Source organism: Comamonas sp. CMM03 (genome assembly GCF_019218715.1).
Taxonomy (GTDB): Bacteria; Pseudomonadota; Gammaproteobacteria; order Burkholderiales; family Burkholderiaceae_C; genus Comamonas; species Comamonas terrigena.
Window position 1 is genome coordinate 1 of record NZ_JAHUXB010000005.1, and the last position, 113041, is coordinate 113041.

The window sequence follows — 113041 nt, forward strand, 5'->3', positions numbered from 1 at the left end:
ACAGGACAGTGAAACGAATTTGCGCCGATGATAGTGCGGGTTCCCGTGTGAAAGTAGGTCATCGTCAGGCTCTTACAGCGCAACACCCCCAGCTCTCGCAAGAGGCTGGGGGTTTTGTTTTTGGCGGCTTAGATTGCTCTCCAAAAGCGTAGCGCTTGCGAATTGATGGGCTTGGGTTTCAAATAGAAGTTTATTTGAAAACAATGCCGTGTGTGTTGAGCGTGCTCCGGTTTTTGAATGTTCTGAAATAGATTGCACAGGGCAATCCTGTGAGGTGGTGTTATGCAGTTGCAAGATATTCTGTATTCCCAGGGCTTTGGCATTCGCCGCGTGTGTTCTGGGTTGGTGCAGCAAGGCTGGGTTGAGGTGTGTGTCGATGGCGAGATGCAGCGCGTGACCGACTCCACGCTGGACCTGGATCCGGAGGGTTTGAAATTCCGCGTGCAGGGCGTGGACTGGGAATACCATGAAAAAGGCTATGTGCTGCTGTACAAGCCGGCCGGCACGGAATGCTCGCAAAAGCCTTCGGCCCACCCCAGTATCTATACCTTGCTGCCGATGCCGCTGCGCCAGCGACCGAACAAGAATGCGATCCAGGGCCTGCAGGCGGTGGGGCGCCTGGACCAGGATACAACGGGTTTGCTGCTGCTCAGCGATGATGGCCATTTCATTCACCGCATGAGTTCGCCCAAAAAGCATGTGCCCAAGGTCTACCGGGTGCAGGCCAAACATGCGGTGACGGCGCAGATGGTGGAGCGTCTGCTGGCCGGTGTGGTGCTGGACGATGACCCCAAGCCTGTGCGGGCGGCTGCCTGTGTGCAGGTGGATGAATGCACGCTGGATTTGACGCTGACCGAAGGGAAATACCACCAGGTCAAGCGCATGCTGGCGGCGGTGGGCAACCGTGTGGAAGGCTTGCATCGCTGGAAGATCGGCGGTCTGGAGCTGCCGGCGACGATGGAGCCGGGGCAGTGGCGCTGGTTGACGGCCGCCGACCTGGAGCTGCTGCGCCCTTGAAGATGGCGTACATGGCATGCGAGGCCTGCCATTGGTGACAAAGCCCATTCCTGCTTGGCAGGCAATGGGCTTTTTTCATATGGTTTGCTGGGTGCAGTGCCATTGCGTCACTGCGTGCGCCTGGTGGTGGCAGCGCCGTGACCCTGTCCCTGCGGTGCAGGCCAGGGGGGCTTTTGCTGTTGTGGCTCGCTTGGCTTCCCGTATGGGCCGCTGTGCCGCAGGGGTGGCTGCGGACAGCAAGTGTCAGTGTGCGGGCAACAAAAAAGGCGATTGCTGAAGCAGCAATCGCCTGATGTGTCTGGTGCCCAGGAGAGGACTCGAACCTCCACGGAGTTACCCGCTAGTACCTGAAACTAGTGCGTCTACCAATTCCGCCACCTGGGCAAAAACAGATTGTGTTGAATGGGTGTGGTAGCACCCGCAATCCATTTTTGGTGATGTTTGCAAAAGCAAGCATCGCAAATTTTGGTGCCCAGGAGAGGACTCGAACCTCCACGGAGTTACCCGCTAGTACCTGAAACTAGTGCGTCTACCAATTCCGCCACCTGGGCAAAAACAGATTGTGTTGAATGGGTGTGGTAGCACCCGCAATCTATTCTTGGGTGATGTCTGCCAAAAGCAAGCATCGCAAATTTTTGGTGCCCAGGAGAGGACTCGAACCTCCACGGAGTTACCCGCTAGTACCTGAAACTAGTGCGTCTACCAATTCCGCCACCTGGGCAAAAGACAAATTGTGTTGAATAAAGTGTGGTAGCACCTCACAATTTGCTTTTGGTGATGTCTGCTGAACAAGCAAGCATCGCAAATTTTGGTGCCCAGGAGAGGACTCGAACCTCCACGGAGTTACCCGCTAGTACCTGAAACTAGTGCGTCTACCAATTCCGCCACCTGGGCTTGCATCTGTCAAAGACAGATCCATTTTTTCCTAAAGCGTCTCCGCCTTTATGCAAAACATGCTCACTGTGGTAGCAATGAACCTTGTTTTTACGAAAACCACATCTGGTTGTCGTTAAACTTGGTGCCCAGGAGAGGACTCGAACCTCCACGGAGTTACCCGCTAGTACCTGAAACTAGTGCGTCTACCAATTCCGCCACCTGGGCGCCTCAGGAAAGATTTAGATTGTATAGTAAAAAAATGAACCTCCGCACAAAGACAGCCAACTTGTCCAAAGAAATTGAAGGTACCGTGCAGGGGCACCGCGATGGCCATGGCTTTGTCCTGCGCGACGACGGCGAAGGTGACATCTTTCTTCCTCCCAATGAGATGCGTGCGGTGCTGCACAAGGACCAGGTGCGGGTGCGCATCGTGGGCCAGGATCGCCGTGGCCGGCCCGAAGGCCATGTGCTGGAGATCGTCGAGCGTCCTACCAAGACCCTGATCGGCCGGCTGCTGCAGGAAAGCGGCGTGTGGTTGGTGGCGCCGGAAGACAAGCGCTATGGCCAGGATGTTCTGGTGCCGGGCACCGGCATCGGCACGGCCAAGGCTGGCCAGGTGGTGGTGGTGGAACTGACCGAGGCCCCTGCCTTGTTTGGCCAGCCGGTGGGTCGGGTGATTGAAGTGCTGGGCGAAGTGGATGACCCAGGCATGGAAATCGAGATCGCCGTGCGCAAGTATGGCGTGCCCCATATCTTCAGTGATGCCTGTCTGGCCGAAGCCAAGGCGCTCCCCGACAAGGTGCGTGCGGTGGACCGCAAGAACCGCGTGGATCTGCGCGATGTGCCCCTGGTCACCATCGACGGCGAAGACGCGCGGGACTTTGACGATGCCGTGTACTGCGAGCCCGCCAAGGTGGGGCGCAGCAAGGGCTGGCGCCTGCTGGTGGCGATTGCCGATGTGAGCCACTATGTGCAGAACGGCAATGCCATCGATATCGATGCCTACGAGCGCGCAACCAGTGTGTACTTTCCGCGCCGCGTGATCCCCATGCTGCCGGAAAAGCTGAGCAACGGTCTGTGTTCGCTCAACCCCGCCGTGGACCGCCTGTGCATGGTCTGCGACATGCTGGTCAACAACAAGGGCGAGGTGCAGGCCTACCAGTTCTACCCGGCGGTGATGCACAGCCATGCACGCTTCACCTATACCGAGGTGGCGGCCATTCTGTCCAATACCCGTGGGCCGGAAGCCGCGCAGCGCAAGGAGCGCGTGCAAGACCTGCTGAACCTGCACGATGTGTACCGTGCCCTGCTGCAGGCGCGCCAGGCGCGCGGCGCAGTGGACTTTGATACGGTGGAGACGCAGATCGTCTGCGACGACAACGGCCGGATTGAGAAAATCATCCCCCGCACCCGCAACGATGCCCACCGTCTGATCGAAGAAGCCATGCTGGCCGCCAACGTGTGCTCGGCCGATTTCATCGAAGAGAACGGCCAGAACGGCCTGTTCCGTGTGCACGACCGTCCTTCGGCCGAAAAGATCGACATCCTGCGTGGCTATCTGAAGGCGCTGGGTGTGGGCATGTCGGTCAGCGACACACCGCACCCGCGTGAATTCCAGGCCATTGCCGATGCCACCAAGGACCGTCCGGATTCGCAGCAGATTCACACCATGCTGCTGCGCTCCATGATGCAGGCCTTCTACACGCCCGAGAACAATGGCCACTTCGGTCTGGCGTTCGAGGCATACACCCATTTCACCAGCCCCATCCGCCGCTACCCCGACTTGCTGGTGCACCGTGTCATCAAGTCCATCCTGGCCGGTTCGCACTACCGCCTGCCCACCTTGCCAACGCCGGGAGAGGCCCAGGCCAAGCTGGCCAAGCGTCTGGCGTCGCGCGTGACCGAGCCGCAGCAAAAGCCCCGCAGCCGTGCGGCCCAGGCCGAGCTGCAAGGCTGGGAGGCCGCCGGCCTGCACTGCAGCGCCAACGAGCGGCGCGCCGACGAGGCCAGCCGGGACGTGGAAGCCTGGCTCAAGTGCAAATACATGCGCGACCATCTGGGCGAGGAGTTTGCCGGTACGGTGTCCTCGGTCACCACCTTCGGCATCTTTGTCACGCTGGATGCCATGTATGTGGAAGGTCTGGTGCACATCACCGAGCTGGGCGGTGATTACTTCCGCTTTGATGAGCACCGCCAGGAGCTGCGCGGCGAACGCACCGGCATCCGCTACACCATCGGCACCCGCATGCGGGTGCAGGTGAGCCGTGTGGACCTGGATGGCCGCAAGATCGACTTCCGCATCGTGCACGATGAGGAAGAAATGGCTTTGCGCAATGCCACCCGCAGCCGTGCCGGCAAACGTGCCCGCCGTGAAGCGGCCAGCGATGACGGCAGTGAGGAGGCTGCAGCGCCTGCCCGCGCTCCGGTGGAAGCCGTGGACAGCTGGAACCAGGGCAAGCCCGGCCGCTCCGGTTCCGGCAAGCCTGCGCGACGCGATAACCGCAATGCCCACCAGGCGCCGCGTGAAGCGGCGGCGCCCGATATGCAGGATCTGCGTGCATCGGTGCAGCAGGCTGCCGTGGCCAAGCAGGGCAAGGCCGCTGCCAAGACCGCCAAAAACTCCAGGGCCGGCAAGCGCAAGCCCCGAACGGGCCGCTGAGACGGTTGAGCGAGGGCCGCTTCGGCGGCCTGCACCAGGGATTCACCAGCGGAATGCGGTGGATCCCTTTTTTTATGCGCCGCCGCTCGCCCAGGTTGGATGGAGTGTGCGGAGTCTGGCTGCCAAGCTGGCCTGTTGCCTGCTACTCACCCGTTCTGGTGCGCGCGCAGTGCGGGTCTTCCCAGTTGCCCGATGGGAAGGTTGGAGCGTTTGGCACCTGGTCAGCCTGTGACCCCAACTGTTTCAGCCCTGGGAGACGTGGGCGCATGCACCGATGTGGCGCTTTTTTCTGCCCTAGGAACGATGATCGGTTCTGGCGCCAAGGCAAAAAATCTTTCGGGCGGCAGCGTCAGCGCTGTGGGATGGCGCAGCGCCAGTGCTGGGCGGCCGTAGCATCCACGGCAGGTATGGAAGCACCAGGGCGCACCATAGAGTCTCTGGCGGCGGCTGCGGCCGCATCTGCTGCCAGCTTGTTCGCCGGCAGCGTGCATGCGAGGTGGCGCAGTGGCCTGCAGTTTCAGCTGCAGCGCGCCAGTGCGCCGGCCGTCAGCGCCTGACCGGCAGGCCACTGCTCGGCCAGATGACCATGGCGCCACACGGCCCATTGCGCGGCAGTGTGGGGTGGCAGGCCCTGGGCCCAGGCAGCGCCCACCATGCCGGCCAGCACGTCGCCGGTGCCGGCCGTGGCCAGCAGTGCATTGCCGCTGCCATTGATGCACGGCAGCTGGTGGGGGCTGGCAATGATGCTGCCCGAGCCTTTGAGCACCACGGTGCTGGATGTCTGCTGCGACAGCTGGTGTGCGGCCTGCAGGCGGTCGGCCTGCACGGCGGCGGTGTCGCTGCCCAGCAGGCGTGCGGCTTCCAGCGGGTGGGGGGTGAGGATGGTGTGCAGGCCGATGTGGGCGCGGCTGGCCAGCAAGTGCTGCAAGGCGCTGTCGCTGGCGATGGCGTTGAGGGCATCGGCATCCAGCACCAGGCGATGGGCTTGCTCCAGTGCCTGGGGCAGCACGGCGGCAACGGCCTGGCCGCCGCCGCAGCCGCACACCACCACGCCCTGGTCCCAGTGCAGGGCTCTGACCTGGCGCAGCATCAGCTCGGGCTGCTGGGGCAGCAACTGGCAGGCGCCTTCGTCCAGCAAAGCCAGCATCACGCGGCCGGCACCATGGTGCAGCGCCGCGGTGGCCGCCAGTACGGCGGCGCCCCCCATGCCCATGCCGCGCAGGTAGAGGCCTTCGCCGCCGATCACGGCCACATCGCCATAGCTGCCCTTGTGGCTGGCGTGGGCACGGCTGCGCAGTGCCACGGCGCCGCCCAGCTGGGCACAGGGGCGGTGGTCGGGGTGCTGGTTCAGGTCGACGCCAAGGTCATCCCACCAGACCTCGCCCGCCGCATCCCGGCCGGCGCCGGTGAAGAGGCCGGGTTTCAGCGTCAGAAAGCTCAGTGTGTGGCGCGGGCTGCGCGGGGCGCGCTCGAAGGCCATGCCCGGCAGATACTGGCCGGTGTCGGCCTGCAGGCCCGAAGGCAGGTCGGCGCACAGTACCGGTGCCGGGCACAGGTGCAGCCATTGCAGCAGTTGCACCAGCGGGTCGTTCGGGGGAAGGTGGCGTGTGCTGGCGCCAATGCCCAGCAGTGCGTCCACCGCCAGGTCCTGGGCGTCCAGGGCTGGTGGCGCACTGTCCAGAAAGCGCACGCCGGCCTGCTGGGCGGCCAGCCATGCGGCGTGGGTGTCGCTGCTGCAGCGCTGCGGATCCCCCAGCCAGTGCACGCTGGTGGCGTAACCTGCAGCTTGGAAGGCGGCGGCCGCCTGCAGCCCGTCTCCGCCGTTGTTGCCTGCGCCGCAGGCCAGCCAGACCTGGCGGGCGTGGGGGGCAATGGCGCGCCCCAGCTGGGCCAGCGCCGCACCTGCGCGCTGCATCAGGCTGGGGCTGGGCGCAGTATCCAGTGCGTGGGCTTCAATCAGGCGGGTGGTGGCCGTGTCATACAGCGGTTGACCGCCGGCAGCGCGTTGCAGGCGGCGTGCTGCCGGGGGGAGGGCGGTGAGGGAGCGCATACCCCGCAGTGTGCACCCGATGGGCGCCGGGGCTGGTGTGGGCTGTGGCAGATCGCCAACGGCCGCGCAAGCACGCCGCGTGGCGGCACTGACCGCAGAGGCGCGGAGCGTCGGCTGAAAAGGGAGGCTTGTAGGGGCGGTCCATCCCTTCTGAGGTGGACCGCGTCACCGCGTCAGCTGGAAAACCGCATCGGTGACAAGGCCTGGACTTCCTGTGGCACGGCGCGTCCGGCAATCTGGTCGGCCAGGATGCGGGCGCAGCCATTGGCCAGCGATGCGCCGTGGGCGCCATGGGCCAGGTTGAGCCAGATCTGCGGTTGCGAGCCCCGGCCCAGCAGCGGCGCACCGTCGGGCATGACGCCGCGGGTGCCGCGCCAGATCTGCACCTGGGGCGAGGACAGTTGGGCTGCGCCGGGGTACCAGTCGTTCAGCGCTTCATACATCCGTGTCAACGTGGCCTGGTTATGGGCTTCGGGCGCGGTGCCCAGCTCGGCACCTCCGCTGATGCGGATGCGCTGGCCGATGCGGCTGATCACCAGTTGCTGGCCCCAGTCCAGCGCCGCCGCGCGGGGCGCATGTGTGGGCTCGCGCAGCGGTGCGCTGATGGAGTAGCCGTGCAGCGGCATCATGGGCAAGCGCAGGCCGCTGGCGGCCAGCAGATCGGGGCTGGCGCCCGTGCACAGCACCACGGCATCGTGCAGGTGGGCCGCGTTGTCGCCTTCCTGTAGCAGGTGCACCTGTTTGCCCACACTTTGCACGCTGCGGATGGTGGTGTGCGGCTGCAGGCGCACACCGCTGTGCATGGCCAGCTGGCGCAGCTGCTGCGTCCACTGGCGGCAGTTGATGGTCTCTCCTTCGCTCAGTTGCAGGGCGCCGGCCAATGTGGCCTCGGGGGACAGGCCGGGTTCTGCGGCACGGGCGGCGGCTGGGTCCAGCAACTGGGCGGACACATCCATTTCGCCCAGTGCGGCCAGCAGCGGTTGCATGGCCTGCACTTCCTTGGCGCTGCGCAGCAGCACCAGGTGGCCCTGGTGGGATTCGGTGCTCAGTTCATGGGCGGCCGAGATTTCGTGGCGCAGCTGCTGGCTGAAGGCGCTGAGCTGTTCCAGCGCACTGGCGGTGGTGGTGAGCAGGCCGGTCTTGTGGGCACTGCGCTCGGCCGTCTTCCAGCGGCGCAGCCAGCGCCAGTTCTGTCCCAGCCAGGGGCCGGCAGCCTGTACCAGTGCCTGGCCGGTGCCGCCCGGGGTCCAGCCGGGGGTGGACCAGGGTTGCAGCAGGGTGGGGGACAGCCAGCCCGCATTGGCAAAGCTGGCACCTTCGGCAGCAGCATTGTGTTGTTCATAGACCGTCACCGTATGGCCGTCCTGGGCCAGTTCGTAAGCGGTCGCAATGCCGGCAATGCCGGCACCGACTATGGCGATGTCCATGGAAAGGGGGTGGTGCCGGGCGGCCCAGGCCGCCGGCAACATGTATCAATACGAAAGAAGCACGGATTCTGCCTGCAAAGCCAGGTCCAGGATTGCATCATCGTGCATGGCACTGTGCCAAAGCATGACGCCCATAGGCAATTCCCCTGGCATGTGGCAGGGCAGGCTGATGGCGCAGCCATCCAGCTGATTGACCACGCTGGTGTTGCGCAGCAGCAGCATATTGGTGCGGGTGAACGCGGCGTCGCGCTGGGCATCGCGTGCGGCATCCTGTCCATCGGCCGGAGCCACATCTGCAATCAGCGGAGCGGTGATGGGCACGGTGGGCGAGACCAGGGCATCAAAGCCCTGGAGCGTGGCGTCCATGCGCTGCTGCCAGTCGCGGCGTAAATGCAACAGGTCGATGTAGTCGGCCGCGCTGAGCAGCGCGCCCTTTTCAATACGGCTGCGCACACGGGGGTCGTACAGATCGGCCTGGCCGGCCAGCAGGTGGCGGTGCCAGGCATGGCTTTCCGCTGCGGTCAGGCCACCGGCTGCGTTGATGGCCGCCAGCTCGGCGGTCTCGGGCAGGCTGATTTCCACCAGCTCGGCGCCGGCGTCACGCAGGCGCTGCAGGCTGCGGGCAAAGGCGGTGGCGACAGCGGGCTCCAACTCATTCAGGAACACCGTGGCGGGTACGGCCAGGCGGCTGCCGCGCAGGCTGCGCCGGCCGGTGTGCACGGGCTGTGCGGTCAGGATCTGGTGGGCGAGCACGGCGTCGCGCACGCTGCGGGTCAGGGCGCAGGCCGTGTCCAGCGAGGGGGCCAGCGGCACCGTGCCATCGAGCAGGGAGAGGCGGGCTGTGGGTTTGAACCCCACCAGCCCGTTGAGGGCGGCGGGGATGCGGATGGAGCCGCCGGTGTCTGACCCCAGAGCCAGCCAGGCGGCGCCGGTGGCGACCGAGACCCCCGCGCCGGAGGATGAGCCGCCCGGAATGCGTGCTGCATACCCGGGTGTGGCATCGCCATACAGCGCATCCACTGCCGCCGGGGTGCCGAAATGCGGGTTGACGCCCACGCCTGCGTAGGCAAACTCCACCATGTGGGTGCGACCGATGATGCTGGCGCCGGCGCGGCGCAGGCGGGCCACGGCACCGCTGTCCTGGTGGGCGGCGGGCGCGTGGGCCAGCACGCGGGAGCTGGCGGTGCTGGTGCAGCCCTGCATATCAAACAGGTCCTTGACCGAGACCGCCAAGCCTGCCAGCGGCAGTGCGGGGTCGGCTGCGGCCGCGGTGGCGCGCGCGCTGTCGAACAGCGTCTGCGCAAACACATGCTGGCAGGCAGTGGATTGGGCGGCGGCGATGGATTTTTCCAGCTCCCGGGAGGCGGTGGAGCGGCCTTCGCGCAGCAAAGCACGTGTGGCAAGGAGGTCAGGCTTCATGGGCTGTGCTAAAATCTTTCGGCTTTGCGCAATGCAACCCGGCTTGCTTTCAGATTTTGAAGGAGGGCTGTGGGGTGCAGGGATGCAAAGCAAATCGCAAACCAGTCTCTTCAAGGTGTTGCGGTCACGCAGTGGCTGCAATGGTTGGGCTGGATTTTAGACACAACCTTTGAGGTAATTTTCATGGCAGTAACAATGCGCGAGATGCTGGAAGCTGGCGTCCACTTCGGTCACCAAACCCGCTTCTGGAACCCCAAGATGGCTCCGTTCATCTTCGGTCACCGCAACAAGATCCACATCATCAACCTGGAAAAGTCGCTGCCGATGTTCCAGGATGCCCAGAAGTTCGCCAAGCAACTGGCTTCGAACGGTGGCACCGTGCTGATGGTGGGTACCAAGCGCCAAGCCCGTGAGCTGGTGGCTGCAGAAGCCCAGCGCGCTGGCGTGCCTTTCGTGGACCAACGCTGGTTGGGCGGCATGCTGACCAACTTCAAGACGGTCAAGACCTCCATCAAGCGTCTGAAGGACATGAAGGCTCAGCAAGAAGCTGGTCTGGAATCCATGTCCAAGAAGGAACAGCTGATGTTCGTGCGCGAACTGGAAAAGCTGGAAAAGGACATCGGCGGTATCCAGGACATGAACACCCTGCCCGATGCCATCTTCGTGATCGACGTGGGCTACCACAAGATTGCCATTTCCGAAGCCAAGAAGCTGGGCATTCCTCTGATCGGCGTGGTGGACTCCAACCACAACCCCGAAGGTATCGACTACGTGATCCCCGGTAACGACGACTCGGCCAAGGCCGTGGAACTGTACGCCCGTGGCATCGCCGACGCGATCCTGGAAGGCCGTGAAGCCCGTCTGAACGACGTGGCCAAGGCTGCTGCTGGCGAAGGCTCCGACGAATTCGTGGAAGTGGAAAACACCGCTGCCTAATTCCCGGCTGCGCGATACGTCGCGATAAAAAAGCGGGGCTCTGGTAGCCCCCTTTTTTTAGCTGAAATCCTGTAACGAACTGAATACTGAAGACGGAGAAACAAGATGGCTGCAATTACCGCAAGCATGGTCGCCGAACTGCGCGCCAAGACCGATGCCCCGATGATGGAATGCAAGAAGGCACTGACGGAAGCTGAAGGCGACATGGCCAAGGCGGAAGAGCTGCTGCGCGTCAAGCTGGGCACCAAGGCTGGCAAGGCCGCTTCGCGCGTGACCGCCGAAGGCGTGATCACTGCCTTCATCGAAGGTGGCAAGGGTGGCATGATCGAAGTCAACAGCGAAACCGACTTCGTCTCCAAGAACGACAGCTTCATCGCCATGGCCAACGCCGCTGCCAAGCTGGTGGCTGAGCACAACCCCGCTGACGTCGAAGCCCTGGGCGCTCTGGCCTACGAACAAGACGGCTACGGCCCCACCCTGGAAGATGTGCGCAAGGGCCTGATCGGCAAGATCGGCGAAAACATGTCTTTCCGCCGCTTCAAGCGCTTCGAAGGCACGCTGGCTTCCTACCTGCACGGCACCCGCATCGGTGTGGTCGTCGAGTTCGACGGTGACGCTGTCGCTGCCAAGGACGTGGCCATGCACATCGCCGCCATGAAGCCCGTGGCCGTGACGTCCGCCGACGTGCCTGCCGACCTGATCGCCAAGGAGCGCTCGGTGGCCGAAGCCAAGGCAGCCGAATCCGGCAAGCCTGCCGACATCGTCGCCAAGATGGTGGAAGGTTCCGTGCAGAAGTACCTGAAGGAAGTGTCCCTGGCTGACCAGGTCTTCGTGAAGGCTGCCGACGGCAAGCAGACCGTGGCCCAGATGCTCAAGGCTGCCAACACCAATGTGAAGGGCTTCACCATGTTCGTGGTGGGCGAAGGCATTGAGAAGAAGGTGGACGACTTCGCCGCCGAAGTGGCTGCCCAAGTGGCCGCTGCCAAGGGCGCCTAAAGCGCTGAAGCCGCCCTGCTGATTACCACCACAACCACCCCTCTCACCTATTTGAATCGAACGGAGTTCCCCATGTCCCAAGCCAAACCAGCCCACAAGCGTATCTTGCTCAAGCTGTCAGGCGAAGCGCTGATGGGGGATGACCAGTTCGGTATCAACCGCGCGACGATCGAGCGCATGGTCTCCGAGATCGTCGAGGTGACCAAGGTGGGGGTGGAAGTGGCGGTGGTGATCGGCGGCGGCAACATCTTCCGTGGTGTGGCGGGCGGCTCTGCCGGCATGGACCGCGCCACGGCAGATTACATGGGCATGCTGGCCACCGTGATGAACGCGCTGGCCCTGGCCGATGCCATGAACAAGCAAGGCCTGACGGCCCGCGTGATGTCGGCCATCGGCATCGAGCAGGTGGTCGAGCCCTATGTGCGCCCCAAGGCGCTGCAATATCTGGAAGAAGGCAAGGTGGTGGTTTTCGCGGCCGGCACTGGCAACCCCTTCTTCACGACCGACACCGCCGCTGCACTGCGTGGCGCGGAAATCGGTGCCGAGGTGGTGCTCAAGGCCACCAAGGTGGACGGTGTGTACACTGCAGACCCCGTCAAGGATCCTTCCGCGACACGCTATTCCTCGCTGTCGTTTGATGAAGCGATCTCGCGCAACCTGGGCATCATGGATGCCACGGCTTTCGCTTTGTGCCGTGACCAGAAGCTGCCTATCCGCGTGTTTTCCATCGTCAAGCCCGGCGCACTGCTGCGCGTGGTGATGGGGAATGATGAAGGCACCCTGGTGTCCGCTTAATTGCGAAGACTGCGTGCCCGCCCGGTGAGTGCGGGCGGACATTGGCTTCCCGAGGTAAACACATGACGATCGCTGACATCAAGAAGAGCACCGAAACCAAGATGGGCCAGTCCATCGAGGCGCTCAAGAACAATCTCTCGCGCATCCGCACCGGCCGTGCCAATCCGGCCCTGCTGGATGCCATCCATGTCGAGTACTACGGCTCCATGGTGCCGCTGTCCCAGGTGGCGAATGTGTCGCTGCTGGACTCGCGCACCATCAGCGTGCAGCCCTGGGAAAAGAACATGGCCGCCAAGGTGGAAAAGGCCATCCGCGAAAGCGATCTGGGTCTGAACCCTGCCTCGCTGGGCGACCTCATCCGCGTGCCCCTGCCTCCGATGAGCGAAGAGCGCCGCAAGGAAATGACCAAGCTGGCGCGTACCGAGGGTGAAAACTCCAAGATCGCCATCCGCAACCTGCGCCGCGACGCCAACGAAGGCGTGAAGAAGCTGGTCAAGGACAAGGAAGCTTCGGAAGACGATCAAAAGCGTTCGGAAGCCGAAGTACAGAAGCTGACGGACAAGTTCATTGCCGAAGTGGACACCCTGGTGGCCGCCAAGGAACAGGACATCCTGGCTGTCTGAGCCTGGCTTGCTAGCGATTTCGACTGCATGACCGTGTCATCCGTGGTGCCGCACCACGTAGCCATCGTGATGGATGGCAATGGCCGCTGGGCCACCAAACGCTTTCTGCCGCGGCTGGCAGGGCACAAGCAGGGCGTGGATGCACTGCGCCGCTGCGTGCGGGCCTGCATCCAGCGTGGCGTGCGCGTCCTGACCGTGTTCGCGTTCTCGTCAGAGAACTGGAACCGTCCTGCGGACGAGGTGTCGGGCCTGATGTCGCTGCTGGCGACGGCACTGGGCCACGAAGTGCCCAGCCTGTCCAAGGAAGGTGTGCAGCTGCACTTTGTGGGTGAGCGCCAGGGCCTGAGCGCCAAGGTGGCGGCAGGCCTGGTGCAGGCCGAGCAGGCCACCGCGCACAATGAGCGTCTGATCCTGAACGTCTGCTTCAACTATGGCGGCCGCTGGGATGTGGCCCAGGCGGCAGCGCAGCTGGCTGCGCGTGGCGAAGCCATCACCGAAGCCAGCCTGAACGCTGCCATGGCCCTGGCCCATGTGCCCGATCCGGACTTGTTCATCCGTACCGGGGGTGAGCACCGCATCAGCAATTTTCTGCTGTGGCAGTGTGCCTACTCCGAGCTGTTCTTCAGCCCCAGCCTGTGGCCCGACTTTGACGATGCGGCCCTGGATGCGGCGCTTCATGATTACGCCAGCCGGGAGCGACGCTTCGGCAAGACTTCCGCGCAGGTTCAGACAACCGGCGCATCCGCGATGCGCGCCTGAAAGGGGAGTGCAACATGCTCAAGCAGCGTGTGATTACCGCCGTGGTCCTGCTGGCCATCTTGCTGCCCGCGCTGTTCGCCAGCACACCCTTGCCCTTTACCTTGCTGGTGCTGGCCATGGTGGCGGCCGCAGCCTGGGAGTGGGGGCGTCTGAATGGTCTGGGGCAAGCGGGCAGCGTGCTGACGGCGGTCCTTTGCCTCGCGCTCTGTGGCCTGGCATGGCAGCAAGGCTGGCTGGCGCGCAATCTGCAGGTGCTGTGGATCGTGGCGGGCGCTGCCTGGGTGCTGGGCAGTGTGGCACTGATACGGGCAGGGGTACCGGGCTGGTCTACCATCCCCCGCAGCATCCGGCTCGTGGGTGGCGTGCTCGCACTGTGGGCGACCTGGCTGGCAGTGGCCCAGGCCCGAGCGATGGGCGTGAACTTTCTGCTCTCCATCATGGTCCTGGTCTGGGTGGCCGACATCTTTGCCTACTTCGCTGGTCGCACGTTCGGTCTGAAGTTCACCAAAAACAAGTTGGCGCCAGCCATCAGTCCGGGCAAGAGCTGGGAAGGGGTGTGGGGTGGCGCGATCGGTGTGCTGGTGCTGGCGGTGGGCTGGGCCTTGCTGGACCGCCACTACGGCGTGACCGTGCCCAGTTTTTACAGCCATCTGGTGCAGGCTGGCTGGCCGCTGCTGGTGGTGGCGGCCTTGTTCATGGCGGCCATGAGCGTGGTCGGGGATCTGATTGAATCTCTGATCAAGCGCAGTGCGGGTGTCAAGGACAGCAGCAACCTGCTGCCTGGCCATGGCGGCGTGCTGGACCGCATCGACGCGCTGCTGCCCACGCTGCCGCTGGCCATGATGCTGACAACTTTGGTGCATTGATGAAACAACGTTTGACGGTGCTGGGCTCTACGGGCTCGATTGGCACCAATACCCTGGACGTGGTGCGCAGGCACCGCGCTGACTACGAGATTTATGCGCTGAGCGCCGCCACCCAGGTGGACCTGATGCTGGCGCAATGTGCGGAATTCGCGCCCCGGTTTGCCGTGATGGCCAGTGCGCCCCATGCACGCCAACTGGAAGAAAAGCTGAAGGCCAACGGGCTGGCGACGCAGGTGTTGCATGCGGTGGATGCCCTGGAGCGCATCGCATCCGATGCGCCGGTTGATGCGGTGATGGGGGCCATTGTGGGCGCAGCGGGGCTGGCGCCTTGCCTGGCGGCTGCCAAAGCAGGCAAGCGCTTGCTGCTGGCCAACAAGGAGGCCCTGGTGGTGGGCGGTGCGCTGTTCATGGACACGGTGCAGCAGCACGGCTGCACCTTGCTGCCGATCGACAGTGAGCACTCCGCCATCTTCCAGTGCCTGCCGGAAGATCGCAGCACCTGGGCGAGCCGGGTGGACAGCCTGCTGCTGACCGCATCGGGCGGGCCTTTCCGCCAGCGCGATCCGGCCACCCTGGCGCAGATCACGCCGGACCAGGCGTGCGCCCACCCGAATTTCGCCATGGGGCGCAAGATCTCGGTGGACTCCGCCACGATGATGAACAAGGCGCTGGAAGTGATCGAGGCGCGCTGGCTGTTCGGCATGGAGCCGGACCGCATCAAGGTGGTGGTGCACCCGCAGCAGATCGTGCACTCCATGGTGCAGTTCAAGGATGCGTCCATCCTGGCCCAGCTGGGAACGCCCGACATGCGCGTGCCCATCGCCTGCGGTCTGGCCTGGCCCGAGCGCATCGACAGCGGTGTGCAACCGCTGGACTTTGCGAAGTTGAGTGCGCTCACCTTTGAAGAAGCCGATGCGCAGCGCTTCCCGGGGCTGCACCTGTCCTGGCATGCGCTGAAGGCGCCGGAAGGCACGACCACGGTGCTGAATGCGGCCAACGAGGTGGCGGTGGCCGCCTTCCTGGGCGGCCAGCTGCGCTTTGACCGCATCCATGCGGTGAACCTGGAGGCGCTGGAGGCCGTGGTGCCACCGCGTTGCCCGGGATCGCTGGGTGATCTAATGGCGCTGGACCAGGAAGCCCGCGCACGGGCCGTCCATACCGTTCAGCGCTGGGCCGCTTGATTGCTGCTGCGGCCTGCACGCTCAGTGAGCACTTCCTGAAAACCACCGCGAAAGAGGCGTCCTTATGCTGACCGTGCTTGCTTTTGTTGTGGCTCTGGGCATCCTGATTGCCGTGCACGAGTACGGCCACTACCGCATGGCCGTGGCCTGCGGGGTCAAGGTGCTGCGTTTTTCCGTGGGCTTTGGCAAACCCCTGCTGCGCTGGCAAAGCAAGAAGTCCTCAACGGAATTCGTGCTGGGTGCGCTGCCCTTGGGGGGTTATGTGCGCATGCTGGATGAGCGCGAAGCGCCGGTGGATTCCGACGAGCGGCATCTGGCCTTCAACCGCCAACCCTTGCGTTCGCGTGTGGCCATCGTGGCCGCCGGTCCTGCCGCCAATCTGCTGCTGGCCGTGCTGCTGTATGCGTTGGTGAACTGGGTCGGGCTGGAGGAGCCGCGTGCCGTACTGGCTGCGCCGGCGACCGGTTCGGTGGTGGCGCAGGCGGGGTTGCACGGTGGTGAGCGAGTGACCGCTGTGCAGGTGGGGCAGGAGGCGCCGCAGGAGGTGCGTTCCTTCGAGCACCTGCGCTGGGCGCTGACGCAGGCGGCGCTGGAAAAGCAGGATGCGCGCATCACCTGGCAGCGGGCCTCCGGCGACGGGGTGCAAACGACGGAATTGCCCTTGTCCACACTGCCCGGCACCGCGCTTGATGCCAGTCTGGGCGCTGCGATCGGTGTGCAGGTGCCCTGGACCCCGGCGCAGGTGGAGCGCGTGATGGACGCCGGAGCCGCCGCCGCTGCAGGCTTGCAGGCCGGAGATGTGGTGACGCAGGCTTTTGGTGTGCCGGTAGTGGATGGCTTTCAGCTGCGCCAGTTGATACGCCAGCATCCCGAACAGGCCGGTGACTGGACGGTGGTGCGCGGCGGGCAGGAAATGCAGCTGTCGGTCAAGCCCGAAGCCACGCAGGAACAGGATGTGCGCATCGGGCGTGTGGGTGCTTACATCGGCGGTGCGCCGGAGATGGTCATCGTGCGCCTGGGGGCTGCCGAGGGGCTGTGGGCCGGTGTGACCAAGACCTGGGACGTGTCGGTGCTTAGCCTGAAGATGATGGGACGCATGCTGATCGGTGAGGCGTCACTCAAGAATCTGAGCGGGCCTTTGACCATTGCGGATTACGCCGGAAAGTCGGCCAGCATGGGGTGGGTACAGTATCTGGCTTTCCTGGCGCTGATCAGCGTGAGTCTGGGTGTGCTCAACCTGTTGCCACTGCCTGTTCTGGATGGTGGGCACCTGATGTATTATCTTTGGGAAGGTGTCACAGGACGCGCCATCTCCGAATTGTGGATGGAACGGCTGCAAAGGGCCGGCGTCAGTGTGCTTCTCGTCATGATGTGCATCGCTTTTTTTAACGACATCAGCCGCATATTGGGCTAAATTTACGGCCTTCCAGAATTCTGGCGGCGTTCGCTTTCATTCATGAATCAACACTTCAAACGCTTCGGCGCACGCACGGCCACGGCTGCTGCTGCATTGCTTTGCCTGGCACAGGCTGCTTGGGCGCTTGCGCCTTTCAAGGTTCAGGATATTCGTGTGGAGGGCCTGCAGCGTGTGGAGGCAGGCACCATCTTTGCCTCCATGCCGCTGCGCGTGGGCGAACAGTACGATGACGAAAAAGGTGCAGCCGCGATCCGCTCGCTGTTTGCCCTGGGTCTGTTCAAGGACGTGCGCCTGGAAGCCGATGGCGACGTGCTGGTGGTGGTCGTGGAAGAACGCCCATCGATTGCCGATGTGAACTTTGTCGGCACCAAGGAGTTCGACAAGGACACTTTGGTGAAGGCCATGCGCGATGTGGGCCTGGCCGAAGGGCGTCCTTTCGACAAGGCGCTGGCCGATCGCGCGGAGCAGGAACTCAAGCGCCAGTACATCAACCGCAGCCTGTATGGCGCGGACGTGGTGACCACGGTCACGCCGATCGAGCGCAACCGCGTGAATCTGACGTTCTCGGTCACCGAGGGCGAGCCGGCCAAGATCAGCGAAATCCACGTGGTGGGCAACAAGGCTTTCAGCGAATCCACGCTGAAGAAGCAGCTGGACCTGGATACCGGTGGCTGGATGAGCTGGTACACCAAGTCGGACCGCTATGCGCGCAGCAAGCTGAATGCCGACCTGGAAACCCTGCGTTCGTACTATCTGCAGCGCGGCTACCTGGATTTCCGCATCGACTCGACCCAGGTGGCGATCTCTCCGGACAAGGAAAAGATCACCCTGACCATCAATGTGCACGAAGGCGAGCGCTTCGTGGTCTCCGGCGTGTCGCTGGAAGGTAACTACCTGAACCGTGACGATGAGTTCAAGTCGCTGGTGAAGGTGCGCCCCGGTGAGCCGTACAACGCGGACCTGGTGACGGAAACCACCAAGGCCTTCTCGGACCACTTCGGCAACTTTGGCTATGCTTTTGCGCGGGTGGAGGCGGTGCCGGAAGTGGACCGTGAAAACAACCGCGTGCACTTTGTGCTGCGTGCCGATCCTTCGCGCCGTGCCTATGTGCGCCGCATCAATGTCAGCGGCAACGAACGCACGCGCGACGAGGTGCTGCGCCGTGAATTCCGCCAGTACGAATCGTCCTGGTATGACGGTGACAAGATCAAGCTGTCGCGTGACCGCGTGGACCGCTTGGGCTACTTCACCGAAGTCGATGTGGAAACCCAGGAAGTCCCTGGCTCGCCCGACCAGGTGGACCTGGTGGTCAATGTGAAGGAAAAGCCCACCGGCTCCATCCAGCTGGGTGCAGGTTTCTCCAGCGCGGAAAAGGTGACCCTGAGCTTCGGTATCAAGCAGGAGAACGTGTTTGGCTCCGGCAACTACCTGGGCCTGGATGTCAACACCAGCAAGTACAACCGCAACCTGGTGGTGAGCACGACCGATCCCTACTTCACGCAGGACGGCATCTCGCGTACCGTGGATCTGTACTACCGTACCAGCCGCCCCTACTCGTACTACTACGATGGCGTGAGCGTGGATACGAACGATCTGTACAAGATCGTCAGCAAGGGCGCGTCCATCAAGTTTGGCGTGCCGTTCAGCGAGATCGACACCGTGTTCTTCGGTGTCGGCTTTGAACAGACCACCATCAAGGATGGTCTGTACATGCCGGTGGAGTACCAGAGCTACATCAACCAGTTCGGTGCTACCAGCAATGCCATTCCTTTGACGGTGGGCTGGTCGCGCGACAGCCGTGACAGCGCGCTGGCGCCCAATTCAGGTCGTTACCAACGTTTCAATGCTGACTGGTCTGCGGCCGGAGATGCGCGCTACATTCGGGGTAACTACCAGATTCAGCAGTATGTGCCGCTGTCCAAGAGCTTCACCTTCGCCTTCAATGGCGAGTTGGGCTGGGGCAAGGGCTTGAATGGCCGTCCTTTCCCGCTGTTCAAGAATTTCTACTCTGGTGGTCTGGGGTCGGTGCGTGGTTTCGACCAGGGCAGCCTGGGTCCGCGTGGCCAGTCCGTCAATGGCTATGATGGTACGTATCTGGGCGGCGCCAAGAAGCTGACCTTGAATGCCGAATTCATCGCGCCCTTCCCGGGTGCGGGCAACGACAAGACGCTGCGCTGGTTCACTTTCGTGGACGTGGGTAATGTCTTCGGCGAGAATGAGAAATTCACGGCGAGTGATTTGCGCGCATCGGCGGGTATTGGTCTGAGCTGGATTTCTCCGCTGGGGCCGCTGCGTTTGGCATGGGCCAATCCGATCCGTAAAAAGCCGGAAGATCGTCTGCAAAAAATTCAATTCCAAATCGGAACATCGTTTTAAACATGAAAATCTATCAACCCATCGCAGTGGCCTTGCTGTGCGGCGCAGCCGCTGTGTCGGCACAGGCTCAGGATTTCAAGGCCGGTTTTGTCAATACCGACCGCATTTTCCGCGAGGCCAATTCGGCCAAGGCTGCGCAAGCGAAGCTGGAGCAGGAGTTCTCCAAGCGCGAGCGTGAATTGGTGGATATTGGCAACCGTCTGAAGGCAGATTCGGAGAAGTTCGAGCGCGAAGCGCCCACCATGGCCGAAAGCCAGCGTTCGGCCAAGCAGCGTCAGCTGATCGAGCAGGACCGCGAATTCCAGCGCAAGCGCCGTGAATTCCAGGAAGACCTGAATGCCCGCAAGAACGAAGAGCTGTCGCAGGTCCTGGATCGCGCCAACAAGGTGGTGATGCAAGTGGCGGAAGCAGAGAAGTACGACGTGATTCTGCAAGAAGCCGTGTATGTGAACCCCAAGCTCGACATCACGGACAAGGTCATCAAGGCCTTGAACGGCGGCAAGTGATGTAAGTCAGGCTGTTCGACGTGAGTTTGACCTTAGGACAAATAGTCGAAAGCTTGGGGGGGACACTGGTGGAGGGGCAGCCGGATCGCGTGATCCGGCGTATCGCTCCACTGGAGTCTGCGGATGCCGATTCCATCAGCTTTCTCAGCAATCCCAAGTATTTGCCACAACTGGCCGCCTCTCAGGCGGCCTGTGTCGTTGTGGCGCCTGCCCAGCAGGCGGCTGCACAGGTACGTGGCGCCTGCATCGTTGCAGACAATCCGTATCTGTACTTTGCACGGCTGACGCAGCTGTGGAAGCGTGCGCACGCGGATGCGGCTGCTGCAGGCGTGCATGCCAGTGCAGTCATTCACCCGGAGGCGGTGGTGCATCCCTCGGCCACGATCGGTCCGCTGTGTGTGGTCGAGCGCGGTGCTGTCGTGGGTGCGGGCACGGTGCTGAAGTCGCGTGTCACCATCAGCGAATACTGCCAGGTGGGTGAGCGCTGCCTGTTGCACCCGGGTGTGGTGATCGGCGCGGATGGCTTTGGCTTTGCCCAGGAGCGGGGCGTCTGGGTCAAGATCGAGCAGCTGGGGCGCGTGCGCATCGGCAACGATGTGGAGATCGGGGCCAACACCTGTATCGACCGCGGTGCACTGGATGACACCGTGATCTCGGATGGGGTGAAGCTCGACAACCTGGTGCAGATCGGTCACAACGTCCATGTAGGTGAGCACACGGCCATTGCCGGCAATGCCGGTGTGGCCGGTAGTGCGCATATCGGCGCGCATTGCAGTATCGGTGGTGCGTCCAATATCCTGGGGCATTTGAAAATTGCCGACGGTGTGGCGATTTCTCCGACTTCGGTCGTCATGCGCTCGGTCACGCAGCCGGGCCTGTACACTGGCATTTTTCCGCTGGCCACGAATGCCCAGTGGGAAAAGAACGCTGCAACACTCAAACAATTGCATGCACTGCGCGAGCGGATCAAGGCGCTGGAAAAAGCCTTGGGCGCCCCGCGCAGCACAAACGGAAATTGATGATGGATATTCAAGAAATTCTCAAGCAACTGCCCCACCGCTATCCTTTTTTGCTGGTGGACCGCGTGCTGGAGCTTGAGCGCAATACGCGCATCAAGGCAATCAAGAACGTAACGTTCAACGAGCCCTTCTTTACCGGGCACTTCCCTGGCCGCCCGGTGATGCCGGGTGTGCTGATCCTGGAAGCGCTGGCCCAGGCTGCCGGCCTGCTGGCGTTCGACGCCATGGGACAGGTGCCGGATGAAAACAATATCTACTACTTCGTGGGTATCGACTCCGCCCGTTTCAAGCGCCCTGTGGTGCCGGGTGACCAGCTGGCGCTGGAAATCACGATCGACCGTGTGCGTGGCGGTATCTGGAAGTTCAATGCCGTCGCCAGCGTGGACGGCGAAGTGGCTGCAGAAGCCCAGTTGATGTGCACCATGCGCCACGTGGGTTGAGTGAGGTCCTGTGGAACAAGACTGCCTGATTCATCCCAGTGCCATCGTCCATCCCCAGGCGCAGCTCGATAGCACTGTGCGGGTGGGGCCGTACGCCGTGGTGGGGCCCAAGCTGCGCATTGGTGCGCACACCACGGTGGGGCCGCATTGCGTGCTGGAAGGCGACACGGAAATTGGGTGCCATAACCAGATCTTTCAGTTCGCCTCGCTGGGAGCGCAGCCGCAAGACAAAAAGTATGCGGGCGAACCCACGCAACTGATCATCGGCGACCGCAACACCATCCGCGAGTTCTGCACCTTTAATACCGGAACGGTGCAGGATGGCGGTGTGACGCGCATCGGCAATGACAACTGGATCATGGCCTATGTGCACATAGCACACGACTGCGTCGTTGGCCACAACACCATTCTGGCCAACAACGCGACCCTGGCGGGCCATGTGCATGTGGGGGATTGGGTGATTCTGGGTGGCTTGACCGGAGTGCACCAGTTCACGCGGATCGGAGCCCATGCCATGGCAGGCTTTGCCAGCCATATCTCGCAGGATGTGCCGCCCTTCATGATGGTGGATGGCAATCCACTGGCCGTGCGCGGGTTCAATATCGAAGGTCTGCGCCGCCGGGGCTTTGGCGAGCAGCGCCTGCGTGCGGTCAAGCAGATGCACCGTCTGTTGTACCGCCAGGGGCTGACCCTGGAGGCTGCACGTGCAGCCATTGCGGCGCTGGCCGCCGAGTTGCCGGAGGCAGCAGCCGATGTGCAGGCCATGCTGGACTTTCTGGCGGCTTCCCAACGCGGCATTGCCCGCTGATGGCCTGTGACTAGCGATAGCAATGCCCGACTGGCCATGGTGGCCGGCGAGACATCCGGTGACCTGCTGGCCGGCTTGCTGCTGGACGGTGTGCACGCCCGCATGCCCCAGGTGCAGGCCGCAGGCATTGGTGGTCCGCAGATGGCGGCGCGTGGCTTCGATGTCTGGTGGCCCAGCGAAAAACTGGCCGTGCATGGCTACAGCTGGGAGCTGGTGCGCCGCTTGCGCGAAATCCTCTCCATCCGCAAGCAGTTGCGCCAACGCCTGCTGGTGGACAAGCCTGCGGTATTTGTGGGAGTGGATGCACCGGACTTCAACCTGGGGCTGGAGCGGGATCTGCGCGCTGCGGGCATCAAGACGGTGCACTTTGTGTGCCCTTCCATCTGGGCCTGGCGTGCCAACCGGATCGACAAGATCCGGGCTGCAGCAGACCATGTGCTGTGCCTGTTTCCGTTCGAGCCAGCCTTGCTGCAGCAGCATGGCATTGAGGCGACCTATGTCGGCCACCCGCTGGCGGCCGTGATCCCGATGGAGCCTGACAAGGCGGCGGCGCGTGCCAGACTGGGCCTGGCCTTGGACCGCAAGGTGCTGGCCTTGCTGCCGGGCAGCCGTTCTGCGGAAGTGCAGTACATCGCCAAACCGTTTTTTGCGGCGGCGGCGTTGGTGCGGGCGCAGATGCCGGAGGTCCTGGTGGTGGTGCCGGTCGTACCCCAGCATTGGCAGCGCATGCAGCAAGCCGTGCGTGAAGCCGGTGTGCAGGAGTGGGTGCAGCTGGTGCAAGGGCAGTCACACGACGTGCTGGCCGCCTGCGATTGCACCCTGATCGCCAGTGGCACGGCCACGCTGGAGGCGGCGCTGTTCAAGCGCCCGATGGTGATTTCTTACCGCATGCACCCCATCAGCTGGCGGCTGATGCGGCGCAAGCAATTGCAGCCCTGGGTGGGGCTGCCCAATATTCTGTGTTCTGATTTCGTGGTTCCCGAATTACTGCAAGACGCTGCCACGCCCGAGGCGCTGGCGGCCGCAAGCCTGGACTGGCTGCAAGCCTATGACCAGCAGCCTTCCAAGATTGCTGCGCTGCAGGCGCGTTTCAGCGCGCTGCACCACACCCTGTTCCGCGACACTTCTGCGCTGGCTGCCGATGCGATCCAAAAACTCATGTGCCGCTGAGCAGGCTTGCCTGCAGTGGCACGCGCCCGGCCTGGTGGCCGGTGTGGATGAGGCCGGACGCGGCCCCTTGGCGGGCCCGGTGGTGGCGGCGGCGGTGATTCTGGATGATCTGCATCCGATTGCCGGTCTGGCGGACTCCAAAAAGCTCACTGCTGCACGGCGTGAGGCCTTGTTCGATGAAATTCGTGCCAAGGCGCTGTGCTTCTGTATTGCCGAAGCGTCGGTGGAAGAGATCGATCGCCTCAACATCCTGCAGGCCACGATGCTGGCCATGCAGCGCGCCGTCCTCGGCCTGCGTCTGAAGCCTGCGCGTGCGCTGGTGGATGGCAACCGTCTGCCGGTGCTGGAGATGCAGGGCGAAGCCATTGTCAAAGGCGATGCACTGGTGCCGGCCATCTCGGCTGCGTCCATTCTGGCCAAGGTGCACCGCGATCGCTGGTGTGATGGGTTGCACGCCCGTTTTCCGCACTATGGTTTTGCCACGCACAAGGGCTACGGGACGGCGGCGCATCTGTTGGCTTTGCGTGAGTTTGGCGCGTGCCCAGAGCACCGCACTTCATTTTCTCCGGTGACCAAGGTCTTGCAGGCTGCGGCGCTCTCAGTGGGGGGGGGCGCATGATGCAGCACACCATGATTCAGTCGCGTGACAACGCCTTCGTCAAAGAACTGCGCCGTCTCTCCCAGGAAAGTACCGCCTACCGCAAGCAAGGCCAGGTCTGGCTGGAAGGCGACCACCTGTGCCGTGCGGCACTGGCCCGCGGCTTGCGCCCGAAAGTGGCGGTGTTTGCCGAGTCTGTCTGGCCGCAGGTGCCGGCGGAGTGGGTGCAGGCCGCCGGCAAGGCGGTGGTGCTGGCGGACAGCCTGTTTGCGGAGATCAGCAGCCTGGAGTCGCCTGCGCGCATGGGCTACGTGATGGAGTGGGATGCGGGTGCACAGGTCCAGCCTGGCGTGGCCGCGGTGGTGCTGGACCGGGTGCAGGATGCGGGCAATGTGGGCTCCATCTTGCGCAGTGCGGCCGCCTTCGGCTTTGGCCAGATCGTGGCGCTGAAGGGGACGGCCGCGCTGTGGAGCCAGAAGGTGCTGCGTGCCGGCATGGGGGCGCATTTCGGTCTGCATCTGGTGGAGGCTGCATCCATCGCGGAGGTGCAGGCCTTGCAGCTGCCGCTGGTGGTGACCAGCTCCCACCAGGGGACCCTGATCCACGAAGCCGCCTTGCCCTGGCCCTGCGCCTGGGCCATGGGGCACGAAGGGCAGGGTGTGGGCGATGCTCTGATGGAGATGGCGGAGCACCGCATCAGCATTGCCCAGCCTGGAGGGGAGGAGTCGCTGAATGTGGCGGCCGCAGCGGCGATCTGCCTGCATGCCAGCAGCGTAAGCATGTTGCGTGCGCTCGGGTAATCCCGCAGCAAGTCAAAGGGCTGAAGCAGAGAGAGCCTATAATGGGCGGCTTTCAAGCATTCCTTCATACGCCTAGCGACGCTCCCTCGCCATACCCTGCTGACACAAACACTGTCCCCACGCACGTGCGGGGGGCTGCGTTGGGCGTAACCGTAATAAAAAACCGGAGAACCCAGTGCTTTTGTCTCTCAAGGGAGCCTTCCCCCCCGCCATCCTGGCGCTCGCAGACGGCACGGTCTTTATTGGCAACTCGATTGGTGCGCAAGGCACCACGGTGGGCGAAGTCGTTTTCAACACTTCGCTGACCGGCTACCAGGAAATCCTCACCGACCCCAGCTATTGCCAGCAGATCGTGACGCTCACGTATCCGCACATCGGCAACTATGGTGTCAATCCTGAAGACGTCGAAGCCGACAAGATCCATGCCGCAGGTCTGATCATCAAGAACCTGCCTTTGCTGGCCAGCAACTTCCGCAGCACCCAGACGCTGTCCGAGTACCTGGTGGATGGCAAGACGGTCGCCATTGCCAACATCGACACCCGCAAGCTCACGCGTCTGCTGCGTGACAAGGGTGCGCAAAATGGCGCGATTGTCGGCCTGGCGGCTGGTGAGGAAGTGACCCAGGCCAAGATTGACGAAGCCATTGCCGCAGCCCAGGCCGCGCCCGACATGAAGGGGCTGGATCTGGCGAAGGTGGTGACCACGGCCAAGCCCTATCCCTGGACCGAGGCCGAGTGGACGCTGGGTGAAGGCTACGGCCAGCTCGAATCGCCCAAGTTCAAGGTTGTGGCCTATGACTTCGGCGTGAAGAAGAACATTCTGCGCATGCTGGCCGAGCGTGGCTGCGAAGTGACCGTGGTGCCTGCCCAGACGCCCGCCAAGGACGTGCTGGCGCTGAATCCCGATGGCGTGTTCCTGTCCAACGGCCCTGGCGACCCGGCCCCCTGCGACTACGCGATTGCCGCGGCGCAAGAGATCATGGCCTCCGGCAAGCCGCTGTTCGGCATCTGCCTGGGACACCAGATCATGGCCCTGGCCTCCGGTGCCAAGACCTTCAAAATGCAAAACAGCCACCACGGTGCCAACCACCCCGTGAAGGACCTGGATTCCGGCCGTGTGAGCATCACCAGCCAGAACCACGGCTTTGCGGTGGAGCTGGAATCGCTGCCCGCCAACGTGCGCGCCACGCACATCAGCCTGTTTGACGGCACGCTGCAAGGTCTGGAGCGCACCGATGTGCCCGCCTTCTGCTTCCAGGGCCACCCCGAGGCATCGCCCGGCCCGCACGATATTGGCTACCTGTTCGACCGCTTCACAGCGCTGATGGAGAAACACAACAATGCCTAAGCGCAACGACCTTAAAAGCATTCTGATCATTGGCGCCGGTCCCATCGTGATCGGTCAGGCCTGCGAGTTTGACTACTCCGGCGTGCAGGCCTGCAAGGCCCTGCGCGAAGAGGGTTACAAAGTCATTCTGATCAACAGCAACCCTGCCACGATCATGACCGACCCGGCCACGGCCGACGTCACCTACATCGAGCCCATCACCTGGCAGACGGTCGAGAAGATCATCGCCAAGGAACGTCCCGATGCCATTTTGCCCACCATGGGTGGCCAGACCGCGCTGAACTGTGCGCTGGACCTGTGGAAGCACGGCGTGCTGGACAAGTACCAGGTGGAGCTGATCGGTGCCAAGCCGGAAGCCATCGACAAGGCCGAAGACCGCCTGAAGTTCAAGGACGCCATGACCAAGATCGGTCTGGGTTCTGCGCGCTCCGGTATCGCCCACAGCATGGACGAAGCCTGGGATGTGCAAAAGAAGGTGGGCTTCCCCACCGTGATCCGCCCCAGCTTCACGCTGGGCGGCACGGGCGGCGGTATCGCCTACAACTCGGAAGAGTTCGAAACCATCTGCAAGCGCGGTCTGGAAGCCTCTCCCACCAATGAGCTGCTGATCGAAGAGTCGCTGCTGGGCTGGAAAGAGTACGAGATGGAAGTGGTGCGCGATACCGCGGACAACTGCATCATCGTCTGCTCCATCGAAAACCTGGACCCCATGGGGGTGCACACCGGTGACTCCATCACCGTGGCGCCGGCACAGACGCTGACCGACAAGGAATACCAGATCATGCGCAATGCATCGCTGGCTGTTCTGCGCGAAATCGGCGTGGACACCGGCGGCTCCAACGTGCAGTTCTCGGTGAACCCCAAGGACGGTCGCATGATCGTCATCGAGATGAACCCCCGCGTCTCGCGTTCCTCGGCGCTGGCGTCCAAGGCCACCGGCTTCCCCATCGCCAAGATCGCGGCCAAGCTGGCCGTGGGCTTTACGCTGGACGAGCTGAAGAACGAAATCACCGGCGGCAAGACCCCGGCGTCGTTCGAGCCTTCGATCGACTACGTGGTCACCAAGATCCCGCGTTTCGCGTTCGAGAAGTTCCCCGCTGCCGACAACCGCCTGACCACGCAGATGAAGTCCGTGGGTGAGGTGATGGCCATCGGCCGTACCTTCCAGGAATCCTTCCAGAAGGCCCTGCGCGGTCTGGAAGTGGGCGTGGACGGCATGAACGAGAAGACCCAGGACCGCGAAATCCTGGAAAAGGAACTGGGCGAGCCCGGTCCCGACCGCATCTGGTATGTGGGTGACGCGTTTGCGGCCGGCTGGACGCTGGACGAAGTGCACAGCATCACCAAGATCGACAAGTGGTTCCTGGTGCAGATCGAAGAGATCGTGAAGATCGAGCTCGAGCTGGACCAGCTGGCAGCTGCCAAGGGTGACGGCGCACTGGCATCGCTGGATGCGCAGACCCTGCGTACCCTGAAGCAAAAGGGCTTCTCGGACCGCCGCCTGGCCAAGCTGCTGCACACCACCGACCAGGCGGTGCGTGAAGCGCGCAAGGCCCTGAAGGTGCGCCCCGTGTTCAAGCGTGTGGACACCTGTGCGGCCGAATTTGCCTCCAACACGGCGTACATGTACTCCACGTACGACGAGGAATGCGAAGCCGCGCCCACCGACAAAAAGAAGATCATGGTGCTGGGCGGTGGCCCGAACCGCATCGGCCAGGGCATCGAGTTCGACTACTGCTGCGTGCACGCCGCCATGGCCATGCGCGAAGATGGTTATGAAACCATCATGGTCAACTGCAACCCCGAGACCGTGTCGACCGACTATGACACATCCGATCGCCTGTACTTCGAACCGCTGACGCTGGAAGACGTGCTGGAGATCGTGGCCGTCGAGCAGCCTGCTGGCGTGATCGTGCAGTACGGCGGCCAGACGCCGCTGAAGCTGGCCCTGGGGCTGGAAAAAGAAGGCGTGCCCATCATCGGCACCTCGCCCGACATGATCGATGCGGCGGAAGACCGCGAGCGCTTCCAGCGCCTGCTGCAGCAACTGAACCTGCTGCAGCCGCCCAATGCCACGGCCCGTACCGAAGCCGAAGCGCTGGAAAAGGCGGCCGGCCTGGGCTATCCGCTGGTGGTGCGTCCTTCCTATGTGCTGGGTGGCCGTGCGATGGAAATCGTGCACGAGCAGCGCGATCTGGAGCGCTACATGCGCGAAGCCGTGAAGGTCTCCAACGACTCGCCCGTGCTGCTGGATCACTTCCTGTCCAATGCCATCGAGTGCGATGTGGACTGCGTGCGCGACCGCGAAGGCAAGGTCTTCATCGGTGGGGTGATGGAGCACATCGAGCAAGCTGGCGTGCACTCCGGTGACTCTGCCTGCTCGCTGCCCCCTTACTACCTGAAGGCCGAGACCGTGGCCGAGATCAAGCGCCAGACGGCCGAGATGGCCCATGGCCTGAACGTGGTCGGCCTGATGAACGTGCAGTTCGCCATCAAGGAAGTGGACGGCAAGGACGTGATCTACGTGCTGGAAGTGAACCCCCGCGCTTCGCGCACGGTGCCGTTCGTCTCCAAGGCCACGGGTATCCAGCTGGCCAAGGTGGCTGCACGCTGCATGGTGGGCGATACGCTGGCCGATCAGGGCGTCACCAAGGAAGTGACGCCGCCGTACTTCAGCGTCAAGGAAGCCGTGTTCCCGTTCGTGAAGTTCCCCGGTGTGGACACCATCCTCGGCCCCGAGATGAAGTCCACCGGTGAAGTCATGGGTGTGGGCAAGACCTTTGGCGAAGCCTTTGTGAAGAGCCAGCTGGGCGCCGGCGTCAAGCTGCCGACCGAAGGCAAGGTGTTCCTGACCGTGAAGAACAATGACAAGTCCCGCGCCGTGGCGATTGCCAAGGAGCTGGTTGCCATGGGCTTCACGCTGTGCGCCACGCGCGGCACGGCCGCTGCGATTGCCGAAGCCGGTGTGGAAGTGCAGACCGTGAACAAGGTCACCGAAGGCCGCCCCCACATCGTGGACATGATTAAGAACAACGAGATTGCCTTGGTCATCAACACGGTGGAAGAGCGCCGCAATGCCATCGCCGACTCGCGCGCCATCCGTACCAGCGCCTTGCTGGCCCGGGTGACCACCTTCACCACCATCTTTGGTGCGGAAGCGGCGGTCGACGGGATGAAGGCCCTGCGCGGCAATCTGGATGTGTACTCGGTGCAGGAGCTGCACGCTCAGCTGACGCATTGATGGGGCACGGCCCGGACAGCCCGACGGGGCTGCCGGGTTTTACCGGAGGGATGCCGTGGCAAACACGGCATAATGGCCGGTAATGAATTGACAAGAACCGCCGCGCGGCAACGTGCGGCGGTTTGCTTTTGGGGCACGGGCCCCTGTCCGGCGTGGTCCGGCAAGGCCCTGCCAGGAGTGCCGCGAGCTGTGCGGTGTTTGCTGAATTTGGAGACTTGACTATGGCCACCATCCCCATCACCAAGCGCGGAGCGGAAAAGCTCAAGGTGGAACTGCAGCGCCTGAAGACGGTGGAGCGTCCTGCCGTGATCCAGGCCATCGCCGAAGCGCGTGCCCAGGGCGATCTGAGCGAAAACGCCGAGTACGAATCCGCCAAGGAACACCAGGGCTTTGTCGAAGGCCGCATCGGCGAAATCGAAGGCAAGCTGTCGGCTGCCCAGATCATTGACCCTTCGGCGCTGGACGCTGGAGGCCGCGTGGTGTTTGGCGCCACGGTGGATCTGGAAGACGAAGACAGCGGCGTGGCGGTGACCTACCAGATCGTGGGCGAGGATGAAGCCGACCTGAAGCTGGGTCTGATCAACGTGTCCAGCCCCATTGCCCGTGCCCTGATCGGCAAGGAAGAGGGCGATGTGGCCGTGGTCCAAGCCCCGGGTGGCGAGCGCCGCTACGAGGTGGTCGCGGTCAAGTACCTCTGAACGCGGTTTCACCCCCGCCGGCCATGACACCGCTGCAAGCACGCCTTCCGCTGCTGCTGGCTGCCCTGTGGTGGGGGAGCCTGACGGCCATGGGGGGCGTGGCCGTGCCGGTGCTGCAGGCGCACCTGCCATCACCCACCCAGGCGGCTGCGGCGTGCGCTGCGCTGCTGGCTGCACAGACCTGGATTTCCATCGCATGCTGCGCGCTGCTGCTGGTGGTTTCCAAGCGGAAGTACGCCGAAAGGCAGGAGGCCTGGGCGCAAGCCGCCATGGTGTTCGTGCTGGGCGGCTTGTTGCTGGCGCTGGTGGCGCAATACGGTGTGGCGCCGCGAGTGGCGGCCAGGCAGGGCGCCGTCTGGCAGTACGCCGCCGTGGCCTTGCATGTGCTGCAGTGGTGCTGTGCGCTGTGCACCTTGTGGAAGGTGGCCGCGTTGGCGTTGGCGTTGGCGGGACGGGACGATGCGGAGGCTACGCCACCGGCTTGATGTCTCGCAGAAGGAACGCGTGCCTGCTGGCAGTGCTGCCGGATGGTCGGTGGCCAGAGCCGTGGGCAATCTGTCACCGGCAGGCCATAAAAAAAGCAGTCCATCGGACTGCTTTTTTGCTGGTGCCATGCACCCGCCGTCAGCGGCAGGGTGCTTTCGAGTGGCGCTTATTCGCGCCAGTGTTCGGCCACCCAGCGGGCGGGCTTGATGAAGCGAAAACGCCGGTTGCGGCGACCGGCCAATGCGTCGGGCGGGTTGCACTCTCCGTGGAAGATGACGATGCGCGCACCTTCGGGCACAAAAGGCTCTTTCCAGTAGTTGGTGGGCCAGCTCGGAATGCCGTGGTATTTGAAGCTGGGGCACCACTCGGCGGGCCAGTACTGGAGCTTGCCTTGCTTGTGCAGAAAGTCCGACAGATAGGCCTGTTCGTTGCGGAACTGCTTGCGGATTTCCTCGAAGTGGCCGCGGAAATATTCCAGCACATCCGGATGAGCGCCCAGCTCGAAGCGGTACACCGACGAGTTGCCGGTGATGCGCCAGGGCCGCTTGTGGTCGTGGATGATGAGAAAGTCACCGGGGTAGGTGAAGAACTCGTCCAGCGGGCCGGTGATGACCACATCCACATCCAGGAACAGGGCCGTGCCCTTCAGTCCGTGCAGATCGGCGGAGAAGGTGGTCAGCTTGGTCCAGCCGCGTTCAGGGATGCCAGCGGGCAGGTCCAGCGAGGGAATGGGCAGGCATTCCACCTCGGAACGAATCCCTTCGCTGTTGTCGGTCAGGCAGACAAAGCGAAAATCTCCCTTGAGATGGCGGCGCACCATGGCGTAGAGACGGTTGACGTACTCCGGGCCGTACTTGGTACCCCACTTCATGCAGAGGATGTGGCGCTCAGGCGTCGCCGATGTCGTATTCAGTGCCATGGCAGGTGTGTCGTGGGCGTGCGCGACAGCGCTCAACCCAGGCGGCTTTTCTTGACCGATTTTTGCTTGGGCTTGGCGCGCTTGATCTGGCCGCCGGCGGTCAGGCGCTGGTTGCCCAGCACGCGCAGCTGCTTGACCTCAGGGCGCTGACCGGCCTTGCCGAACTTCAGCACCTTCACGTCGCGTGGGCCGGGCATGCGGTCTTCATCAAAGGCCTTTTCCTTTTCAGGAATCGGGCGCCACAGCACCAGCAGCTTGCCGATGTGCTGGATGGGGGCCGCGTTCAGCTCGTCGCACAGCTGTTGGTAGATCTGGTCGCGGGTGGCGCGTTCGTCGCCGAAGACGCGGACCTTGATCAGGCCGTGGGCATTCAGTGCCGCATCCACTTCTTTCTGAACTGCGGGTGTGAGGCCGTCACCACCGATCAGGACCACGGGGTCCAGGTGGTGGGCGTTGGCGCGGTGTTCCCGGCGCTCTGCGGGAGTCAATTCAATTTGGGGCATGGGCCGTATTATCGAGGCAGGAAGAATTTCGCATGAAGATCAATACCAAAAGCAAGAAAGTGGATAAGGCATGGCTCAACAACCATGTCAACGATCCCTATGTTCAGGCCGCACAGAAAGACGGCTACCGGGCCCGTGCGGCCTACAAGTTGAAGGAGATCGATGAGGCGCTCAAGCTGATCCATCCCGGTGACATTGTGGTGGATCTGGGCTGTGCACCCGGTGCGTGGAGCCAGTACCTGCGCCGCAAGCTGGCCCCCAAGGGAGCCGCCGTAGGGGGCTTGAATGGCACCATCATCTCGCTGGACCTGCTGCCGATGGAATCCATTGAAGGCGTGCACTTCATCCAGGGCGACTTCCGCGAGGAACCGGTGCTGGCGCAGCTGGAAGAGGCGGTGCAGGGACGGGCGGTGGATGTGGTGGTGTCGGACATGGCCCCAAACCTGTCGGGTAATTCCACGACGGACGGCGCGCGCATCACCCACCTGATTGAGCTGGCGGTCGATTTCGCGACCCACCACCTCAAGCCCGAGGGGGCGCTGGTGGTCAAGTTGTTCCACGGTCCCGGTTATGACGAGCTGGTGGCCCTGTTCCGCCAGACTTTTCGCACGGTCAAGACGTTCAAGCCCAAATCCTCGCGCATCCGTTCATCGGAAACATTCCTGATCGGAATGGGACTCAAGACCTGATGCCACTTTGATGTGGATCAGCCGCGGGTGTTGCCCCCTCCGCTGGGCGGATATTTCCCGGAGACCTATCGCCTTGGCAGGAATAAGGTTTCGATCCGCATGCTTGAAACACCTAAAATGCATCCCATATGGATGACATCGTCCGTATGTGCATGAATTTCGCCTTTTTCATTGGAGCCCCGCTTGAACAATCAGTGGTTTTCTAAAGTTGCCGTATGGCTGGTCATCGCCATGGTGCTGTTCACGGTGTTCAAGCAGTTTGACACCCGTGGCGGTGCTGGCGCTGGTTATGTCGGCTATTCCGACTTCCTCGAGGATGTGCGCAGCAACCGCATCAAGAGCGTCACCATCCAGGAGAGCCCTGGCGGCACCGAAATCATGGCAGTCACCAACGATGACCGCCGTGTGCGCACGACCGCGACCTACCTGGACCGTGGTCTGGTGGGCGACCTGATCAACAACAACGTCAAGTTCGACGTCAAGCCGCGTGAAGAAGGCTCGCTGCTGATGAGCTTGCTCATCAGCTGGGGTCCGATGCTGCTGCTGATCGGCGTGTGGGTGTACTTCATGCGCCAGATGCAGGGCGGTGGCAAGGGCGGCGCGTTCAGCTTTGGCAAGTCCAAGGCGCGCATGCTCGACGAAAACAACAACACCGTCACCTTCGCCGACGTCGCCGGTTGCGACGAGGCCAAGGAGGAAGTCAAGGAAGTCGTCGACTTCCTGAAGGACCCCAACAAGTTCCAGAAGCTGGGTGGCCGCATTCCGCGTGGCCTGTTGCTGGTGGGCCCTCCCGGTACGGGCAAGACGCTGCTGGCCAAGTCGATTGCGGGCGAAGCCAAGGTGCCGTTCTTCTCGATCTCGGGTTCCGACTTCGTGGAAATGTTCGTCGGCGTGGGCGCGGCCCGTGTGCGCGACATGTTCGAGAACGCCAAGAAGAATGCGCCTTGCATCATCTTCATCGATGAAATCGATGCGGTGGGCCGCCAGCGTGGCGCCGGCATGGGCGGTGGCAACGATGAGCGCGAGCAGACACTGAACCAGATGCTGGTGGAGATGGATGGTTTCGAAACCAACCTGGGCGTGATCGTGGTGGCTGCCACCAACCGCCCCGACATCCTGGATGCCGCTCTGCTGCGTCCCGGACGTTTCGACCGCCAGGTCTATGTGACCTTGCCGGACATCCGTGGCCGCGAGCAGATCCTGAACGTGCACATGCGCAAGATTCCTGTGGCCCAGGACGTGAACCCGGCCATCATTGCACGCGGCACGCCCGGCATGTCGGGTGCCGATCTGGCGAACCTGTGCAACGAAGCGGCCCTGATGGCTGCACGCCGCAACGCGCGCACCGTGGAGATGCAGGACTTTGAAAAGGCCAAGGACAAGATCATCATGGGCCCCGAGCGCAAGTCCATGGTCATGCCCGAGGAAGAGCGTCGCAACACGGCCTACCACGAGGCAGGCCATGCCCTGATCGGCAAGCTGCTGCCCAAGTGCGACCCGGTGCACAAGGTCACCATCATCCCGCGCGGCCGTGCGCTGGGCGTGACCATGAGCCTGCCGGAAAAAGACCGCTACTCCTATGACAAGGAGTTCATGCTCAACCAGATCGCGATGCTGTTCGGCGGCCGCATTGCTGAAGAAGTGTTCATGAACCAGATGACCACGGGGGCATCGAACGACTTTGAGCGTGCGACGCAGATTGCCCGTGACATGGTGACGCGCTATGGCATGACCGATGCACTGGGCCCCATGGTCTATGCCGAACAGGAAGGCGAGCCTTTCCTGGGCCGCTCCATGAGCAAGCCCAGCGGCATCAGCGAAGAGACCATGCAGAAGGTGGACGCTGAAGTGCGCCGCATCATCGACGAGCAGTACCATCTGGCGCGCAAGCTGATCGAGGACAACTCCGACAAGATGCATGCCATGGCCAAGGCCATGCTCGATTGGGAAACCATCGATGCGGAGCAGCTGGACGACATCATGGCGGGCAAGGAGCCACGTCCCCCCAAGGACTGGACGCCACGCAATCCCCCCTCGTCGGGTGACAGCGGGCACGGCGGTGGAACCCCTGCGGTAGACACCGATACGGCACCTACGGCGGTGTGATCCTGGTGCCACCAGGCACAGGAAAAGCGGGACTCTGTGGAGTCCCGCTTTGTTTTTTCAGATGAAATCCAAGGACGGGCGATGAATACATGCTGGCAGGTGACGCGCTTTGACATTGATCTGCGCCGACCGCGCGTCATGGGCATTGTGAATGTGACACCCGATTCCTTTTCGGACGGTGGGCGGCATGCCGGTACCAGTGCGGCCATGGCACATGCAGAAAGGCTGCTGAAAGAGGGGGCCGATATCCTGGACATCGGTGGCGAATCGACGCGCCCCGGAAGTCCCGCGGTGCCCCTGGACGAAGAGCTGGCGCGGGTGCTGCCGGTGGTCAAGGAAGCCGTGCGCCTGCAGGTGCCGGTGTCCGTGGACACCTACAAGCCAGAGGTGATGCAGGCGGTGCTGGATGCCGGCGCCGACATCATCAATGACATATGGGCTTTGCGCCAGGCAGGTGCCCGCGAGATCATTGCGGCGCATCCGCGCAGTGGCGTGTGCCTGATGCACATGCACCAGACGCCGCAGACCATGCACCTGGAGCACATGCAGGCCGATCCCGTTGCCCAGGTGCGCCAGTTTCTGGCGGAGCAGGTGGCATGCCTGGAGCAGCTGGGGGTGGCGCGCGAGCGCATCACGCTGGACTACGGCATCGGCTTCGGCAAGAGCGTGGAACAAAACTTTGCACTGCTTGCCCGGCAGCAAGATCTGCTGGACCTAGACTTGCCGCTGCTGGCGGGATGGTCCCGCAAGGGCTCGCTGGGAACCGTGACGGGCTTGCCCGTGCGCGAGCGCATGGTGCCCAGTGTGACGGCCGCCGTGCTGGCGGTGGAGCGTGGGGCACGTGTCGTGCGTGTGCACGATGTGGCGGACACGGTGGCGGCATTGAAAATCTGGAATGCCATGCATGCACACGATGCGGCGTGAGCAGTGGGTTGAGCAATAAAACGAGGAGGAGCGCCATGGCGCGTCAATATTTTGGTACCGATGGAATCCGGGGCACTGTCGGCAAGGCACCGATCACGGCCGATTTCGCATTGCGTCTGGCGCATGCGGTGGGCCGCGTGCTCAAGCGGACGCAAGAGCGTCCGACGGTGCTGATTGGCAAGGACACCCGGATTTCGGGCTATATGCTGGAAGCCGCGATGGAAGCCGGTTTCAATGCGGCAGGAGTGGACGTCATTCTGCTGGGACCGCTGCCCACGCCCGGCGTGGCCTATCTGACGCGAGCACAGCGCGCCAGCCTGGGGGTGGTGATCAGTGCCAGCCACAACCCGTACCCGGACAACGGCATCAAGTTCTTCAGCGCCCAAGGTACAAAGCTGCCCGATGCCTGGGAAGAAGAAGTGGAGGCCTTGATCGATGCCGAGCCTGCGTGGGTCGATTCGCGCAATCTCGGCAAGACGCGCCGGCTCAACGATGCGGCAGGCCGCTATATCGAATTCTGTAAAAGCACGTTTGCCAACGATCTGAGCCTGCGTGGTCTCAAGATCGTGGTGGATGCCGCCCACGGCGCGGCCTACCAGATTGCACCGCAGGTGTTCCATGAGCTGGGCGCCGATGTGGTGGCCATCGGCTGCCAGCCGGATGGGCTGAACATCAACGACGGTGTGGGGGCCACGTATCCGCAGGCATTGGCCCAGGCTGTCCGCGCCCACCATGCGGACTACGGTATTGCCCTGGATGGCGATGCCGACCGTCTGCAGATGGTGGATGCGCAAGGGCGTATCTTCAATGGCGATGAGGTGCTGTTCCTGATGGTGCAGGATCGTTTGCGACGCAGCGAACCGGTGGGTGGTGTGGTGGGCACCCTGATGACCAATATGGCGGTGGAAAAAGCCCTGGAAAGCCAGGGCGTGCCCATGGTGCGCGCCAAGGTGGGTGACCGCTATGTGCTGGAGGAGCTGCAGCGGCGCCAATGGATTCTGGGTGGAGAAGGATCGGGACATCTGCTGGCCCTGGACAAGCACACCACCGGTGATGGCTTGGTGAGTGCGCTGCAAGTGCTGCAGGCTTGTGCACGCAGTGGAAACACCATGGCAGCGCTGCTGGATGGGTTGACGCTGTATCCCCAGGTCATGGTGAACGTGCGCCTGCAGCCAGGCCAGGATTGGAAGTCCAACACGGCATTGGCACAGGCGCAGACCGCGGCCGAGAAGGAGCTGGGCCATTACGGGCGGGTGTTGATCCGTGCCAGCGGCACGGAGCCGCTGCTGCGCGTGATGGTGGAGGCGCAGGATGCTGCGCTGGCCCACCGCCTGGCGCAAGGTCTGGCGGATGCAGCCCGTGCAGGATGATGGTGCATTGGGGAGGTGCCGACTGCGCCCCCCTTCATAAAAAACGGGGCCCTTTATGGGCCCTTTTTTTATGATCCGAGCTTCAGTGAGACTGTGCGTAGCTGCGGAAAAAGTGCTCGAAGTCACCTGCCTGGAGCGGCCGGCTGAAGTGGTAGCCCTGGGCCTCATCGCAGCCTTGCTGTTGCAGAAATTCCAGTTGCGCCTGCGTCTCTACGCCTTCGGCCGTGGTTTGCATGCCCAGGGCCTGTGCCATGCGAATGATGGCGCTGACAATGGCGCGGTCATTGCTGTCGTGGTCAATGTCGCGGATGAACGACTGGTCGATCTTGAGCTTGTAAATCTGGAACCGTTTGAGCTGGCTGAGTGACGAGTATCCGGTGCCAAAGTCGTCCATGGACAGCCGGATGCCGTGGGAGTTCAAACGGTCCATCGTGGCCGTGGCCGTGCGGGGATCCTGGACGGCGACACCTTCGGTCAGCTCCAGCTCCAGCAGGTCGGGTGAAATGCCGGATTCCGTCAGGATGCGGCTGACCATCTCCGGCAGCTGGGGCTGGTGGAATTGAATTGCCGACAGATTGACGGCCACCTTGATGTTGCCCAACCCCTGTTGGTTCCACTGCTTGAGCTGTTCCACGGCGGTTTTCAGCACCCATTCACCGATCTGCAGGATCTGCCCGCTGTCTTCGGCCACCGGAATGAATTCCGCCGGGGAAATGGAGCCCAGTTCAGGGTGGTGCCAGCGCAGCAGCGCTTCTGCGCTGCGAATGGAGCCGGTGCGCAGGCACACCTGGGGCTGGTAATGCAGCTGGAACTGCTTGCGCTCCAAGGCCCGGCGCAAGGCATTCTCCAGCTGCAGTGCGCGCAAGGACTTGGCGCGCATCTCCGGGGTGAAGAAGCGGTAGGTGTTGCGGCCATCTAGCTTGGCGTGGTACATGGCCACATCGGCCGCCTGGGTCAGGGCATCGAATTCCGTGCCGTCCTGCGGGTGCAAGGCGATGCCCATGGAGGGCGCAATGGTCAGCTCATGGTGCTCGATCTGGTAGGGGCGCTGCGATGCCTCCTGCAGCTTGGCGGCCACGCGGGCGGCCCCCTGGGCGTTGGCTCCGGGCAGCAGCAGCACGAATTCATCCCCCCCCAGACGCGCCACGGTGTCGCGCTCGCGCACGATGGAGCGCAGGCGCTTGCCGATTTCCACCAGCAGGGCGTCGCCGACCTTGTGGCCCAGCGAATCGTTCACATGCTTGAAGTGGTCCAGGTCCAGGAAGATCACGGCCAGCGGCGTGCTGTTTTCGGTGGCGGTCTGGATGGCCCCGGCACTGCGCTGGGCCAGCAGCGTGCGGTTGGGCAGGCCGGTGAGCGGGTCGTAGTGCGCCAGCCAGTAAATGCGCTCCTGGTCCTGCAGGCGGTCCTGCACTTCACGGTGCAGGTCGGCCACCGTGGAGCTCAGTTCCAGAGTGCGTTCGCGCACCTGCTGCTCCAGCTGGTTCTGTACCTGTGCCAGATGCTGCTGCGCCAGCTTGCGGTCGGTGATGTCTTCGATGATCCAGACGCTGCCTTGCGAAAGATCGGAGGCATCCAGGAGCTTGCAACGCATCTCGCACTCAAGCACGGAGCCGTCCTTGCGCTGCAGGGCGACTTCGGCCTCGAAGCGCAGGCCGTTCAATAGTACGCTCTGGCTTTTGTGCTGCAGCTGCTCCCAGGCCTGGGTGCTGGGGATGAAACTGGTGGGGTCGATGTTCTGCAGTTCGCCGGGGTCGTAACCCAGCATCTGTTCCAGATGGGGGTTGCAGCGGGTGATCTTGCCTTTGCGGAAGAACGCAATGCCAATGGCCGCGTGGTCGAACAGCAGCTGCTTTTCTCGCAAGGCATTGCCCAGCAGCGACTGTGAGCGCTTTTGCTCGTCGATGTCGTCGATGATCCAGATGGAGCCTTCCCGTGTGTCGTCCGGGTTGATCAGGCGCCCGGTGAGTGCGCCCCAGAAAAGCCGCCCGTTCTTGCGGCGCATGAGGCGTTCGGTTTTGAAGACTTCACCGCGCGACAGCGTGGGGTAGGCGGTACGCCCCAGTTCGCGAAATTCGGTGCGGGTCGGATGAAAGTTGGCACTGCTGATGCCTTCCATGTCCTGTGGATGCAGATAGCCGAAGATTTCCGCGTAGCGCCGGTTGCAGCGCACGACCACGCGCTGGCGGATGAAGACGATGCCGACATCGGCGCTTTCCAGCAGCGTCTGGTGTTCCCGCAGCAGGCGTTGAACGGCATTCGACTCCGCACTTTCAAGAGGCAAGGCGTGCGAAGGCGCATTCAGCAGAGTGGACATGTGTGCGGAAGACACAAAAAGGGAAGCGACCCTGACCCGTCATGCGGGCAGGGGAGGTAAATGTGTACTTATGTTACACGCGCGCGTCACGCGCGGCGGTGTTACCCATCGGGATGTTTGTCGGTTTGCACACTCGCTTGACTGCGCACAAAAAATACGCAAGTCCACTTTGCCGGGCGCTTTTTCAGGACGCCGGCGTGCAGGCTAGAAGCAGGGCTTCAAATTGTGGTGCGGGCAGCGGGCGGCTGAACAGGTAGCCTTGCACAAAATTGCAGCCCTGTGCCTGCAGAAAATCCAGCTGCGCTTCGCTTTCCACCCCTTCGGCCAGGGTGTCCATGCCGAGTGCCTTGGCGATATGGATGATGGCCACAATGATGGCCCGGTCGTTGGCGTCCTGCTCCAGGTCGCGCACAAAGGACTGGTCGATCTTGAGCTTGTGGATCTGAAAACGCTTGAGGTAGCTGAGCGAGGAGTAGCCGGTGCCGAAGTCGTCCAGCGCAATGCGCACGCCCTGGCGATTGAGCCTGTCCAGCATGGCAATGGCGGCGGCTGGGTCGTCGACTGCGGCACTTTCGGTCAGCTCCAGCATCAGATGCTGCGCCGGCAACCGGGCATGGGCCAGATTGCGTGCCACCTGCTCGGGCAGGTGGTGGTGCTGGAACTGCAGCGGTGACAGATTTACGGACACGGTGCGCAGCGTGATCCCCATGTCCAGCCAGCGGCGCATGTCCTGGGCCGCCGTGCGCATCACCCAATCGCCGATGCCGATGATGAGGCCGGTGCTTTCCGCAATGGGAATGAACTCGGCGGGTGACACCTGGCCCAGTTCAGGGTGGTACCAGCGGATCAGCGCTTCCGCGCCGATCACGGCCTTGGTGTGGGTGTCCAGCTGGGGCTGGTAGTGCAGTGCGAACTGCTCCCGCTCCAGGGCGCGGCGCAGGGCATTGGCAATGTGCAGCGTGCGGGCGCTGCGCGCTTCCAGCTCGGCAGTGAAGAAGCTATAGCGGTTGCGGCCTGACTGCTTGGCGCGGTACATGGCTGCATCGGCACGCTGGTAGAGGGTGTCGAAGCCATCGCCGTCCACGGGGTAGGTGGCGATGCCGATCGACAGCGAGATGGTGAGCTCATGCCCATCGATCTGAAAAGGGGCTGCAGTGCTGTCCAGCAGCTTTTGCGCCAGAACCTCCACATCGGCCATCTGCCGGCCGTAGACCAGCACCACGAATTCGTCCCCGCCCATGCGCGCCACGGTGTCCTGGGGACGCAATTGCAGTTGCAGCCGCCGGGCCAGGGCCACCAGGACACGGTCGCCGACACGGTGGCCCAGTGAGTCGTTGATGTTCTTGAAATGGTCCAGGTCCAAGAATAGCAAGGCGGCGCAGCCTTCGGCGGTGCGCTGGTGCTGGATGGCTTGCGTGACCCGTTCGGACAGCAGGCTGCGGTTGGGCAGGCCGGTGAGGGCATCGAAATGCGCCAGGTGCCGGATGCGTTCCTGGTCCCGGCGCTGCTGCGTGATGTCGCGGAACAGGGTGATGCAGTGCGTCAGCCGGCCTTGCTCGTCGCGCAAGGCCGTGATGGTCCGGTACTGCTGGTAAGGGGTGCCGTTGCGGTGCAGGCCCTGTGTTTCGCCTTCCCATTGGCCGGTGCGCTGCACGAGCAGGTAGGGCTCGGCAGGCAGCTCGCTGGGTGCGCCGGATTGCGCCATGTCCAGGCTGGCCAGCTGACCGATGGCTTCGGGTGCACCGAAGCCACTCAGGCGGCAGTAGGCCGGGTTGATCTGGACAATGCGGTGCATGGCATCCGAAATGACAATGGCTTCGCTGCTTTGGCGAAACACCTGGGAGGTCAGGTAGAGCTCCTGCTCGGCTTGCACCCGTTCGGTCACATCGCGCGACAGCACGATGAAGTGCGCTTCGGAGGCAAATGCCGGGCTTTTGCGGGCCACCGAGAGTTCGAACCATTTGCTGTGCCCATCGCGGGTCGGAACTTGCAGCCTAAAACCGCTGGCCCAGCCTGAGGTTTCGGCGATCTGCAAGGCGTTGAAGACGATGCGGCTGTCTTTTTCAGGCAGGAATTCCGTGAAGCGCTTGCCGATCAAAGCATCCCGAGGGGCTGCCAGCATGTCGGGGCGCGGGCTGTGCACACTGATGTAGTGGCCTTCGCGATCCAGTTCCATCAGCACATCGGGAATGGCGTCGATGGTGGCGCGCAGCTGGCGCTGGGCGTCCTGGAGCTGTTGGGTGCGCTGGTTCACCATCTGCTCCAGATTGGCTTCATGGGCTTTCAGGTGCAGCAGCAGCTTGGTCAAGGCGCCGATCAAGGAGGCAAACAACAGGCCCGCCAAAGCCCGCATCAGCAAGGTGGTGGGGTTGAGCCAGCCGCTGCGGGGCATGACGCTGAGCATCCATTCGCTGTTGGGCAACTCGATGCGCTGGTGGACGGTGGCGGCCGACAGCGTGGTGCCGGCCGCCTGGATGATCTGCGGGGTGTCACTGCCCGGCGGGACACGCCAGAGCACATAGTCGTAGCCGCGTGCGTTCAGGCGCTCCAGGCGTGCAGTTTTCAGGACCGCTTCCAGGCGCAGGGTGACATTGGTGAAGCCCCAGAATTTGCCGGCTTCCAGAAACACCGGCATGCGCCCCACGATGCCGATGCCGCCCTGCGCCAGGGGCATGGGGCCGGCCAGGGTCAGCTGGTTGCTGTCGCGGGCCCGTTCGGCTTCGCGCTGCTGCTGGGGGGAGTTCAACTGGTTGAAGCCCAGCACACCTTCATTGCCCACCAGGGGCACCACGACCTGGATCACTCCGTTGGGTGCCAGGGACATGGCGCTGACTTCCGGGTACATCACGATCAGGTGGCGGGCCGTCTCCTCAAACGCCTGGATGGAACCGTGGGTCTGCGCCACAGCGGCGGCCAGGGCTTTGTTGGCGGCCAGGGCCTGGCCGATTCCGCGCTCCAGATAGCGCGCGTGGTCGGTGGCGACATCGTTGGCCAGGGCGCGGGCTTGCTGCTGATCCTGGCGTTCAAGGTGCCAGATCAGTGCGGTCGATAACAGCAAACCCAGGATGAACACCATCCACGCAACCGTGTTGGTGCGTCCGGCGTTCAGCAGCGGGGGGGCAGGTGTGGAAGGTTCGGCCACAGTGGTCTCTTTCCCGAAGCATTATCACGGTGAGGGCCGGGATGGCAAGTCGCTGCAGCAACGCCTGTCCTGCCGCGGCTGGACTTGCGGTGGGGTCTGCGGTGCAGATGCTGCAGTGACTGCAGTTGTTTGGAAAAGCAAAATTTCCTCTGTCCGTGGGGAGCCAATCTCATGCCGCGATCTGCCTGGAATTGGCTGCACATGGGCGGAATCCGTGTGGTCTTCAGCCATCCAGCGGGCCGGCTTGTGACAGGCTCACCAGCAGCCCGTGCCGCAGTGCCCCCTGGGCCATGCGCATCTGCTGCAGCCCCAGCAGTTCGAACACCGCACACATCACGCTGATGCCGCCACCGATGACCGGTAGCAGCTCGGAGCGCAGCCCTTGCAGGCTGGCCAGGTGGCGCACATGGCCCCAGGACTGCAACTGGTCGCGCAGCGCCCACAGCGCCTCGCGGCTGATGCTGCCCGGGGTATGGCCCTGGGCCGTCAGCACCTTGCTGATGGCGCCCGCCGTGCCGGAAGCACCGTACACCTGCGCGCTGGATGCCTTGGCCAGCTGGTTGGCCAAGGGGCGTGCCGGGGCCAGCACGGACAGCGCTGCCTCACGTGCCTGGGCAAAGGCGGTGGCAGACAGCGTGCCATCGGGGAAGAAGGCCTGCGCCCAGCCCACACTGCCCAAGGGGTAGGAGCTGGCGTGTCGCAGCTCGCTGCCCTGGCCCCAGCCCAGCTCGGTGGAGCGGCCTCCGATGTCCACCACCAGCCGGGGATGCTGGTCGTCGGGTAGGAACAGGGCCACGCCCTGGTAGATCAGCTGTGCTTCCTGCTCGCCGGTGATGACTTCCACCGGGCATTGCACAATCGATGCGGTGCGGTCCAGAAAGATCTGGCGGTTGGTGGCTTCGCGGAGGGTCTGGGTGGCCACCACCTTGCGCTGCGAGGGTGGCACATGGGCCATCAGCTGGGCGTAGCGCTGCAGGCAGTCCCAGCCGCGCTCCATGGCTTCGGGCTGCAGGCGGCCGTCGGCATCCAGGGCGCCTCCCAGGCGGATGGTTTCCTTGCGGTGCAGCTGCAGGCGGATATGGCCACGCTCCATGCGCGCGGTCTCCAGCAGAATGCTGTTGGAGCCGATGTCGATTGCGGCCAGCGCGCTTCCCTCTTTCATGTGCATGTGCCCCCAAGCCAAGCCGCGCAGGTTACCACCGAAGCCTGTGGCAGCCCTGACAGAACGGCCAAAGTCCCAGTGCCTGCAGCGGGCGCGCGGCGGGATGCTGGAGCCGTATGGCAGAGTGTGTCATGCCGTTGTCATGGGTTTGTCACATTGGCCGCCAATACTGGACGCTTCACCACTCGGGTTTCTTGTATGCATGCCGCTTCCACCGCCTTCGATGACAACGCGATGACAGAAGAAGCTGTTGTCAGCGATGTCCCCATGCGTGGGAGTGCAGACGTGGTGGCAGCGCTGGAGCTGGGCGCGACGCCCACCCCCAGTTCGCCAGTGGAAATGGCGGCCTTGTTGCCCGTGCCGGCGCCGCCAGTGCTGCCGCTGCTGGACCGGGATCTGTGCATTCTGGCGTTCAACGAACGCGTGCTGGCCTGGGCCATGCGCGACGATGTGCCGCTGCTGGAGCGGCTGCGGTTCCTGACCATCGTCTCCTCCAATCTGGACGAGTTCTTCGAGGTGCGCGCCGCACCGCAGGTCACGGCCATGCGTGCGGCCATCGAGCAGGGGGCGGCCATGCCGGCACCGCTGCAGGCCCTGGCCGACCATTCCCATGCCCTGGTGACGCAGCAGTACCGGATCTACAACGAAGAGATCAGCCCGGCCTTCGGGCGTGTCGGCATCCGTGTGGTGGCCAATCGCGACCGCACGGCGGCCCAGAGGGAATGGGTGCACAGCTATTTCGCCAAGGAGGTGCAGCCGCTGCTGGTGCCGGTTGGGCTGGATCCGGCTCATCCTTTTCCCAAGGTGGCCAACAAGACGCTGAACTTCATCGTGCGGCTACAGGGCAATGATGCCTTCGGTCGCCACAATGATGTGGCTATTTTGCGTGTGCCGCGTGCGCTGCCGCGCCTGGTGGCCATGCCAGCCAAGGTCACGGAAGGCAAGCGCCTGTTCGTCAGTCTGACCAGCATCGTGCGTGCCCATCTGAAAGACCTGTTTCCGGGCCGCAAGGTGCAGGAGTTTTCGCAGTTCCGCGTCACGCGCCACTCCGATCTCTCGGTGGATGAGGAGGATGTGCCGGACCTGCGGACCGCGTTGCGCCAGGGCCTGCACCACCGGCATTACGGCATGGCCGTGCGGCTGGAGGTGGACTTCGGCTGCTCCGACACGCTCGCGCAGATGCTGCTCACCCAGTTCTCGCTGCCGCCGCAGGTGTTGTTCCGCGTCAAGGGACCGGTGAATCTGGGGCGGCTGGCACAGCTGATCGAGCTGGTGGATGCGCCGCAACTGCTGTTCCCCGCCTGGCGCCCGGTCTGGCCACGCCAGCTGGCGCAAGGCAGCTCCATCATGGCGCAGATGCGCCAGCGCGATGTGCTGATGCACCAGCCGTTCGAGAGCTTCGATGGCGTGCTGGCGCTGCTGCGCGAGGCCGTGAACGACCCGCAGGTGCTGGTGATCAAGCAGACCATCTACCGCACCGGTGCCGATTCCGAGCTGATGCGGCTGCTGGCCGAGGCGGTGCGCCGCGGCAAGGAGGTCATGGCGGTGGTGGAGCTCAAGGCCCGCTTTGACGAGGAAGCCAACATCAACTGGGCAGAGTCTCTGGAGGATGTGGGTGCCCAGGTGGTCTATGGCGTGGTGGGACTCAAGACCCACGCCAAGATGCTGCTGGTGACGCGGCGCGAAGGTCGGCGCCTGCGGCGCTACGGCCATCTGTCCACCGGCAACTACAACATGCGCACGGCGCGGCTGTATACCGATCTCGGCTATCTGACCTGTGAGGCCGGCACCACGGCCGATATGGATGCCGTATTCAGCCATCTAGCCAACCAGAACCACATGCCCCAGCTGCAGCGCCTGGTGATGGCGCCGTTTGCCCTGCATGACCGCCTGCTGGCGCTGATAGGCAAGGCGGCCGATGCTGCGCGCCAGCGCAAGCCAGCGCGCATTGTGGTGAAGATGAATGCGCTGACCGATGAAGCCCTGATACGCGGCCTGGTGGCGGCCGGGCAGGCCGGTGTGCAGATTGATCTGATCGTGCGCGGAGCCTGCATGCTGCCGCCGCAGGTGGCCGGGCAGACCGACAACATCCGCGTGCGATCGGTGATCGGCCGCTTTCTGGAACACACCCGCGTCTTCTATTTTGCCTGGGGTGTGCACGAGCATGTCTACCTGTCCAGCGCTGACTGGATGAGCCGCAACATGCTGCGGCGTGTGGAGCTGGCCTGGCCGGTGACGGATGCGGCGCTGCGCCAGCAGATCATCGACGAATGCTTGGTGGCCTATCTGCACGATGACCGGGATGCCTGGAGCCAACAGCCCGATGGCCGCTATCTGCAGCCCCCGCATCCCCAGACCGGCCTGGGCGCACAGCAGGCACTGATGCAGCGCTACGCGGGCGGCTGACGCCGGCTGCGGCCGCAGGCAGTCATGCCTGGCCCCTGTCGCAGGGGCTGCGTGCGCTGGTGTGGATTGCTGACCGGTCGCACGCACACGCACGCACGAGCGATGGTGGGGTGACATTGCCGTGCGGTTGTATGCGTTGCCTGGGCACTGCCCGGGAGGCATTGATGGCATGCCTGGCCATTGCCGGTGCGTATGCAGCGCACTCCCGCAACGGTCGTGCAGCCTTGTCAGACAGCCGGTACGGCGTCGCCGTTCAGTCCAGCAAGAGTTGCAGTTTCCACGGCGTCCTGGACCAGGCTTCCGCCTCTTCCGCCAGCAGATGGGCGGATTGGGGAAACTGCTGCGACCAGTGGGCCGGCGCACGCAGGGTGAAGCTCGCACCGCGGCGCAGCAGTTGCATGCCCTGCAATTGGGGTGCCTGGCGGGCGTGGCACAGGATCACGGCCAGGCGCAGTGCCAGCAGTTCCATGGCACCGGGAGCCTGGCTGATGAAGTCTTCCACCTTCTTGAGCTTGCCGCGGTGGCCCAGCACCAGCAGGGCCAGGTGCAGCAACTCGTCCTCGGCAAAGCCTTTGGCGCCGCTGTATTGCAGGATGTAGGCGCTGTGGCGGTGGTAGTCGCTGCGGTTGATGCGTTGGCCCACCTCGTGCAACAGGCCGGCCCATTCCAGCAGGTGGTGCTGTGGCTGGGTGCTACCGGTCATCTCGCGCCACAGGTGCTGGGCGGTGTCGGCCACATGGCGCCCATGGGCGGTTTCCACGGCAAAACGGTTGGCCAGGGCCTGCACACTGGCAGTGCGCAGGTCGCCTGTGGGCAGATCGGCATCGATCAGGTCATGCAGCACGCCCTGGCGCAGTGCGCCCTGGGCAATCTGCATGGAGTCAATGCCCAGCAGGTCGAAGGCGGCACGCATGATGCTGATGCCGCCGGCCAGCATGGGGCGGCGGTCCTCGCGCATGCCTTCCAGCCGGATGCGGTCCATCGTCTGGGCGCGCAACAGCTGCTGCAGCAGCCAGTCCAGGCCGTCGCGGTCGATCACGCCCTGGCTGCGGCCATTGGCAATCAGGACCTCGCCGACGGCATTGGCCGTACCTGCCGAGGCATAGGCGCAATCCCAGCTGCCGGGACGGAAGGTGTCCAACGCCTCGTCCAGCACGGCGCGGGCGGCCAGTTCGGCGTTGGCAAAGGCTTCTGCGGTCAGCACGCCCTGGGGAAAGTAGCGCATGGACCAGGCCACGCTGCCAATGCGGTAGGAGGCCAGGGCTTCGGCCTGCACGCCGTGGCCCAGCACGAATTCGGTGGAGCGGCCGCCAATGTCCATCACCAGGCGCCGTTCATCGCTCATCGGCAGCTGGCTGACCACGCCGCGGTAGATCAGGCGTGCTTCGTCTTCGCCGCTGATGACATCAATGGGAAAGCCCAGCAGCTCGCTGCCGCGCTGCACAAAAGCCTCCCGGTTGCGGGCTTCGCGCAGTGTCTGTGTGGCCACCGCACGCACACGCTGGGGGTCGAAGCCGCGCAGGCGCTCGCCAAACCGCGCCAGGCAGGCCCAGCCGCGCTCCATGGCTTCCGGGGTCAGGTTGCGCTCGTCATCCAGCCCGTTGCCCTGGCGCACGGTTTCCTTGAGGTATTCGACCCGCTGGATCTGCAGGTGCTCATAGCTGCCAATTTCCAGCCGGAAACTGTTGGAGCCCAGGTCGATGGCGGCAAGTGTCGTGGCGTGTGGCATGAAGCGAAAACAGGTACGGGCGAAAAGGGGACAAGCTTAGCAGCGTCGCTGACGCGGAGATGACATCCGCGCGAATGCCTCTGGTGCTTTCTTGACAGAAGCGCAGAGGGCGCACGCTACGCCGACTGTGTGACAGATTGGTGACGCTCTGTGCGATGGTGCAGAACCCATGCTGCGCCCGGGGTGCAACGGCTTGCGACTTCTTTTTTATGTCACGACACTGTCACAAAGCCTTTTTACATTCACGCCTATCACTTTTTCATAACCGAGAGGTTTCTCATGAAGTTGTCTGTGTTGCGTAGTGTGGTGACGGGTGTGGTGGCTGTGGCCGGTGTGTCTGCTGTGTGGGCACAGCAGGAAGCCACGGGCGCGGGTGCCAGCTTCCCCGCTCCGCTGTACTCCAAGTGGGCTGCGGATTACCACAAGGCCACTGGTGTGAAGATCAACTACCAGTCCGTGGGCTCCAGTGCCGGCATCAAGCAGATCGAAGCCAAGACGGTGGACTTCGGTGCCTCGGACGAGCCGCTGAAGGACGACGAGCTGGCCAAAAAGGGTCTGGTGCAGTTCCCCACCGTGATCGGCGGCATCGTGCCCGTGGTCAACATAAAGGGTATTGCTCCCGGTCAGCTCAAGCTGAGCGGTCAGGTGCTGGGTGACATCTACCTGGGCAAGATCACCAAGTGGAATGACGCAGCCATCGTGGCCCTGAATCCCGGTGTCGCGCTGCCGGATGCCACCATAGCTCCGGTGCGCCGTGCCGACGGTTCGGGCACCACCTTCGGTTTCACCAACTACCTCTCCAAGGTGAACGCCGAGTGGAAGGAAAAAGTGGGTGAAGGCAAGGCTGTGAACTGGCCCACCGGTGCCGGCGGCAAGGGCAACGAAGGCGTGGCCGCCTTTGTGGGCCGTCTGCCCAACTCCATCGGTTACGTGGAATACGCCTATGTCAAGCAAAACAAACTGACCTTCACCCTGCTGCAAAACAGCAGCGGCGCTTTCGTGACGCCGGATGACGCCACCTTCAAGGCGGCGGCTGCCGGTGCCGACTGGTCCAAGAGCTTCTTCCAGATCCTGACCAACCAGCCTGGCAAGGACGCATGGCCCATCACCAGCGCCACCTTCATCCTGATGCACGCCAAGCAGGAAAAGCCCGAGCAGGCAGCTGCTGCGCTGAAGTTCTTCCAGTGGGCCTACCAGTCGGGTGACCAAACGGCCGCTGGTCTGGACTATGTGCCCATGCCTGAACCCGTCAAGCAAGTGATCTACAAGTCCTGGGGCAACATCAAGAATGCCGCAGGCCAGACCATCGCTGTGAAGTAATCTTTCGTTCTTCTCCTGCCGCGGGAGCCTCTGGCGCCTGCGGCAGGTCAGCTTCTTCTCAAGGTGCCCTCTGTGTCACAAACGACTTCGGCCCCTGGTTTGACGAACGCGCAAGCGTCGGACCGCCGTGCCAGTACCCCGTCTCCCCGCCGTTCCCCCCTGATCACCGGGGTGATGGCGGATCGTCTGTTTGCGTTGCTGGCCAAGGCGGCCGCATGGGTGACCCTGGGTTTGCTGGCGGCCATTCTGGTGTCGCTGCTGTTTGGTGCCTGGCCGGCCATCAAGGAATACGGTCTGGGTTTTCTGGTCAACAGCGAGTGGGATCCCGTGCAGGACAAGTACGGCGGTCTGGTGATGATTTACGGCACCTTGATGACCTCGCTGATCGCGCTGGTGATCGCGGTGCCGGTGAGTTTCGGCATTGCACTGTTCCTGACCGAGCTGTCGCCCGCCTGGCTCAAGCGCCCGCTGGGCACGGCCATCGAATTGCTGGCCGCCGTGCCGTCCATCGTGTACGGCATGTGGGGCCTGATGGTGTTCGGTCCCGTGCTGGCCACCTATGTGCAGCAGCCGCTGCAGTCCCTGCTGGATGGTGTGCCCTATCTGGGCGCCCTGGTGTCGGGCCCGCCGGTGGGTATCGGCATTCTGTCGGCCGGCATCATCCTGGCCATTATGATCATTCCGTTCATCGCCTCGGTGATGCGCGATGTGTTTGAAGTCACGCCCGCACTGCTCAAGGAGTCGGCCTACGGCCTGGGCTCCACCACCTGGGAAGTGGTGTGGAAAGTGGTGTTGCCCTATACCAAGGCCGGTGTGCTGGGCGGCGTCATGCTGGGCCTGGGACGTGCGCTGGGCGAGACCATGGCCGTGACCTTCGTGATCGGCAACATGAACCAGCTGAATTCGCTGTCGGTATTCGAGGCGGCCAACAGCATCACCTCGGCCCTGGCCAACGAGTTTGCCGAAGCCGGCGAAGGCCTGCACCAGGCATCGCTGATCTATCTGGGCCTGGTGCTGTTCTTCATCACCTTTGTCGTGCTGTCGCTGTCCAAGGTGCTGCTCAACCGTCTGAAAAAGAGTGAAGGAGCACGGGCATGAGCACCACCAGCCAACGCATGCTGCAAGATGCCGACCTGGCTGCACGCCGCCAGGCCAAATACGCCAAGCGCAAGCGCCTGAACCGCATTGCCTTGACCCTGTCGCTGGCCGCCATGGCCTTCGGCGTGTTCTGGCTGATCTGGATTCTGTGGGAAACCGTCAGCCTGGGACTGGGGGGCCTGAATGCAGCGCTGTTCACCGACATGACGCCTCCGCCCAATGAAGAGGGCGGCCTGGCCAATGCCATCTTCGGTTCTCTGACCATGGTGCTGATGGCCACGCTGGTGGGGACTCCCATCGGTGTGATGGCCGGCGTCTACCTGGCCGAGTACGACCCGCGCAGCTGGCTGGCCAGCACCACGCGGTTTGTGAATGACATTCTGCTGTCTGCCCCCTCCATCGTGATCGGCCTGTTTGTCTATGCTGTGGTGGTGGCGCGCTTCAAGAGTTTTTCGGGTTACGCCGGCATCGTGGCGCTGGCGCTGCTGGTGATTCCGGTGGTGATCCGCACTACCGAGAACATGCTCACCCTGGTGCCATCCAATCTGCGCGAGGCCGCCTATGCGCTGGGCACGCCCAAGTGGAAGGTCATCAGCCGCATCACCTTGCGTGCGGCCCGTGCCGGTGTGATCACCGGCGTGCTGCTGGCCGTGGCCCGCATCGCCGGGGAGACGGCTCCGCTGCTGTTCACGGCGTTGAACAACCAGTTCTGGAATGCCGACCTGTCCAAGCCCATGGCCAGCCTGCCGGTGACCATCTTCAAGTTTGCGATGAGCCCGTACGAAAACTGGCAGCAACTGGCATGGGCGGGCGTGTTCCTGATCACCATGGCCGTGCTTGCACTGAACATCCTGGCACGTGTGTTGACCCGCCAAAAGTAATAGCAAGGAAACCTGCAGATGACTGCGACTACCCTGAATCCGGTGAGCACCGCCAAGCTGTCGGTGCGTGATCTGAACTTCTACTACGGCAAGTTCCACGCCCTCAAGAACATCAACCTCGAGATCCCCGAAAAAAAGGTCACGGCCTTCATTGGGCCCTCGGGCTGTGGCAAGTCCACCTTGCTGCGCACCTTCAACCGCATGTACGAGCTCTATCCCGAGCAGCGTGCCGAAGGCCAGATCATGCTGGACGGCGAGAATCTGCTGACCAGCAAGCAGGACGTGGCGCTGATCCGTGCCAAGGTGGGCATGGTGTTCCAGAAGCCGACGCCGTTCCCCATGTCTATCTACGACAATATTGCCTTTGGCGTGAAGCTGTTTGAAGACCTGAGCGCCGCCGACATGGACGACCGTGTGGAATGGGCGCTGCGCAAGGCGGCGCTGTGGTCGGAAGTGAAAGACAAGCTGCAGCAAAGCGGCTCCGGTCTGTCCGGTGGCCAGCAGCAGCGCCTGTGCATTGCGCGCGGCATCGCCATCAAGCCGGAAGTGCTGCTGCTCGATGAGCCCTGCTCGGCCCTGGATCCGATTTCCACCTCCAAGGTGGAAGAGCTGATTGCCGAACTCAAGAGCGATTACACCGTGGTGATCGTGACCCACAACATGCAGCAGGCAGCACGTTGCAGCGACTACACCGCCTATATGTACCTGGGCGATCTGGTGGAATTCGGGGAGACGGAACAGATGTTCTTCAAGCCCCAGCGCAAAGAAACCGAAGACTACATTACCGGCCGCTTCGGCTGAGGAGCAATTACATGCCAGACAAGCATCTTTCCTCGCAGTTTGACTCGGAGCTCAACCGCGTCTCGGCCCGTGTCATGGAGCTGGGCGGTCTGGTGGAGCAGCAGATCCACCAGGCAGTCCATGCCCTCACGCAGTTCAGCACCGATTCGATTGCGCAGATCAACGCCAATGAAGCGCGCGTGAATGCGATGGAAGTCGAGATCGACTACGAACTCTCTTCCATCATCGGCCGACGCCAGCCCACGGCCCGCGATCTGCGCATGCTGATGGCCTTTTCTAAGGTCACCGCCAACCTAGAACGCATGGGCGACGAAGCCCACAAGATTGCCCGCATGGTGCAGTCCATCATCGAAAGCGGTGCCGCCCGATCGCTGCCCGCAGGGGAGCTGCGCGTCGCGGCCGAGATGGCCTCGAGCATGCTGCGCAAGGCGCTGGATGCGCTGGCGCGGCTGGACACCAAGTCGGCGGTGGTCATCCTCAAGGAGGACGATCTGATCGACCACGAATTCGATGGTTTTGTGCGCAAACTCATCACCTACATGATGGAAGATCCGCGCAAGATTTCGCCCAGCCTGGACCTGCTGTTCGTGGCCAAGGCCATCGAGCGCATCGGTGACCACTCCAAGAACGTGGCCGAGCAAATCATCTACCTGGTCGAAGGCAAGGACATCCGCCATGAAACCATGGATGTGATCGAATCGACGGTGAAATAATCGAGGACGGTGTTTCGGGTATGAAGAAGAACCCCCAAATCCTGATCGTGGAGGATGAGCCGGCGATTGCGGAGCTGATCGCCGTCAATCTGCGCCACAACGGTTTCCAGCCGGTGTGGGCCGAGGACGGTGCCAGCGCCCAGCGTGAGCTGGATGCCGTCCTGCCCGACGCCATCTTGCTGGACTGGATGCTGCCGGGGGCCAGTGGCCTGGCCCTGGCGCGCAAGTGGCGCACGGATCCGCGCACCAAGCAGATTCCCATCCTGATGCTGACGGCGCGTGGTGACGAGCCTGACAAGGTGTCGGGCCTGGATGCCGGTGCCGACGACTACATCACCAAGCCCTTTTCCACGCAGGAGCTGCTGGCGCGCATCCGCGCCGTGCTGCGCCGCCGGGCACCGGAGCAGGTGGCCACACGCGTGACCATGGGTACCCTGGAGCTGGATGCATCGACCCACCGCGTCTCGTATGCGGGCGAGGCGCTGAAGCTGGGGCCGACAGAGTTCAAGCTGCTGAACTATCTGCTGAACCATCCGGAACGTGTGCACAGCCGCGCACAGCTGCTGGACAAGGTCTGGGGTGACCATGTCTTCATCGAGGAGCGGACGGTAGACGTGCACGTCAAGCGCCTGCGCGAAGCGCTGGGCGAAGCTGGCGGCATGGTGCAGACGGTGCGGGGTGTGGGTTACCGCCTGAGCGCCCCCTCGTCCGCGGCAGGCGCCTGATACGACAATGCACAACAAGCCTGGTGGCTGAGCCGCTGCCGGGCATGCACAACACACAGAAAAGAGTGCAGACATGACGTGGCGTGGATTGACCCTGGCTTTGCTGCAGGCAGCGTTGATGGGCCTGGGGTGGTGGCTGGGGCAAGCCTGGGGCGTGGCCGCGGGTGCGCTGCTGGCCACCTGGCTGTGGATGGCCTGGGACATGTGGCGTGCGCGCAAGCTGCTGGTGTGGCTGCGGTCGACCGAGCTGCAGCAGGCGCCGGCCATGTCCGGGCTATGGGGAGAGCTGTCCACCCGCATGCGCCGCTGGCTGCGTCTGGGTACCCAGCAGGTGCAGCAAAGCGAACAGCGCCTGCAGGACATCTTTGCGGCCTTGCAGGCCAGTCCCAATGGCCTGATCCTTCTGGATGCCACCGGCCACATTGAATGGTGCAACCAGATGGCGGAGCAGCAGTTCGGTCTGGATGCGCAGCGCGACATGCTGCAGTCCATGGGCAATCTGGTGCGTGATCCGGCTTTCAGTGCCTATTGGGCGCGGCATGACTTTGCGCAGCCGGTGCTGATGCAAGGGCGTGACAGTACCGCAGCGCGGCCGGTGCGACTGTCGGTGCAGCTGTATGCCTATGGCGATGGGCGACACCTGCTGCTCTCGCGCGACATCACCTCGCTGGAACAGGCCGAAGCCATGCGCCGCGACTTCGTGGCCAATGTGTCGCACGAGATTCGCACGCCATTGACGGTGTTGGTGGGGTTTGTGGAAACGCTGCAGACCCTGCCGCTGGAAGAAGACGAGCGCAAGCGTTTTCTGGGCCTGATGGCGCAGCAGGCGACGCGCATGCAAAGCCTGGTGCAGGACCTGCTGACCCTGTCGCGGCTGGAAGGCAGTCCGCTGCCCGCGCGCGGAGAGTGGACGCCGCTGGCGCCGCTGCTGCGCCAGTGCGAGGATGAGGCCCGCGCCCTGTCCGACATGGTGACCCGCAAGAGCGGGCAAGCCCATGTACTGGAGTTTCCTCCCGCATCGGCCGTACAGATCGACGTGGCGGGCATTCCCGCCGAGTTGCAAAGCGCGTTCTCCAACCTGATCAGCAATGCCATCCGCTATACGCCGGCGGGAGGCCATATCGCTGTGACATGGACTTCCCATGCCGACGGCAGTGCCACGTTCGCGGTGCAGGACAGTGGCCGGGGCATCGACCCGGAGCATGTGGGGCGCCTGACGGAGCGCTTCTACCGCATTGACCGCAGCCGTTCGCGCGAGACGGGGGGCACAGGGCTGGGTCTGGCCATCGTCAAGCATGTGCTGCAGCGCCATGGTGCGCAACTGCACATCAGCAGCATCCTGGGCAAGGGCTCGACTTTTTCCGCCACGTTCCCGGCCCAGCGCCTGCGTGCGCACGCGATCGGCTTTACCGGCAACTGAAATCTTTCAGCGTGGCCACTCGTCAAGCCGGTGCGGCCTCATCCGGGGTGGATGGCTGGGTCCGGGGTGCTGCGAGCCTGCGGCAAAAGCCGCAGGTGGCGCTGCAACATGGCGACAAAGATCAGGGCCGTCACGGCCAGTGCCAGCACGCTGGAAGCCCAGAACGGGGTCGGGGAGCCCCGCCATGCCGGTGGCCATTCCCACAGATAGGCCATGGCGTAGCCTCCGCCCAGGCCCACGCCCCACAGCATGGTGCTGTAGGTGACCAGTGGTGCCAGGGTGATGCGCAAGGCGCGCAACACAAAGATGCAATAGCACTGGATGCAGTCGGCCAGGTGGTAGGCCGCAATCCAGCCCAGCAGGCCGGTTGTCAGGGCGGCCACGGCCGCATCCTGGGTGTACAGGGCCGCGATGGGGCTACGCAGCAGCCACACCGTCAGGGCCAGCACGGCGCCCAGGCCGGCGGCCAGGCGCAAGCCCTGGCGCGCCATCTGCGCTGCATGGGCCGCATGCCCGGCGCCCAGCCAGTAGCTGACCCGGGCGCTGGTGGCAATGGCCAAAGACAGGGGCACCATGTAGCACAGCGCGGCCAGATTGGCGGCAATCTGGTGGCTGGCCGAGGACAGGCTGCCTTGGCGGGCGATGAACAAGGCCATCAGCGTGAAGGAGGTCACCTCCACCGAGATGGACAGGCCTGCCGGTATGCCCAGCCTGGCAAACTGACCTAGTTGCTGCCGGTCTGGCTGCTCCATGGGGCGCCACAGTTGCAGCGGGGCATACAGCGATTGCCGGCGCAGCAGTGCAATGGCCAGCAGCACCGTGGCGTATTGCACCAGCAGTGTGGCCCAGGCACAACCTGCGGCGCCCATGGCGGGCAGGCCCAGGCCGCCAAAGGTGAACCAGATGGACAGCAGAATCTTGGGCAGCAGGGACAGCAGCTGCAGCCAGGTGACCAGCTGCGGGTGGCCCAGCGCCTGGTTGAGGGTGGTGAACAGCCGGAAGAACAGGGCGGCCGGCAATGCCATGGCCACTATGCGCAGATAGCTGCGCACTTCGGGCTGCAATGCCGGCGGGACTTTGGCCCAGTCCAGCAGCAGGCGGGGAGCCAGCAGCGTGGCCATGCCGACGGCGGTCACCAGCAGGTAGAGGTACAGCGACTGGCGAAAGGACTGGCCAATGAGCGCGGGCTGCCGGCGGCCATGCTGCTCGGCCCAGATGGGCAGCAGGGCCTGGAGAATGCCCATCAGCGAGATGTACACGCTGACAAAGATGGCGCTGGCCACGGACAAGGCGGCCAGTGCGTCGGAGGCATAACGGCCCGCTACCACGGTGTCGGTGACGCCGAAGGCCATTACGGCCAGCTGCCCTGCCAGCACCGTGCCGGCATGCCGTGCCACAGTGCGTATTTCGCTCATGGGCTCAGCGGCGCTGCAGGATCAGCAGGCGGTCTTTCTTGTCCGTGGGACGGGCGGCGATTGCATGCTGTTTCCATTGGGTGGTGGCGGCAGGCGACAGCGTGGCCCAGTAGGCCGGTTCGGTGATCGTCCATTCGCAATTCCGGGCGCGGTCCACCCGGAATAGCTGCAGTTGCCATGGGGTGTAGTACTGCAGGGCGGCGACTTCCGCACGGCCCAGGCCGGCCACGTTCACGCAGGCAGAGTCGTCCGCAGGTATCGCTGCCAGCACCTGGCGCATATGGGGGGCATCGCTGCGCCCATAGTCCAGCGCAGGCAACCACAGCGTCATCAAGAGCACCCAGCCCAGCGTGGCACCGCCTGCGGGCAGCACCAGGCTTTTCCAGATGGCTGCGCGGTGGCGGCGCGTGCGCCAGGCCACCAGCAGCAGCCAGGCGACCGTGGCCGCCAGAGCAACGGCAAATGGGAACCAGGAGAACGTGGGCGTGAAACCGGGGGCCAGCCTGGCCACATTGGCGGCTGGCTTGGCGGGGAAGCCGGTCTGCATGGAGATCCAGATCACCCAGATGGCAATGCCGGAGATGGTGAAGAAGATCAGGGTGAACCAGTCAATCAGCGCGCCCAGGCTGCGCCGGAGCGTGGGCAGGGCAAAGGCGGCCAGCATCGAGATGGCAGGCAGGCCCAGCAGCAGTGCGCGGTCGGCGGGCTGGGTGGTCAGGGTGGCCCCCACCGCCAGGACCCACAGCCACAGTGGCAGGGTCAGGTGGGTGTGGCGTGCAGGTGCTGCCAGTTGATGGCGCCAGCGCCACAGGGTCCACAGCGCCAGCGGCCAGGCCGGCCAGCTGAACCAGGTCAGCAGCCTGCCCAGGCTTTGCCATTCCTTGCCTTCCACCCAGGGATTGATCAGGCGCCATTCCCACAGACCTAGTTTCCAGGCGATGAAGGAGGTGAATGCCACGGCGCACAGCCACCAGATCGCCCAGGTGCCCTGGTGCTGCAGGTCGGTGCCGCGGGTGTGCCAGGTCAGCACGGCAATGCCCAGGCCCAGGATGGATGCCAGCGACGGCGCACCGCTGAGGGTCAGGCCCAGCAGGCCGATCCCCGTCAGCGCAGCCGCCAGCCGGGGGTGGTAGGCCATGGCCGCAGCGGCCAGCAAGGTGATGGTGCCGAATGCCAGCTGGGCCAGATAGCTGCTGGTTTCGTGCGAGAACTGTGCCAGACCCAGGCAGGCCATCAGGGCCAGCAGGCCGCCGTCGGCAATGGCGCGGGCGTAATCCTGGGGGCGAGCCTCGCCGCCGAAGGCGAACGCAACCGGCTGTGCGCCCGGGGTGCGGGCCAGGTAGTACACCGCCCACCACATGGACATGAAGGTCAGCACCAGCAGAGCGATGAAGGGCAGGCGCACCACCCATTCCGGACTCCAGCTGGAGGGAAAGATCTGCAAGGCCCAGGCCCCCAGCCAATAGGGCAGCAGACCTTCGGTCGACGGGGAAAGCCCCAGCATCGAGGGGCGCAGCCAGCTGGTATCCCCGGCAGCCAGGGCACGCATATAGCCGAACGATGCGATGTCCGTCTCCCGCCAGGGCGAGCGGCCGATAAAGCCGGGGAAGACATAGGCAGCGCACAGCAGCCACAAGGCCCAACGGGGCAATGTGCGCACGGCGTTCTGGGCAACGATGGCGGGACTGGGCGGATTCATGGGCGAAAAACGGGCATCAGGCACAGCAGCCTGTCAGGTACCGCGCAGCATACCGGGCGCGGCAAATAAAAAGGCAGCACGGTCGCCCGGGCTGCCTTTTTGGCGAAAGAAGCAGAGATTACTTCTTGCCGAAGCGGTTGCGGAACTTTTCCACGCGGCCGCCCATGTTGTCCACCGACTTTTGGGTACCGGTGTAGAAGGGGTGCGACTCGGAGGAGGTATCCAGCTTGAACAGGGGATATTCCTTGCCTTCGAAGGTTTCGGTTTCCTTGGTGGGCACGCACGAACGTGTCACAAACTTGAAGCCGTTGGACAGGTCCGAGAACAGAACTTCGCGGTAGTCGGGGTGAATGCCTTCTTTCATGATCTTCCTTTGGTCAAGTGCGGTAGCCGTGCCTAACCTGCTACAACCCTTGTAGCAGTCAATGCATTAAGCGTACTTTCCGCAATAGAAAAAGCCCCTGATTATACATCGAGGGGCTTTGTCAGTGTGCGGGAGGCAGGGATTTAGCCGCCGCGGCGCATCATGTCGAAGAAGTCCACATTGGTCTTGGTGGCCTTCATGTTCTTGATCATCAGCTCCATGGACTCGATCTCGTCCATGTTGTACATGAACTGGCGCAGGATGCGGGTCTTCTGCAGGATTTCGGGTGGCAGCAGCAGCTCTTCGCGGCGTGTGCCGCTCTTGTTGAGCTCGATGGCCGGGAACACGCGCTTTTCATACAGGCGGCGGTTCAGGTGCAGTTCGCTGTTGCCGGTGCCCTTGAATTCTTCAAAGATCACTTCGTCCATGCGGCTGCCGGTGTCCACCAGGGCGGTGGCGATGATGGTCAGCGAACCACCTTCTTCCACCTTGCGGGCGGCACCGAAGAAGCGCTTGGGGCGCTGCAGGGCGTTGGAGTCCACACCGCCGGACAGCACCTTGCCGGAGCTGGGCACCACGTTGTTGTAGGCGCGGGCCAGGCGGGTGATGGAGTCCAGCAGGATGACCACGTCCTTGCCCAGTTCCACCAGGCGCTTGGCGCGTTCGATCACCATTTCGGCCACGTGCACATGGCGGGTAGCCGGCTCGTCGAAGGTGGAGGCAATGATTTCGCCCTTCACCGAGCGCTGCATTTCCGTCACTTCTTCCGGGCGCTCGTCCACCAGCAGCACCATCATGTGCACATCGGGGTGGTTGGCCGTGATGGCGTGGGCAATGCTTTGCATCATCATGGTCTTGCCGCTCTTGGGCGGTGCCACGATCAGTGCGCGTTGGCCGCGGCCAATGGGGGCAATGATGTCGATGATGCGGCCGGTGATGTTCTCTTCACCCTTGATGTCGCGCTCCAGGCGCATCTGTTCCTTGGGGAACAGGGGGGTCAGATTCTCGAACATCACCTTGTGCTTGTTCGATTCAGGCGAGTTGCCGTTGACCTTGTCCAGCTTGGTCAGGGCAAAGTAGCGCTCGCCATCCTTGGGAATGCGCACTTCGCCTTCGATCATGTCGCCGGTGTGCAGATTGAAGCGGCGCACCTGGCTGGGGGAGATGTAGATGTCGTCCGTGCTGGCGGTGTAGCTGGTGTCGGGGCTGCGCAGGAAACCGAAGCCATCGGGCAGGATTTCCAGCACGCCATCGGCAAACACCTGTTCGCCGGCCTTGGCGCGCTTCTTGATGATGGCAAACATCAGCTCTTGCTTGCGCATACGACCGACGTTTTCGATCTCAAGCGCTTCGGCCTGCTTCAACACTTCGGACACGTGCAGTGCCTTGAGTTCGTTAAGGTGCATGGAGTTGCTCCTGGGCGGAGTCTTTAAGAAATCAGGGGGGGGCGTAGGGCCGAGGGAGACCATTGATTGCGTGGTCTGCTGGCGCTGCCGGAAGAGATCAGGACCCGCAAGCCGATGCTGCATTGCGAGGTCTGTGCTGATTATGACAGGAAATGCCGGGCGTTCGCTAGTTTTGCGGGAAACGGGCCGGTTCCTGGAGGAATGAGGTCTTGGGGAAACACATTGCCCGGGGCACGCACTGGCCCGGGCAATGCGGAGGGTGATCAGGCCAGGTTCTGGTCGATGAAGGCCGTCAGCTGGGCCTTGGCCAGGGCGCCCACCTTGGTGGCAGCCAGTTCGCCGTCCTTGAACAGCATCAGGGTGGGGATGCCGCGGATGCCGAACTTGGCGGGGATCTCGCGGTTTTCGTCCACGTTCATCTTGGCGATGGTCAGCTTGCCTTGGTAGGCACTGGCCACGTCGTCCAGGATGGGGGCGATCATCTTGCAGGGGCCGCACCATTCGGCCCAGTAATCCACCAGCACAGGCGTGCCCGATTGCAGCACGTCGGCTTCAAAGCTTGCATCAGAAATGTGTTTGATCAGGTCGCTGGCCATGGGGTTCCTTGTTGGTTGCTTGCTTATTGCAGAACGGAATCAGAAATGCGGTTTGGCAATATGCCAAGAGTTGGGGTTATTGTCGCAGAAAGCAATCTCCAGACTTAGGGTGTGGACAGGGTAGGAGGCGCTATGACGCTGATAGCATTCGGTGATCGCATGCTGCATGCCAGCCTGCCGAATCTTGAATCCCGCCGCCACTGCGGGCCGACGGCAGGGCGGGGGATGCCCTTGTCGCTGCAGCCATGTGGCTTCAGCACCACAATCGCGCCCTGCTTGTGCCGTGTACCTGCGTCACCCCGCCGCCAGGATGGGTTGCCACGCGGTCTGTACCTTACGAATACGTTTTATGACTCCCTCCGCTTCTTCGCAGGACGCCCTCCACGCTGGCCCTGCCGCCCTGGATTGTGAAATCGCCATCATTGGCGCCGGCCCGGCGGGCCTGATGGCCGCAGAACGCCTGTCGGCGCAGGGGCGTGCGGTGTGTGTGTTTGACGCCAAGGCCTCCGTGGGGCGCAAGTTTCTGCTGGCGGGCAAGGGCGGAATGAACCTGACCCATTCCGAGCCGCTGGAGGCCTTTGTGGGGCGGTATGGTGACAGTGCCTCGCATCTGCGCCCCCTGTTGGAGGCCTTCGGTCCGCAGCAGGTGTGCGAATGGGTGCAGGGCCTGGGTCTGCAGACTTTCGTCGGGTCGTCCGGACGGGTGTTTCCCACCGACATGAAGGCGGCGCCTTTGCTGCGTGCGTGGATGACGCGCTTGCGCCAGCAAGGAGTGCGCTTTTTCATGCGCCACCGCTGGACCGGGTGGGCGAGCGACGGCAGCCTGCAGTTGCAGGCCGAGTCGGGCCGTGTTGCCGTGCGCGCGCAGGCCGTGTTGCTGGCACTGGGTGGCGGCAGCTGGGCCCGCCTGGGGTCGGACGGGGCGTGGGTGCCCTGGTTGGCGGAGCGCCAGATTGCCGTGGCGCCTCTGCAGCCCAGCAACTGCGGTTTCGACGTGGGTCCGGCGCCGTCGGCGGAAGGCGAAACACGCCGTGCCTTTTTGCAAGGCCTGGTGGGGCAGCCGGCAGACCAGGGCGGTTGGACGCCCTGGTTCAAAGAGCGGTTTGCCGGCCAGCCCTTCAAGTCGGTGGCCATCCGGTTTGTGGGCAGTGACGGCCGGGTCTTTGACCGCCGTGGTGAATTCGTGGCCACGGAGACGGGGGTCGAAGGCAGCCTGGTCTACGCTGTCTCCAGCCAGCTGCGGGACGAGATCCAGCGCAGTGGAAGCGCGGTGTTTCACCTGGACCTGCTGCCAGCCTGGAGCGATGCCAAAGTGCTGAGCGAAGTGCGCCACCCGCGCGGCTCACGCAGCCTGTCCAGCCATTTGAAAGGGCGCCTGGGGCTGGATGGCATCAAGGCCGGCATCCTACGTGAGGTGCTGAGCAAGGCAGAGATGGAAGATCCCGTGCGTCTGGCTGCGGCCATCAAGGCGCTGCCCATCACGGTGGTGGCGCCACGGCCCATCGACGAGGTCATCAGCACGGCGGGGGGGGTGCGCTGGGAAGCAGTGGATGCGGACTTGATGAGCCGCCAGCAACCAGGCCTGTTCTTTGCCGGAGAGATGCTGGACTGGGAAGCGCCGACGGGGGGGTATCTGTTGACGGCTTGCATGGCCACGGGTGTGCAGGCCGCCCAGGGGATGGACCGGTTCCTGGCTTCCCAAGCCGCCGCAGCGTAAGGCTGCGTTGCCAGGGCGGCCGCGTGCAGTCTGCTGTTGCCTCTTGGCGGGCTGGTTGCGCCGGGGGGGCGGTTCTCAGATCTCCGCTGCGTCTTCAGAGTTGCCCACGGCGTCAAAAAAGGTCTGCTGCCAGGCCATGCGGGCGCCGCGCAAACCCTCTATCAGTGCCTTCTGGTCGTTGATGACCTGGTTGCGCAGCGTGCTGAGACCTTGCACGCTGTTCTGAAATTGGCGGGTGCCAATTTCAAACTGGCTCAGTCCGCTGCTGGGCCAGTTGCCCAGGGCCTGCATGCGTTCCCACCATATCTCCGCCTGGGCCGCTGCAAGGTGGCTGCAGGTTTCGTTGAAATCCATGCAGCGCTTGGTGCCATCGTTGGCCAGGTGAACCAGTGACTTTTGATATTCCACATTGGCTTTGAATACCGCCAGAGGGATTTGCGGGATTTCGGTTTTTTGTGCCATGACCAACTCCTTTTATCGGTTATGGGGATGGGGTGTCCAGAAAAGGGGAATTCATTGCCCCAAGCTCTGAATCATTGGATCCTGTTGTGATGTATTTGTGGTTATGCTAGCGCGAAATCTGCAAAATTGTGATGCCGGCACATAGAGTTACATTCGAATAAATGTTCCTGGTGCTCAGAAGAAAATGCAGTCAGTGGCTGTTATGTCGGTCTGCATTGCTTTCAATTGAATAGCGCAACCAAATTTTCCAGCGTCCAACTGTTGATGCAGGTCATGAAATCCGGCCTTGTGGCTGGTGCCTGCGTGGTGGCGCGGAGGGCATTGCAGGCCTGTGCAGGCATTGGAATGCACTGTGCAGAAACTTGCTGGAGGTGAAAAGGATGGAATAATTATTTGTATACAAGATAATGTAAATATAGAAGATATATGGCGTTATTCTTCTGCGCAAAAAAATATATCCGCGCTGAATGTGAATTATTTTCAATGAATGAGTGGGGGATATAAAGGCAGTATCCATGGGATATGCCCGTGCGCCATGAGGTTTCTTTGGCGCTGCGCGCAAAACCTTTGTACGCCTTTGTACGCCTTTGAACGCCTTTGTCCGGTCCTGTCGTGCTCTGCACGGTAACACCTTGTCTCTGCTGCCCGCTGGCGATTGAGGGGGCTGTGTCGGCGGTCCTCAGTTGGAGTGATTGACTTCGATGGAAACATGCACCAGTTCCTCGTGAATCTGGAGCAACTGGCGGATGTAGTCGGGCGTGACTTCCGGCCCTCCCACCACCGCCACGATGCAGGCGTATTTGTCTTTGCCTACGCGCCAGACATGCAGGTCGGTGATGTCGGCGGGCAAGGGGCCTTCGGCAATCGCCTCGCGCACCTCCTGGGTGACGGGGGCATCCATCTCGGCATCCAGCAGCACCCGGCTGCTGTCGCGCAGCAGGCCCAAAGCCCACACCGCCACCAGTACGGCCCCCATGAGGCCCATGGCCGGGTCCAGCCAGGCAAAGCCCCACAGCATGCCGCCGAGCAAAGCGACGATGGCCATCACCGATGTGGCTGCATCGGCAAGCACATGCAGATACGCCGAGCGCAGATTGAGGTCGCCGTGTTCTGCATGGGAATGGTGGCCGTGACCGTGGTGTTCGTGCCCATGGTGATGGTGGTGCTGGCCTCCCTTGAGCAGCCAGGCGCACAGCAGATTCACAACCAGCCCCAGTGCCGCGATACCAATGGCCTGTTCATAGTGGATGGAGGAGGGGGACAGCAGGCGTTCCACGGACTGGATGGCCATCAGCGCTGCGACCAGCAGCAGCAGGATGGCGCTGGTGTATCCCGCCAGAATTTCGATCTTCCATGTGCCGAAGGCAAAGCGTTGGTCGCCGGCCAGGCGCCGCGCTGCGGCATACGCTCCCACGGAAAGTCCCAGCGCCAGGGCGTGGGAGCTCATGTGCCAGCCATCGGCCAGCAAGGCCATGGAGTTGAAGTAATAGCCCCCGGCAATCTCCAGGGCCATCATGGCCAGGGTCAGCAGCATCGCCAGCTTGGCTTTCTGTTCCGCCAAGGGGTTGCCTGCATCAAAGACGTGGGAGTGTGTGCGGGCAGCCGGCGGGGCTGCGTGGGGGGGCATCGATGCGGCGTTCATTCATATACTGTACCCCAGTATATTGATGGCGTTAAAATTACCACCTATGTCGCATACAGTTCTCAACAAAAAACCGCTGCTGGCACGGATTCGGCGTATCAAGGGCCAGACCGAGGCCTTGGAGCGCGCGCTGGAGGGTTCGGCCGAGTGTGCGGTCATCCTCCAGCAGTTGGCTGCCGTGCGGGGTGCCGTGAATGGGTTGATGCTGGAAGTTCTGGAAGGGCATGTGCGCGAACACCTGGGTGATGCCGATGCCCCTGCAGAGCAGCGGGCCAAGGACCTGGACCTGGTGGTGTCGGTGATGCGTTCCTATGTGAAGTGATACCCCGGTAGGGTATCGGCAGCCGATGGCGCGTGGCTGAGCAGTGCGGGATGTAGGGGGAGTGCGGGGCGCCGGAGCCTGCGCCCCTGCCGCCGTCATCCAACCTTTGATTTCAAGCAGGCAGAAGCCGCTGCGGATGCGGCATCGCCTTCAGCAGGCCACGGTCGGGGCATCCAGGCCCCCGATCATGGTGGCGCAGTCTTTCGGGCGAGGGCTGGGACCTGCTGCCATGGGCGCGAAAAAGCACTTGCCGGATGGGCCGGTACGTCACAGTCGGTTTTTTGCGTAGCGTTGGGAGAGCCTTTGGTGGAAGACAGCCTCTTGTCTGCAAAGAGGATTTCCAGCTAAAGGTGACGAGCCTGATCTCGGCACTGGTTTCACAGTTAGGGCTGCTTGGTTCCCCACCTGACCCGGTTGGCTGCTTCCCCATGCGAGGAGGCCCGTCACCTCGCATTGTACCCGAGGATTGATCCATCGCCGGCGCGAATGCCTTGACGGCGCAAGGCGGGTGCGCCAGCCCGTAGAATCCTGCGCATGTCCTATCTCGTGCTTGCCCGCAAATACCGCCCCCGCAATTTCTCTGAAATGGTGGGGCAAGAGCATGTCGTGCAGGCGCTGACCAATGCGCTGACCCAGCAGCGCCTGCACCACGCCTATCTGTTCACGGGCACGCGTGGTGTGGGCAAGACCACGGTGTCGCGTATCCTGGCCAAATCGCTCAACTGCGTGGGGCCGGACGGTCAGGGCGGTATCACGGCCACGCCCTGCGGCGTGTGCCCGGCCTGCAAGGAAATCGACAGCGGACGCTTCCCCGACTACACCGAGCTGGACGCTGCCTCGAACCGCGGTGTGGACGAAGTCCAAAGCCTGCTGGAGCAGGCCGTCTACAAGCCGGTGCAAGGGCGCTTCAAGGTCTTCATGATCGACGAAGTGCACATGCTGACGAATACGGCATTCAATGCCATGCTCAAGACGCTGGAAGAGCCGCCGGAGTATCTGAAGTTCGTGCTGGCCACCACCGATCCGCAGAAGGTGCCGGTCACCGTGCTGTCGCGCTGCCTGCAGTTCAATCTGCGGCCCATGGCGCCCGATACGGTGCTGGAGCATCTGACCAGCGTGCTGGGGACCGAAAGCGTGCCGGCCGAGCCTCAGGCGCTCAAGCTGCTGGCGCGCGCTGCCCGCGGCTCCATGCGCGATGCGCTGTCGCTGACCGATCAGGCCATTGCCTTTGGCAGCGGCCAGCTGCAGGAAGCCACCGTGCGCCAGATGCTGGGCAGCGTGGACCGCAGCTATGTGTTCCGTCTGATCGGGGCACTGGCGCAGGGCGATGGCCGTACCGTGGTGGAAACGGTGGACAGCCTGCGCACCAACGGTGTCTCGGCCTCGGCCACGCTGGAAGACATGTGCGCCGTGCTGCAGCGCATGGCCGTGCTGCAGGCCGTGCCGCAGATGGCCGATGCGGCGGACCCTTCCGATCCGGAAGCCGCCGAGATGGCCGCCCTGGCGCAGCAGATGCCTGCCGATGAAACCCAGTTGCTCTACAGCATCAGTCTGCATGGGCGCACCGAACTGGGCCTGGCGCCCGATGAATACGCTGCGCTGACCATGGCGTTGCTGCGCCTGCTGGCCTTCAAGCCCCAGGGCACAGCCGATGCGGCCACGGTGGAAAAAAAAACTCTAGCGAAACCCGTCACACAGGCTGAAGCAGCCCGCATCCAGGCGCCGGCCCCGGCGCAGGCTAGCGCGCAAGCCGTCACAGTGGTGGCTGCGGAGCCGGTTCCTGCTGCGCCGGCCGTTCCGGAGGTGGCACCGGTTGTGCCTGCCGCTGCCCCTGTGCAACCGCCGGCATCCGTCGCGCCGGTGCAGGCTCCGGCCGTGGCGCCTGCCGTCCAGTACACTGCGTCGCCCATCGCGGCGCCAGCGCCTGCCGGGGAGCCTGCTGCGCGCGCCACCCCGGCGGCTGCCGATGTGGTGCAGGCTCCCGCACCCGTGGCACCCCCTGCAGCGCCGAAAGCCACTGCTGTGCAATCGCACGCAGCGCCGCAGCCCGCGCCGCAGCCTGCCGTCGTGCCGCCGGCCGGTGTGCCAGCCGTGAGTAACGAAGTGCCGCCCTGGGAAGATATTCCCGAGGTAGCGGTGGAAGAATCCGACAGCAGCGACGATGCCGACTCCGCACCGCCCGCCTGGGAGGGGCCCATGGACGGCGAGCCCATGGACCTGCCGGATGATCCGTTGGACGCCATGGAACCTGTGGATGCCGCTCCCGCACCGCGCAGCGCACCCGCGGTGCAGGACTACGCTCCGGCACCCGCGCCGCTGGAAGTTCCGACCACGCCACTGGGCGATGTCTGGCATGGCGTGGTGACGCAACTGGTGCAGGCCGAGGCCGTGACTGCCCTGGTGCGCGAGCTGGCGCTGCAGTCCCAGTTGGTGGCCCAGGAGGGCGACAGCTGGACGCTGCGCGTGGAGCGCACCTCGCTGAACCAGGCTACCGCCAAGGAGCGGCTGCGCAAGGCTTTGGCCGACGCCGGGCACTGCCAGACGCTGGTAGTGGAAAATGGCGCTGCGGCCGATACCCCGGCCAAGCGCAATACCGCGGCTGCCCAGCGTCACCAGAAGCTGGCGGAAGCCATTGTGCTGAACGACCCCCAGGTGCAGACATTGATGCGCGCGTACGGTGCCAAAATCGTGCCTGGCAGCATTCGCCCTGCATAAGCAGGGCCCGGCAGACGCTGCCCATGGCACGTCTGCTTCTGTGACCGATTCATACTGAGAAAACCAACGCAAAGGATTTAGCCATGTTCAACAAAGGACAACTCGCCGGCCTGATGAAGCAAGCCCAGGCCATGCAGGACAACCTGAAGAAGGCCCAGGAAGAGCTGGGCAACATCGAGGTGGAAGGTGAGTCCGGCGCCGGTCTGGTCAAGGTCGTGATGACCTGCAAGCACGACGTCAAGCGCATCACCATCGACCCCAGTCTGCTGGCCGAAGACAAGGACATGCTGGAAGACCTGGTGGCCGCCGCTTTCAACGCTGCCGTGCGCAAGGCCGAAGAGACCAGCAACGAGAAGATGGGCAAGCTGACCGCTGGCATGCCCGGTCTGCCCGGTGGCATGAAGTTCCCGTTCTAAGCACCGCGCGCAGCCGCCCGGGGTCGCTTGTGCGTTGCCTTGCCGCCCTGCGGCAGCGGATGGCGCAGGGCGCGGCACGGGTGGTGTCCATCCAGCAGCCTGCTGCTGCACAGGCCGCCGTGGCCTGGATGGGATGACCGCAGCGCAGCTGTGCTGCAGGGCCGGACGGACTGTGGTCCGGGTGGTCTGTGACCGAGGGAAAGCGCTGGCGCTTTCCCTTTTGCTTTGGGCGCTGCCGTTTCGCTGCGCACCGGGCTGGATATTTCTGGATTCTGGAGTGTTGCCGATGTCCGAACTGCTTCAACCGCTGGAGCCCCTGATCCAGGCGCTGCGCCGCCTGCCGGGCGTGGGCGTCAAAACTGCGCAGCGCATGGCGTTCCATATGCTGCAACGCGACCAGGAAGGTGCGCGCCAGCTGGCGCGGGCGCTGGTGACCGCCGTGGATTCCGTGCGCCACTGCGAAAAATGCAACACCTTCACGCACGAGGCGGTGTGCAGCATCTGCCGCGATGAAGGGCGCGACGCCGCTCGCCTGTGCGTGGTGGAGACGCCGGCGGATCTGGCGGCCATGGAGCGCACAGGCGCCTACCGTGGCTACTACTTTGTGCTGATGGGGCGGCTGTCGCCCATGGACGGTGTGGGCCCCAAGGACATCGGCCTGCCCGAGCTGCTGGTGCGCACCCAGGAACCGGCGCTGCAAGAGGTGATTCTGGCCACCAGCTTCACCGCCGAAGGCGAGGCCACGGCCCACGCCATCACGGAGCTGCTGCAAGGCCGCTCCATCGAGGTCACCCGTCTGGCGCGGGGCGTGCCGGTGGGCAGCGAGCTGGAATATGTGGACCTGGGCACGATTGCCCATGCGCTGGTGGACCGGCGCTGAGCCCGACCCACGCCGCTGCCATGCGGTGGTGGGGGCGCAAGCAGGGGCGCTGGCAAGCAAGGCAGGGCCGCGTGCCTGCCTTCGCAGCCGCTTCGGCCGCCCTGATCGCATCACAGCACCAGATGCACAAAAAAAGGACTGCCCAGGCAGCCCTTTTTTGATGGCGCAGGGCCTGGTCAGCGCTTGCGCTTGGAAGGCGTTCCGCCCTTTTGGGCCACCGCGGTCTTGCCTTCGTTGCGCGGCACGGCCTTGACAGCGGTCTTGCTGTTGCGGTTGACCTTGGTCACGGTCTGCTGGCGGCCGTTGCCGCTGCTGGCCACACTGGCGGCCACACGGGCCGGAAGGTACATGGTCAGTGACTGGCCGCTGCGCAGGCTGGCATTGGGGCGCAGGTCGTTCCAGCTCACCACATCGCTGGAGCTGACGTTGTAGCGCCGTGCAATGCTGATGATTGTGTCACCCTTGCGGGCCTTGACGGTGCTGCGCCGCGTCGTGACTTCGGGTGCAAAGGCGATGCTGGCGGTATCCGCCACCTGGCCGGAGACATCGCCGGCTTCGCCTGTACGCGGGATCATCAGTGCCGAGCCGGACTTGATCAGCATGCGCGGCGGGATGTTGTTGGCGGTACGCAGGTCGTACTCGCTCATGCCGGCGCGCTGTGCGGCATCGGCCACGCTCATGGTGCGTGGCAGCACCCACACAGTCCAGCTGGCATGCTGGCCTTTGTCATAGGCTTCCAGGTTGCGGCGGAATACCTTGGCATTGTCCCAGGGTAGCAGGATCTGCGGCGTGCCGGCCGCCAGGATGACGGGTTTGTGGAATGATGGGTTGAGGGCGCGGAAGTCTTCTTCGCGCACGTCGGCCAGCTTGGCGACCAGGGCCACGTCGATGTCGCGGGTGATTTCCACGGCCTGGAAATAAGGGTGGTTCTCGATCAGCGGCAGCTGGGCGCTGAAGCGTCCGGGCTGGGCAATGATGTTTTTGACTGCCTGCAGCTTGGGCACATAGTTGCGCGTTTCGGCGGGCATGTTCAGCTCGGTGTAGCCCGTGCCCAGGCCCAGCGTCTGGTTGCGCTTGATGGCGCGACCCACGCTGCCTTCGCCCCAGTTGTAGGCGGCCAGGGCCAGGTGCCAGTCGCCGAACATGTTGTAGAGCTTTTGCAGATAGTCCAGCGCTGCGCGCGTGGAGGCCATCACATCGCGCCGGTCGTCGCGGAAGCTGTTTTGCTTCAGGTCGAAATAGGTGCCTGTGGCGGGCATGAACTGCCACATGCCGGCGGCCTTGGCGCTGGACACGGCCTGCGGGTTGAACGCGCTTTCGATATAGGGCAGCAGTGCCAGTTCGGTGGGCATGTCGCGGCGTTCCAGCTCTTCCACGATGTAGAACAGGTATTTGCTGGAGCGCTCGGTCATGCGCTGGATGTAGTCGGGGCGGCTGCTGTACCACTGCTCCTGGTTCTGGACCAGGTCCTGTTCCAGATCGGGCATGGCAAAACCGTTGCGGATGCGTTCCCACAGGTCGGCTGGCGGCGTCAGCGATGCCACCTTGCCGCCGCGGGCGCTCTTGTTGCTCAATGGGCTGAGCGGACCTTGGGGAATATGGCTGGTGACCGACGCGGTGCTGGCGTTTGGTGCCGTGCCATCGGTGGGCGTGGTGGTGGCGCAACCGGCCAGCCACAACGCACTGCACAGTAAAAGAATATGCCTCAAATTCATTGGAATACGTTTTTCCATTCGCGCAGCGCGGTGAAGACGCTGAGCGGGTGTTGGGTGTCGAGGTGAGGCGCGAATTGTGAAGCCCCTTGGGCTACTTGCACAACGTTACAACGCAAAAAAGGGTTGATTTCGCGCTCCACCGCCAGGGACGATGGCAGTGTGGGCTGTCCCTGTGCACGCAGATTCTGGCAGTGTGCCGCATGATGGAGCAGCTGCACATTGTTTGGTTCCACGGCCAAGGCGAAGCGCAAGTTAGAAAGTGTGTACTCATGTGCGCAGCACACGCGGGTGTCGGCGGGCAGGGACGCCAGTTGCTGCAGCGAATCGAACATCTGTGCCGGCGTGCCTTCGAACAGGCGGCCGCAACCGGCCGAAAACAGGGTATCGCCGCAGAACAGAATGGGGGCATTCCCGGGGCCGGGACCTCCAGGGCTGGCACAGTAATACGCCACATGGCCGCTGGTGTGGCCGGGAATGGCCAGTACCTGCCAGTGCAGGCCCAGCAGGTGCAAGGTATCACCGCCGTCCACGCGGGTGGCCGGTTCGGGAATGGTCTCGAAGGCGGGACCGTAGACCGTGGCGCCGGTGGCTTCGCGCAGTGCCGCCACGCCGCCGACATGATCGGCATGGTGGTGGGTCACTAGAATGGTCCGCAGCGCAAGGCCCCGGGCCTGCAACACCTGCATGACAGGCTCGGCCACGCCGGGATCGACCACCAGGGCCTCGTGGCCATCGTGCAGCAACCAGATGTAATTGTCCGCCAGCGCGGGTATGGGCAACAGGTTCATGAGTGAGACGAATCGGGTAGTACACCCTTGGAATGCGACGGCGTCGGGCCAGTACCTGCTGGACTGGGAGCAGCAACGCTGCGACGAGGCCGTGTCCGATATTTTCGGCTATCACAGCCTTCAGTGGGGTATGCCGATGCTACAAGGGTTACGAACCAACCGCATGCCCCACCGGTGGCTGGCCCTGGAGTCCCCGGAGCAGGCCGCCTGGTGCCCGCCCGCCGCACAGGAAGGGGAGGTGGCGGCGGACAGTCCGCGGTGGGCTCCCGCTTTCTATGCCGATTTCCGCGCGTTGCCGCTGGCCGATGCCTGCATGGACCTGCTGATCCTGCCGCACACCCTGGAGCTCAGCCCCGACCCCCACGCCACGCTGCGCGAGGTGGCGCGCGTGCTGATGCCCGAAGGCAAGGTGCTGATCTTTGGCCTGAACCCCTGGAGCCTGTGGGGTGCCCAGCACGCGCTGGAGCGGCCGGCGGAGGACGCTGCCAATGCCACGCGGGGAATTGCCTATCTGCGGCTGCGCGACTGGCTGCGGCTGATGGAGCTGGAAATCGAGGCGGTGGACTTCGGCGCCTTCACCCCCCATGTGCAGCAGGCGCGCTGGCAGCAGCGCTGGGGCTGGATGAACCGTGTGGGAGCCAAAACCTGGCCCATACTCGGCGCTGTTTATTGCGTGGTGGCCATCAAGCGCGTGCAGGGCATGCGGCTGCTGGAGCCCGGCTGGCGCACGCGCCGTGTCAATGCGCCAGGGGCGGTGCCCGTGGCCCAGCGCAATCCATCGTCGAAATACAAGGATATGAAGTTGTGAACAAGGTTGTGATCTACACGGACGGCGCCTGCAAGGGCAACCCCGGCCCTGGTGGCTGGGGTGTGCTGATGCAGGCGGGAGACGCCAAGAAGGAACTGTTTGGCGGCGAACGTGAAACCACCAACAACCGTATGGAGCTGCAGGCGGTGATCGAGGCGCTCAGCGCCCTCAAGCGTCCCTGCGATGTGACGCTGTACCTGGACAGCCAGTACGTGCGCAAAGGCATCACCGAATGGATCCACGGCTGGAAGGCCAAAGGGTGGCGCACGGCCAGCAAGGAACCCGTCAAGAATGCAGAGCAGTGGCAGCAGCTGGACGCGCTGGTCAGCGGCGCCGGCCACCGCATCGACTGGCGCTGGGTCAAGGGCCACGCCGGAGACCCGGGCAATGAACGCGCCGACGCCCTGGCAAACAAGGGCGTGGACCAGGCACTGGGGCGGCTGTAAGCACCGCGGACGCCACGCTCGCCATGCGCGCGATACGCTTGTTGCACCCCGTCGTACGGGAAGTGCGGCCGGGCTGCTGTGCCTACCTTCGACGAACGACAAGTAATGCAAGCCCTTAGCAGGGAGACCCTGGTGGCGCTGGCCATGGAAAACCCCGCCAACCGTGCCTTGCTGGCGTTGCTGCCCACGCTGGAGCTGCCGCAGGGCATGCTGACTGCGGGCTGCCTGTTCCAGACGGTGTGGAACCTGCAATCCGGCCGCCCGCCCCAGTGGGGCATCAAGGACTATGACGTCATCTACTTTGACGACGATCTGTCCTGGGAGGCCGAAGACCGCGTCATTGCGCGCGTGCGCCAAGCATGCCAGCATCTGGGCGTGCATGTGGAGGTGCGCAACCAGGCCCGTGTGCACCTGTGGTATGCCCAGAAATTCGGCGCCAGCTACGCGCCGCTGCACCGGGCAACCGATGGCATCGACCGCTACCTGATCTGCTCCACCTGCATCGGGGTGGACGTTGCCACCGGCGTGCTGTATAGCACCCACGGACTGGACGATCTGCAGCGCAATGTGCTGCGGATCAATCCCCTGAACCACCAGCCTGCCATGTTTGCCGACAAGGTACGCAGCTACCAGGAACGCTGGCCATGGCTGACGGTGGAGGCAGCATGCTGAGTGGCTGTGGCGCGCGCTTGGCCGCATGGCTGACGATTCCCCGTGCCAGAATGGCGCGCATGGATGCTGAACCGGTGAAGGAGGGCGCATGCGGGCGCTGCACGAGCTGTTGAACCATGCCGAGTCGGCGTTGCCGCTGATCACGGCGTGGGCCCGGGATGCGGAGCTGCCCGTGGAGCTGTTGCCGCCCTCGGCCGCATGCGATGCGGTGCTGCTGGCGCTGCAGGTGACGACGCGTTCGCCGCTGGGGGCCATGGCCCATGGCACCGGCGGCGTGCTGGTCGATGGGGGCTGGCTGCGCCTGCTGGGTTCGGGCCATCCCCGGCTGTCGCGCGATCTGGCGGCATGGAACCAGTCGCGCAGCGATGGCTTTCTGTTGGTGGGCGATGATGCCGTGGGCGGCTTCTTCGCCATCAACGGCGGTGCGCTGGGGGCGGACCGGGGAGGCATCTACTATCTGGCACCGGACACCCTCGCCTGGGAAGCGCTGGAGATGGGGCACACGGCGTTCATGCAGTGGGCTTTTTCCAGCCGTCTGTGCGACTTCTACCGCGATTTGCGCTGGGAGGGCTGGCAGGCCGATGTGGCGGCGCTGGATGCCGACAGTTGCATGGGTTTCTATCCTTTTCTGTTCACTGCCCAGGGTTCGGTGCACACCAGCGCACGCCGGCCCACGCCCGTGGCGGAGCATTACGCTTTCATGTGCCAAGGCGGGACGCAGGCCTGCAGCAGCCCGTGAGGCAGGGAGCCGGGCAGGCCTCGGCAGCACCTTGCACCGCCATGGAACCACACTGAGACGACGATGGTCAGTTACACACTCGACAACGGCGAAACCTTGCATGCACAGGCGCCGGACACTTTCTATCTGCCGCCTGGCGAGATGCGGGCCGGGTTGAATGTGGGCGACTTTGCCAAGCTGGTCTTTCGCATCACCCACGAGGCAGGGGAGAACGTGGAGCGCATGTGGGTGATCGTCCAGGCCCGCCAGGGTGCGGGCTATCTGGGCACGCTCGACAACCAGCCGTATTGCACGCAAGCCCTGGCGCCTGGCCTGCAGGTGGCGTTCGGCCCCGAGCATGTGATCCAGATCCTGCGCGGCGATTAGGCGCACAGCCCATGCGCAGCCCGCTTTCGCTTCCTTCCTTCCTTCCTTCCCCATCTCCCTGCCGCCCCAAGCGGCCTTTGGCCTGTTGAGCAAACAGGAGCTGCGCGCGCTGGCGGACAGGCTGCTGGTGCAGGATGTGCTGGCGGTGGACAGGTGCATAGCGTTTGTGCTGGCGGACACCCGGGGACTGTGGCATGGACGGGCCCGGGCAATGGTCTGCCGCCGCCTGAAGCACTGCCCGCTGGGGCGCAGCCAGCGCACACAGCTGCTGTCCAGCATTCTTCTACGGCTGCAGACCGGAGCGTTCGCCGAACAGTTCAAGGACCAGCTGCGCCTGGCACGGCATCTGGACCGGCAACGCACCCTGGCCGCTGCGGAACGCGCACTGACCAGCAGCCGCCCCTATGTGCAGCGTTATGCGCAGTGGACGGTGGCGGTGTGCCAGTCCCCAGCGCCATCCATCGCCGTCTCTGTCCCCCGCGCCAGGCCCACCTGACCGGCATTGCCGCGCGGTAGCGGGTTCCGTTTCAGGCGGCCTCCACCACCATCCGCACCGCCGCTTCAGCCTGTGCGCCCTGTGGCCGCACGGTCCTGCGGATTTCCTGGCCGTCCTGCAGCAGCACCAGCGTGGGCCAGAGCTTGACGCGGAACAGGCGTCCCAGGCGGCGGCCGGGGCCGTCTTCCACCTTGATGTGCTGGATGTCGTCTCGCGGTGCCAGCACCTTGCGGATGGCGTCCTGCGCGCCCAGGCAGTGGGGGCACCAATCGGTGCCGAACTCCAGCAGCACCAGGCCGGGCAGGGCTTGCACAGCCTCGGCGGTGGGCTCTGGCAGGGTGGCGGTGTCGGTGTAGGCCATGGATGCGTTCACTGCAAAAAGAATGCAGCTTTTATAGCAGGCCGTGCAGTGGCAGCGCGTTGACCAGGGTTGCTGCCGCCAGATCGCCCTGGTGGTGGTCCAGCAGCAGCAGGGCGTCGGCCTGCACCAGGCTGCTGAGCATGGCTGAGCTCTGGTTGCCGGTGGGGCGGGCCTCGACTTGGCCCTGGGCATTGGTGTGCAGGGTGGCACGGACGAATTCGGTGCGGCCGGCACGCTTGCGCAGCGGCACAGCCAGCGGAACCTGCACCAACGCTGGCGTGGCACGCTCGGCATCCATGCCCATGGCCTGCAGCAGCGCGGGGCGAGCCAGCAGCGCAAAGCTGAGGAGGGTGGCAACCGGGTTGCCGGGCAGGCCCAGCAGCAACGCGCCAGGGCGACCGTCTGCCCGGTGCATGCGGCCGACGGCCAGTGGGCGGCCGGGGCGCATGGCGATGCGCAGGAAAGCCACATCGCCCAGCTCGGCCAGCAGGGTCTGGGTATGGTCGGCGTCGCCGCTGCTGACGCCGCCGCTGGTCAGGATGACATCGGCATCCTGTGCGGCGTGCTGCAGCGCCGCGCGCAGTGCGGCAGGCTCGTCGCGCACAGCGCCCAAGTCGTGCACGGTGCAGCCCAGTTGCTGCAGTGCCGCGGCCAGTGCAAAGCGGTTGCTGTCGTAGATGGCGCCGGTGCGGGCCGCTTCGCCCGGTTGCAGCAGCTCATCGCCGGTGGAAAACAGGGCCACGCGCAGGCGGCGGCGCACGGTCAGCTGGGCCAGGCCCAGGCCGGCGGCCAGGCCCAGCTCGGCAGGACCCAGGCGGGTGCCGGCAGGCAGGGCGGTGGCGCCTGTGGCCAGTTCCTCGCCGCGCTGGCGGCGGTTGGCGCCGGGGCGCAGTCCGGCGCTGGCAAAGCGCACCGTCGGTACTGCCGCATCTGCCGGGTCTTCCAACTGGCACAGCTCAAACGGCACAACGGTGTCCAGTCCCGGCGGGAGCATGGCACCCGTCATGATGCGCAGTGCATTGCCAGCGGGAACATCGCCCGTCCAGGGCTGACCGGCCAGCACGGTCCCCGCAACGGGCAGCGCCAGCGGTTCGGCCGTGGCCAGCCACTGGCCGGCAAAGGCATAGCCGTCCATGGCGGCGTTGTCGTGCGGCGGCACGTCGACGGGGGACAGGACATCGGCTGCCAGCACGCGGCCCAGCGCCTGTTGCAGCGGCAGCGACTCGGTCTCTGCCACGGGCTCGGCCAGGGCGCGCAGCAGGGTGTGGACCTGGTTCACCTGCATGGCGCCGGCATCCGCGCCAATCCGGGTCAAGAGTTGGGTCATCCAGGAGGGGGACATCAGCGGTTCTCCATCTTCGGTGCGGCGGCGTGCAGCCCTTCCAGGGCATGCAGCTCCTGCAGGGAGTTGGCGTTGGCAAAGGCCAGCGGGTCGTCGCCGGGCTGGTCGAAGCAGGCCACGGCCAGTGGGTGCAGCGCGGTCCAGCGGTCGATCTTGCGACCGCCTGCGCTGACGAACTGCTGCAGGCTGCCCAGCAGGCTGGTGTGTATCAGGCAGAAAGCGGGCTGGGCACGCAGCGGGGGGGTATGGACAGCTGCCGCAGCACTGGCGGCGTCCGCATGGGGTGCTGCCGGCTCGGTATCCGGCGCGTGCACCACGGCCAGCGGGGCCTGTGCGGCTTCGGCCGCGGCCACCAGGCGCGCGGCCAGGTCGGCCGGGAAGCGGGGCGTGTCGCAAGGCACGGCCAGCAACCAGGGGGTGCGGCAATGCAGCAAGCCCGCCAGAAAGCCGGCCAGGGGGCCGGGGTAGTCGGCCTCGGTGTCGGCCACCACCTCCACGCCCCAGGTACGGTAGGTATCGAGGTGGCGGTTGGCGTTGACCAGCAGCGGACCGACCTGGGGCGCCAGGCGCTGCAGTGCGTGCCGGGCCAGCGCTTGGCCGGCAAACGGCTGCAAGCCCTTGTCCAGGCCGCCCATGCGGCTGCCACGGCCGCCGGCCAGCACCATGCCGGTGATGTCGGAAGTAGCAATCATGTTCTTCAAAAAATATAGCTGCCTGTTCGCCAGCAGCGCGCAGGCGTGGCGGATTGGGCGCCCAGTGTAGCGGGCTGGCCGCAGCGCTTCTGGCGGCCAGGCCCCTGGCAACCGGTGTGCAGCCTGCCCGAGAGCGCATGCGCGGGCAAGCCTGCAGACTGCAGTCATCCCATGTTCGGGGGATGCATGCAGGGCCCCAGGTGTCACCCCCCGATGTAGCTCATTTCAATCCGCCTGCGCGGCGCAGCTTCCGAAGGCGGCAGCTGGCTGCGCAACTCGGAATAGCGGTCCGTGCGGCCTTGCCAGATGTCGGTCACGGCGGCGGACAGCTGTGCATCGCTGCTGCCGTTGCGCAGCAGGGTGCGCAGGTCCCAGCCCTGGTTGGCAAACAGGCAGGTGTAGAGCTGGCCTTCGGTAGACAGGCGGGCACGGCTGCATTCGTGGCAGAAGGCCTGGGTCACGCTGCTGATCACGCCCACTTCGCCCAAGGCCGGATCGTGGCTGCCATCGGCGCCGGCATAGCCCCAGCGCTGGGCGGTTTCGCCGGGGGCGGTCGCCTCCAGCGGCACCAGGGGCAGCTCGCGCTGCAGCAGTGCGATGACGTCGGCCGAGGGCAGAACTTCGTCCATGCACCAGCCGTTGGTGGCGCCCACATCCATGTATTCGATGAAGCGCAGCGTCACGCCCGTGCCGCGGAAGTGCCGCGCCATGGGCAGGATCTGGTCTTCATTGGTGCCGCGCTTGACCACCATGTTCACCTTGATGTGCTGCAGCCCGGCCTGCTGTGCGGCCGCAATGCCGTCCAGCACGTCGGCCACGGGGAAGTCCACATCGTTCATGCGGCGAAAGACCGCGTCGTCTAGTCCGTCCAGGCTCACGGTCACACGCTGCAGGCCGGCGTCTTTCAGCACCTGGGCCTTGCGGCGCAGCAAGGAGCCGTTGGTGGTCAATGTCAGGTCCAGGGGCTGGCCGTCGGGTGTGCGCAACCGGGCCAGTTGGGCGATCAGGTTTTCCACATGCTTGCGCAGCAGCGGCTCGCCCCCGGTCAGGCGCAGCTTGCGCACACCGTGCTGCACAAACACTTGGGACAGACGGGTGATTTCCTCAAAGGACAGCAGGGCCGAATGCGGCAGGTAGTACTGGTAGTCCTTGTCGAAGATCTCCTTGGGCATGCAGTAGGCGCAGCGGAAGTTGCAGCGGTCCGTCACGCTGATGCGCAGGTCATGCAAGGGACGGCCGAGCCCGTCCTGCAGCACACCGGTGGCGGTGGGCAGGGCGGTGGGGATGCGGGGCTGCAGCGGCGCGGCGCGCTGGTCCAGCACAGGAATCACTCGGTCGGACATAGGGGTGCGATTGTGCCTCTAAGGGGGTATGCCTTGTGGGTGTTGGGGCATGGAGCGCGGGGCGCGCCGTGCGTGCTTGATGTGCATCAAGAGGGCGTCGTGTCGGGCGACCCCTGGACCGCCTCGCCGCAACAGCGGAAAAACCGCCTGCCTGCGCAAATCCAGGGCGCGGGCTGTTTCATCGCCGGGTGTCAGACACACCGGGCGCCATCCACCTCGATGCAGACGCCGCTGATGAACGCCGCCTCGTCGCTGGCCAGGTACAGCGCGGCATTGGCCACATCCAGCGCGGTGGAAAAGCGGCCCAGCGGAATGGTGGCCAGAAACCGGGCGCGCCGGGACTCGTCGACCGGGCCTCCGGCAAACTCGGCGGCCAGGCCGGTGTCGGGGTTGAAGACCGGGTTGATGCAGTTCACACGGATGCCATCCGGTCCCAGTTCGGCCGCCATCGACTTGCTGGTGGTGATGACAGCCCCCTTGGAGCCGTTGTACCAGGTCAGTCCCGGGCGCGGGCGGATCCCGGCGGTGGACGCAATGTTGATGAAGCAGCCGCTGCTGCCCTGTGGGTTTGCACGCATGGCGGGCACGCCGTGGATGGCCGAAAGGTAGATGCTTTTCATGTTGACGGCATACACCCGGTCGAACTCTTCCTCGCTGACTTCCAGCATCGGGCGGTTGCGGTGGGTCCAGCCGGCGTTGTTGATCCACACATCCAGCCGGCCGAACAGCTCCAGCGTGCGTGCGGTCAGGGCCTGAACATCGGCATGGCGCGTCATGTCGGCCTGTACGAACTGCGCCTGTCCTCCGCTGGCACGGATGCTGGCGGCCACGGCTTCGCCCTTGGTTGCATCAATGTCGTTGACGACCACGCATGCGCCTTCGGCGGCCAGGCGCCGGGCAATGCCTTCCCCAATGCCATTGCCGGCGCCGGTGACGATGGTGGATTTGCCTGCTGCGCGCATACGGGGTGTCTCCTGAAGCTGGGGTGGGGGAAGGGTGTGCCACCCATTATGGAAAGCGCGGTGCGTGTCCGGTGGCAGCACGCGCGACAGGCCAGGGAAAACACGGGCAAGGCTGTTGCACCTGGTGCGCCGCAGCTGCCAATGGCGAGGTGCTGTCGCGGCATGGTGACAGCAGGGTCTGTGCCGCGCGGCTCTGGAGGTCTGTTGACGGGGCACCTGATATCACGGTGATGCCATGCCAGCCTAGATCCATAGCTCTGATTTCGGGAGCGTTCCAGGCGTTTGCCAGGTCGCCATGCCCCCTGCGGCTGCATGGGTGACAGGCGGTGTTCTGCAATTTGGAATACATTGCACAGCCAATTATTGCTTAGTCAATTAAATTTCGACCATGTCACTTTCCCCTGACGACCCCCAGGCGCACGGCCCGGAACCTGGTGCCGTGCAGCCCCCGGCCGCCTTCTACCGGCCCGGCAGCTACCAGCCTTGGGAGAGCGCCGGTTTTCTGATGCGCCGCGTGCTCAGTTCCATCCTGCAGCAGGCCGATGCGCAGCTGGCCGAGCATGACCTGACCTATGTGCAGTGGCTGCCGCTGTACAAGCTGCTGCTCAACAGCGACACCCGCAGCACCTGCCTGGCGCGTGATCTGGGCATGGACCCGGCCTCCGTCACCCGTGCACTGGACCGCATCGAGGCCAAAGGCCTGTTGCGGCGCGAGCGCTCCACCACCGACCGCCGCCGTGTGGAACTGGTGCTGACCGAACAGGGCCGCGCCGTGGCCACCCAGGTGCCCGAGGTGCTGTGCGATGTGCTCAACGCCCATCTGGCGGGTTTCAGTGATGCGGAATGCCGCCAGCTGGTGTCCATGCTGCAGCGCATGCTGCTCAACGGCGATGCACTGCGGGGAGGGGCCGCCGCTCCCGCCGCGCCTTCTGCGTCGTCCTCGCCATCCCCGGCAGCACGCCCTCCGTCCCCACCGCCTGCGGGCGCAGAGGCGACGCCCGAATCCTGACGCTTTTCGGCTGCAGCCCTTGCAGCCTTGTTTGACCTTGGATCCATCCACCATGTCTTCACACCGTTTTGCAGCGCCCCCGCTGCACCGCCTGGCTGCCGGGCTGTCGCTGGGCGCCGCCGCCCTGGTCCTGGCCGGTTGCGCTTCCCAGGGGCCGGCCCACACCCCGCTGACCACGCTGGCTCCCGACGCGCTGGGGCTGCAGGCCCGCTCCGCTGCGGACGCCACCACCGAGGCCGCCTTGCCCGCTGCTCAGTGGTGGGGTGCGCTGGGCGATGCTCAGCTCAACCAGCTGGTGGCCTTGGCCCTGCAGGACAACCCCAGCTTGGCCGCGAGCCAGACCCGCCTGGACAAGGCCCTGGCGCTGGCCACGGCCACCAGCAGCGCCACCGATGTGCGCGGCAGCTTCACTACCGATGCGACCCGCCAGCACTACAGCGCCAACGGCATGATCCCGGCGCCCATTGCCGGCCACACCTACAACAGCGGCAACGTGCAGCTGGGCCTGGGCTGGAATCCGGATTTCTTTGGCAAGCACCGCGCCGAGCTGGATGCCGCCCTGGGCCAGGCCCGTGCGGCCCAGGCCGACCGTGCGGCCGCCGCCACCCAGCTGGCAGGCCAGGTCGCACGCAGCTATGTGGGGCTGGCCCGCTTGCTGGCCCAGCGCGATGTGGCCCAGCGGACGCTGGTGCAACGCCAGGCCTTGCTGGACCTGAGCCAGCAGCGCACCCGCGCCGGTCTGGACAGCCAGGTGGAACTGACCCAGGCCCAGGCGGGCCTGCCCGATGCCCGCACCCAGGTGGAGATGCTGGATGAGCAGATCACGCTGGCACGCCGCACCATTGCCGTGCTGTGCGGCCAGGCGCCCGATGCCCAGCAGGCCCTGGCGCCGCAGCTGGCAGCCCTGCAGCTGCAGGCGGTACCCACGGTGCTGGGGGCCGATCTGCTGGGCCGCCGCCCGGATGTGGTGGCGGCCCGCTGGCGCGTGGAAGCCGCCACGCGCGGCATTGACAGCGCCAAGGCCGAGTTCTATCCGGATGTGAACCTGACGGCGTTTGTGGGCCTGTCGGCCGTCGGGCTGGACCAGGTGTTCCAGGGCAGTTCGCGCCAGCTGGGCGTGACGCCCGCGCTGCGGTTGCCGATTTTCGATGGCAAGCGCCTGCGCGCCCAGCTGCGCGGCAAGCAGGCCGATCTGGACAGCGCCATCGCCCAGTACAACGGCGTGGTGCTGGATGCGGTCAAGGGCGCAGGCGATGCCGTGGCGTCCATGCAATCGCTGGAGCGCCAGCAGCAGTTGCAGGCCGAATCGCTGGCCAAGGCCGAACGCGCCTATGACTTTGCCGTGCAGCGCTACCAGGCCGGTCTGACCGGTCAGGTGGTGGTGCTGAACACCGAAAACCAGGTGATTGCCCAGCGCCGCCTGGCCGTGGACCTGCGTGCCCGTGAACTGGACACCCGCATTGCGCTGATGCAGGCGCTGGGCGGTGGCTGGCAGGACGACACCGCCCGCGTGCAACTGAGCCAGAAATGATCCCGGGATGAACCGGCGCGCCACGCGCGCCATCCACTTTCACCGATTTTTCCCGGGCACGCTGCTGTGCAGACGGCCCGGGGCGCAAAACCACTTACCGACATAACAAAGCGCCGAACATCATGACCGATAGCAAGAACACTCCCGCCGCAGCGCCCGCTGCCAATCCCCAGGGCCGCCGCAAAGGCCTGACCATCGTGGCGGCCGCCGTGGCCGTGGCCGCCGTGGCATGGGGCGGCTGGCACTGGATGGTGGCCCGCAACTACCAGACCACCGACAACGCCTATGTGGCGGGCAATGTGGTGCAGATCACGCCCCAGGTGGGCGGGACCGTGATCAGCATTGGCGCGGACGACACCGATTACGTCAAGCCCGGCCAGGTGCTGGTGCAGCTCGACACCGCCGACGCCCTGGTGGCCCTGGCCCAGGCCGAATCGCAGCTGGCCCAGACCGTGCGCCAGGTGCGCACGCTGTATGCCAACAATGCCCCGCTGGCAGCCCAGGTGGCCCAGCGCGAAGCCGATCTGCTGCGCCTGCAGGCCGATCTGGGCCGTGCCAGGGACGACGTGGAGCGTCGCCGGCCACTGACGGCCACGGGCGCCGTCGGCAAGGAAGAGTTTGACCATGCCCAGAGCGTGTTCAAGACCGCCAGCAATGCCGTGGTGGCAGCCGAAGCCGCCGTGCGCGCCGCCAAGGCACAGCTGGTGGCCGCCGAAGCCCAGACCCAGGGCAGCACGGCCGAGGCCCACCCCAGCGTGCTGGCCGCCGCAGCCAAGGTGCGCGAAGCCGCGCTGGCGTTGCAGCGCACCCGCCTGGTGGCACCGGTGGAAGGCTATGTCGCCAAGCGCGGCGTGCAACTGGGCCAGCGCGTGGCCGCTGGCGCACCGCTGATGACGGTGGTGGGCCTGCACCAGCTGTGGGTGGATGCCAACTTCAAGGAAAGCCAGCTGGCCGAGCTGCGCATTGGCCAGAAGACCGAGCTGACGGCCGATGTCTATGGCGACAAGACCGTCTACCACGGCACCGTGGTGGGCCTGGGCGCCGGCACGGGTGCTGCCTTCTCGCTGCTGCCGGCGCAGAACGCCTCGGGTAACTGGATCAAGGTGGTGCAGCGCGTGCCGGTGCGCATCAGCCTGAGCCCCGAAGACCTGGCCTCCCATCCGCTGCGGGTGGGCCTGTCGATGGAGGCCAAGGTGGATGTGCGGGACCGTGATGGCACGGCCCTGGCCTCGACCCCGCGCGCCGAGCCGGTGGCACAGACGGCGGTGTATGACGCCGCCTTGCCGCAGACGGAGGAGCGCATCGCCCGCATCATCGCCGGACAAAGCGTGCCTGCACTGCAGCAATTGCCCGCTCCGGTGGCCGTGTCCGCCGCGGCCCCGGCGGCAGACAAGGCTGCGCAGTAAGCCGCCCGGTACCTGAACTGGAGCGGATCCGCGTATGACCTCTTCCTCTACGGCAGCACCCGGCGATAGCCCGGGGGCGCTGCCTTCTCCTCCGCCCGCGCCACCCAGCCCGCCGGCCATGCCTGCGCGGCCGGCGCCGCTCAAGGGCGCGCAACTGGTGCTGGGCACGGTGGCCCTGTCGCTGGCCACGTTCATGAACGTGCTCGACTCGTCCATCGCCAACGTGGCCATTCCGGCCATCTCGGGCGATGTGGGCGTCAGCCCGAGCCAGGGCACCTGGGTGATCACCAGCTTCGGTGTGGCCAACGCCATCAGCGTGCCGCTGACCGGCTGGCTCACCCAGCGCTTTGGCGCGGTGCGGCTGTTCACCATGAGCGTGCTGCTGTTCGTGCTGACGTCCTGGCTGTGCGGTTTTGCCGGATCGCTGGAAACGCTGGTGCTGTTCCGCGTGCTGCAGGGCCTGGTGGCCGGACCCATGATTCCGCTGTCGCAGACGCTGCTGCTGTCCAGCTACCCGCCTTCGCGGGCCGGCACGGCGCTGGCGCTGTGGGGCATGACCACGCTGGTGGCGCCGGTGGTGGGGCCGCTGCTGGGCGGCTGGATCACCGACAACATTTCCTGGCCGTGGATCTTCTACATCAATGTGCCGGTGGGCCTGCTGTCGGCACTGCTGACCTGGAACATCTACCGCAGCCGCGAGACGGCCACGCGCAAGCTGCCCATCGATACCGTGGGCCTGTCCCTGCTGGTGCTGTGGGTCGGTGCGCTGCAGCTGATGCTGGACAAGGGCAAGGAGCTGGACTGGTTCGCATCGGGCGAGATCATCACCATGGCCGTGGTGGCGCTGGTCAGCTTTGTGGTGTTCGTGGTCTGGGAACTGACCGACGCCCACCCGGTGGTGGAGCTGCGTCTGTTCATGCGGCGCAACTTTGCCGCTGGCTCGTTGGCGCTGTCGATTGCCTACGGAGTGTTCTTCGGCAATGTGGTGCTGCTGCCGCTGTGGCTGCAGCAGTGGCTGGGCTACACCAGCACGACCGCCGGCATGGCGCTGGCCCCGGTGGGCATTCTGGCCATTGTGCTGACCCCGCTGGTGGGCAAGAAAGTGGGCAGCTGGGATCCGCGCTGGATGGCCACGGGTGCGTTCGTGGTGTTTGCCACGGTGCTGTGGATGCGTTCGCACTTCACCATCGAGACGGACTTCTTCCACATCCTGATTCCCACCCTGATCCAGGGTGTGGCCATGGCCTTCTTCTTCATCCCGCTGACCACCATCACGCTCAGCGGGCTGACGCCGGACCGCATCCCGGCGGCGGCCGGCCTGTCCAACTTTGTGCGCATCACTGCGGGCGCCATGGGCACGTCGATCGCCACCACGCTGTGGGACAGCCGCGCCACCATGCACCATGCCCACCTGACGGAAACGCTTGTACAGGGCCAGGGGACCTTCGCGATCACGCTGAACCAGCTGCAGGCTGCCGGCATGACACAGGAGCAGGCCCTGGCCCAGATCAACCGGCTGATCGACCAGCAGGCGTTCACGCTGGCGGCCAACGACATCTTCTGGGCGTCGTCCATGCTGTTCCTGGTGCTGATCGTGCTGATCTGGCTGACCAAGCGTCCGGTAGGCCATGCCGGTGCCGCCGATGCCGGAGGGGCGCACTGAGCGGGGGATGGCCGGCGTCTGCCGGCAGTGGCCTGTCACCGCCGTTGCCACTGCCGTTGCAGATTCCCCATGAAAAAAAGCCCGCCGGAGATACGGCGGGCTTTTTTGTGGGGCGGAATGTCAGCTGCGGGTGCGCTCGTAGAAACGCTGGGGCAGACCCCAGGCAATGATGACGAAGCTCACCACCAGCGCTGCAGCCAGGGCGTACAGGCCCATGGATGCGCTGCCGGTGACGTCCTTTACCTTGCCCACCATATAGGGGCTGATCAGTCCGCCCAGCTGGCCGATGGAGTTGATCAGGGCAATCCCGGCGGCGGCGGCCATGCCGGTCAGAAAACGCTGGGGAAAGACCCAGAACAGACCGATGGCGGAGATCACCCCCGTGGCCGCCAGCGTCAGCCCGAACAGCAGCGCCACCGTGTGTTCGCTGTAGGTGCCGCAGATGAAATAACCCACGCCACCGAGCAAGGCTGTCAATGCCAGGTGCCAGCGGCGTTCGCCGGTGCGGTCCGAGTTCTTGCCCAGCAGGATCATGGTCACGCCGGCCACCAGGTAGGGAATGGCCGAGATCAGGCCGATGGCAAACGTGTCCTGTGTGCCCGCGGTTTTGATGAGCTGCGGCATCCAGAACACCAGGCCATAGATGCCGCCGGCCAGGCACAGATAGATGATCGACAGGATGTAGGTTGCGGGTTCGCGCAGGGCCGCGCCGAAGTGGTGGGTGTCTGCCTTCTTGGCGTCGCGGCTGACCATGCTGCTCCAGAACTGCCGGTCGCTGGCGTTGAGCCACTTGGCATGCTCGATTTCATCGTCCAGGTGGAACCAGACGATGATGCCCAGCACGATGGAAGGCAGGCCTTCCAGCAGGAACAGCCACTGCCAGCCATGCAGGCCCAGGGCGCCATCCGTGAACTTCATGATGCCGCCCGAAATGGGGCCGCCGATGATGCCGCAGAAGGCGATGCCGGACATGAAGATGGTGTTGATGCGGCCGCGGCGCTGAGCGGGAAACCACTTGGTGAAATAGTACAGGGCGCCTGGCACAAACCCCGCTTCCAGGGCGCCGACCAGAAAGCGGATGAAGTAGAACCCCATCTCGCTGGTGACGAACATGGTGCAGGCCGAGGCAATGCCCCAGGTCACCATGATGCGCATGATCCAGATGCGGGCACCTACCCGGTGCAGGATCATGTTGCTGGGCACTTCGAACAGGAAGTAGCCGATGAAGAAGATGCTGGCGCCCAGGCCATAGACCGCATCCGAAAAGCCCAGCTCGCTTTGCATCTGCAGCTTGGCAAAGCTGATGTTCACACGGTCCAGGTAGGCCATGACCCAGCAAATCACGAGCAGGGGGATGAAGCGCCAGAAGACCTTGCCGTAGATCTCCTTCTCGCGTGAAACTTCCCCGGTGCTCAACCCACTTTCTACGTGCAGTGTTGTGCTCATAGCTTGTCTCCTTTTTTATTGATGGAACACGCCGCTATGCTGCGGCGTTGTCAGTGCGCTCAGTAGGTCGCCCGGCCGCCGGAGAGATCGAAGACCGCGCCCGTGGTGAACGAGTTTTCCGCGCTCACCAGCCAGCCCACCAGCGATGCAATCTCGTCGACCTGGACGAAGCGGCCCCGGGGAATCTTGGAGAGCATGTAGTCGATGTGCTGCTGCGACATCTGGTCGAAGATCTTGGTTCGGGCCGCTGCCGGCGTGATGGCGTTGACCGAGATGTTCTGGCCTGCGGTTTCCTTGCCGATGCTCTTGGTCAGCGCGATGACGCCGGCCTTGGAGGCACTGTAGGCACAGGCATTCGGGTTGCCTTCCTTGCCGGCAATGGATGCCACGTTCACCACCCGGCCATAGCCCTGGCTCACCATGCCCTTGAGCAGCACCTTGTTGACGTTGAACGTGCCATGCAGGTTCACCTTGATCACCTGGTCCCATTCCGTATCCGGGTAGTCGACCGTGGGGGCGTTGGCGCCCGCAATGCCGGCACTGTTCACCAGGATGGACACCGGTCCCAGGGCGGCCGTGGTGTCGGCGCTGGCCTGCTCCACGCTGGCCATGTTCGTGATGTCGGTGACGACGGTGTGCACGGTGCCTTGGGCCTGCAGCTTCTGCTGTGCTGCCTGCAGGGCGTGGGGGTCGCGGTCCCAGATGGCCACAGCCGCACCGCCGTCGAGAAGCCGCTCCACCACGGACAGGCCAATCCCTTGGGCGCCGCCGGTGACCACTGCCACCTTGCCTGCGAAGTCGTACTGGTTCATGTTCATCTCCTTACGCGGCAATCACGCGCTGTTGCTGTTCACCCAGGCCGTCGATGCCCAGGCGCATGGTCTGGCCTGCGCGCAGGTACACCGGTGCTGGCTTGATGCCCATGCCGACGCCGGGCGGGGTGCCGGTGGAGATGACATCGCCGGGGTGCAGCGTCATGAAGCGGCTGAGGTAGGCAATGATTTCGGGCACCTTGAAAATCATCGTAGCGGTGCTGCCGTCCTGGTAGCGGTGGCCATCGACTTCCAGCCACAGCCGCAGCTGGTGCGGATCCGGCACCTCGTCCCGGGTGACCAGCCAGGGCCCGGTGGGGCCGAAGGTGTCGCAACCCTTGCCCTTGTCCCAGGTGCCTCCGCGCTCGATCTGGTATTCGCGTTCCGACACATCGTTGACCACGCAGTAGCCCGCCACGTGTTCCATGGCCTGGCTGGCGTCGATGTAGGACGCGGTTTTGCCGATGACGATGCCCAGCTCCACTTCCCAGTCGGTCTTGACCGAGCCGCGCGGAATCTTGACGTCGTCATTGGGGCCGACAACGGCCGAGGTCCATTTGTTGAAGACCACGGGCTCCTGGGGGATGGGCATGTTCGATTCGGCAGCATGGTCGGCATAGTTCAGGCCGATGCAGATGAACTTGCCGATCTGACCCACACAGGCACCAAGGCGTGGCTGGCCGACCACCAGCGGCAGGGTGGTGAGGTCCATGGCCGCCAGCTGGGCCACGGCGGCGCTGGCCAGGAATTTCCCGTCAATGTCCGCCGTCAGGCTGGAGATGTCCCGGATGCGACCTTCCGGGTCCAAAACTCCTGGCTTCTCCGCACCGGCTGGGCCATAACGCAACAACTTCATACAACGTCTCCAAGTAATTCATTCGACGCTGCGCAGTCTAGGAGTCGCCAGCAGGCGCGCGCATGCGGAACACAGGTCCAGGTAGAACAAAATGGAATCTCCGGAGAAACCCGAGCAGGATGTGGCGCAGCAACTGGCCAGCCTGCATGCCATGGGCGGCCGGCTCAAGTTCAAACAGCTCAAGCTGCTCATCGCCATCGAAGACATGGGCTCGGTGCACCAGGCCGCCGTGCTGCTGCACATGTCGCAGCCGGGCGTGAGCAAGGCCCTGCGCGAAATAGAAGAAGCGATCGGCGTCACCTTGTTTGCCCGCACCCCGCAGGGCCTGGTGCCGACCGATATGGGGCGCTGTGCCATCCGGTATGCGCGCCTGATGCTGTCCAGCCTGGCGCACATGCACAAGGAGCTGCTGGGCATGTCCCGCACTTCCGGTGTGCGCATTGCCGTGGGCACGATTGCGGGCGCATTGGCGGCCGTGCTGGCCAATGCCCTGATTGCCTTTCACCGGCTGCACCCAGACGTGACGGTCGAGCTGCAGGAGGGCACCAGTGCCGACCTGCTGGAAGGTCTGCAAAGCGGGGTGCTGGACCTGGCGCTGTGCCGGACATCGGTGGCCCGGCGCACCGATATCTTCCATTTCGAATGGCTGCGCGAGGAAGAGGTGGCAGTGGCGGTCTCGCCCATGCATGCGCTCAGCCGCACTCCGGATGTCAGCTGGGAACAGGTGGCGCAGTACCCATGGATTCTGTTTCCCGGCCACATGCCGCTGCGCACCCTGCTGGAGCGCGAGGCGGCCAGCAATGGGGTGGTGCTGGCGTTCAGGCCGGTGGAGACCTCATCGACATTCGCCACGGCGCTGTTGCTGAACAAAAGCCCCGACATGGTGGCCCTGATGTCGCTGGAGACCCTGCAGTTTTTCGAGGCCCGGCAGACGCTGGCACGGCTGGACCTGAAGGTGCATGCCAATGCGGAGCCTTACGGCCTGGTGACCCGGGTCGGGGCGCCGGAGTCCGCGGCACTGACCGCGCTGAAGGCCTGTATCCGCAGGCAGGCCCTGTCGGCCTGAAGACTGCCTGGAGCCTGGGGGACACCGGCCCGTGATCGCAGCACCACGCTGGCGTGGTGCTGCCGGGCTCACTGTGCCTGGGCTGTCTGGCGGCCGCGTGCAGTCCCCAGCGTGATCCAGGTCAGCGCCACGCCGCACAGCGCGCCGGTGGCCATGCCCACCACCATGGGCAGGGGCTTGCCGGTGGAGAACAGGCCCACCAGTTGCATGGCGATGGCGCCCATGAGCATCTGCAGCGTGCCCAGCAGGGCCGACGCGGCGCCGGCAATGGCGCCATGCTCTTCCAGGGCCAGCACGGAGGTGGTGGGAATCACCAGACCCATGAAGGCGCTGGCAATGAAGTACAGCGCCATCAGTACCCCCAACTGGTCGCCGCCCAGCAGGTAATAGGTCAGCAGTGCAACCATGACCACACCGCTGGCGCTGGCGGCCAGCTTGACCACGGTGGCCAGGCCGAAGCGCTGGCCCAGCGCGCCGGTGAACTGTGCGGCACCGATGAAGGCCACGGCATTCAGTGCAAACGCCATGCTGTACTGCGTGGTGGAGAGACCGTAGTGGTTGATCAGCACAAAGGGCGAGCCGGCCAGGTAGACGAAAAAGCCCGCCATGGCGCAGGCCCCGATGAAGACCAGACCCAGGTAGTGCGTGTCACGCAGCAGCAGCGCATAGGCGCGGAACGTGTCGGCCAGCTGGCTGTCGCCGCGTGCCGCTGGGCCACGGGTTTCGGGCAGGCCGCGCACCATGGCCAGCATGCCCAGTACCGCGGCCGCAGTGACCGCCCAGAACACCCAGCGCCAGCCGCCCAGCCCAATCACCGCACTGCCGGCCAGCGGTGCCAGGATGGGCGAGACGCTGAATACCAGCATCAGCAGCGACATCATGCGGGCCGCCTCGTGGCCGGTGTGCAGGTCCCGCACCACGGCGCGGGGAATCGCCATGCCGGCTGCCGCGCCCAGACCCTGGATGAAGCGCAGCACCACCAGGGTCTGAATGTCCTGCGCCAGCGCGCAGCCGATGCTGGCCAGCACAAAGATGGCCAGGCCCAGGTACAGCGGTTTTTTGCGGCCCCACAGATCGGCCAGCGAGCCAAACAGTGGCTGGCCTACGCCCAGTGCCAAAAAGAAGGCCGTCAGGCTGGCCTGCACGGCCGATACCGGCGCGTTCAGGCTGGCGCCGATCTGCGGCAGCGCCGGCAGGTACATATCGATGGCAAACGGCCCGATGGCCGAGAGCAGGCCGAGGATCAAGACCAGGCGCAGGGCGGAAGCAGGGGCAGATGAGGAAGCAGGGTTCGAAACGGGCAAATCAGACATAGGGGCGGGATTGTCGCGGATGGGCGAGGTTGCTGTGCGGAAAGGGCACTGGATGCCCTTGGGTGGCTGGCTGCGTCTGCTGGGAGCGCGCAGATGGCGCAGCGGGTGGCACGAAGGGGCCGGATGGCATGCACATGCCGCTGCCGATGTTGATGGCGATGCGCTTGCAGGCGCTTTGCACCACACTCAACCCTGCTGTTTGTCCAGCCGTTTCAGGAACACCCCCAGCTCTTTCACCACCTGGGCATCACCCTTGTCCTGGGCGCAGGCCAGGCCGTGCTCCCAGGCCTGGCGCGCGGCGGAGGGGTTGTCCAGTGCGAGCTGGGCTTTGCCCAGCAGCTTCCAGGCTACGGAATAGTGCGGGTCCAGTGCGGTGGCGCGCAGCAGGTGTTCCAGGGCAGCGGCGGGCTGCGCATCGTCCAGCGCGGCCTTGCCCAGGGTGTAGCGCAGCAGCGCGGTTTCCTTGCCGGCATCCAGCAGTGCCTGCAGGCGTTGTGTCATGGGGTTCATGGTCCAGTCCCTCGCGCAATGCATGCGCTGGACACCATCTTGCCTGCGGTGCAGCAAACGCACGCGGTGTAGGGGCTGCCATCGGTGTCCTAAACCATCGATGGCAGTGCAGGCACTGCAGGCGCGGCCAGTCCGCCGTACAGTGAAGGTCTGTGACTCCAGGAGCGCTGCCATGCTCACGTTCACCTTGATGAAGCCCGAAGGTATTTTGCGCCTGCACCCCAGCGGCCCGCTGACCGAGCAGGACTTTGAGCGGCTGCGGACCGAGGTGGATGCCTATCTGATGGGCCACGCCCGGCTGAATGGGGTGCTGGTGCGGGCGGCCGAGTTTCCCGGCTGGGAGAACTGGGCCGGGTTCAGCGCTCACATGCACTTTGTGCACGCGCACCACAAGCGGGTGGAACGCATAGCCCTGGTGACCGACAGTGCGGTGGCGGGCCTGGGCGAGTTTCTGGCCGAGCATTTCACTTCGGCCGAGGTGCGGCGTTTTCCGCTGGCCGATGAACGGCTGGCGATGCAGTGGCTGCAAGCGGCGTCATGAGGGCCGTAGCAGGGTAGTGCAGCGGCCATGAAAGAAGCAGCCGCGTAGCCATGCACAAGCCGGTTCAGCGCATGCGCCAGCGCACCAGTGCGGCGGCGGCCACCAGCAGTGCCGAGGCGCTGAGCAGCACCGCGGTAAAGCCCTGGTCAAAGGCCGTGTGGGCGGCGTGCACCAGCGGCTGCGCAACGGCAGCGGGCAGGCCTTCGGCGGCCAGCAGTGCTTCGTCCAGGCTGTCGCGCACACTGGCGGGCAAGGCTCCGGCCGCCGCAGGCAGTGCCAGACTGTGGGCATAGACTGCTGAGAGCATGCTGCCCATCAGCGTCACGCCCAGGGCGCCCCCCAGCTCGTACGACACTTCTTCCACCGAGGCGGCCATGCCCGCGCGCTCGGGCGCGGCACTCATCAGGATGGTGGCCGATGCCGCCGTCATGGTGGCGCCCACGCCAAAGCCCAGCACCGCCAGGCTCAGCACCTGCCATGGCGTGGCGGCCAGGTGCACCCACCAATAGGCCGCCATGCCCAGGCCGGCCACCAGCAGCGCACGCGCCAGCAGCAGCGGGCTGCCCCAGCGGTGTAACAGCCGCCCGGCAATGGGGCAGGCCACAAACGCCGCCACTGGCAGGGGCAGCGTGGCCCAGCCGGCTTCCAGGGGGGAATAGCCCGCCACCAGTTGCAGCCGCTGGCTGAACACCAGCTGCATGCCCAGCAGCGCAGCTGACGAGGTCAGTGCAGCCACCACCGCCATGCTGAACGTGGGGTTGCGGAACAGTTCCAGGTCCAGCAGCGGGTGGGCGCTGCGGCGCTGGCGGCGCACAAAGATGGCCAGAAACGCCGTGCCCAGCACCAGGGTCAGCAGCGCCATGGCCCAGTCCGGCGTGGCCTTGCCCGCTTCCTTGATGGCGTAGGTGCAGGCCACCAGACCCACCATCACCTGCAGGCTGGCGATGCCGTCCCAGGGGCGCTGGCGGTCGCCGTGCGAGGGGGCGATATAGCGCCAGGCCAGCGGCAGCGTGACCAGCACAATGGGCACGTTGATCAGGAACACCGCACCCCACCAGAAATGTTCCAGCAGTGCGCCGCCCACCACCGGACCGAAGGCCGCGCCGCCCGACGCCACCGAGGCCCAGATGCCGATGGCCAGGGCGCGTTCCTTGTCATCGCCAAAGCTCAGTCGGATCACCGACAGCGTGGCCGGCATCATCATGGCGGCGCCCACGCCCAGCAGCGCACGCGCCGCAATCAGCACGCCGGTATCGGGTGCAAACGCCGCCAGCAGCGAGGCCGCGCCAAACACCACCAGCCCTGACAGCAGCAGTGTCTTGTGACCGAGCTTGTCGCCCAGCGTGCCCATGCCCAGCAGCAGGCCCGAGACGACAAGCGCGTAGATGTTGATGATCCACAGCTTGGCCGAGGCACTGGCCGCCAGATCGTGTGTCAGCCTGGGCAGGGCGGTGTAGAGCACCGTCATGTCGATGACGATCAGCAGCAGGGCCACGGACACAATGCCCAGCACCAGCCAGCGGTGGCGCGCGGCGGGAGCGGTGTGGAGGGGAGTGGAAGCAGACAGAACCATGACAAAACCAATGCGTATCAGCCAGCGCTCCAGCTCTGCGGGTGCGCAAAGACCGCATGATTCATCAATTTATTGATTTATAAAAGTTTTATTCAATCAATAAAATTGATGTATGGAATGGACACTTGAACGCCTGAACCAGTTTGTTGCCGTGGCCGAAAGCGGCTCGATGACGCAGGCCGCCCGCCGCCTGGGCCGGGCGCAGTCGGCCGTGAGCATGGCCATGGGCTTGCTGGAGGCCGATCTGGACGTGGCCCTGTTCAGCCGTGCCGGCCGCAGCGTGCAGCTCACCCCGGCCGGCAGCGTGATGCTGCTGGAAGCCCGCGCGCTGTTGCACCAGGCCCAGGCACTGGAGTTGCGGGCCCGTGCACTGGCCGCAGGCCAGACCGCCACCTTGTGCATGGCGCTGGACGAAGCGCTGCCGTACCCGCCGATCGCCCGGTTGCTGCGTGAACTGGCCCAGCACTATCCGGCGCTGGAGCTGACGGTGCTCAACTGCACGGCTGCCGAAGTGGCGCTGGCCGTGCAAAGCCAGCGTGCCCAGCTGGGCTTTCAGTTTGACCGGGGGGTGGTCGGCGGACAGTTTGCCCAGCGCTCCGTGGCCAGCGTGCCGCAGATGGTGTGTGTGGCGCACGACCATCCGCTGGCCCGGCAGTCCCGCGTCAGCCGCCAGGCCCTGGCTGCGCAGCGTCAGTTGGTGATGTGCATCGAAGGCGTGGAGGAGCTGGTGCTCAGCCCCCGCGTGTGGCGCTCGGACAGCTTTTATGTGCTGGCCGACATGGTGGCCGATGGCCTGGGCTGGGCCATCCTGCCGCGCAACATCATCGAGTACGGTGAGGGGCTCTCGCGCCTGACCGTGCTGCATTGCCCCGAGCTGCTGCTGCCGCCGCTGGCCGTGCGCATGCTCACGCTGCAAGGCGCGGTGCTGGATGCCACCGCACAGTGGATCCAGCAGCGCATGGCCGAGGTGCTGATGCCGGAGGACCAGTGTCTGGCGCCCTGAGTGCGGAAAGCGCGCCGTGCCGCCGAGAGGGCCTTTGTGCTCTGGTGCTGCACGTTTTTTCTCTGAAAACCTTCGTGCAGAAATCACGGCAGAACCCTGTGCAGGCAGCACGGTTTGCTCATTTTTCTGCAGGAATGGCTGTGCCATGGCGTTCACCCGCAGCACTTCGGTCTTGTGGCCGCCAGCGCTGCCCCCATCTGTGGCAGCCTGTGGACTTCTGACCTCTTTCGCGCCATGCCACTTTCCAATCCCTTGGCCCGTTTCTTTCGCAGCCCGGTTGTGGCCTACCCGCAATCGCCCCAGTTTGCGGGCGGGCGCTTTCGCAACATCCACCCCCGTCCTGCCCAGGGGCCGCAGCCTGGCGCCAAGGTGATGTGGGATTTCTTTTTCAACAAGCCGCGCAACTCGGAGCCGGTGGCACCGCTGCCGGTGCAGCCGATCACGCGCGCCCAGCTGGAGGTGGCGCCCGAGCGCAGCCTCTACCGCATCGGCCACTCCACCTTGTTGATGAAGCTGCGTGGGGGCTGGTGGATCACCGACCCGGTGTTTGCCGAACGTGCCTCACCGCTGGCCTTCTTCGGGCCTAAGCGCTTTCATGCACCACCCATTGCATTGGCGGAGTTGCCACCGTTGCGCGGCGTGCTGTTGTCGCACGACCATTACGACCACCTGGACCGCGCCACGGTGCGGATTCTGGCGGCCAAAACCGATCTGTTCATTTGCACCTTGGGCGTGGGGGACCGGCTGGTGGCCTGGGGCGTGCCGGCCGCCAAGGTGCAGCAGTACGACTGGTGGCAGGGCACGCAGGTGGATGGGCTGCGCTTCACGGCCACGCCAGCCCAGCATTTTTCGGGTCGCAGCCTGCGCGACGGCAACCACACGCTGTGGGCCTCCTGGGTGATCGAAGACCTGGAAAGCACGCAGCCGCTGCGCATCTTCTTCAGCGGCGATGGCGGCTACTTTGACGGTTTCAGGCAGATAGGCCGGCAGTTTGGCCCCTTCGATGTGACGCTGATGGAGACCGGCGCCTACAACGAACACTGGCCCTATGTGCACATGCACCCGGCGCAAACCGTGCAGGCCCACCAGGACCTGGGCGGCAAATGGCTGCTGCCCATCCACAACGGCACCTTCAACCTGGCCATGCACGCCTGGTGGGACCCGTTCGAGCGTGTGGTGGACCTGGCCGAAGCCCAGGCCATTGCCGTGGCCACGCCGCTGATGGGCGAGCGGCTGGATCTGGCCGTCCCCCATGCCGGCGAGCGCTGGTGGCGGGCGCTGGTGCCGGTGGAAGAGGGGGAGCCCCGTACCGCGTGACACGGTGGCCTTGCTGGCGCAGACCTGTGCGGGTGGAGTGCAGGGCGATGGGCGGTGGGTCGGGCCCCCCGGAACGGGCGCTCAGTCCAGGCTGATACGGCTCTGGCGGATCACCTCGGCAAAGCGCTGGTGCTCGGCGGCAATGAACTGTTCCAGCTGTTTGCGGGTGGCGGGAAAGGGCGTGTAGCCAAAGCTCTGGAACTTGGCGCGCGCCTCGGGGGTGTCCAGTGCGGCCTGGGCATCCTGGCGGATCTGCTCCGCCACGGCGGGCGGCAGGCCGACCGGGGCCACCAGGGCGTTCCAGCCCGAGACTTCCAGCCCTTGCGGGCCACCGGATTCCCCCACAGTGGGCACATCCGGAAAATCGGGTGAGCGCTGCGGCGCCGCAATCGCCAGAAAGCGCAGCTTGCCCGCGCGCTGCAGCGGGCCGGCAGTGGCGGCGCTGCCCAGCGAGAAGTGCAGATCGCCGGTGGACACCGAGGTATAGAGCTGCGAGGTTTCCTTGAACACCACATGCTGCATGCGGGCGCCGGTGCGGGCGGCCAGCAGTTCGACCCCCAGGTGCACCGGGTTGCCCACCGACCAGGAGCCGTAGTTCAGCTGGCCCGGACGGGCCAGGGCATCGGCCACCAGCGCGCCCACCGAGGGGTAGGGGCTGTTCTGCGGAACCGTGATGAAAAAATAGGTCTTGAACAACGCCATCAGCGGCATGAAGTCGCGCTGCGGGTCGTAGGGCAGTTTTTTGAACAGGCTGGGGTAGGCAGACAGGTGCAGGCCGTCCAGCACGATCAGCGTGCTGCCGTCCTGTGGAGCGCGCTTGAAGGCATCAATGGCAATGAAGCCGTTGCCGCCGGGGCGGTTCTCCACCACCACCGGCTGGCCCCAGCGGCGCGCCAGGCCATCAGCCAGCAGGCGGGCCACACCGTCCGGGCCGCCCCCCACGGGGAAGGGGGTGATGATGCGCACCGGTTTGCCAGGGAAGGCAGGGGTGGGCGGGGCCGCATGGGCCGCAGCAAGCGGCAGCGTGCCCAGAGTTCCCAGCGCCAGGACAGCGCCCAGGGCCCGGCGGGTCTGTGCAAAACGAGAGAGCATGGTGCAGTGCGGTGGCCGCAGGTGGGGCAGCGGCCCGTTCCAAAAATGGGCTGCAGTGTACAAAAGCTGCTGCCGCGCCTGCGGCCTGCCGGCCCTGGTGGGGGCAAGGGTGTGGGGCGGTCCCAAGGGGCCGCTGCGTGCTAGGCATTTGCCCGCATTGCAGGATGCGGTGCGCAAAGGCCCTGGCGTGGCCGGCTGGCGGCCGGTACGCGACAATCGGCCCATGACGACCCCCTCTGCGCAGCAACCCCGCAACCCCTTGCACGGCATCACGCTGGAGCGCATCGTGACCGAGCTGGTGGACTACTACGGTTGGCCCGGCCTGGGCGACCGCATCCAGCTGCGCTGCTTCAATGTCGATCCCAGCATCACGTCCAGCCTGCGCTTTCTGCGCAAGACGCCCTGGGCGCGGGAGAAGGTGGAGGGGCTGTACCTGTTCATGTTGCGCGAGCAGCGGCGGTACGGGGAGCGCTGACACCTTCGCTTCTGCGGTGCGGTGGCCGCTGCTGCACCGGCAGCGTTGTGGCCTCGCAAGCCTGGGGGTGAAGACCGTCTGCGCTGCGGCGCACAACCGCTTCAGGTTCATGCCTTGGGCTTGGCCTGGAAATGCACAAACTGTGGAAAGTGCTCGGCCACGCCGGGGCCGTCAAAGTCCCAGCCTTTGCACTGGCCCAGATAGCGCGGCGGGGTGTCCGGGGCGGTGGTGAAGGCGCCGACAATGCTCTGGAAGGTGGCGGTGGCCATGCTTTGCAGCAGCTCGCGCATGTGGGTGCAGCCGGCGATGGTGCCCAGGTGCGTCTCGATCGACTTGCGCCAGCCGCGTGCCATGCAACTGCCCACCATCTTCTGCATGGCCTCCAGCGCGGCGGGGCAGCCACCCAGGGGGTGGGCATCCATCACGGCTTCGATGGACTGCACCACCAGCTGGGTGTTGACGGTGACGCGGATCCACATGTGGTGGATGGGGTCGCCTGCCTTGCGTATGCCGGGGCTGTTGACGCGGGGCACATCGACAGCCTTGGTGTCCAGCAGCTCGCCTTCGATGTCCCACAGCCCGTCCTCACGGACAAAGCTGTTGAAGTGGATGCGGCGGATATGCTGGGGCGTGCGGGCCACCGTGGGTGCGGACAAAGGCATGTGGGGCGTGGATGTCAAAACGCAGCTGCATAGGCCGTGTCTTATGAATTTGATAGCGTGATGGCGGCTGCTGCGCACGGATGGCGCGCAACAGCCTGATTTGATCTGCATCCTAGCGAAAAAGCCGGCGCCGCGCTGTCCGGTGCGGCTCAGTGTGCTGCAGCGCCGCGGCGGTCAGCCATGGCGGATGGCCACGGTTTTCAGCACCGTGAAGCCGTACAGCGCTTCAAACCCTTTTTCGCGGCCGTGGCCGCTGGATTTGACGCCGCCAAACGGCAGCTCCACGCCGCCGCCCGCGCCGTAGTTGTTGACGAAGACCTGGCCGCAGCGCAGTGCCCGCGCCATGCGGAACTGGCGCGCGCCGTCACGCGTCCACACACCGGCCACCAGACCGAAATCCGTGCCATTGGCCAGGCGGATGGCGTCGGCTTCATCGTCAAACGGCATGGCGGCCAGCACCGGGCCAAACACCTCTTCCTGCGCCAGGCGGTGGTTGGGTGGCACATCGCGCAGCAGCGTCGGAGCCTGGTAGAAGCCAGATTCGGGTGCTTCTTCCACGATCTGGCCCTGGGCCACGACCGGAATGCCGGCCACCTGCGCGTCCGACAGAAAGTCCCACACGCGCTGCTGCTGGCTTTGGCGGATCAGCGGGCCCACATCCAGGTCCATGGCGGCCGGGCCCACGCGCAGTGCAGCAAAGGCTTCGCCCAGCCGTTCGAGCAACGGTTCGTAGATGCTGCGCTGCACCAGCAGGCGCGATCCGGCCGAGCAGGTCTGGCCAGCGTTCTGCACGATGGCGTTGATGAGCGTGGGGATGGCGGCGTCCAGGTCGGCGTCTTCAAACACGATCTGCGGGCTCTTGCCCCCCAGCTCCAGCGTGACGGGCACATGGCGCTCGGCCGCAGCCTGCTGGATCAGCGTGCCCACATGGGGACTGCCGGTGAAGCTGAGGTGGTTCACATCCGGGTGGCGGGCCAGCGCATCGCCTGCCTCGTGGCCGTAGCCGGTGACGATGTTGATGCAGCCGGGCGGAAAGCCGGCCTCGGCTGCCAGCTGGGCCACACGCAGCACCGAAAGGCAGGCGTCTTCCGCCGGTTTGACCACGCAGGTGTTGCCTGCTGCCAGCGCCGCGCCCACGCAGCGGCCGAAGATCTGCATCGGATAGTTCCAGGGCACGACATGGCCGGTCACGCCATGGGGCTCGCGCCAGGTCAGCACGCTGTAGCCGTCCTGGTAGGGAATGGTGTCGCCGTGCAGCTTGTCGCAGGCCCCGGCATAGAACTCGAAGTAGCGCGCCAGCGCCAGGGTGTCGGCCTGGGCCTGCTTGGTGGGCTTGCCGCAGTCGCGCTGCTCCAGTGCCGACAGCTCCATGCCGTGCTCCAGCACCAGGGCGGACAGGCGGGCCAGCAGGCGTCCGCGCTCGACGGCCGGCGTCTTGCGCCACACGGTCTCGTAGCACTGGCGCGCCGCAGAGACTGCCGTGGCAATGTCTTCGGCGTTGCCGCGCTGGATGTCTTCAAATGGCTGGCCGTCCGACGGATCAATCACCGCGATCGTGCGGCCGGAGGTGGACGGGACGGAGGCGTTGGCGATGTAGTGGTAGAGCATGCCGGCCATTGTGGCGATCTGCGTGGGCGGCACCAGTCGCACAGCCATCATCGAGTTGCGCTGCCGCAAAGATGGTGGTCCGGCTGCGCAATCAGGTGCGCCGTTGATTTAGACAGGGAAAGAGCAGGGGGCTATTAAAAGTGAAGCGCCTGGGAATTTCCCGCAGTCGGTGACCGGCCAGAGGCTGCGCGGGATGCCCCCAGTGGACAAATGGTGTCGGGCGCAGGAATATGCGCCGAAGTGAACAAGCGTGCTTTTTTGACTTTTCTCCCCATTTTTCGCTCTGTAGCCCCAGCCGGAGATGCCCCATGAAAACCTTGACCGATCAGCTGTCGCAGTACGCCGACTACCACCGCGATCCGCGCAACATCCTGACCCATTTCTTTGGCGTTCCCATGATCCAGATGGCGGTGGTGATTCTGCTGTCGCGTCCGGCCTGGGGCATCGTGGCCCTGGGTGGGGTGCCGGTGTCGCCCGCCGTGGTTGCCGCCGTGCTGGCCTGCAGCTATTACCTGCTGCTGGACCTGCGCTACGGTCTGACCATGGTCGCGGTGCTGGCGGCCATGCTGGCCGTGGCTGCACCGCTGGCCCAGCAGGCTACTGGCGTCTGGCTGGGCTGGGGCCTGGGCCTGTTTGCGGTGGGCTGGGTGATCCAGTTCATCGGCCACTATTACGAGGGGCGCAAGCCGGCTTTCATGGACGACATCGTGGGTCTGCTGATCGGTCCGCTGTTCGTGATGGCGGAGATGGGCTTTGGTCTGGGCCTGCGCCGCGAGGTGCAGCAGGCCATCGAGGCACGCAGCGGCCCGGTGCGCCAGCACCAGGCACCGGCCAGCTGAGAGGTGTTGGCACGCAGGGGCATGCCCGCTGGATGGGGGCTGTGCGGCAGGCGCTGTGCCGGGCGGTGCGGATATTCCGTGCGGCTGCAAGAAGCCGGCAAGGGTGAACCCCTAAAATGCACGGGTTGGCCCCTTGCGGGCTTTTGTTTCAACCCACCCACACAGCACCATGTCTCTGAACAATGTGACCCCCGGCGCCAAGGCCCCTGAAGTCTTCAACGTCATCATCGAAATCTCGGCCAACTCCGCTCCCGTGAAGTACGAAGTGGACAAGGAAACCGGCGCCCTGTTCGTGGACCGCTTCATGGGCACGGCCATGCACTACCCCGTGAACTACGGCTATGTGCCCCAGACCCTGGCCGGCGACGGTGACCCGGTGGACGTGCTGGTGATGACTCCCTTCCCCCTGCCCAGCGGCGTGGTCGTGCCTTGCCGCGCGATCGGCATCCTGCAGATGGAAGACGAAGGCGGCGTGGACGGCAAGGTGCTGGCGGTGCCCACCCAGAAGCTGCTGCCTTCCTACGACAAGATCAACCACCTGAGCGATATCCATGAGCTGACCCTGCAGCAGATCGCTCACTTCTTCGAGCACTACAAGGACCTGGAAAAGGGCAAGTGGGTCAAGGTGCTGGGCTGGAAGGGCGTGGATGTGGCCCACAAGGAAATCACCGACGGCATCGCTGCCTACAAGGGCTGATCCGCCGCAGGCGGTATCCCTATTGTCAGAATGGTTGGACCGGTCGGCCTTCGCAGGCTGACATTGCCGGCCCCGGCTGCCTGGGTGACAGGCACGCCAAGCTGACACCATCGCCGCGAGAACGCGCGTTCCTCTTCGGGAATGCGCGTTTTTTTGTAACATCTGTCGGCTCGCCGTTGGTCGGCCTCTGCCGGGGCTTGGTGGTGGGCGGGTGCCGCTGGCACTCCTTACAACAAGGAGAGGGCGTATGTTGCGATGGTCTGATATGCGGGTGGGCACCAAGCTGTTTGGTGGTTTTGCCCTGGTCGTGTTCTTGACGCTGGTGGTAGGTGGGCTGTCGCTGTGGCAGCTCCAGCGGCTGAATGCCGCAATGGAAACGGTCAGCAACCATTCCATGCCCAGCGTGGCGGATACCGGCAATCTGCGCGGCCAGTGGAACCGCTTTCGCCGCATGGAAGCCGGCATCCTGAATGCCAACAGCCTGCAGGAGGTGCAGAGCATCACCAAGCAGTCCGAAGCGCTGCTGCAGCTGATTCAGGGCGTGGAAAAGTCCTATGACTCGCTGCCCCGTTCCGAGGCCGAAAAGCAGCTGATGCAGTCCTACCAGCAAAACCGCAGCGCCTATCTGGACACCCATGCGCAATTCCTGAAGGAGGCGCAGGCCAAGGATTACACCCAGGGCAGCGGGGATCTGTTGCTGGGCGACACCGTCTCCAATCTGTATGCCGGCCAGGCGGAGGTGAGCTTTGTGGCCCTGGCCGAGACCGTTGGCAAGCTGATGAAGCACAGCCTGGACGAGGCCGACCGTACCCGCACGGCGGGCCAGCAGGTCTATGCCGCCGCCTGGTGGTGGGTGGTGGCCGGTATGGCGGCCAGCGTGGTGCTGGCGCTGCTGTGCGCCTGGCTGGTGACACGTGCCGTCACGCGGCCGGCATCGCAGGCGGTGCAGGTGGCGCGCCGCATTGCTCAGGGCGACCTGGCGGAGGCCGTGCCGCAAGGCGGCAAGGACGAAATGGGTGCGCTGCTCAACGCCTTGAGCGCCATGCGCGACAGCCTGGGTGAAGTGGTGGAACATGTGCGCCACAACGCGGAATCGGTGGCCACGGCCAGCAGCGAAATTGCCCAGGGCAACAGCGACCTGTCCAGTCGCACCGAAGAGCAGGCCAGCGCGCTGCAGCAGACCGCGGCGGCCATGGCCCAGCTGGGCTCTACCGTGCGGCAGAATGCCGAAAGCGCCCGCCAGGCCAACCAGCTGGCGATGAGTGCCTCGACCGTGGCTGTCCAGGGTGGTGAGGTGGTGGGTGAGGTGGTCAGCACCATGCGCGGCATCAACGACAGCAGCCACAAGATTGCCGACATCATTGGCGTGATCGATGGCATTGCCTTCCAGACCAATATCCTGGCGCTGAACGCCGCCGTGGAAGCGGCCCGCGCTGGTGAGCAGGGCCGCGGCTTTGCCGTGGTGGCCGGGGAAGTGCGTACGCTGGCCCAGCGCAGTGCCGAAGCGGCCAAGCAGATCAAGCTGCTGATCGACGAAAGCGTGCAGCGGGTCCAGACCGGCAGCCAGCTGGTGGACCGCGCTGGTGCCACCATGACCGAAGTGGTGGGCGCCATCCGCCGCGTGACCGATCTGGTGGGTGAAATCACGGCGGCCAGTGCCGAGCAAAGTGAAGGCGTGTCCCAGGTGGCCGATGCCATCACCCAGATGGACACCGCCACCCAGCAGAACGCCGCGCTGGTGGAGGAAAGCGCTGCAGCGGCCGACAGCCTGCAGCGCCAGTCCGGCGATCTGGTGCAGGCCGTGGCACGTTTTCGCACCGCCGGTGGCGCGCAATGGGCGGCTCCGGTGGCCGCGGTGGCCCCTGTACCGCCGGCCGCTCCGCGCAGCGCTGCTGCACCTGCCATCCCCGTATCTGTTTCTGCCGAAGCCCCTGCGCCGCAACGGGCCCAGGCCGGCCTCCCACCTGGACCCACTCCCGTGCGTGCCACGTCGGCCAAGGCGGCGCTCCCGACTGCTGCGGCAACCACGGCCACTGCGGACGACGAGTGGGAGCAGTTCTAACGCCTTTTCCGCACTGCACCGCTCCGGCCAGCCGCGTTGCGTGCATCCATGTCTGAATGGCCACAAAGCAGGCCGTTCCTCAACCCCATGCCACCGCCCCGGTGCATGGGGTTTTTTGTGGGCAGGTCTGGAGGCGCGCTGTGCCTGTCTGTTCTGTGGCGCAGGGAGGCTCTGCCGTCCGGCCCTGGGCGCAGGACGGGCGGGCTGCTGCGGCAGCTTGCTGGCACGCTCCCTGCATTAGCCTGCGGTATATGGGCCTGGTGCGGGTGTCGGCATGTTCAGGACCGTTTGGCCGCAGGCCGGGGAGGGTAAAGATGACGCAGCACCATGCCGCCAGCAGCGGCTTTTCCGAGTGCCTGACCTTTCGCCTGGGCAAAGAGGAGTACGGCATCGACATCCTGCGGGTGCAGGAGATCCGTTCCTATGAAACACCCACCCGCATCGCCCACGCCCCGGCGTTCATCAAAGGGGTGATCGATCTGCGCGGTGTGATTGTGCCCATCGTGGACCTGCGCCTCAAGCTGGCCTGTGCCAGCTCCGAGTACACGCCGTTCACGGTGGTGATCATCCTGAATGTGGCCCAGTCGATGATGGGCGTGGTGGTGGATGCCGTGGCCGACGTGGTGCAGATCCCGCACGAGGCGCTGCGACCCGCGCCGCAGTTCCAGGATTCGTCCCAGGTGGATGGGGCTTTCATCAAGGGCATTGCCAAGGTGGGCGAGCGCATGTTGATCGTGGTGGACATCGCCGCCATGCTGACAGCGCAGGACATGGGCGTGTTGCGCACGGCAGCGCACCCGGCCTGAAGCGCCGGTCGGCCCATCAACATTGGCATGGTGCGCCGCAGCGCCGTCATGGAATTGGATACACAACAGGGAGGGAAACATGCAGAACTGGAAGATATCAACGCGGCTGGCCGCAGCATTCGGGATGCTGGTGGTCTTGCTGCTGGGTGTGGCCGGCGCAGCGCTGCTGCAGCTGTCGACACTGAACGCTGTCACCAAACAGATCACCAGCAACAACCTGATCAGTGTGGAGCTGATCAACAAGCTGGGGGCCGACATGATCCAGGCGCGCTTGCTGGAGCTGCGCCATGTGTACAACGAGAGCCCGGAATACAAGGCCAGCATCGAGCAGCAGATGACCAAGCTGCAGGGCGACATGGATGACATCAAGGCCAGATATGCACCGCTGGTGGATTCCCCGGCCGAACGCAGCGCCTACGAAACCCTGCTGGCCCAGCGCAAGGAATATGTGGTGCTGATGGAGCGGCTGTTTCGGCTGTCGCGCAGCGGGGAGAGCGACAAGGCCCGCGAGTTCATGAACGGCGAGTCGCTCCAGCTCTACAACGCCTCGTCGGCCACGCTGGACACGCTGCTCGAAATCAATACCAACGATGCCAACAGTGAGTCGCGCAAGGCCGATGCCGCTTTTTCCAACGGCGTATGGGTGATGGGTGTGGCCGTGCTGCTGGCGCTGGCACTGTCCGTGACTGCGGGTCTCTGGATCACCCGTTCCATCCGCACACCGCTGCAGCGTGCCGTGGCGCTGGCCGACAGGGTGGCGGGCGGCGATCTGAGCAGCCGCATCGAGGTGCACACCACCGACGAGCTGGGCCAACTGTTCTCCGCCTTGCAGCGCATGCAGTCCAGTCTGGCAGAGACGGTCAGGGCAGTGCGCCGCAATGCCGAAGGCGTGGCCTCCGCCAGCAGCCAGATCGCCAACGGCAATGCCGATCTGTCCAGCCGCACCGAAGAGCAGGCCAGCTCGCTGGAAGAAACAGCGGCCTCCATGGAAGAGCTGGGCTCCACCGTGCGCCTGAATGCGGAGAATGCCCGCGAAGCCAACCAGCTGGCCCGCACTGCGGCCGATGTGGCGGTGCACGGCGGCGATGTGGTGGGCGAGGTGGTGACCACCATGCGCGGCATCAATGACAGCAGCCGCAAGATCGCCGACATCGTGGGGGTGATCGACTCCATTGCCTTCCAGACGAATATCCTGGCGCTGAACGCCGCCGTGGAAGCGGCCCGTGCTGGCGAGCAAGGCCGCGGTTTTGCCGTGGTGGCCAGCGAGGTGCGCTCGCTTGCCAGCCGCAGTGCCGCAGCGGCCAAGGAGATTGCGGCGCTGATTTCCGAAAGCGTGGGCCGGGTGGAGCAGGGCACGGTACTGGTTGACAAGGCCGGAAACACCATGGCCGAGGTGGTGGACTCCATCCAGAAGGTGACCGCCATCGTGGGCGAGATCAGCACCGCCAGCGCGGAACAGAGCCAGGGCGTGACCCAGGTGGGCGAGGCTGTGTCACAGATGGACACCGTCACCCAGCAGAATGCCGCCCTGGTGGAGGAAAGTGCCGCTGCGGCCGACAGTCTGCGCCGCCAGGCCCAGGAGCTGCTGCAGACGGTGGAGGTCTTCCGCCTGTCCGACAGTGAAGTGCACCATGGCGCTTCCAGCGCATCGGTGGCCTTCGCGGCAGTGCCGGCGCAGCCACCCAGTGTGGGATCGCGGGGGCGTGTGCTGGGGCTGGGGCTGCGCAAGAAGACCGCTGCCATGGCAGTGGCCACCGACGTGTTCTGAACGCCTGGGCCCGCAGTGGGCCCCGCCAACGTCCCTGGGCGTCCCTGGAGACTCTAACCAGCGCTGTGGCGCAGGGGGCTGTGGGCTTGCAGTTCCTGCAGATAGTGGGCCATGCCTTCGCCCTCGCGTTCCAGAAAATGCTCCACCGCATCGGCAAATGCCGGGTGGGCCAGCCAGTGGTAGCTGGCCGTGGCCACCGGCAGCAGGGCGCGTGCCATTTTGTGCTCGCCCTGGGCGCCGCCTTCAAATGCCGCCAGCCCGTGCTGGATGCACCACTGCAGCGGCTGGTAGTAGCAGGCTTCAAAGTGCAGGCAATCCACCCGCTCCAGCGCCCCCCAGTAGCGGCCATAGGCCGTGGCACCGTGCAGTGCGGCGGTGGGCGCTGGCAGGGCCAGATGCGCCAGCGTATCCGCAGCGCACGCTTCGCCATGGCGGTCGTTTGGGCCGGGTGTGGCATCCGCGCTGACCGCAATCAGGCTGCATGCCATGCGCTGGCCGCCGCGTGCTGCTACAAACAGCACCCAGTGGCCGGGCAGGTCCTGCGCCATGCGGGCGAAGAAGTCACGGCTCAGATACGGTGGGTTGCCATGTTCATGGTAGGTCTGGGCATAGCAGCGGTAGAAGAAGTCCCAGTCGGCCGCGCGGATCTGCCGCCCCGCCAGCACCTGGAACTGCACACCGGCCTGGGCCACGCGCTGGCGTTCCTGGCGGATTTTCTTGCGCTTGGCCTGCTGCAGCTGGGCCAGGAAATCATCGAAGTCGGCATAAGGGCCGCTCGTGGGGTTGCAGGCCGCTTCGGCAGGCGGGGCGTGAGGGGCCATGGAGAGGGGCGAGGACCGGTTTTGCCAGTGAAACTGCACGCCGGCGCGCGGCATCCAGCCCACTTGTTGCAGAGCGGCATGGTCTGCCGCATCCCCGAACAGCACATGGGCGGACGACAGCTGCTGTGCGGCACACCAGTCCTGCACGGCCTGCACCAGTTGCACACGCAGCGCGTCGCTGGCGGCCAGCAGCCGGCTGCCGGGCACGGGCGTGAAGGGCACGGCCACCACGGCCTTGGGGTAGTAGGCCAGGCCATGCTCGTGGTAGGCGCGGGCCCAGGCCATGTCGAACACATATTCACCCCAGGAGTGGGCCTTGAGGTACAGCGGGCAGGCGGCCACCAGTTGCTCGCCCTGCGGCCCGGTGTGCCACAGGGTGATGAAGTGCGCATCCCAGCCGGTTTCCCGCACGGCGCTGCCGCTGTCCTGCATGGCTGACAGGTAGGCGTGGCGCATGAAGGGGGTGGGGGTCATCTGCAGTGCCAACAGGGCATCCCAGGCCGTTGCTGCAATCTGCTGCACGGAGGTAAACACGCGGGTGATAATGGGCTTTTCAGTCATGCGGGGCGCAGGCAGGGTCTCGTTCCGCACAGTTTATGCAGGCCGCTTCGGCCCCAATGCCTTCCATGACGCTTTCTATTCGCATCGCCCAGCTGAATTTTGTCGTGGGCGATCTGCCCGGCAATGCCCAGAAAATCATCGATGCCGCCACCCAGGCCTATGCCGATGGTGCGCAGCTGCTGCTGACGCCCGAGCTGGCACTGAGCGGCTATGCGGCCGAAGACCTGTACCTGCGCCCGGCCTTCCAGGCGGCTTGTGACCGCGAACTGGAGCGCATCGCCCAGGCCACGCTGTCCTGGCCGGGTCTGGCGCTGGTGGTGGGGCACCCCACGGTGGTGGACTACCCTGAAGAGCGCCGCCGCTACAACACCGCCAGTGTGCTGCGCAGCGGTGTGGTGGAACGCAGCTACCACAAACAGTGCCTGCCCAATTACGGCGTGTTCGACGAGCAGCGCCACTTTGTGCCGGGTGACCGCAGCTGTGTCATCGATCTGGCCGGCGTGCGCGTGGGCCTGCTGATCTGCGAAGATGCCTGGCAGCCGGCACCCGCCATGGCCGCCAAGGCCGCCGGTGCCCAGTTGCTGGCGGTGCTCAATGCGTCGCCTTTCCACCACCACAAGCAGCAGGAGCGCGAGCGCGTGCTGGGCCAGCGCGCCGCCGAAACCGGCTTGCCGCTGGTCTACGCCCATCTGGTGGGGGGGCAGGATGAACTGATTTTTGACGGCGGCAGCGTGGCGGTGAGCGGGCAGGGCTCCGTGGTCGTGCGCGGGCCCTCGTTCCGTGAGAGCCTGGTGGCCCTGCGCGCCACGGTGGTCCAGGGGGCGGTGGAGCTGGCAGGCGACATTTGCCCGGAGCAGACGCCCGATGCCGCCCTGTGGGATGCCCTGGTGCTGGGCGTGCGCGATTACCTGGGCAAAAACCGTTTTCCCAGCGCCGTCCTGGGGCTGTCCGGTGGTATCGACTCCGCCCTGGTGCTGGCGATTGCCGTGGACGCGCTGGGCAAGGACAAGGTGCGCACGGTGATGATGCCTTCGCCCTACACGGCCGACATCAGCTGGATTGACGCCCGTGACATGGCCGAACGCCTGGGCGTGCGCTATGACGAAATCGCCATCGCACCGCAGTTCGAGGCCTTCAAGGCAGCACTGGCCAGCGACTTTGCCGGTCTGGCAGAAGACACCACCGAAGAGAATCTGCAGGCCCGCATTCGCGGCACGCTGCTGATGGCCTTGTCCAACAAGCATGGTTCCGTGGTGCTGACCACGGGCAACAAGAGCGAAATGGCCACCGGCTACTGCACGCTGTATGGCGACATGGCGGGCGGCTTTGCCGTGATCAAGGATGTGCTCAAGACCCGGGTGTTCGACTTGGCGCGCTGGCGCAATGCCAACGACCCTTACGGCACCGGTGCCAATCCGATTCCGGAACGCATCATCACCCGCCCGCCCAGCGCCGAGCTGCGCCCGGATCAGAAGGACCAGGACAGCCTGCCATCGTATGAGGTGCTGGATGCCATCATCGTCCGCTACATGGAAAATGACGAGCCTATGGCATCCTTGGTGGCCGACGGTTATCCTGCTGCGGATGTGGACCGGGTCACGCGGCTGATCCGCATCAACGAGTACAAGCGCCGCCAGGCGCCGGTGGGCATCCGTGTTTCGCCGCGCAGCTTCGGCAAGGACTGGCGCTACCCGATTACCAACGCGTTCCGGGCCTGAAGCCCGTGGGCGCACCGCAAATTTCACAACCTAGCTCTGGAGTAATCCCACTATGAAAATGATCACCGCCATCATCAAGCCGTTCAAGCTGGAAGAGGTGCGCGAGGCGCTGGCCGAATGCGGCGTGACGGGCTTGACTGTGACGGAGGTCAAGGGGTTTGGCCGTCAGAAAGGCCACACCGAGCTGTACCGCGGTGCGGAGTACGTGGTGGACTTTCTGCCCAAGGTGAAGATCGACGTGGTGGTGGCCACCGAAGATGTGGACCGCTGCGTGGATGCCGTGGTGGCCGCTGCCCGCACGGGCAAGATCGGTGATGGCAAGATCTTTGTCACCCCCGTGGAGCGTGTGGTGCGCATCCGCACCGGTGACCTGGACAACGCCGCCATCTGAGCCGGCGGCCTTTCCCGGCCAGCGGGTGTGGCGCTGGGCAGGCTTGCGCAGCTTTCAGCAGGGCCCATTGCTCCAGCCGGGCGCCCGCAGCGATCCCAAGCCGCGATCTCCAGCAGCGCGACCACTTTCCCATCAAAAAAGCAGCCCTGGGGCTGCTTTTTTTGTGCGGTCGGCGTGGGCGGTGGGGTCAGATCTTGCCGCGCAGGTTCTGGCTTTCGGGCGCCAGGCCCGCTTCTTCGACCAGGGCCTGCAGCAGTGCACCGATGTCGGTGCCATGGCGGATCAGGTCCATCTGCCAGGGGCCCATGAAGCCGCTGGCCACGCTGCTGTCCAGGAACTGCAGCATGTGGTCATAGTAGCCAGCGGTGTTCAGCAGGCCGATGGGCTTGTCGTGGTAGCCCAGCTGGCGCCAGGTCCAGACTTCAAAGAATTCCTCGAACGTGCCAATGCCGCCGGGCAGTGCCAGAAAGGCATTGCTGCGTTCGGCCATCATGGCCTTGCGCTCGTGCATATTGGCCACGATGTGCAGCTCGTCGCAGGCGGTGTTGGCCAGTTCCTTGTCGACCAGGGCCTGGGGAATCACCCCCACCACGCGGCCGCCGGCCTGGCGCGTGGCTTCGGCCACGGTGCCCATCAGGCCGGTGCGCCCGCCGCCATAGACCAGTTGGCCGCCCAGCTTGCCAATCCACTGGCCCACGGCAGTGGCGGCTTCGGTGTAGGCGGTGTTCTCTCCCGGGCGGGAGCCGCAGTAGACGCAGATCGAAAAAGCGGGGGTGTTGGTGGCGGTCATGCAAACAAAGCGGCGGCAAAGCGCGCGTACAAGGCAGAAACAAAAGCGGCGCCGCACAGCAGCAGGCTCAGCAGCACGGCGGCGCTGCCCATGTCCTTGGCGTTCTTGGACAGCTGGTGCCATTCCGGGCCGATGCGGTCGATGGCGGCTTCCACTGCGCTGTTGAGCAGTTCGGTGATCAGCACCAGCAGCACGGTGGCGGCCAGGAACATGCGCTCCAGCCAGCTCTGGCCCAGCCACAGCGCGAGGGGGAGCAGGGCGATGGCCAGGATGGCTTCGGTGCGGAAGGCTTTTTCCTTCCAGCCTGCGCGCAGGCCGGCCAGCGAATAGGCGCCGGCATGCAGGATGCGGGTGAGCCCGGTGCGCTGCTTCTGCGGGTTGTCAAAAGGTGTCGGTGCGGTCATGGCGTCGGGTGAAGCAAGGTGTCAGGACTGTACCGATATCAGGCGGGTTCCGGCCAGCACATCGTGCCAGAACTGGCGCTGCGGGTGAAAGCGGCTGAGCACGGCCCAGACCAGCACCCAGCCGCAGACCAGCACGGTGCTTTCGATGGCGGGCAGGTGAAACGGCGCCACGACGGCCAGCGGGGGCAGAAACCACAACCAGCACAGCGCGTAGCGGGCCAGGGCACGTACGCGGGTCAGCGGGCGGCCCTGGGGGTCGACCACCTGGATGCGCCAGGTCTTCATGGCCAGGGTCTGCCCACCGCGGGTCCAGAACCAGACAAAGTAGGCGCCAAACACCACGAACAGCACCACCTGCAGCACATGGGCGCTTTGTAGCGCCGGAATCAGCAGGCCCAGCATGCCGTGGATGAGTGCGGCAATGAAGAGCAGGGCAAACAGCAGCAGCCCTTCATAGAGCCAGCAGGCTAGGCGACGGCGCAGGCTGGGGGCTTGCAGGGCCAAGGGGGAGGTGGAGGGTGGTGCGGCGGTGTTCACGGACGGCGATCAAATTCCGGGCGGCCAGCGGCAGGGCGAACCGTTACGGCGCGTGCTGGAGCGGCATGGGGCATGCGCTGCAGCAGCACCGCGCCCGTCGGCAAGCGCCTCTGCGATGGGAGCGCGGGCAGGTCAGCCCTGCTTACTGGGGGGAGTGGATGGGAGGGAAGTCGGGGTGCGAGTGGCTGACGGAGGCATCTCTGTCGGTCACTTGCTCAACGGGTGCATTGTCACCCAAAGGCGGCAGGCTGATCACGGGGGCCGCCTGCGGGACCACCACCGGAGCAGTCTGCACCGGTGGGGGCGCCACGGGAGGGATCACCGGTGCCGCAGGTGCCGGCTGCTGGCGCACCGGCGGTTGGGGTGGCGGCAGCAGGATCTTGGGTGGGTTGGCCACGGTCTGCGGCGTGGTGCTGGCCGCGGGAATGGTGGCCAGCTTGCGTTTGGACTGCGGGCGCAGGGCTGTGGCGGCGCCCCGTGTCTTGGGGGCAGCTTTGGCGGCCAGGCGGCGCTTTTCCTCGGAGCTCAAAGCCTGGTAGGCATCCCACTTGGCTTGCAGATCCTCGGGCGAAAGCTGGCGGCTGGTGAAAAAGTTCAGGCGTGCCTGGTTGCGCTGCTGCACGCTCAGGCTGGACCAGGTCTGCATGCGCTGCTGCAGCTTTTCCTGGTCTTCGGGAGGCAATTGGTCAAATCCGTCGGCCAGGCTGATCCAGCGGCGCTTGGTCAGCTCGCCCATGGTGACCCAGCGCTCCTTGAGGGGAGCGAGCACTTCGCGCTGCACGCTTGTCAGCTCGTTCCAGCCGGGGCCAGAGCTGGCGCGCTGCAGGGTCTGGTGGGTGCCTGCCGACAGCGAGCGACGGGCCTTGCCGGAGGCCGAGGAGACGGACATCTCGGCCGGCACGGCGCTGGGCGCCATGCGCACCTGTGACACAACCCAGCCGCCGCCGATCGCCAGGCCCAACAACACAGCAGCCGCCACAGTGGTGGCGGCGCGGGTCAGGGTGGAGGAGGCGTTCAGTGGGCTGGTGGGCATGCAGGCAGAAAACTGGGCGTCAGTGCGCCGGGGTGGATGGGTTGCTTTGCAGGAACTGGATGAAGCCAGGGTCTGTGTAAGCGTCGGGCGGCAGGGCGTCGGTCAACAGCTCGGTGTCGAGCTCGGCCACTTCCAGGGTGGAGCTGGCATCTTGCTGCACGCCGATGAATGCAATGCCGGCCACCATGGCGGCAATGGGCAGGGCAGTGAGCGCATGGCGCAGCCACTGCGGCATCCAGCCCGACGGGCCGGTGCCCAGGGTCGCCGAGCCGTCGGCGCCCATCTGGACGCTGTGCAGGGTCGCTTCCTGTGCCGGGCGGGCGACGGTGCTGACGGCGCGCTTGCGCATGGACAGGGCCTGCTCCCGGGAGGCGCGCAGGCGCTCGGTCACGACATAGGGCAGATCGGCTTGACCGGCGCTCAGGCGTGCAGCGATCTTGCGGCCGAAACGATCGGCAACACTTTCGGTGGAGATGCTGGTGGTCATAACTCGATTCCTTTGGCCTTCAATGCCTTGCTGAGGGTCTGGATGGCGCGAAAACAGTGGGTTTTGACGCTCCCTTCGGAGCAGCCCATGGCCGCGGCCGTTTCTGCAACATCCATTTCCTCCCAGTAACGCATCAGGAAGGCCTCGCGTTGACGTGCTGGCAGTTCTTGTATCTCTTTTTCGATGCTCTGCAAAACCTGAGCGCGCTGTGTTGAATCTTCGGCGCTCTGCACGGTCTTTTGCGCAGTGTCGCTGGCATGACTTTCCAGCCAGTCGTAGCCATCGTCTTCGCCGTCGCGCTGCTCGAAGTCCCCGATGTTGGTGAACAGGGCATTGCGCGTCTTCTGGCGGCGGAACCAGTCCAGCGTGCTGTTGGACAGGATGCGCTGAAAGAGCATGGGCAGCTCTTCCGGCGGTTTGTCCCCGTAATGCTGGGTCAGCTTGATCATGCTGTCCTGCACGATGTCGAGTGCAGAGTCCTCGTCGCGCACGTGGAACACCGTGCGCTTGAAGGCACGTTTTTCCACGTCTTTGAGGAATTGGGACAGTTCTTGTTCAGTAGCCAAGGCAGGGGCCGCAAGGAAAGGCGAAGGCCGCATTGCGGCAAGGAGAAAACGTGATTATCGCATTTACATTTGAATTTTCGGCATGAACGGTACAAATGCGTGTTGCAGTGCGATAATGTTCGCTGCATTTCAAAAAGGCAAACGGGTCACGGTCCGGCGTCCACTCATGTCGCCCATGTCCTTGGTCCTAAGTCCTGAACCACTCCCACAAGGAGGCGGCCAGGGGCACCCAAGGTTTTTCGTTAGAGAAATTCACAAAGGTTGATCATGGAAATCTCCAAGGCCGAGCTGTCTTCTGCAGCGGCTGCTTCCACACAGGCGGGCACCCTGGAACTGATGGGCGCCGAAATTCTGGTCAAGGCCTTGCAGGCCGAAGGCGTCCAGCATCTGTGGGGCTACCCCGGCGGTGCGGTGTTGTACATCTACGACGCACTCTACAAACAAGATACGATTCAGCATGTGCTGGTGCGCCACGAACAGGCGGCCGTGCATGCGGCAGACGGCTTTGCCCGTGCAACGGGTGAAGTGGGCGTGGCGCTGGTCACCTCCGGCCCCGGCCTGACCAATGCGGTCACCGG

101 protein-coding genes, 5 tRNA genes and 1 other RNA gene (1 of these 107 cut by a window edge) are annotated in these 113041 nt (G+C 64.5%); 62 read left to right on the plus strand and 45 right to left on the minus strand.

Features of this window, described 5'->3' with window-relative positions:
• The first annotated feature begins 282 nt into the window (after window positions 1-282).
• A complete protein-coding gene (locus tag KW830_RS16785) occupies window positions 283-1017 on the plus strand; it encodes a 16S rRNA pseudouridine(516) synthase (RefSeq protein WP_218333816.1) in 735 nt (244 codons plus the stop codon).
• Between the two features lie 299 nt (window positions 1018-1316).
• On the opposite strand, the gene KW830_RS16790 is transcribed toward KW830_RS16785, so the two are convergent.
• The 5 genes from KW830_RS16790 to KW830_RS16810 form a co-directional block, all read right to left on the minus strand.
• A tRNA-Leu gene (locus KW830_RS16790) sits at window positions 1317-1401 on the minus strand.
• 82 nt (window positions 1402-1483) lie between these two features.
• Window positions 1484-1568, minus strand: a tRNA-Leu gene (locus KW830_RS16795).
• An 85-nt stretch (window positions 1569-1653) separates the two neighbouring features.
• Window positions 1654-1738, minus strand: a tRNA-Leu gene (locus KW830_RS16800).
• 88 nt (window positions 1739-1826) lie between these two features.
• Window positions 1827-1911: transfer RNA gene (locus KW830_RS16805), tRNA-Leu, on the minus strand.
• Window positions 1912-2033: 122 nt separating this feature from the next.
• A tRNA-Leu gene (locus tag KW830_RS16810) sits at window positions 2034-2118 on the minus strand.
• A 34-nt stretch (window positions 2119-2152) separates the two neighbouring features.
• Between KW830_RS16810 and rnr the strand changes: the two genes are divergently transcribed.
• Window positions 2153-4552, plus strand: coding sequence for a ribonuclease R (gene rnr, locus KW830_RS16815; RefSeq protein WP_066536286.1), 2400 nt, complete (start codon window positions 2153-2155; stop codon window positions 4550-4552).
• Between the two features lie 517 nt (window positions 4553-5069).
• On the opposite strand, the gene KW830_RS16820 is transcribed toward rnr, so the two are convergent.
• The 3 genes from KW830_RS16820 to KW830_RS16830 all read right to left on the minus strand — a co-directional run bounded on the left by KW830_RS16820 (window position 5070) and on the right by KW830_RS16830 (window position 9448).
• Complete coding sequence (locus KW830_RS16820; RefSeq protein WP_218333817.1) at window positions 5070-6602, minus strand: NAD(P)H-hydrate dehydratase; 1533 nt, start codon at window positions 6600-6602, stop codon at window positions 5070-5072.
• 173 nt (window positions 6603-6775) lie between these two features.
• Window positions 6776-8029: an FAD-dependent oxidoreductase gene (locus tag KW830_RS16825; RefSeq protein ID WP_192332958.1), complete on the minus strand. Its 1254-nt coding sequence runs from the start codon at window positions 8027-8029 to the stop codon at window positions 6776-6778.
• Window positions 8030-8074: 45 nt separating this feature from the next.
• Window positions 8075-9448, minus strand: coding sequence for an amidase (locus KW830_RS16830; RefSeq protein WP_218333818.1), 1374 nt, complete (start codon window positions 9446-9448; stop codon window positions 8075-8077).
• Window positions 9449-9631: 183 nt separating this feature from the next.
• On the opposite strand from KW830_RS16830, the gene rpsB reads away from it, so the two are divergent.
• From rpsB to KW830_RS16930, 20 genes are all read left to right on the plus strand, one after another.
• Window positions 9632-10384 (plus strand): 30S ribosomal protein S2, encoded by a 753-nt coding sequence (rpsB, locus tag KW830_RS16835; RefSeq protein WP_066536279.1) that lies wholly within the window; start codon window positions 9632-9634, stop codon window positions 10382-10384.
• Between the two features lie 105 nt (window positions 10385-10489).
• Window positions 10490-11380: a translation elongation factor Ts gene (gene tsf / locus KW830_RS16840; RefSeq protein WP_066536275.1), complete on the plus strand. Its 891-nt coding sequence runs from the start codon at window positions 10490-10492 to the stop codon at window positions 11378-11380.
• A 72-nt stretch (window positions 11381-11452) separates the two neighbouring features.
• Complete coding sequence (pyrH, locus tag KW830_RS16845; protein WP_066536273.1) at window positions 11453-12175, plus strand: UMP kinase; 723 nt, start codon at window positions 11453-11455, stop codon at window positions 12173-12175.
• 62 nt (window positions 12176-12237) lie between these two features.
• The gene (frr, locus tag KW830_RS16850; RefSeq protein WP_066536272.1) at window positions 12238-12798 is read left to right on the plus strand and encodes a ribosome recycling factor; all 561 of its coding nucleotides are present in this window, start codon (window positions 12238-12240) and stop codon (window positions 12796-12798) included.
• A gap of 27 nt (window positions 12799-12825) precedes the next feature.
• Window positions 12826-13557 (plus strand): polyprenyl diphosphate synthase, encoded by a 732-nt coding sequence (uppS, locus tag KW830_RS16855; RefSeq protein WP_066536270.1) that lies wholly within the window; start codon window positions 12826-12828, stop codon window positions 13555-13557.
• 14 nt (window positions 13558-13571) lie between these two features.
• On the plus strand, window positions 13572-14423 hold the full coding sequence (locus KW830_RS16860; protein WP_218333819.1) for a phosphatidate cytidylyltransferase: 852 nt from the start codon (window positions 13572-13574) through the stop codon (window positions 14421-14423).
• Window positions 14423-15604 carry a 1-deoxy-D-xylulose-5-phosphate reductoisomerase gene (gene ispC, locus KW830_RS16865; RefSeq protein WP_066536260.1) on the plus strand — a complete coding sequence of 394 codons (1182 nt, stop codon included), beginning with the start codon at window positions 14423-14425 and terminating at the stop codon, window positions 15602-15604. Before KW830_RS16860 ends, ispC begins: the two co-directional genes overlap by 1 nt.
• Before the next feature lie 64 nt (window positions 15605-15668).
• The gene (gene rseP / locus KW830_RS16870) at window positions 15669-17018 is read left to right on the plus strand and encodes an RIP metalloprotease RseP (protein WP_218333820.1); all 1350 of its coding nucleotides are present in this window, start codon (window positions 15669-15671) and stop codon (window positions 17016-17018) included.
• Between the two features lie 42 nt (window positions 17019-17060).
• A complete protein-coding gene (gene bamA, locus KW830_RS16875) occupies window positions 17061-19397 on the plus strand; it encodes an outer membrane protein assembly factor BamA (protein WP_192332966.1) in 2337 nt (778 codons plus the stop codon).
• Window positions 19398-19399: 2 nt separating this feature from the next.
• On the plus strand, window positions 19400-19903 hold the full coding sequence (locus KW830_RS16880) for an OmpH family outer membrane protein (RefSeq protein WP_066536253.1): 504 nt from the start codon (window positions 19400-19402) through the stop codon (window positions 19901-19903).
• Window positions 19904-19923: 20 nt separating this feature from the next.
• Complete coding sequence (gene lpxD, locus KW830_RS16885; RefSeq protein ID WP_218333821.1) at window positions 19924-20922, plus strand: UDP-3-O-(3-hydroxymyristoyl)glucosamine N-acyltransferase; 999 nt, start codon at window positions 19924-19926, stop codon at window positions 20920-20922.
• The gene (gene fabZ, locus KW830_RS16890; protein ID WP_003053425.1) at window positions 20922-21362 is read left to right on the plus strand and encodes a 3-hydroxyacyl-ACP dehydratase FabZ; all 441 of its coding nucleotides are present in this window, start codon (window positions 20922-20924) and stop codon (window positions 21360-21362) included. The genes lpxD and fabZ overlap by 1 nt, the downstream gene beginning before the upstream one ends.
• A gap of 10 nt (window positions 21363-21372) precedes the next feature.
• Complete coding sequence (gene lpxA, locus KW830_RS16895) at window positions 21373-22170, plus strand: acyl-ACP--UDP-N-acetylglucosamine O-acyltransferase (protein ID WP_272971875.1); 798 nt, start codon at window positions 21373-21375, stop codon at window positions 22168-22170.
• 36 nt (window positions 22171-22206) lie between these two features.
• The gene (gene lpxB, locus KW830_RS16900) at window positions 22207-23340 is read left to right on the plus strand and encodes a lipid-A-disaccharide synthase (RefSeq protein WP_218334041.1); all 1134 of its coding nucleotides are present in this window, start codon (window positions 22207-22209) and stop codon (window positions 23338-23340) included.
• Window positions 23312-23959, plus strand: a complete 648-nt coding sequence (rnhB, locus tag KW830_RS16905; protein ID WP_066535907.1) for a ribonuclease HII — start codon at window positions 23312-23314, stop codon at window positions 23957-23959. The genes lpxB and rnhB overlap by 29 nt, the downstream gene beginning before the upstream one ends.
• Entirely contained in the window at window positions 23956-24738 is a 783-nt protein-coding gene (locus KW830_RS16910; RefSeq protein WP_218333822.1) for an RNA methyltransferase, read from the plus strand. The genes rnhB and KW830_RS16910 overlap by 4 nt, the downstream gene beginning before the upstream one ends.
• A gap of 175 nt (window positions 24739-24913) precedes the next feature.
• Window positions 24914-26086: a glutamine-hydrolyzing carbamoyl-phosphate synthase small subunit gene (carA, locus tag KW830_RS16915; protein ID WP_218333823.1), complete on the plus strand. Its 1173-nt coding sequence runs from the start codon at window positions 24914-24916 to the stop codon at window positions 26084-26086.
• On the plus strand, window positions 26079-29327 hold the full coding sequence (gene carB, locus KW830_RS16920) for a carbamoyl-phosphate synthase large subunit (RefSeq protein WP_218333824.1): 3249 nt from the start codon (window positions 26079-26081) through the stop codon (window positions 29325-29327). Before carA ends, carB begins: the two co-directional genes overlap by 8 nt.
• Window positions 29328-29548: 221 nt before the next feature.
• A complete protein-coding gene (gene greA, locus KW830_RS16925) occupies window positions 29549-30025 on the plus strand; it encodes a transcription elongation factor GreA (protein WP_066535897.1) in 477 nt (158 codons plus the stop codon).
• Window positions 30026-30048: 23 nt separating this feature from the next.
• Window positions 30049-30510 (plus strand): DUF4149 domain-containing protein, encoded by a 462-nt coding sequence (locus tag KW830_RS16930; protein WP_370626150.1) that lies wholly within the window; start codon window positions 30049-30051, stop codon window positions 30508-30510.
• 167 nt (window positions 30511-30677) lie between these two features.
• On the opposite strand, the gene KW830_RS16935 is transcribed toward KW830_RS16930, so the two are convergent.
• Entirely contained in the window at window positions 30678-31430 is a 753-nt protein-coding gene (locus tag KW830_RS16935; protein ID WP_066535894.1) for a glycosyltransferase, read from the minus strand.
• A 32-nt stretch (window positions 31431-31462) separates the two neighbouring features.
• Window positions 31463-31933: a YhbY family RNA-binding protein gene (locus KW830_RS16940; RefSeq protein ID WP_066535891.1), complete on the minus strand. Its 471-nt coding sequence runs from the start codon at window positions 31931-31933 to the stop codon at window positions 31463-31465.
• 32 nt (window positions 31934-31965) lie between these two features.
• On the opposite strand from KW830_RS16940, the gene KW830_RS16945 reads away from it, so the two are divergent.
• From KW830_RS16945 to glmM, 4 genes are all read left to right on the plus strand, one after another.
• On the plus strand, window positions 31966-32622 hold the full coding sequence (locus KW830_RS16945) for an RlmE family RNA methyltransferase (protein ID WP_218333825.1): 657 nt from the start codon (window positions 31966-31968) through the stop codon (window positions 32620-32622).
• 183 nt (window positions 32623-32805) lie between these two features.
• A complete protein-coding gene (gene ftsH, locus KW830_RS16950; protein ID WP_066535881.1) occupies window positions 32806-34728 on the plus strand; it encodes an ATP-dependent zinc metalloprotease FtsH in 1923 nt (640 codons plus the stop codon).
• An 81-nt stretch (window positions 34729-34809) separates the two neighbouring features.
• A complete protein-coding gene (gene folP, locus KW830_RS16955) occupies window positions 34810-35652 on the plus strand; it encodes a dihydropteroate synthase (protein WP_218333826.1) in 843 nt (280 codons plus the stop codon).
• A gap of 35 nt (window positions 35653-35687) precedes the next feature.
• Entirely contained in the window at window positions 35688-37022 is a 1335-nt protein-coding gene (gene glmM, locus KW830_RS16960; protein WP_218333827.1) for a phosphoglucosamine mutase, read from the plus strand.
• 82 nt (window positions 37023-37104) lie between these two features.
• Here glmM and KW830_RS16965 read toward each other — a convergent pair whose 3' ends face one another.
• From KW830_RS16965 to KW830_RS16975, 3 genes are all read right to left on the minus strand, one after another.
• Entirely contained in the window at window positions 37105-39339 is a 2235-nt protein-coding gene (locus KW830_RS16965) for a bifunctional diguanylate cyclase/phosphodiesterase (RefSeq protein WP_192332970.1), read from the minus strand.
• A 184-nt stretch (window positions 39340-39523) separates the two neighbouring features.
• A complete protein-coding gene (locus KW830_RS16970; protein ID WP_272971872.1) occupies window positions 39524-42481 on the minus strand; it encodes an EAL domain-containing protein in 2958 nt (985 codons plus the stop codon).
• A gap of 223 nt (window positions 42482-42704) precedes the next feature.
• Window positions 42705-43643 (minus strand): Ppx/GppA family phosphatase, encoded by a 939-nt coding sequence (locus tag KW830_RS16975; RefSeq protein ID WP_218333828.1) that lies wholly within the window; start codon window positions 43641-43643, stop codon window positions 42705-42707.
• 339 nt (window positions 43644-43982) lie between these two features.
• On the opposite strand from KW830_RS16975, the gene ppk1 reads away from it, so the two are divergent.
• Complete coding sequence (gene ppk1, locus KW830_RS16980; protein ID WP_255578841.1) at window positions 43983-46049, plus strand: polyphosphate kinase 1; 2067 nt, start codon at window positions 43983-43985, stop codon at window positions 46047-46049.
• A 253-nt stretch (window positions 46050-46302) separates the two neighbouring features.
• On the opposite strand, the gene KW830_RS16985 is transcribed toward ppk1, so the two are convergent.
• Window positions 46303-47778, minus strand: coding sequence for a Ppx/GppA phosphatase family protein (locus KW830_RS16985; protein ID WP_066535860.1), 1476 nt, complete (start codon window positions 47776-47778; stop codon window positions 46303-46305).
• Between the two features lie 279 nt (window positions 47779-48057).
• Here KW830_RS16985 and pstS point away from each other — a divergent pair, with 279 nt between their 5' ends.
• The 7 genes from pstS (at window position 48058) to phoR (ending at window position 54736) form a co-directional block, all read left to right on the plus strand.
• Window positions 48058-49098 (plus strand): phosphate ABC transporter substrate-binding protein PstS, encoded by a 1041-nt coding sequence (pstS, locus tag KW830_RS16990; RefSeq protein WP_218333829.1) that lies wholly within the window; start codon window positions 48058-48060, stop codon window positions 49096-49098.
• Between the two features lie 174 nt (window positions 49099-49272).
• A complete protein-coding gene (gene pstC, locus KW830_RS16995; RefSeq protein WP_066535854.1) occupies window positions 49273-50196 on the plus strand; it encodes a phosphate ABC transporter permease subunit PstC in 924 nt (307 codons plus the stop codon).
• Window positions 50193-51077, plus strand: a complete 885-nt coding sequence (gene pstA, locus KW830_RS17000; RefSeq protein WP_066535847.1) for a phosphate ABC transporter permease PstA — start codon at window positions 50193-50195, stop codon at window positions 51075-51077. Before pstC ends, pstA begins: the two co-directional genes overlap by 4 nt.
• Before the next feature lie 18 nt (window positions 51078-51095).
• On the plus strand, window positions 51096-51878 hold the full coding sequence (gene pstB, locus KW830_RS17005) for a phosphate ABC transporter ATP-binding protein PstB (RefSeq protein WP_066535842.1): 783 nt from the start codon (window positions 51096-51098) through the stop codon (window positions 51876-51878).
• 11 nt (window positions 51879-51889) lie between these two features.
• Complete coding sequence (gene phoU / locus KW830_RS17010; protein WP_066535840.1) at window positions 51890-52591, plus strand: phosphate signaling complex protein PhoU; 702 nt, start codon at window positions 51890-51892, stop codon at window positions 52589-52591.
• 20 nt (window positions 52592-52611) lie between these two features.
• Window positions 52612-53316: a phosphate regulon transcriptional regulator PhoB gene (gene phoB / locus KW830_RS17015; protein ID WP_192332974.1), complete on the plus strand. Its 705-nt coding sequence runs from the start codon at window positions 52612-52614 to the stop codon at window positions 53314-53316.
• A gap of 73 nt (window positions 53317-53389) precedes the next feature.
• Window positions 53390-54736 carry a phosphate regulon sensor histidine kinase PhoR gene (gene phoR, locus KW830_RS17020; RefSeq protein ID WP_066535832.1) on the plus strand — a complete coding sequence of 449 codons (1347 nt, stop codon included), beginning with the start codon at window positions 53390-53392 and terminating at the stop codon, window positions 54734-54736.
• 38 nt (window positions 54737-54774) lie between these two features.
• Here phoR and KW830_RS17025 read toward each other — a convergent pair whose 3' ends face one another.
• From KW830_RS17025 to trxA, 5 genes are all read right to left on the minus strand, one after another.
• Window positions 54775-56151, minus strand: a complete 1377-nt coding sequence (locus KW830_RS17025) for an MATE family efflux transporter (protein ID WP_218333830.1) — start codon at window positions 56149-56151, stop codon at window positions 54775-54777.
• 4 nt (window positions 56152-56155) lie between these two features.
• A complete protein-coding gene (locus KW830_RS17030) occupies window positions 56156-57850 on the minus strand; it encodes a hypothetical protein (RefSeq protein ID WP_066535819.1) in 1695 nt (564 codons plus the stop codon).
• Window positions 57851-57968: 118 nt separating this feature from the next.
• On the minus strand, window positions 57969-58214 hold the full coding sequence (locus tag KW830_RS17035; RefSeq protein WP_066535817.1) for a type B 50S ribosomal protein L31: 246 nt from the start codon (window positions 58212-58214) through the stop codon (window positions 57969-57971).
• A gap of 143 nt (window positions 58215-58357) precedes the next feature.
• Entirely contained in the window at window positions 58358-59620 is a 1263-nt protein-coding gene (rho, locus tag KW830_RS17040) for a transcription termination factor Rho (protein WP_066535811.1), read from the minus strand.
• Window positions 59621-59883: 263 nt separating this feature from the next.
• A complete protein-coding gene (trxA, locus tag KW830_RS17045; protein ID WP_066535802.1) occupies window positions 59884-60216 on the minus strand; it encodes a thioredoxin TrxA in 333 nt (110 codons plus the stop codon).
• 349 nt (window positions 60217-60565) lie between these two features.
• On the opposite strand from trxA, the gene KW830_RS17050 reads away from it, so the two are divergent.
• Window positions 60566-61933 carry a TIGR03862 family flavoprotein gene (locus KW830_RS17050; RefSeq protein ID WP_218333831.1) on the plus strand — a complete coding sequence of 456 codons (1368 nt, stop codon included), beginning with the start codon at window positions 60566-60568 and terminating at the stop codon, window positions 61931-61933.
• A 75-nt stretch (window positions 61934-62008) separates the two neighbouring features.
• On the opposite strand, the gene KW830_RS17055 is transcribed toward KW830_RS17050, so the two are convergent.
• Window positions 62009-62395, minus strand: a complete 387-nt coding sequence (locus tag KW830_RS17055) for a hypothetical protein (RefSeq protein WP_098066104.1) — start codon at window positions 62393-62395, stop codon at window positions 62009-62011.
• Between the two features lie 679 nt (window positions 62396-63074).
• Window positions 63075-64037 carry a CDF family Co(II)/Ni(II) efflux transporter DmeF gene (gene dmeF / locus KW830_RS17060; RefSeq protein ID WP_370626151.1) on the minus strand — a complete coding sequence of 321 codons (963 nt, stop codon included), beginning with the start codon at window positions 64035-64037 and terminating at the stop codon, window positions 63075-63077.
• A 46-nt stretch (window positions 64038-64083) separates the two neighbouring features.
• Here dmeF and KW830_RS17065 point away from each other — a divergent pair, with 46 nt between their 5' ends.
• On the plus strand, window positions 64084-64359 hold the full coding sequence (locus KW830_RS17065; protein ID WP_066535792.1) for a metal/formaldehyde-sensitive transcriptional repressor: 276 nt from the start codon (window positions 64084-64086) through the stop codon (window positions 64357-64359).
• 349 nt (window positions 64360-64708) lie between these two features.
• Here the strand turns inward: KW830_RS17065 and ffs are convergent.
• Window positions 64709-64804: signal recognition particle sRNA small type (gene ffs, locus KW830_RS17070), an RNA gene on the minus strand.
• An 89-nt stretch (window positions 64805-64893) separates the two neighbouring features.
• Here ffs and dnaX point away from each other — a divergent pair.
• The 3 genes from dnaX (at window position 64894) to recR (ending at window position 68370) form a co-directional block, all read left to right on the plus strand.
• Window positions 64894-67074, plus strand: coding sequence for a DNA polymerase III subunit gamma/tau (gene dnaX / locus KW830_RS17075; protein ID WP_066535791.1), 2181 nt, complete (start codon window positions 64894-64896; stop codon window positions 67072-67074).
• A gap of 83 nt (window positions 67075-67157) precedes the next feature.
• Window positions 67158-67490, plus strand: coding sequence for a YbaB/EbfC family nucleoid-associated protein (locus KW830_RS17080; RefSeq protein WP_066535790.1), 333 nt, complete (start codon window positions 67158-67160; stop codon window positions 67488-67490).
• 286 nt (window positions 67491-67776) lie between these two features.
• On the plus strand, window positions 67777-68370 hold the full coding sequence (recR, locus tag KW830_RS17085; protein ID WP_218333832.1) for a recombination mediator RecR: 594 nt from the start codon (window positions 67777-67779) through the stop codon (window positions 68368-68370).
• Between the two features lie 176 nt (window positions 68371-68546).
• On the opposite strand, the gene KW830_RS17090 is transcribed toward recR, so the two are convergent.
• Both KW830_RS17090 and gloB read right to left on the minus strand, forming a co-directional pair.
• On the minus strand, window positions 68547-70085 hold the full coding sequence (locus KW830_RS17090; RefSeq protein WP_218333833.1) for a transglycosylase SLT domain-containing protein: 1539 nt from the start codon (window positions 70083-70085) through the stop codon (window positions 68547-68549).
• Entirely contained in the window at window positions 70082-70873 is a 792-nt protein-coding gene (gloB, locus tag KW830_RS17095) for a hydroxyacylglutathione hydrolase (protein WP_066535781.1), read from the minus strand. The genes KW830_RS17090 and gloB overlap by 4 nt, the downstream gene beginning before the upstream one ends.
• On the opposite strand from gloB, the gene KW830_RS17100 reads away from it, so the two are divergent.
• The 6 genes from KW830_RS17100 to KW830_RS17125 all read left to right on the plus strand — a co-directional run bounded on the left by KW830_RS17100 (window position 70872) and on the right by KW830_RS17125 (window position 74400).
• Entirely contained in the window at window positions 70872-71681 is an 810-nt protein-coding gene (locus tag KW830_RS17100; RefSeq protein WP_066535779.1) for a class I SAM-dependent methyltransferase, read from the plus strand. The two genes, gloB and KW830_RS17100, sit on opposite strands and share 2 nt — an antisense overlap.
• Window positions 71678-72127, plus strand: a complete 450-nt coding sequence (gene rnhA / locus KW830_RS17105; RefSeq protein WP_066535778.1) for a ribonuclease HI — start codon at window positions 71678-71680, stop codon at window positions 72125-72127. Before KW830_RS17100 ends, rnhA begins: the two co-directional genes overlap by 4 nt.
• Before the next feature lie 105 nt (window positions 72128-72232).
• Entirely contained in the window at window positions 72233-72799 is a 567-nt protein-coding gene (locus tag KW830_RS17110; RefSeq protein ID WP_218333834.1) for a nucleotidyltransferase family protein, read from the plus strand.
• A gap of 88 nt (window positions 72800-72887) precedes the next feature.
• On the plus strand, window positions 72888-73538 hold the full coding sequence (locus tag KW830_RS17115) for a DUF2625 domain-containing protein (protein ID WP_218333835.1): 651 nt from the start codon (window positions 72888-72890) through the stop codon (window positions 73536-73538).
• A 63-nt stretch (window positions 73539-73601) separates the two neighbouring features.
• Complete coding sequence (locus KW830_RS17120; protein ID WP_066535772.1) at window positions 73602-73904, plus strand: hypothetical protein; 303 nt, start codon at window positions 73602-73604, stop codon at window positions 73902-73904.
• 85 nt (window positions 73905-73989) lie between these two features.
• Complete coding sequence (locus tag KW830_RS17125; RefSeq protein WP_218333836.1) at window positions 73990-74400, plus strand: hypothetical protein; 411 nt, start codon at window positions 73990-73992, stop codon at window positions 74398-74400.
• A 31-nt stretch (window positions 74401-74431) separates the two neighbouring features.
• Here the strand turns inward: KW830_RS17125 and KW830_RS17130 are convergent, their stop codons facing one another.
• The 5 genes from KW830_RS17130 to KW830_RS17150 form a co-directional block, all read right to left on the minus strand.
• Window positions 74432-74761, minus strand: a complete 330-nt coding sequence (locus tag KW830_RS17130; protein WP_218333837.1) for a thioredoxin family protein — start codon at window positions 74759-74761, stop codon at window positions 74432-74434.
• A 31-nt stretch (window positions 74762-74792) separates the two neighbouring features.
• Entirely contained in the window at window positions 74793-76103 is a 1311-nt protein-coding gene (gene glp, locus KW830_RS17135; RefSeq protein WP_218333838.1) for a gephyrin-like molybdotransferase Glp, read from the minus strand.
• The gene (gene mobA / locus KW830_RS17140) at window positions 76103-76795 is read right to left on the minus strand and encodes a molybdenum cofactor guanylyltransferase MobA (RefSeq protein WP_218333839.1); all 693 of its coding nucleotides are present in this window, start codon (window positions 76793-76795) and stop codon (window positions 76103-76105) included. The genes glp and mobA overlap by 1 nt, the downstream gene beginning before the upstream one ends.
• Before the next feature lie 203 nt (window positions 76796-76998).
• Window positions 76999-78138, minus strand: a complete 1140-nt coding sequence (gene moaA, locus KW830_RS17145) for a GTP 3',8-cyclase MoaA (protein WP_218333840.1) — start codon at window positions 78136-78138, stop codon at window positions 76999-77001.
• A 191-nt stretch (window positions 78139-78329) separates the two neighbouring features.
• Complete coding sequence (locus KW830_RS17150; protein WP_066535754.1) at window positions 78330-79100, minus strand: SDR family oxidoreductase; 771 nt, start codon at window positions 79098-79100, stop codon at window positions 78330-78332.
• Window positions 79101-79488: 388 nt separating this feature from the next.
• Here KW830_RS17150 and KW830_RS17155 point away from each other — a divergent pair, with 388 nt between their 5' ends.
• The 4 genes from KW830_RS17155 to KW830_RS17170 all read left to right on the plus strand — a co-directional run bounded on the left by KW830_RS17155 (window position 79489) and on the right by KW830_RS17170 (window position 84709).
• Complete coding sequence (locus tag KW830_RS17155; protein WP_218333841.1) at window positions 79489-80109, plus strand: MarR family winged helix-turn-helix transcriptional regulator; 621 nt, start codon at window positions 79489-79491, stop codon at window positions 80107-80109.
• A 52-nt stretch (window positions 80110-80161) separates the two neighbouring features.
• Complete coding sequence (locus KW830_RS17160) at window positions 80162-81640, plus strand: efflux transporter outer membrane subunit (protein WP_218333842.1); 1479 nt, start codon at window positions 80162-80164, stop codon at window positions 81638-81640.
• 122 nt (window positions 81641-81762) lie between these two features.
• Window positions 81763-83046 carry an efflux RND transporter periplasmic adaptor subunit gene (locus KW830_RS17165; RefSeq protein ID WP_218333843.1) on the plus strand — a complete coding sequence of 428 codons (1284 nt, stop codon included), beginning with the start codon at window positions 81763-81765 and terminating at the stop codon, window positions 83044-83046.
• Between the two features lie 34 nt (window positions 83047-83080).
• Window positions 83081-84709 carry a DHA2 family efflux MFS transporter permease subunit gene (locus tag KW830_RS17170; protein WP_218333844.1) on the plus strand — a complete coding sequence of 543 codons (1629 nt, stop codon included), beginning with the start codon at window positions 83081-83083 and terminating at the stop codon, window positions 84707-84709.
• A 120-nt stretch (window positions 84710-84829) separates the two neighbouring features.
• Here KW830_RS17170 and KW830_RS17175 read toward each other — a convergent pair whose 3' ends face one another.
• The 3 genes from KW830_RS17175 to KW830_RS17185 are packed head-to-tail and all read right to left on the minus strand — an operon-like array spanning window position 84830 to window position 87823.
• On the minus strand, window positions 84830-86155 hold the full coding sequence (locus KW830_RS17175; RefSeq protein ID WP_066535739.1) for an MFS transporter: 1326 nt from the start codon (window positions 86153-86155) through the stop codon (window positions 84830-84832).
• A gap of 59 nt (window positions 86156-86214) precedes the next feature.
• Window positions 86215-86967 (minus strand): SDR family NAD(P)-dependent oxidoreductase, encoded by a 753-nt coding sequence (locus KW830_RS17180; protein ID WP_066536235.1) that lies wholly within the window; start codon window positions 86965-86967, stop codon window positions 86215-86217.
• Between the two features lie 10 nt (window positions 86968-86977).
• The gene (locus KW830_RS17185; protein ID WP_218333845.1) at window positions 86978-87823 is read right to left on the minus strand and encodes an ureidoglycolate lyase; all 846 of its coding nucleotides are present in this window, start codon (window positions 87821-87823) and stop codon (window positions 86978-86980) included.
• Between the two features lie 91 nt (window positions 87824-87914).
• Between KW830_RS17185 and KW830_RS17190 the strand changes: the two genes are divergently transcribed.
• A complete protein-coding gene (locus KW830_RS17190) occupies window positions 87915-88889 on the plus strand; it encodes a LysR family transcriptional regulator (RefSeq protein WP_218333846.1) in 975 nt (324 codons plus the stop codon).
• Window positions 88890-88957: 68 nt separating this feature from the next.
• On the opposite strand, the gene KW830_RS17195 is transcribed toward KW830_RS17190, so the two are convergent.
• Together KW830_RS17195 and KW830_RS17200 are read right to left on the minus strand one after the other, a co-directional pair.
• Complete coding sequence (locus KW830_RS17195; RefSeq protein WP_218333847.1) at window positions 88958-90202, minus strand: multidrug effflux MFS transporter; 1245 nt, start codon at window positions 90200-90202, stop codon at window positions 88958-88960.
• A gap of 186 nt (window positions 90203-90388) precedes the next feature.
• Entirely contained in the window at window positions 90389-90712 is a 324-nt protein-coding gene (locus KW830_RS17200) for a tetratricopeptide repeat protein (RefSeq protein WP_218333848.1), read from the minus strand.
• Between the two features lie 172 nt (window positions 90713-90884).
• Here KW830_RS17200 and KW830_RS17205 point away from each other — a divergent pair, with 172 nt between their 5' ends.
• Window positions 90885-91253 carry an STAS/SEC14 domain-containing protein gene (locus KW830_RS17205; protein ID WP_066535723.1) on the plus strand — a complete coding sequence of 123 codons (369 nt, stop codon included), beginning with the start codon at window positions 90885-90887 and terminating at the stop codon, window positions 91251-91253.
• 64 nt (window positions 91254-91317) lie between these two features.
• Here KW830_RS17205 and KW830_RS17210 read toward each other — a convergent pair whose 3' ends face one another.
• Window positions 91318-92826 (minus strand): MFS transporter, encoded by a 1509-nt coding sequence (locus KW830_RS17210; RefSeq protein ID WP_218333849.1) that lies wholly within the window; start codon window positions 92824-92826, stop codon window positions 91318-91320.
• Between the two features lie 112 nt (window positions 92827-92938).
• Here KW830_RS17210 and KW830_RS17215 point away from each other — a divergent pair, with 112 nt between their 5' ends.
• The gene (locus tag KW830_RS17215) at window positions 92939-93829 is read left to right on the plus strand and encodes a LysR family transcriptional regulator (protein ID WP_218333850.1); all 891 of its coding nucleotides are present in this window, start codon (window positions 92939-92941) and stop codon (window positions 93827-93829) included.
• 234 nt (window positions 93830-94063) lie between these two features.
• Complete coding sequence (locus KW830_RS17220) at window positions 94064-95146, plus strand: MBL fold metallo-hydrolase (RefSeq protein ID WP_218333851.1); 1083 nt, start codon at window positions 94064-94066, stop codon at window positions 95144-95146.
• Between the two features lie 81 nt (window positions 95147-95227).
• Here the strand turns inward: KW830_RS17220 and KW830_RS17225 are convergent, their stop codons facing one another.
• On the minus strand, window positions 95228-96238 hold the full coding sequence (locus tag KW830_RS17225) for a tripartite tricarboxylate transporter substrate binding protein (protein ID WP_218333852.1): 1011 nt from the start codon (window positions 96236-96238) through the stop codon (window positions 95228-95230).
• A 223-nt stretch (window positions 96239-96461) separates the two neighbouring features.
• Between KW830_RS17225 and KW830_RS17230 the strand changes: the two genes are divergently transcribed.
• Entirely contained in the window at window positions 96462-96713 is a 252-nt protein-coding gene (locus KW830_RS17230) for a VF530 family DNA-binding protein (protein WP_066536230.1), read from the plus strand.
• Between the two features lie 107 nt (window positions 96714-96820).
• On the opposite strand, the gene KW830_RS17235 is transcribed toward KW830_RS17230, so the two are convergent.
• Both KW830_RS17235 and KW830_RS17240 read right to left on the minus strand, forming a co-directional pair.
• Window positions 96821-97375 (minus strand): DUF2889 domain-containing protein, encoded by a 555-nt coding sequence (locus tag KW830_RS17235; RefSeq protein WP_066535684.1) that lies wholly within the window; start codon window positions 97373-97375, stop codon window positions 96821-96823.
• Between the two features lie 174 nt (window positions 97376-97549).
• Complete coding sequence (locus tag KW830_RS17240; protein WP_218334046.1) at window positions 97550-98983, minus strand: aldehyde dehydrogenase family protein; 1434 nt, start codon at window positions 98981-98983, stop codon at window positions 97550-97552.
• Window positions 98984-99291: 308 nt separating this feature from the next.
• Between KW830_RS17240 and KW830_RS17245 the strand changes: the two genes are divergently transcribed.
• The 5 genes from KW830_RS17245 to KW830_RS17265 all read left to right on the plus strand — a co-directional run bounded on the left by KW830_RS17245 (window position 99292) and on the right by KW830_RS17265 (window position 105155).
• Window positions 99292-99822, plus strand: a complete 531-nt coding sequence (locus KW830_RS17245; protein ID WP_218333853.1) for a DUF962 domain-containing protein — start codon at window positions 99292-99294, stop codon at window positions 99820-99822.
• Window positions 99823-99991: 169 nt separating this feature from the next.
• Entirely contained in the window at window positions 99992-100519 is a 528-nt protein-coding gene (gene ppa, locus KW830_RS17250) for an inorganic diphosphatase (protein WP_066535678.1), read from the plus strand.
• Window positions 100520-100766: 247 nt separating this feature from the next.
• On the plus strand, window positions 100767-102581 hold the full coding sequence (locus tag KW830_RS21480) for a methyl-accepting chemotaxis protein (protein ID WP_218333854.1): 1815 nt from the start codon (window positions 100767-100769) through the stop codon (window positions 102579-102581).
• 314 nt (window positions 102582-102895) lie between these two features.
• Window positions 102896-103387, plus strand: coding sequence for a chemotaxis protein CheW (locus tag KW830_RS17260; protein ID WP_218333855.1), 492 nt, complete (start codon window positions 102896-102898; stop codon window positions 103385-103387).
• 79 nt (window positions 103388-103466) lie between these two features.
• Window positions 103467-105155: a methyl-accepting chemotaxis protein gene (locus KW830_RS17265; RefSeq protein WP_218333856.1), complete on the plus strand. Its 1689-nt coding sequence runs from the start codon at window positions 103467-103469 to the stop codon at window positions 105153-105155.
• A 53-nt stretch (window positions 105156-105208) separates the two neighbouring features.
• Here the strand turns inward: KW830_RS17265 and KW830_RS17270 are convergent, their stop codons facing one another.
• The gene (locus tag KW830_RS17270) at window positions 105209-106537 is read right to left on the minus strand and encodes a GNAT family N-acetyltransferase (RefSeq protein WP_218333857.1); all 1329 of its coding nucleotides are present in this window, start codon (window positions 106535-106537) and stop codon (window positions 105209-105211) included.
• A gap of 65 nt (window positions 106538-106602) precedes the next feature.
• Here KW830_RS17270 and KW830_RS17275 point away from each other — a divergent pair, with 65 nt between their 5' ends.
• The gene (locus KW830_RS17275; protein WP_218333858.1) at window positions 106603-108255 is read left to right on the plus strand and encodes an NAD+ synthase; all 1653 of its coding nucleotides are present in this window, start codon (window positions 106603-106605) and stop codon (window positions 108253-108255) included.
• Between the two features lie 52 nt (window positions 108256-108307).
• On the plus strand, window positions 108308-108646 hold the full coding sequence (locus tag KW830_RS17280; RefSeq protein WP_066535662.1) for a P-II family nitrogen regulator: 339 nt from the start codon (window positions 108308-108310) through the stop codon (window positions 108644-108646).
• Between the two features lie 187 nt (window positions 108647-108833).
• On the opposite strand, the gene KW830_RS17285 is transcribed toward KW830_RS17280, so the two are convergent.
• The 6 genes from KW830_RS17285 to KW830_RS17310 form a co-directional block, all read right to left on the minus strand.
• Entirely contained in the window at window positions 108834-109436 is a 603-nt protein-coding gene (locus KW830_RS17285; RefSeq protein WP_066535660.1) for a TIGR00730 family Rossman fold protein, read from the minus strand.
• A complete protein-coding gene (locus tag KW830_RS17290) occupies window positions 109433-109840 on the minus strand; it encodes a diacylglycerol kinase (RefSeq protein ID WP_066535657.1) in 408 nt (135 codons plus the stop codon). The genes KW830_RS17285 and KW830_RS17290 overlap by 4 nt, the downstream gene beginning before the upstream one ends.
• Before the next feature lie 21 nt (window positions 109841-109861).
• A complete protein-coding gene (locus tag KW830_RS17295; RefSeq protein WP_066535651.1) occupies window positions 109862-110377 on the minus strand; it encodes an RDD family protein in 516 nt (171 codons plus the stop codon).
• 142 nt (window positions 110378-110519) lie between these two features.
• Window positions 110520-111410, minus strand: a complete 891-nt coding sequence (locus KW830_RS17300) for a DUF3106 domain-containing protein (protein ID WP_083520397.1) — start codon at window positions 111408-111410, stop codon at window positions 110520-110522.
• Window positions 111411-111429: 19 nt separating this feature from the next.
• Window positions 111430-111897: a DUF3619 family protein gene (locus KW830_RS17305; RefSeq protein WP_066535648.1), complete on the minus strand. Its 468-nt coding sequence runs from the start codon at window positions 111895-111897 to the stop codon at window positions 111430-111432.
• Window positions 111894-112463: an RNA polymerase sigma factor gene (locus KW830_RS17310; RefSeq protein WP_066535637.1), complete on the minus strand. Its 570-nt coding sequence runs from the start codon at window positions 112461-112463 to the stop codon at window positions 111894-111896. The genes KW830_RS17305 and KW830_RS17310 overlap by 4 nt, the downstream gene beginning before the upstream one ends.
• 267 nt (window positions 112464-112730) lie before the next feature.
• Between KW830_RS17310 and KW830_RS17315 the strand changes: the two genes are divergently transcribed.
• Window positions 112731-113041, plus strand: the beginning of a protein-coding gene (locus KW830_RS17315; RefSeq protein ID WP_218333859.1) for an acetolactate synthase 3 catalytic subunit. It continues 1477 nt past the right edge of the window; 311 of the gene's 1788 nt are visible here — the first part of the coding sequence; the start codon lies at window positions 112731-112733; the stop codon falls past the right edge of the window.

Bases quoted from the DNA above. Each gene is read 5' to 3' on its own strand.
- KW830_RS16785 (WP_218333816.1), top strand. From the start codon at position 283: ATGCAGTTGCAAGATATTCTGTATTCCCAGGGCTTTGGCATTCGCCGC.
- rnr (WP_066536286.1), top strand. From the start codon at position 2,153: ATGAACCTCCGCACAAAGACAGCCAACTTGTCCAAAGAAATTGAAGGT.
- KW830_RS16820 (WP_218333817.1), bottom strand. From the start codon at position 6,602: ATGCGCTCCCTCACCGCCCTCCCCCCGGCAGCACGCCGCCTGCAACGC.
- KW830_RS16825 (WP_192332958.1), bottom strand. From the start codon at position 8,029: ATGGACATCGCCATAGTCGGTGCCGGCATTGCCGGCATTGCGACCGCT.
- KW830_RS16830 (WP_218333818.1), bottom strand. From the start codon at position 9,448: ATGAAGCCTGACCTCCTTGCCACACGTGCTTTGCTGCGCGAAGGCCGC.
- rpsB (WP_066536279.1), top strand. From the start codon at position 9,632: ATGGCAGTAACAATGCGCGAGATGCTGGAAGCTGGCGTCCACTTCGGT.
- tsf (WP_066536275.1), top strand. From the start codon at position 10,490: ATGGCTGCAATTACCGCAAGCATGGTCGCCGAACTGCGCGCCAAGACC.
- pyrH (WP_066536273.1), top strand. From the start codon at position 11,453: ATGTCCCAAGCCAAACCAGCCCACAAGCGTATCTTGCTCAAGCTGTCA.
- frr (WP_066536272.1), top strand. From the start codon at position 12,238: ATGACGATCGCTGACATCAAGAAGAGCACCGAAACCAAGATGGGCCAG.
- uppS (WP_066536270.1), top strand. From the start codon at position 12,826: ATGACCGTGTCATCCGTGGTGCCGCACCACGTAGCCATCGTGATGGAT.
- KW830_RS16860 (WP_218333819.1), top strand. From the start codon at position 13,572: ATGCTCAAGCAGCGTGTGATTACCGCCGTGGTCCTGCTGGCCATCTTG.
- ispC (WP_066536260.1), top strand. From the start codon at position 14,423: ATGAAACAACGTTTGACGGTGCTGGGCTCTACGGGCTCGATTGGCACC.
- rseP (WP_218333820.1), top strand. From the start codon at position 15,669: ATGCTGACCGTGCTTGCTTTTGTTGTGGCTCTGGGCATCCTGATTGCC.
- bamA (WP_192332966.1), top strand. From the start codon at position 17,061: ATGAATCAACACTTCAAACGCTTCGGCGCACGCACGGCCACGGCTGCT.
- KW830_RS16880 (WP_066536253.1), top strand. From the start codon at position 19,400: ATGAAAATCTATCAACCCATCGCAGTGGCCTTGCTGTGCGGCGCAGCC.
- fabZ (WP_003053425.1), top strand. From the start codon at position 20,922: ATGATGGATATTCAAGAAATTCTCAAGCAACTGCCCCACCGCTATCCT.
- lpxB (WP_218334041.1), top strand. From the start codon at position 22,207: ATGGTGGCCGGCGAGACATCCGGTGACCTGCTGGCCGGCTTGCTGCTG.
- rnhB (WP_066535907.1), top strand. From the start codon at position 23,312: ATGCGATCCAAAAACTCATGTGCCGCTGAGCAGGCTTGCCTGCAGTGG.
- KW830_RS16910 (WP_218333822.1), top strand. From the start codon at position 23,956: ATGATGCAGCACACCATGATTCAGTCGCGTGACAACGCCTTCGTCAAA.
- carB (WP_218333824.1), top strand. From the start codon at position 26,079: ATGCCTAAGCGCAACGACCTTAAAAGCATTCTGATCATTGGCGCCGGT.
- greA (WP_066535897.1), top strand. From the start codon at position 29,549: ATGGCCACCATCCCCATCACCAAGCGCGGAGCGGAAAAGCTCAAGGTG.
- KW830_RS16930 (WP_370626150.1), top strand. From the start codon at position 30,049: ATGACACCGCTGCAAGCACGCCTTCCGCTGCTGCTGGCTGCCCTGTGG.
- KW830_RS16935 (WP_066535894.1), bottom strand. From the start codon at position 31,430: ATGGCACTGAATACGACATCGGCGACGCCTGAGCGCCACATCCTCTGC.
- KW830_RS16940 (WP_066535891.1), bottom strand. From the start codon at position 31,933: ATGCCCCAAATTGAATTGACTCCCGCAGAGCGCCGGGAACACCGCGCC.
- KW830_RS16945 (WP_218333825.1), top strand. From the start codon at position 31,966: ATGAAGATCAATACCAAAAGCAAGAAAGTGGATAAGGCATGGCTCAAC.
- folP (WP_218333826.1), top strand. From the start codon at position 34,810: ATGAATACATGCTGGCAGGTGACGCGCTTTGACATTGATCTGCGCCGA.
- glmM (WP_218333827.1), top strand. From the start codon at position 35,688: ATGGCGCGTCAATATTTTGGTACCGATGGAATCCGGGGCACTGTCGGC.
- KW830_RS16965 (WP_192332970.1), bottom strand. From the start codon at position 39,339: ATGTCCACTCTGCTGAATGCGCCTTCGCACGCCTTGCCTCTTGAAAGT.
- KW830_RS16975 (WP_218333828.1), bottom strand. From the start codon at position 43,643: ATGAAAGAGGGAAGCGCGCTGGCCGCAATCGACATCGGCTCCAACAGC.
- ppk1 (WP_255578841.1), top strand. From the start codon at position 43,983: ATGGCGGCCTTGTTGCCCGTGCCGGCGCCGCCAGTGCTGCCGCTGCTG.
- KW830_RS16985 (WP_066535860.1), bottom strand. From the start codon at position 47,778: ATGCCACACGCCACGACACTTGCCGCCATCGACCTGGGCTCCAACAGT.
- pstS (WP_218333829.1), top strand. From the start codon at position 48,058: ATGAAGTTGTCTGTGTTGCGTAGTGTGGTGACGGGTGTGGTGGCTGTG.
- pstC (WP_066535854.1), top strand. From the start codon at position 49,273: ATGGCGGATCGTCTGTTTGCGTTGCTGGCCAAGGCGGCCGCATGGGTG.
- pstA (WP_066535847.1), top strand. From the start codon at position 50,193: ATGAGCACCACCAGCCAACGCATGCTGCAAGATGCCGACCTGGCTGCA.
- pstB (WP_066535842.1), top strand. From the start codon at position 51,096: ATGACTGCGACTACCCTGAATCCGGTGAGCACCGCCAAGCTGTCGGTG.
- phoU (WP_066535840.1), top strand. From the start codon at position 51,890: ATGCCAGACAAGCATCTTTCCTCGCAGTTTGACTCGGAGCTCAACCGC.
- phoB (WP_192332974.1), top strand. From the start codon at position 52,612: ATGAAGAAGAACCCCCAAATCCTGATCGTGGAGGATGAGCCGGCGATT.
- phoR (WP_066535832.1), top strand. From the start codon at position 53,390: ATGACGTGGCGTGGATTGACCCTGGCTTTGCTGCAGGCAGCGTTGATG.
- KW830_RS17025 (WP_218333830.1), bottom strand. From the start codon at position 56,151: ATGAGCGAAATACGCACTGTGGCACGGCATGCCGGCACGGTGCTGGCA.
- KW830_RS17030 (WP_066535819.1), bottom strand. From the start codon at position 57,850: ATGAATCCGCCCAGTCCCGCCATCGTTGCCCAGAACGCCGTGCGCACA.
- KW830_RS17035 (WP_066535817.1), bottom strand. From the start codon at position 58,214: ATGAAAGAAGGCATTCACCCCGACTACCGCGAAGTTCTGTTCTCGGAC.
- rho (WP_066535811.1), bottom strand. From the start codon at position 59,620: ATGCACCTTAACGAACTCAAGGCACTGCACGTGTCCGAAGTGTTGAAG.
- trxA (WP_066535802.1), bottom strand. From the start codon at position 60,216: ATGGCCAGCGACCTGATCAAACACATTTCTGATGCAAGCTTTGAAGCC.
- KW830_RS17050 (WP_218333831.1), top strand. From the start codon at position 60,566: ATGACTCCCTCCGCTTCTTCGCAGGACGCCCTCCACGCTGGCCCTGCC.
- KW830_RS17055 (WP_098066104.1), bottom strand. From the start codon at position 62,395: ATGGCACAAAAAACCGAAATCCCGCAAATCCCTCTGGCGGTATTCAAA.
- dmeF (WP_370626151.1), bottom strand. From the start codon at position 64,037: ATGAACGCCGCATCGATGCCCCCCCACGCAGCCCCGCCGGCTGCCCGC.
- KW830_RS17065 (WP_066535792.1), top strand. From the start codon at position 64,084: ATGTCGCATACAGTTCTCAACAAAAAACCGCTGCTGGCACGGATTCGG.
- dnaX (WP_066535791.1), top strand. From the start codon at position 64,894: ATGTCCTATCTCGTGCTTGCCCGCAAATACCGCCCCCGCAATTTCTCT.
- KW830_RS17080 (WP_066535790.1), top strand. From the start codon at position 67,158: ATGTTCAACAAAGGACAACTCGCCGGCCTGATGAAGCAAGCCCAGGCC.
- recR (WP_218333832.1), top strand. From the start codon at position 67,777: ATGTCCGAACTGCTTCAACCGCTGGAGCCCCTGATCCAGGCGCTGCGC.
- KW830_RS17090 (WP_218333833.1), bottom strand. From the start codon at position 70,085: ATGAATTTGAGGCATATTCTTTTACTGTGCAGTGCGTTGTGGCTGGCC.
- KW830_RS17100 (WP_066535779.1), top strand. From the start codon at position 70,872: ATGAGTGAGACGAATCGGGTAGTACACCCTTGGAATGCGACGGCGTCG.
- gloB (WP_066535781.1), bottom strand. From the start codon at position 70,873: ATGAACCTGTTGCCCATACCCGCGCTGGCGGACAATTACATCTGGTTG.
- KW830_RS17110 (WP_218333834.1), top strand. From the start codon at position 72,233: ATGCAAGCCCTTAGCAGGGAGACCCTGGTGGCGCTGGCCATGGAAAAC.
- KW830_RS17115 (WP_218333835.1), top strand. From the start codon at position 72,888: ATGCGGGCGCTGCACGAGCTGTTGAACCATGCCGAGTCGGCGTTGCCG.
- KW830_RS17120 (WP_066535772.1), top strand. From the start codon at position 73,602: ATGGTCAGTTACACACTCGACAACGGCGAAACCTTGCATGCACAGGCG.
- KW830_RS17130 (WP_218333837.1), bottom strand. From the start codon at position 74,761: ATGGCCTACACCGACACCGCCACCCTGCCAGAGCCCACCGCCGAGGCT.
- glp (WP_218333838.1), bottom strand. From the start codon at position 76,103: ATGTCCCCCTCCTGGATGACCCAACTCTTGACCCGGATTGGCGCGGAT.
- mobA (WP_218333839.1), bottom strand. From the start codon at position 76,795: ATGATTGCTACTTCCGACATCACCGGCATGGTGCTGGCCGGCGGCCGT.
- moaA (WP_218333840.1), bottom strand. From the start codon at position 78,138: ATGTCCGACCGAGTGATTCCTGTGCTGGACCAGCGCGCCGCGCCGCTG.
- KW830_RS17150 (WP_066535754.1), bottom strand. From the start codon at position 79,100: ATGCGCGCAGCAGGCAAATCCACCATCGTCACCGGCGCCGGCAATGGC.
- KW830_RS17155 (WP_218333841.1), top strand. From the start codon at position 79,489: ATGTCACTTTCCCCTGACGACCCCCAGGCGCACGGCCCGGAACCTGGT.
- KW830_RS17160 (WP_218333842.1), top strand. From the start codon at position 80,162: ATGTCTTCACACCGTTTTGCAGCGCCCCCGCTGCACCGCCTGGCTGCC.
- KW830_RS17165 (WP_218333843.1), top strand. From the start codon at position 81,763: ATGACCGATAGCAAGAACACTCCCGCCGCAGCGCCCGCTGCCAATCCC.
- KW830_RS17170 (WP_218333844.1), top strand. From the start codon at position 83,081: ATGACCTCTTCCTCTACGGCAGCACCCGGCGATAGCCCGGGGGCGCTG.
- KW830_RS17175 (WP_066535739.1), bottom strand. From the start codon at position 86,155: ATGAGCACAACACTGCACGTAGAAAGTGGGTTGAGCACCGGGGAAGTT.
- KW830_RS17180 (WP_066536235.1), bottom strand. From the start codon at position 86,967: ATGAACCAGTACGACTTCGCAGGCAAGGTGGCAGTGGTCACCGGCGGC.
- KW830_RS17185 (WP_218333845.1), bottom strand. From the start codon at position 87,823: ATGAAGTTGTTGCGTTATGGCCCAGCCGGTGCGGAGAAGCCAGGAGTT.
- KW830_RS17190 (WP_218333846.1), top strand. From the start codon at position 87,915: ATGGAATCTCCGGAGAAACCCGAGCAGGATGTGGCGCAGCAACTGGCC.
- KW830_RS17195 (WP_218333847.1), bottom strand. From the start codon at position 90,202: ATGTCTGATTTGCCCGTTTCGAACCCTGCTTCCTCATCTGCCCCTGCT.
- KW830_RS17200 (WP_218333848.1), bottom strand. From the start codon at position 90,712: ATGAACCCCATGACACAACGCCTGCAGGCACTGCTGGATGCCGGCAAG.
- KW830_RS17205 (WP_066535723.1), top strand. From the start codon at position 90,885: ATGCTCACGTTCACCTTGATGAAGCCCGAAGGTATTTTGCGCCTGCAC.
- KW830_RS17210 (WP_218333849.1), bottom strand. From the start codon at position 92,826: ATGGTTCTGTCTGCTTCCACTCCCCTCCACACCGCTCCCGCCGCGCGC.
- KW830_RS17215 (WP_218333850.1), top strand. From the start codon at position 92,939: ATGGAATGGACACTTGAACGCCTGAACCAGTTTGTTGCCGTGGCCGAA.
- KW830_RS17220 (WP_218333851.1), top strand. From the start codon at position 94,064: ATGCCACTTTCCAATCCCTTGGCCCGTTTCTTTCGCAGCCCGGTTGTG.
- KW830_RS17225 (WP_218333852.1), bottom strand. From the start codon at position 96,238: ATGCTCTCTCGTTTTGCACAGACCCGCCGGGCCCTGGGCGCTGTCCTG.
- KW830_RS17230 (WP_066536230.1), top strand. From the start codon at position 96,462: ATGACGACCCCCTCTGCGCAGCAACCCCGCAACCCCTTGCACGGCATC.
- KW830_RS17235 (WP_066535684.1), bottom strand. From the start codon at position 97,375: ATGCCTTTGTCCGCACCCACGGTGGCCCGCACGCCCCAGCATATCCGC.
- KW830_RS17240 (WP_218334046.1), bottom strand. From the start codon at position 98,983: ATGCTCTACCACTACATCGCCAACGCCTCCGTCCCGTCCACCTCCGGC.
- KW830_RS17245 (WP_218333853.1), top strand. From the start codon at position 99,292: ATGAAAACCTTGACCGATCAGCTGTCGCAGTACGCCGACTACCACCGC.
- ppa (WP_066535678.1), top strand. From the start codon at position 99,992: ATGTCTCTGAACAATGTGACCCCCGGCGCCAAGGCCCCTGAAGTCTTC.
- KW830_RS21480 (WP_218333854.1), top strand. From the start codon at position 100,767: ATGTTGCGATGGTCTGATATGCGGGTGGGCACCAAGCTGTTTGGTGGT.
- KW830_RS17260 (WP_218333855.1), top strand. From the start codon at position 102,896: ATGACGCAGCACCATGCCGCCAGCAGCGGCTTTTCCGAGTGCCTGACC.
- KW830_RS17265 (WP_218333856.1), top strand. From the start codon at position 103,467: ATGCAGAACTGGAAGATATCAACGCGGCTGGCCGCAGCATTCGGGATG.
- KW830_RS17270 (WP_218333857.1), bottom strand. From the start codon at position 106,537: ATGACTGAAAAGCCCATTATCACCCGCGTGTTTACCTCCGTGCAGCAG.
- KW830_RS17275 (WP_218333858.1), top strand. From the start codon at position 106,603: ATGACGCTTTCTATTCGCATCGCCCAGCTGAATTTTGTCGTGGGCGAT.
- KW830_RS17280 (WP_066535662.1), top strand. From the start codon at position 108,308: ATGAAAATGATCACCGCCATCATCAAGCCGTTCAAGCTGGAAGAGGTG.
- KW830_RS17285 (WP_066535660.1), bottom strand. From the start codon at position 109,436: ATGACCGCCACCAACACCCCCGCTTTTTCGATCTGCGTCTACTGCGGC.
- KW830_RS17290 (WP_066535657.1), bottom strand. From the start codon at position 109,840: ATGACCGCACCGACACCTTTTGACAACCCGCAGAAGCAGCGCACCGGG.
- KW830_RS17300 (WP_083520397.1), bottom strand. From the start codon at position 111,410: ATGCCCACCAGCCCACTGAACGCCTCCTCCACCCTGACCCGCGCCGCC.
- KW830_RS17305 (WP_066535648.1), bottom strand. From the start codon at position 111,897: ATGACCACCAGCATCTCCACCGAAAGTGTTGCCGATCGTTTCGGCCGC.